This is a genomic window from Paenibacillus sp. FSL R5-0345 (genome assembly GCF_000758585.1).
GTDB lineage: Bacteria > Bacillota > Bacilli > Paenibacillales > Paenibacillaceae > Paenibacillus_AQ.
In genome coordinates, this window is the sequence record NZ_CP009281.1 from 5992784 (window position 1) to 6108126 (window position 115343).

General features: G+C 42.6%; 114 protein-coding genes, 14 tRNA genes and 4 rRNA genes (1 of these 132 cut by a window edge). 15 read left to right on the forward strand and 117 right to left on the reverse strand.

What is annotated here, in order from left to right; translation table 11 throughout:
• Positions 1 to 27: 27 nt before the first annotated feature.
• The 3 genes from ahpF to R50345_RS26400 all read right to left on the reverse strand — a co-directional run bounded on the left by ahpF (position 28) and on the right by R50345_RS26400 (position 3243).
• Entirely contained in the window at positions 28 to 1557 is a 1530-nt protein-coding gene (ahpF, locus tag R50345_RS26390; RefSeq protein WP_042131126.1) for an alkyl hydroperoxide reductase subunit F, read from the reverse strand.
• A gap of 14 nt (positions 1558 to 1571) precedes the next feature.
• Positions 1572 to 2135 (reverse strand): alkyl hydroperoxide reductase subunit C, encoded by a 564-nt coding sequence (gene ahpC, locus R50345_RS26395; protein ID WP_042131127.1) that lies wholly within the window; start codon positions 2133 to 2135, stop codon positions 1572 to 1574.
• A gap of 229 nt (positions 2136 to 2364) precedes the next feature.
• The gene (locus R50345_RS26400; RefSeq protein WP_042131128.1) at positions 2365 to 3243 is read right to left on the reverse strand and encodes an aminoglycoside phosphotransferase family protein; all 879 of its coding nucleotides are present in this window, start codon (positions 3241 to 3243) and stop codon (positions 2365 to 2367) included.
• A 170-nt stretch (positions 3244 to 3413) separates the two neighbouring features.
• On the opposite strand from R50345_RS26400, the gene R50345_RS26405 reads away from it, so the two are divergent.
• Entirely contained in the window at positions 3414 to 4010 is a 597-nt protein-coding gene (locus R50345_RS26405; protein WP_042131129.1) for a YdeI/OmpD-associated family protein, read from the forward strand.
• An 82-nt stretch (positions 4011 to 4092) separates the two neighbouring features.
• Here the strand turns inward: R50345_RS26405 and R50345_RS26410 are convergent, their stop codons facing one another.
• The 4 genes from R50345_RS26410 to yidC all read right to left on the reverse strand — a co-directional run bounded on the left by R50345_RS26410 (position 4093) and on the right by yidC (position 10708).
• Positions 4093 to 7662: an alpha-amylase family glycosyl hydrolase gene (locus R50345_RS26410; protein ID WP_042131130.1), complete on the reverse strand. Its 3570-nt coding sequence runs from the start codon at positions 7660 to 7662 to the stop codon at positions 4093 to 4095.
• Positions 7663 to 8407: 745 nt separating this feature from the next.
• A complete protein-coding gene (locus R50345_RS26415) occupies positions 8408 to 8812 on the reverse strand; it encodes a GNAT family N-acetyltransferase (RefSeq protein WP_038573410.1) in 405 nt (134 codons plus the stop codon).
• A 372-nt stretch (positions 8813 to 9184) separates the two neighbouring features.
• The gene (locus R50345_RS26420) at positions 9185 to 9535 is read right to left on the reverse strand and encodes a DUF6678 family protein (protein WP_052414747.1); all 351 of its coding nucleotides are present in this window, start codon (positions 9533 to 9535) and stop codon (positions 9185 to 9187) included.
• A gap of 330 nt (positions 9536 to 9865) precedes the next feature.
• Positions 9866 to 10708 (reverse strand): membrane protein insertase YidC, encoded by an 843-nt coding sequence (yidC, locus tag R50345_RS26425; RefSeq protein WP_042132504.1) that lies wholly within the window; start codon positions 10706 to 10708, stop codon positions 9866 to 9868.
• 23 nt (positions 10709 to 10731) lie between these two features.
• On the opposite strand from yidC, the gene R50345_RS31505 reads away from it, so the two are divergent.
• Positions 10732 to 10881 carry a hypothetical protein gene (locus R50345_RS31505; RefSeq protein ID WP_156114878.1) on the forward strand — a complete coding sequence of 50 codons (150 nt, stop codon included), beginning with the start codon at positions 10732 to 10734 and terminating at the stop codon, positions 10879 to 10881.
• 438 nt (positions 10882 to 11319) lie between these two features.
• Here R50345_RS31505 and R50345_RS26430 read toward each other — a convergent pair whose 3' ends face one another.
• The 4 genes from R50345_RS26430 to R50345_RS26445 all read right to left on the reverse strand — a co-directional run bounded on the left by R50345_RS26430 (position 11320) and on the right by R50345_RS26445 (position 14310).
• On the reverse strand, positions 11320 to 11808 hold the full coding sequence (locus tag R50345_RS26430) for a DUF2199 domain-containing protein (protein ID WP_042131131.1): 489 nt from the start codon (positions 11806 to 11808) through the stop codon (positions 11320 to 11322).
• A gap of 215 nt (positions 11809 to 12023) precedes the next feature.
• The gene (locus tag R50345_RS26435; protein WP_042131132.1) at positions 12024 to 12692 is read right to left on the reverse strand and encodes a Type 1 glutamine amidotransferase-like domain-containing protein; all 669 of its coding nucleotides are present in this window, start codon (positions 12690 to 12692) and stop codon (positions 12024 to 12026) included.
• Between the two features lie 105 nt (positions 12693 to 12797).
• The gene (locus tag R50345_RS26440; protein ID WP_042131133.1) at positions 12798 to 13298 is read right to left on the reverse strand and encodes a cysteine hydrolase family protein; all 501 of its coding nucleotides are present in this window, start codon (positions 13296 to 13298) and stop codon (positions 12798 to 12800) included.
• Between the two features lie 100 nt (positions 13299 to 13398).
• Positions 13399 to 14310: an NAD(P)/FAD-dependent oxidoreductase gene (locus R50345_RS26445; RefSeq protein ID WP_042131134.1), complete on the reverse strand. Its 912-nt coding sequence runs from the start codon at positions 14308 to 14310 to the stop codon at positions 13399 to 13401.
• Positions 14311 to 14759: 449 nt separating this feature from the next.
• On the opposite strand from R50345_RS26445, the gene R50345_RS26450 reads away from it, so the two are divergent.
• On the forward strand, positions 14760 to 14987 hold the full coding sequence (locus tag R50345_RS26450; RefSeq protein WP_231573957.1) for a hypothetical protein: 228 nt from the start codon (positions 14760 to 14762) through the stop codon (positions 14985 to 14987).
• Here the strand turns inward: R50345_RS26450 and R50345_RS26455 are convergent.
• From R50345_RS26455 to R50345_RS26625, 35 genes are all read right to left on the reverse strand, one after another.
• Positions 14981 to 15298, reverse strand: coding sequence for a hypothetical protein (locus R50345_RS26455; RefSeq protein ID WP_231573959.1), 318 nt, complete (start codon positions 15296 to 15298; stop codon positions 14981 to 14983). The genes R50345_RS26450 and R50345_RS26455 overlap by 7 nt on opposite strands.
• Positions 15299 to 15487: 189 nt before the next feature.
• Positions 15488 to 16453 carry a glycoside hydrolase family 43 protein gene (locus R50345_RS26460; protein WP_042131137.1) on the reverse strand — a complete coding sequence of 322 codons (966 nt, stop codon included), beginning with the start codon at positions 16451 to 16453 and terminating at the stop codon, positions 15488 to 15490.
• Positions 16454 to 16607: 154 nt separating this feature from the next.
• Positions 16608 to 17462, reverse strand: coding sequence for a carbohydrate ABC transporter permease (locus R50345_RS26465; RefSeq protein ID WP_042131138.1), 855 nt, complete (start codon positions 17460 to 17462; stop codon positions 16608 to 16610).
• Positions 17452 to 18438 (reverse strand): carbohydrate ABC transporter permease, encoded by a 987-nt coding sequence (locus tag R50345_RS26470; protein WP_042131139.1) that lies wholly within the window; start codon positions 18436 to 18438, stop codon positions 17452 to 17454. Before R50345_RS26470 ends, R50345_RS26465 begins: the two co-directional genes overlap by 11 nt.
• Before the next feature lie 62 nt (positions 18439 to 18500).
• Positions 18501 to 19907: an ABC transporter substrate-binding protein gene (locus tag R50345_RS26475; RefSeq protein WP_081390024.1), complete on the reverse strand. Its 1407-nt coding sequence runs from the start codon at positions 19905 to 19907 to the stop codon at positions 18501 to 18503.
• Positions 19908 to 20108: 201 nt separating this feature from the next.
• Positions 20109 to 21368, reverse strand: a complete 1260-nt coding sequence (locus R50345_RS26480) for an extracellular solute-binding protein (protein WP_042131140.1) — start codon at positions 21366 to 21368, stop codon at positions 20109 to 20111.
• Between the two features lie 63 nt (positions 21369 to 21431).
• The gene (locus R50345_RS26485) at positions 21432 to 22235 is read right to left on the reverse strand and encodes a response regulator transcription factor (protein ID WP_042131141.1); all 804 of its coding nucleotides are present in this window, start codon (positions 22233 to 22235) and stop codon (positions 21432 to 21434) included.
• Entirely contained in the window at positions 22232 to 23983 is a 1752-nt protein-coding gene (locus tag R50345_RS26490) for a sensor histidine kinase (RefSeq protein WP_156114879.1), read from the reverse strand. The genes R50345_RS26485 and R50345_RS26490 overlap by 4 nt, the downstream gene beginning before the upstream one ends.
• 254 nt (positions 23984 to 24237) lie before the next feature.
• Entirely contained in the window at positions 24238 to 24609 is a 372-nt protein-coding gene (locus R50345_RS26495) for an iron chaperone (RefSeq protein ID WP_042131143.1), read from the reverse strand.
• A gap of 787 nt (positions 24610 to 25396) precedes the next feature.
• Positions 25397 to 26218 (reverse strand): acyltransferase domain-containing protein, encoded by an 822-nt coding sequence (locus R50345_RS26500; protein ID WP_042131144.1) that lies wholly within the window; start codon positions 26216 to 26218, stop codon positions 25397 to 25399.
• Between the two features lie 315 nt (positions 26219 to 26533).
• Positions 26534 to 26959 carry a hypothetical protein gene (locus R50345_RS26505; RefSeq protein WP_170880365.1) on the reverse strand — a complete coding sequence of 142 codons (426 nt, stop codon included), beginning with the start codon at positions 26957 to 26959 and terminating at the stop codon, positions 26534 to 26536.
• A complete protein-coding gene (locus tag R50345_RS26510; protein WP_042131145.1) occupies positions 26943 to 27413 on the reverse strand; it encodes a MerR family transcriptional regulator in 471 nt (156 codons plus the stop codon). The genes R50345_RS26505 and R50345_RS26510 overlap by 17 nt, the downstream gene beginning before the upstream one ends.
• 667 nt (positions 27414 to 28080) lie before the next feature.
• On the reverse strand, positions 28081 to 31653 hold the full coding sequence (locus tag R50345_RS26515; protein WP_042131146.1) for a P-loop NTPase fold protein: 3573 nt from the start codon (positions 31651 to 31653) through the stop codon (positions 28081 to 28083).
• Between the two features lie 119 nt (positions 31654 to 31772).
• Positions 31773 to 33377, reverse strand: a complete 1605-nt coding sequence (locus R50345_RS26520; protein ID WP_081954202.1) for a TnsD family Tn7-like transposition protein — start codon at positions 33375 to 33377, stop codon at positions 31773 to 31775.
• Positions 33378 to 33380: 3 nt separating this feature from the next.
• Positions 33381 to 35297: a TnsD family Tn7-like transposition protein gene (locus tag R50345_RS26525; RefSeq protein ID WP_042131148.1), complete on the reverse strand. Its 1917-nt coding sequence runs from the start codon at positions 35295 to 35297 to the stop codon at positions 33381 to 33383.
• Positions 35298 to 35317: 20 nt separating this feature from the next.
• Positions 35318 to 37033, reverse strand: coding sequence for an ATP-binding protein (locus R50345_RS26530; protein WP_042131149.1), 1716 nt, complete (start codon positions 37031 to 37033; stop codon positions 35318 to 35320).
• Positions 37023 to 39167 (reverse strand): TnsB C-terminal domain-containing protein, encoded by a 2145-nt coding sequence (locus tag R50345_RS26535; RefSeq protein ID WP_052414749.1) that lies wholly within the window; start codon positions 39165 to 39167, stop codon positions 37023 to 37025. Before R50345_RS26535 ends, R50345_RS26530 begins: the two co-directional genes overlap by 11 nt.
• Positions 39167 to 39985: a heteromeric transposase endonuclease subunit TnsA gene (locus tag R50345_RS26540; RefSeq protein ID WP_042131150.1), complete on the reverse strand. Its 819-nt coding sequence runs from the start codon at positions 39983 to 39985 to the stop codon at positions 39167 to 39169. Before R50345_RS26540 ends, R50345_RS26535 begins: the two co-directional genes overlap by 1 nt.
• A gap of 923 nt (positions 39986 to 40908) precedes the next feature.
• Entirely contained in the window at positions 40909 to 41181 is a 273-nt protein-coding gene (locus tag R50345_RS26545; protein ID WP_042131151.1) for a hypothetical protein, read from the reverse strand.
• Between the two features lie 382 nt (positions 41182 to 41563).
• Positions 41564 to 42004 carry a MarR family winged helix-turn-helix transcriptional regulator gene (locus R50345_RS26550; protein ID WP_042131152.1) on the reverse strand — a complete coding sequence of 147 codons (441 nt, stop codon included), beginning with the start codon at positions 42002 to 42004 and terminating at the stop codon, positions 41564 to 41566.
• 73 nt (positions 42005 to 42077) lie between these two features.
• A complete protein-coding gene (locus R50345_RS26555) occupies positions 42078 to 42350 on the reverse strand; it encodes an iron-sulfur cluster assembly accessory protein (protein WP_052414750.1) in 273 nt (90 codons plus the stop codon).
• A gap of 22 nt (positions 42351 to 42372) precedes the next feature.
• Positions 42373 to 44139 (reverse strand): arsenical pump-driving ATPase, encoded by a 1767-nt coding sequence (gene arsA, locus R50345_RS26560; protein ID WP_042131153.1) that lies wholly within the window; start codon positions 44137 to 44139, stop codon positions 42373 to 42375.
• A gap of 26 nt (positions 44140 to 44165) precedes the next feature.
• Positions 44166 to 44519: an arsenic metallochaperone ArsD family protein gene (locus R50345_RS26565; protein WP_042131154.1), complete on the reverse strand. Its 354-nt coding sequence runs from the start codon at positions 44517 to 44519 to the stop codon at positions 44166 to 44168.
• Between the two features lie 417 nt (positions 44520 to 44936).
• A complete protein-coding gene (locus R50345_RS26570) occupies positions 44937 to 45998 on the reverse strand; it encodes an NAD(P)-binding domain-containing protein (RefSeq protein WP_042131155.1) in 1062 nt (353 codons plus the stop codon).
• A 35-nt stretch (positions 45999 to 46033) separates the two neighbouring features.
• Entirely contained in the window at positions 46034 to 46438 is a 405-nt protein-coding gene (locus R50345_RS26575) for a MarR family winged helix-turn-helix transcriptional regulator (RefSeq protein ID WP_197069718.1), read from the reverse strand.
• A gap of 60 nt (positions 46439 to 46498) precedes the next feature.
• Positions 46499 to 47305 (reverse strand): class I SAM-dependent methyltransferase, encoded by an 807-nt coding sequence (locus R50345_RS30535; RefSeq protein ID WP_052414751.1) that lies wholly within the window; start codon positions 47303 to 47305, stop codon positions 46499 to 46501.
• A gap of 106 nt (positions 47306 to 47411) precedes the next feature.
• Positions 47412 to 47846: a protein-tyrosine phosphatase family protein gene (locus R50345_RS26585; RefSeq protein WP_042131157.1), complete on the reverse strand. Its 435-nt coding sequence runs from the start codon at positions 47844 to 47846 to the stop codon at positions 47412 to 47414.
• A 20-nt stretch (positions 47847 to 47866) separates the two neighbouring features.
• Positions 47867 to 48148, reverse strand: coding sequence for a HesB/IscA family protein (locus R50345_RS26590; RefSeq protein WP_042131158.1), 282 nt, complete (start codon positions 48146 to 48148; stop codon positions 47867 to 47869).
• Positions 48145 to 49950: an arsenical pump-driving ATPase gene (arsA, locus tag R50345_RS26595; RefSeq protein WP_042131159.1), complete on the reverse strand. Its 1806-nt coding sequence runs from the start codon at positions 49948 to 49950 to the stop codon at positions 48145 to 48147. Before arsA (R50345_RS26595) ends, R50345_RS26590 begins: the two co-directional genes overlap by 4 nt.
• 17 nt (positions 49951 to 49967) lie before the next feature.
• Positions 49968 to 50330 (reverse strand): arsenite efflux transporter metallochaperone ArsD, encoded by a 363-nt coding sequence (gene arsD / locus R50345_RS26600; RefSeq protein ID WP_042131160.1) that lies wholly within the window; start codon positions 50328 to 50330, stop codon positions 49968 to 49970.
• A gap of 57 nt (positions 50331 to 50387) precedes the next feature.
• Positions 50388 to 50807, reverse strand: coding sequence for an arsenate reductase (thioredoxin) (arsC, locus tag R50345_RS26605; RefSeq protein WP_042131161.1), 420 nt, complete (start codon positions 50805 to 50807; stop codon positions 50388 to 50390).
• A gap of 56 nt (positions 50808 to 50863) precedes the next feature.
• Positions 50864 to 51922, reverse strand: a complete 1059-nt coding sequence (arsB, locus tag R50345_RS26610; protein ID WP_042131162.1) for an ACR3 family arsenite efflux transporter — start codon at positions 51920 to 51922, stop codon at positions 50864 to 50866.
• A 55-nt stretch (positions 51923 to 51977) separates the two neighbouring features.
• Entirely contained in the window at positions 51978 to 52322 is a 345-nt protein-coding gene (locus R50345_RS26615) for an ArsR/SmtB family transcription factor (protein WP_042131163.1), read from the reverse strand.
• A 109-nt stretch (positions 52323 to 52431) separates the two neighbouring features.
• Complete coding sequence (locus R50345_RS26620; protein ID WP_375102297.1) at positions 52432 to 52755, reverse strand: ArsR/SmtB family transcription factor; 324 nt, start codon at positions 52753 to 52755, stop codon at positions 52432 to 52434.
• A 237-nt stretch (positions 52756 to 52992) separates the two neighbouring features.
• Complete coding sequence (locus R50345_RS26625) at positions 52993 to 53418, reverse strand: arsenate reductase ArsC (protein WP_042131164.1); 426 nt, start codon at positions 53416 to 53418, stop codon at positions 52993 to 52995.
• 297 nt (positions 53419 to 53715) lie between these two features.
• Here R50345_RS26625 and R50345_RS26630 point away from each other — a divergent pair, with 297 nt between their 5' ends.
• Together R50345_RS26630 and R50345_RS26635 are read left to right on the forward strand one after the other, a co-directional pair.
• Positions 53716 to 54210, forward strand: coding sequence for an arsinothricin resistance N-acetyltransferase ArsN1 family A (locus R50345_RS26630; protein ID WP_042131165.1), 495 nt, complete (start codon positions 53716 to 53718; stop codon positions 54208 to 54210).
• A 109-nt stretch (positions 54211 to 54319) separates the two neighbouring features.
• Entirely contained in the window at positions 54320 to 54679 is a 360-nt protein-coding gene (locus R50345_RS26635) for a helix-turn-helix domain-containing protein (protein WP_042131166.1), read from the forward strand.
• A 198-nt stretch (positions 54680 to 54877) separates the two neighbouring features.
• Here the strand turns inward: R50345_RS26635 and R50345_RS26640 are convergent, their stop codons facing one another.
• Together R50345_RS26640 and R50345_RS26645 are read right to left on the reverse strand one after the other, a co-directional pair.
• The gene (locus R50345_RS26640; RefSeq protein WP_042131167.1) at positions 54878 to 55297 is read right to left on the reverse strand and encodes a universal stress protein; all 420 of its coding nucleotides are present in this window, start codon (positions 55295 to 55297) and stop codon (positions 54878 to 54880) included.
• Positions 55298 to 55321: 24 nt separating this feature from the next.
• Positions 55322 to 56785 (reverse strand): SulP family inorganic anion transporter, encoded by a 1464-nt coding sequence (locus tag R50345_RS26645; protein WP_081954204.1) that lies wholly within the window; start codon positions 56783 to 56785, stop codon positions 55322 to 55324.
• A 158-nt stretch (positions 56786 to 56943) separates the two neighbouring features.
• Here R50345_RS26645 and R50345_RS26650 point away from each other — a divergent pair, with 158 nt between their 5' ends.
• Both R50345_RS26650 and R50345_RS26655 read left to right on the forward strand, forming a co-directional pair.
• Positions 56944 to 57486: a recombinase family protein gene (locus R50345_RS26650; RefSeq protein WP_042131169.1), complete on the forward strand. Its 543-nt coding sequence runs from the start codon at positions 56944 to 56946 to the stop codon at positions 57484 to 57486.
• A gap of 423 nt (positions 57487 to 57909) precedes the next feature.
• Positions 57910 to 58446 carry a cupin domain-containing protein gene (locus R50345_RS26655; protein ID WP_042131170.1) on the forward strand — a complete coding sequence of 179 codons (537 nt, stop codon included), beginning with the start codon at positions 57910 to 57912 and terminating at the stop codon, positions 58444 to 58446.
• 716 nt (positions 58447 to 59162) lie between these two features.
• Here R50345_RS26655 and glmS read toward each other — a convergent pair.
• From glmS to R50345_RS26695, 8 genes are all read right to left on the reverse strand, one after another.
• Positions 59163 to 60995 (reverse strand): glutamine--fructose-6-phosphate transaminase (isomerizing), encoded by a 1833-nt coding sequence (gene glmS / locus R50345_RS26660; protein ID WP_042131171.1) that lies wholly within the window; start codon positions 60993 to 60995, stop codon positions 59163 to 59165.
• A gap of 638 nt (positions 60996 to 61633) precedes the next feature.
• Positions 61634 to 62974: a phosphoglucosamine mutase gene (gene glmM, locus R50345_RS26665; protein WP_042131172.1), complete on the reverse strand. Its 1341-nt coding sequence runs from the start codon at positions 62972 to 62974 to the stop codon at positions 61634 to 61636.
• A 111-nt stretch (positions 62975 to 63085) separates the two neighbouring features.
• Complete coding sequence (locus R50345_RS26670) at positions 63086 to 64546, reverse strand: CdaR family protein (RefSeq protein ID WP_052414752.1); 1461 nt, start codon at positions 64544 to 64546, stop codon at positions 63086 to 63088.
• The gene (gene cdaA / locus R50345_RS26675; RefSeq protein ID WP_042131174.1) at positions 64539 to 65369 is read right to left on the reverse strand and encodes a diadenylate cyclase CdaA; all 831 of its coding nucleotides are present in this window, start codon (positions 65367 to 65369) and stop codon (positions 64539 to 64541) included. Before cdaA ends, R50345_RS26670 begins: the two co-directional genes overlap by 8 nt.
• Before the next feature lie 214 nt (positions 65370 to 65583).
• Positions 65584 to 66198, reverse strand: coding sequence for a zf-HC2 domain-containing protein (locus R50345_RS26680; RefSeq protein WP_042131175.1), 615 nt, complete (start codon positions 66196 to 66198; stop codon positions 65584 to 65586).
• A gap of 121 nt (positions 66199 to 66319) precedes the next feature.
• A complete protein-coding gene (gene sigW / locus R50345_RS26685; protein ID WP_036681288.1) occupies positions 66320 to 66886 on the reverse strand; it encodes an RNA polymerase sigma factor SigW in 567 nt (188 codons plus the stop codon).
• Positions 66887 to 67431: 545 nt separating this feature from the next.
• Entirely contained in the window at positions 67432 to 70224 is a 2793-nt protein-coding gene (ppc, locus tag R50345_RS26690) for a phosphoenolpyruvate carboxylase (RefSeq protein ID WP_042131176.1), read from the reverse strand.
• A 236-nt stretch (positions 70225 to 70460) separates the two neighbouring features.
• The gene (locus R50345_RS26695; RefSeq protein WP_042131177.1) at positions 70461 to 71354 is read right to left on the reverse strand and encodes a LysR family transcriptional regulator; all 894 of its coding nucleotides are present in this window, start codon (positions 71352 to 71354) and stop codon (positions 70461 to 70463) included.
• Between the two features lie 167 nt (positions 71355 to 71521).
• Here R50345_RS26695 and R50345_RS26700 point away from each other — a divergent pair, with 167 nt between their 5' ends.
• The 4 genes from R50345_RS26700 (at position 71522) to R50345_RS26715 (ending at position 76648) form a co-directional block, all read left to right on the forward strand.
• Positions 71522 to 72490: an ABC transporter ATP-binding protein gene (locus R50345_RS26700; protein WP_042131178.1), complete on the forward strand. Its 969-nt coding sequence runs from the start codon at positions 71522 to 71524 to the stop codon at positions 72488 to 72490.
• Between the two features lie 86 nt (positions 72491 to 72576).
• The gene (locus R50345_RS26705) at positions 72577 to 73656 is read left to right on the forward strand and encodes an ABC transporter substrate-binding protein (protein ID WP_042132512.1); all 1080 of its coding nucleotides are present in this window, start codon (positions 72577 to 72579) and stop codon (positions 73654 to 73656) included.
• Between the two features lie 5 nt (positions 73657 to 73661).
• A complete protein-coding gene (locus R50345_RS26710) occupies positions 73662 to 75341 on the forward strand; it encodes an ABC transporter permease (protein ID WP_042131179.1) in 1680 nt (559 codons plus the stop codon).
• Positions 75338 to 76648 (forward strand): MBL fold metallo-hydrolase, encoded by a 1311-nt coding sequence (locus R50345_RS26715; RefSeq protein ID WP_042131180.1) that lies wholly within the window; start codon positions 75338 to 75340, stop codon positions 76646 to 76648. Before R50345_RS26710 ends, R50345_RS26715 begins: the two co-directional genes overlap by 4 nt.
• 102 nt (positions 76649 to 76750) lie before the next feature.
• Here the strand turns inward: R50345_RS26715 and R50345_RS26720 are convergent, their stop codons facing one another.
• From R50345_RS26720 to R50345_RS26835, 24 genes are all read right to left on the reverse strand, one after another.
• Positions 76751 to 77032: a holin gene (locus R50345_RS26720; RefSeq protein ID WP_042131181.1), complete on the reverse strand. Its 282-nt coding sequence runs from the start codon at positions 77030 to 77032 to the stop codon at positions 76751 to 76753.
• 13 nt (positions 77033 to 77045) lie between these two features.
• A complete protein-coding gene (locus R50345_RS26725; protein ID WP_042131182.1) occupies positions 77046 to 77738 on the reverse strand; it encodes a M15 family metallopeptidase in 693 nt (230 codons plus the stop codon).
• Positions 77710 to 78099 (reverse strand): hypothetical protein, encoded by a 390-nt coding sequence (locus R50345_RS26730; RefSeq protein ID WP_042131183.1) that lies wholly within the window; start codon positions 78097 to 78099, stop codon positions 77710 to 77712. The genes R50345_RS26725 and R50345_RS26730 overlap by 29 nt, the downstream gene beginning before the upstream one ends.
• Positions 78092 to 78292, reverse strand: coding sequence for a hypothetical protein (locus tag R50345_RS26735; protein WP_042131184.1), 201 nt, complete (start codon positions 78290 to 78292; stop codon positions 78092 to 78094). The genes R50345_RS26730 and R50345_RS26735 overlap by 8 nt, the downstream gene beginning before the upstream one ends.
• 2 nt (positions 78293 to 78294) lie before the next feature.
• A complete protein-coding gene (locus R50345_RS26740; RefSeq protein WP_036681272.1) occupies positions 78295 to 78576 on the reverse strand; it encodes a hypothetical protein in 282 nt (93 codons plus the stop codon).
• A gap of 94 nt (positions 78577 to 78670) precedes the next feature.
• The gene (locus tag R50345_RS26745; protein WP_042131185.1) at positions 78671 to 78886 is read right to left on the reverse strand and encodes a hypothetical protein; all 216 of its coding nucleotides are present in this window, start codon (positions 78884 to 78886) and stop codon (positions 78671 to 78673) included.
• A 23-nt stretch (positions 78887 to 78909) separates the two neighbouring features.
• The gene (locus R50345_RS26750) at positions 78910 to 79353 is read right to left on the reverse strand and encodes an XkdW family protein (RefSeq protein WP_042131186.1); all 444 of its coding nucleotides are present in this window, start codon (positions 79351 to 79353) and stop codon (positions 78910 to 78912) included.
• Between the two features lie 13 nt (positions 79354 to 79366).
• Positions 79367 to 80857, reverse strand: a complete 1491-nt coding sequence (locus R50345_RS26755; RefSeq protein WP_042131187.1) for a hypothetical protein — start codon at positions 80855 to 80857, stop codon at positions 79367 to 79369.
• Between the two features lie 11 nt (positions 80858 to 80868).
• Positions 80869 to 81480, reverse strand: coding sequence for a putative phage tail protein (locus R50345_RS26760; RefSeq protein ID WP_042131188.1), 612 nt, complete (start codon positions 81478 to 81480; stop codon positions 80869 to 80871).
• Between the two features lie 3 nt (positions 81481 to 81483).
• A complete protein-coding gene (locus R50345_RS26765) occupies positions 81484 to 81819 on the reverse strand; it encodes a hyaluronate lyase N-terminal domain-containing protein (RefSeq protein ID WP_081954205.1) in 336 nt (111 codons plus the stop codon).
• An 11-nt stretch (positions 81820 to 81830) separates the two neighbouring features.
• On the reverse strand, positions 81831 to 82853 hold the full coding sequence (locus R50345_RS26770; RefSeq protein ID WP_042131189.1) for a DUF2793 domain-containing protein: 1023 nt from the start codon (positions 82851 to 82853) through the stop codon (positions 81831 to 81833).
• A 1-nt stretch (position 82854) separates the two neighbouring features.
• Complete coding sequence (locus R50345_RS26775; RefSeq protein WP_042131191.1) at positions 82855 to 83268, reverse strand: hypothetical protein; 414 nt, start codon at positions 83266 to 83268, stop codon at positions 82855 to 82857.
• A gap of 1 nt (position 83269) precedes the next feature.
• Entirely contained in the window at positions 83270 to 84328 is a 1059-nt protein-coding gene (locus R50345_RS26780) for a baseplate J/gp47 family protein (RefSeq protein ID WP_042131192.1), read from the reverse strand.
• The gene (locus tag R50345_RS26785) at positions 84321 to 84752 is read right to left on the reverse strand and encodes a DUF2634 domain-containing protein (RefSeq protein ID WP_042131193.1); all 432 of its coding nucleotides are present in this window, start codon (positions 84750 to 84752) and stop codon (positions 84321 to 84323) included. Before R50345_RS26785 ends, R50345_RS26780 begins: the two co-directional genes overlap by 8 nt.
• Positions 84749 to 85045 carry a DUF2577 domain-containing protein gene (locus R50345_RS26790; protein WP_042132514.1) on the reverse strand — a complete coding sequence of 99 codons (297 nt, stop codon included), beginning with the start codon at positions 85043 to 85045 and terminating at the stop codon, positions 84749 to 84751. Before R50345_RS26790 ends, R50345_RS26785 begins: the two co-directional genes overlap by 4 nt.
• A gap of 5 nt (positions 85046 to 85050) precedes the next feature.
• Positions 85051 to 86013: an XkdQ/YqbQ family protein gene (locus R50345_RS26795; protein WP_042131194.1), complete on the reverse strand. Its 963-nt coding sequence runs from the start codon at positions 86011 to 86013 to the stop codon at positions 85051 to 85053.
• Positions 86014 to 86022: 9 nt separating this feature from the next.
• Positions 86023 to 86775 (reverse strand): LysM peptidoglycan-binding domain-containing protein, encoded by a 753-nt coding sequence (locus tag R50345_RS26800; protein ID WP_042131195.1) that lies wholly within the window; start codon positions 86773 to 86775, stop codon positions 86023 to 86025.
• Between the two features lies 1 nt (position 86776).
• Positions 86777 to 88801 carry a hypothetical protein gene (locus R50345_RS26805; protein ID WP_042131196.1) on the reverse strand — a complete coding sequence of 675 codons (2025 nt, stop codon included), beginning with the start codon at positions 88799 to 88801 and terminating at the stop codon, positions 86777 to 86779.
• A gap of 190 nt (positions 88802 to 88991) precedes the next feature.
• Entirely contained in the window at positions 88992 to 89414 is a 423-nt protein-coding gene (locus R50345_RS26810) for a phage tail assembly chaperone (RefSeq protein WP_042131197.1), read from the reverse strand.
• 113 nt (positions 89415 to 89527) lie between these two features.
• Entirely contained in the window at positions 89528 to 89998 is a 471-nt protein-coding gene (locus tag R50345_RS26815) for a phage tail tube protein (protein ID WP_042131198.1), read from the reverse strand.
• Position 89999: 1 nt separating this feature from the next.
• Positions 90000 to 91322 (reverse strand): phage tail sheath family protein, encoded by a 1323-nt coding sequence (locus R50345_RS26820; RefSeq protein WP_042131199.1) that lies wholly within the window; start codon positions 91320 to 91322, stop codon positions 90000 to 90002.
• Positions 91322 to 91501, reverse strand: coding sequence for a hypothetical protein (locus R50345_RS26825; protein ID WP_042131201.1), 180 nt, complete (start codon positions 91499 to 91501; stop codon positions 91322 to 91324). Before R50345_RS26825 ends, R50345_RS26820 begins: the two co-directional genes overlap by 1 nt.
• Positions 91498 to 91911 (reverse strand): phage tail terminator family protein, encoded by a 414-nt coding sequence (locus tag R50345_RS26830; RefSeq protein ID WP_042131202.1) that lies wholly within the window; start codon positions 91909 to 91911, stop codon positions 91498 to 91500. Before R50345_RS26830 ends, R50345_RS26825 begins: the two co-directional genes overlap by 4 nt.
• A gap of 427 nt (positions 91912 to 92338) precedes the next feature.
• Positions 92339 to 92833, reverse strand: coding sequence for an ArpU family phage packaging/lysis transcriptional regulator (locus R50345_RS26835; RefSeq protein ID WP_042132515.1), 495 nt, complete (start codon positions 92831 to 92833; stop codon positions 92339 to 92341).
• 286 nt (positions 92834 to 93119) lie between these two features.
• Here R50345_RS26835 and R50345_RS26840 point away from each other — a divergent pair, with 286 nt between their 5' ends.
• Together R50345_RS26840 and R50345_RS26845 are read left to right on the forward strand one after the other, a co-directional pair.
• Positions 93120 to 93548, forward strand: a complete 429-nt coding sequence (locus R50345_RS26840; protein ID WP_042131203.1) for a helix-turn-helix domain-containing protein — start codon at positions 93120 to 93122, stop codon at positions 93546 to 93548.
• Positions 93549 to 93579: 31 nt separating this feature from the next.
• Positions 93580 to 93993, forward strand: coding sequence for an ImmA/IrrE family metallo-endopeptidase (locus R50345_RS26845; protein ID WP_042132516.1), 414 nt, complete (start codon positions 93580 to 93582; stop codon positions 93991 to 93993).
• A gap of 97 nt (positions 93994 to 94090) precedes the next feature.
• Here the strand turns inward: R50345_RS26845 and R50345_RS26850 are convergent.
• The 20 genes from R50345_RS26850 to R50345_RS26945 form a co-directional block, all read right to left on the reverse strand.
• A tRNA-Pro gene (locus R50345_RS26850) sits at positions 94091 to 94164 on the reverse strand.
• A gap of 14 nt (positions 94165 to 94178) precedes the next feature.
• A tRNA-Gly gene (locus R50345_RS26855) sits at positions 94179 to 94252 on the reverse strand.
• Positions 94253 to 94264: 12 nt separating this feature from the next.
• Positions 94265 to 94338, reverse strand: a tRNA-Pro gene (locus R50345_RS26860).
• Positions 94339 to 94368: 30 nt separating this feature from the next.
• Positions 94369 to 94445 (reverse strand) — tRNA-Arg (locus R50345_RS26865).
• An 8-nt stretch (positions 94446 to 94453) separates the two neighbouring features.
• Positions 94454 to 94528, reverse strand: a tRNA-Gly gene (locus R50345_RS26870).
• Positions 94529 to 94534: 6 nt separating this feature from the next.
• Positions 94535 to 94618: transfer RNA gene (locus R50345_RS26875), tRNA-Leu, on the reverse strand.
• Between the two features lie 15 nt (positions 94619 to 94633).
• Positions 94634 to 94706, reverse strand: a tRNA-Lys gene (locus R50345_RS26880).
• Between the two features lie 5 nt (positions 94707 to 94711).
• Positions 94712 to 94786: transfer RNA gene (locus R50345_RS26885), tRNA-Gln, on the reverse strand.
• A gap of 43 nt (positions 94787 to 94829) precedes the next feature.
• Positions 94830 to 94905, reverse strand: a tRNA-Val gene (locus R50345_RS26890).
• 40 nt (positions 94906 to 94945) lie between these two features.
• A tRNA-Glu gene (locus R50345_RS26895) sits at positions 94946 to 95020 on the reverse strand.
• Positions 95021 to 95031: 11 nt separating this feature from the next.
• Positions 95032 to 95107: transfer RNA gene (locus tag R50345_RS26900), tRNA-Thr, on the reverse strand.
• 1 nt (position 95108) lies between these two features.
• Positions 95109 to 95184 (reverse strand) — tRNA-Asn (locus R50345_RS26905).
• A gap of 6 nt (positions 95185 to 95190) precedes the next feature.
• Positions 95191 to 95307, reverse strand: a 5S ribosomal RNA gene (gene rrf / locus R50345_RS26910).
• A 74-nt stretch (positions 95308 to 95381) separates the two neighbouring features.
• Positions 95382 to 98310: ribosomal RNA gene (locus tag R50345_RS26915) — 23S ribosomal RNA — on the reverse strand.
• 165 nt (positions 98311 to 98475) lie between these two features.
• Positions 98476 to 98551 (reverse strand) — tRNA-Ala (locus R50345_RS26920).
• Between the two features lie 20 nt (positions 98552 to 98571).
• Positions 98572 to 98648 (reverse strand) — tRNA-Ile (locus tag R50345_RS26925).
• A gap of 41 nt (positions 98649 to 98689) precedes the next feature.
• Positions 98690 to 98806: ribosomal RNA gene (rrf, locus tag R50345_RS26930) — 5S ribosomal RNA — on the reverse strand.
• A gap of 124 nt (positions 98807 to 98930) precedes the next feature.
• Positions 98931 to 100488 (reverse strand): 16S ribosomal RNA (locus tag R50345_RS26935).
• Together the 16S, 23S and 5S rRNA genes with 14 tRNA genes alongside form the textbook arrangement of a ribosomal RNA operon.
• A 400-nt stretch (positions 100489 to 100888) precedes the next feature.
• On the reverse strand, positions 100889 to 101119 hold the full coding sequence (locus tag R50345_RS26940; protein WP_036680631.1) for a hypothetical protein: 231 nt from the start codon (positions 101117 to 101119) through the stop codon (positions 100889 to 100891).
• Positions 101120 to 101370: 251 nt separating this feature from the next.
• Positions 101371 to 101982: a stage II sporulation protein M gene (locus R50345_RS26945; protein WP_042131204.1), complete on the reverse strand. Its 612-nt coding sequence runs from the start codon at positions 101980 to 101982 to the stop codon at positions 101371 to 101373.
• 108 nt (positions 101983 to 102090) lie between these two features.
• Here R50345_RS26945 and pdaB point away from each other — a divergent pair, with 108 nt between their 5' ends.
• Positions 102091 to 102894 (forward strand): polysaccharide deacetylase family sporulation protein PdaB, encoded by an 804-nt coding sequence (gene pdaB, locus R50345_RS26950; protein ID WP_042131205.1) that lies wholly within the window; start codon positions 102091 to 102093, stop codon positions 102892 to 102894.
• A gap of 50 nt (positions 102895 to 102944) precedes the next feature.
• Here pdaB and R50345_RS26955 read toward each other — a convergent pair whose 3' ends face one another.
• Together R50345_RS26955 and R50345_RS26960 are read right to left on the reverse strand one after the other, a co-directional pair.
• Positions 102945 to 103766 carry a PPK2 family polyphosphate kinase gene (locus tag R50345_RS26955; RefSeq protein WP_042131206.1) on the reverse strand — a complete coding sequence of 274 codons (822 nt, stop codon included), beginning with the start codon at positions 103764 to 103766 and terminating at the stop codon, positions 102945 to 102947.
• 270 nt (positions 103767 to 104036) lie between these two features.
• Positions 104037 to 104627 carry a KinB-signaling pathway activation protein gene (locus R50345_RS26960; RefSeq protein ID WP_042132517.1) on the reverse strand — a complete coding sequence of 197 codons (591 nt, stop codon included), beginning with the start codon at positions 104625 to 104627 and terminating at the stop codon, positions 104037 to 104039.
• 129 nt (positions 104628 to 104756) lie between these two features.
• On the opposite strand from R50345_RS26960, the gene gerD reads away from it, so the two are divergent.
• On the forward strand, positions 104757 to 105428 hold the full coding sequence (gerD, locus tag R50345_RS26965) for a spore germination lipoprotein GerD (protein ID WP_042131207.1): 672 nt from the start codon (positions 104757 to 104759) through the stop codon (positions 105426 to 105428).
• Between the two features lie 58 nt (positions 105429 to 105486).
• Here gerD and R50345_RS26970 read toward each other — a convergent pair whose 3' ends face one another.
• From R50345_RS26970 to map, 15 genes are all read right to left on the reverse strand, one after another.
• Positions 105487 to 106587, reverse strand: coding sequence for an Mrp/NBP35 family ATP-binding protein (locus R50345_RS26970; RefSeq protein ID WP_042131208.1), 1101 nt, complete (start codon positions 106585 to 106587; stop codon positions 105487 to 105489).
• A gap of 87 nt (positions 106588 to 106674) precedes the next feature.
• A complete protein-coding gene (gene cwlD / locus R50345_RS26975; RefSeq protein ID WP_042131209.1) occupies positions 106675 to 107418 on the reverse strand; it encodes an N-acetylmuramoyl-L-alanine amidase CwlD in 744 nt (247 codons plus the stop codon).
• Positions 107419 to 107496: 78 nt separating this feature from the next.
• Positions 107497 to 108666: a sulfate adenylyltransferase gene (sat, locus tag R50345_RS26980; RefSeq protein ID WP_042131210.1), complete on the reverse strand. Its 1170-nt coding sequence runs from the start codon at positions 108664 to 108666 to the stop codon at positions 107497 to 107499.
• A gap of 37 nt (positions 108667 to 108703) precedes the next feature.
• Positions 108704 to 109396, reverse strand: a complete 693-nt coding sequence (locus tag R50345_RS26985) for a phosphoadenylyl-sulfate reductase (RefSeq protein ID WP_042131211.1) — start codon at positions 109394 to 109396, stop codon at positions 108704 to 108706.
• A gap of 237 nt (positions 109397 to 109633) precedes the next feature.
• Positions 109634 to 110026, reverse strand: a complete 393-nt coding sequence (gene rpsI / locus R50345_RS26990; protein WP_025706574.1) for a 30S ribosomal protein S9 — start codon at positions 110024 to 110026, stop codon at positions 109634 to 109636.
• A 20-nt stretch (positions 110027 to 110046) separates the two neighbouring features.
• On the reverse strand, positions 110047 to 110484 hold the full coding sequence (gene rplM, locus R50345_RS26995; protein ID WP_036680589.1) for a 50S ribosomal protein L13: 438 nt from the start codon (positions 110482 to 110484) through the stop codon (positions 110047 to 110049).
• A gap of 217 nt (positions 110485 to 110701) precedes the next feature.
• Positions 110702 to 111496 carry a tRNA pseudouridine(38-40) synthase TruA gene (gene truA, locus R50345_RS27000; protein WP_042131213.1) on the reverse strand — a complete coding sequence of 265 codons (795 nt, stop codon included), beginning with the start codon at positions 111494 to 111496 and terminating at the stop codon, positions 110702 to 110704.
• Positions 111497 to 111796: 300 nt separating this feature from the next.
• A complete protein-coding gene (rplQ, locus tag R50345_RS27005; RefSeq protein WP_019908254.1) occupies positions 111797 to 112162 on the reverse strand; it encodes a 50S ribosomal protein L17 in 366 nt (121 codons plus the stop codon).
• Between the two features lie 33 nt (positions 112163 to 112195).
• Positions 112196 to 113140 carry a DNA-directed RNA polymerase subunit alpha gene (locus R50345_RS27010; protein ID WP_036680585.1) on the reverse strand — a complete coding sequence of 315 codons (945 nt, stop codon included), beginning with the start codon at positions 113138 to 113140 and terminating at the stop codon, positions 112196 to 112198.
• A 130-nt stretch (positions 113141 to 113270) separates the two neighbouring features.
• Positions 113271 to 113666: a 30S ribosomal protein S11 gene (gene rpsK / locus R50345_RS27015; RefSeq protein ID WP_019908251.1), complete on the reverse strand. Its 396-nt coding sequence runs from the start codon at positions 113664 to 113666 to the stop codon at positions 113271 to 113273.
• Positions 113667 to 113685: 19 nt separating this feature from the next.
• A complete protein-coding gene (rpsM, locus tag R50345_RS27020; RefSeq protein ID WP_036680583.1) occupies positions 113686 to 114054 on the reverse strand; it encodes a 30S ribosomal protein S13 in 369 nt (122 codons plus the stop codon).
• Positions 114055 to 114073: 19 nt separating this feature from the next.
• Positions 114074 to 114187 carry a 50S ribosomal protein L36 gene (gene rpmJ / locus R50345_RS27025; protein WP_003322638.1) on the reverse strand — a complete coding sequence of 38 codons (114 nt, stop codon included), beginning with the start codon at positions 114185 to 114187 and terminating at the stop codon, positions 114074 to 114076.
• Between the two features lie 53 nt (positions 114188 to 114240).
• Complete coding sequence (gene infA / locus R50345_RS27030; RefSeq protein ID WP_036652996.1) at positions 114241 to 114456, reverse strand: translation initiation factor IF-1; 216 nt, start codon at positions 114454 to 114456, stop codon at positions 114241 to 114243.
• Between the two features lie 2 nt (positions 114457 to 114458).
• A complete protein-coding gene (locus R50345_RS27035) occupies positions 114459 to 114767 on the reverse strand; it encodes a KOW domain-containing RNA-binding protein (protein ID WP_042131215.1) in 309 nt (102 codons plus the stop codon).
• A gap of 11 nt (positions 114768 to 114778) precedes the next feature.
• Positions 114779 to 115343: the 3' portion of a type I methionyl aminopeptidase gene (map, locus tag R50345_RS27040; RefSeq protein ID WP_042131216.1), read on the reverse strand. 188 nt of this gene lie beyond the right edge of the window; the window shows 565 of its 753 coding nt (coding positions 189–753); its start codon lies off the right edge, out of view; the stop codon is at positions 114779 to 114781.

The window sequence follows — 115343 nt, forward strand, 5'->3', positions numbered from 1 at the left end:
ATTTCTTGCTTTTATTAACAGTATCGATTAGTTACGGATCAGATAATCAAATGCACCTAAAGCTGCTGTTGCACCTGATCCCATCGAAATGATGATTTGTTTATAAGCACTATTAGTGCAATCGCCAGCAGCAAATACTCCTGGTACATTTGTGGCACCATGGCTATCTACAACGATCTCGCCAACGCGAGTACGTTCAACCATGTCACCTAACCAATCTGTGTTCGGAACCAAACCGATCTGTACAAACACACCCTGTAATTCAATATGGTGAGTTTCTTCTGTCGCACGATCGATATAAGAAATACCATCTACCTTATCCGTTCCAGTAATTTCTTTCGTTTGCACGTTCTTAAGCACAGTAACGTTAGGTAGGCTGTAGAGACGATCTTGCAGTACAGCATCCGCTTTGAGCTCTGGAGCAAACTCCAGAACCGTTACATGCTTCACTATACCCGCAAGGTCAATCGCTGCTTCAATCCCTGAATTACCGCCGCCGACAACGGCAACATCTTTGCCTGTAAATAAAGGACCGTCACAGTGTGGGCAGTAGGCTACGCCTTTATTCTTGAATTCAGCTTCACCAGGCACACCCATATTGCGCCAACGAGCACCTGTCGACAGGATGACCGTCTTACTCTTTAGAACAGCACCGTTCTCGAGCTCAACTTCAATTAAATCATTCTTATCTAAACGTGTGGCACGTTGTAACTTCATCACATCAATACCGTACTCTTTCACTTGCTCTTCAAGTTTAGCCACTAGCTGAGGACCTTCAATGTAATTAACACTGATAAAGTTCTCAATGCCAAGGGTATCGTTGACCTGACCGCCTAAGCGTTCAGCGACAATCCCTGTGCGAATCCCTTTACGTGCCGCATAAATTGCTGCACTTGCACCTGCTGGGCCACCGCCAACAACAAGTACATCATAAGGAGCTTTGTTGTCAAACTCTGATGCATCCACAGTACTACCCATTTTAGCCAGAATTTCTTCAACCGTCATACGACCGCTTTCGAAAAATTCACCGTTAAGGTAAACGCTTGGAACAGACATAATTTCTTTGCGTTCTACCTCTTCTTTGAACACTCCGCCGTCAATCATAGTATGGGTAATGCCAGGATTGAAGATACTCATTAGGTTCAGTGCTTGTACAACATCAGGGCAATTATGACAGCTTAGGCTGACATAAGTTTCAAACTTATATTCGCCACTAATGCTCTTGATCTGATCAATAACACTTTGCTCAACCTTAGGTGCTCTTCCGCTAACTTGCAATAGAGCCAACACTAATGAAGTAAACTCATGTCCTAGCGGAGTTCCAGCAAAGGTAACGCCTGTATCTTCACCCACACGATTTACGCTAAAGCTTGGGGTTCTAGGCAGTTCGGTTTTTTCTACCGTGATCCTAGCTGACATTTTGGCAATTTCATCAACCAGCGCTTCCATCTCTTGAGATGCTTCGTCAGAGCCTGCACTGATTTTCAGTACTACGTCGCCTTCCAAGAGTTCTAGGTATTGAGCTAGTTGAGCTTTGATTTCTTGATCTAATTTCATTTAGCTTTCGCTCCTTAAATCTTACCTACAAGATCGAGACTTGGTTTAAGCGTTTCTGCACCTTCGGACCATTTTGCTGGGCAAACTTCACCTGGATGATTGCGTACATATTGTGCTGCTTTGATTTTGTTAACAAGTGCACTAGCATCGCGACCAATACCACCAGCGTTAATTTCAACGGTTTGGATAATACCGTCTGGATCAATGATGAATGTACCACGATCAGCAAGACCGTCAGCTTCGATCAGAACATCAAAGTTGCGGGAAATCACATGAGAAGGATCGCCGATCATAATGTATTTTACCTTGCCGATGGCTGCAGAGCTTTCATGCCATGCTTTATGTGTAAAGTGAGTATCTGTGGAAACGGAATATACTTCAACACCCAGTTGTTTCAGGGTTTCATATTGGTTCTGCAGATCTTCAAGTTCAGTTGGGCATACGAATGTAAAGTCAGCTGGATAGAAGCAAACTACACTCCATTTACCTTTAAAGTTTTCTTCTGTAACATCGATGAATTTCCCATCTTGAAATGCGCTTGCTTTAAATGGTAGGACTTCTGTTCCGATAAGTGACATATTATTTAAATCTCCTTTAAGTTTTATTTTTTGTGGATACAATATTCAAATCTGCAAACATCACATATCTGAATACTATTTGTAATTATTATAATTAACCAAATTAAGGCCTGTCAAGTTATTTATAATAATTCTAATATGATAATCGTTGTCAGTCGCTAAATGTTCATAAATTATCATACTTATGAACTAGTATGGGTTAGTTTAGGCGTTTTATGTAGGGCAATTTCTACAATTCGAAGTCATCTGCTATGAGGTTGATTATTTTTAAGGATTCCCTCGCTGCCTTTGGGGTAGAATATCGATTTCCATTATATGTGATTAACGCCTTCCATAAAGCCCATCCTCTTGCTCTATTCCAAGTCTCTTCATCCATCTGTAATACATCCTTGAACACCTTTCTGCTATCCTCATCAAAAAAGGTCCATGCCATTGCCGCATCACAAGCAGGATCGCCTACACCCAAGATTCCGAAATCAATGACTGCACACAGCTTTCCATCTTTGACTAGTAAATTCCCTGGCGCAATATCTCCATGAACCCAAACCGGCTTGGAATTCCATTTAGAAGCTAATGCCAGTTCCCAGATTTCTCTCAATAGCTTCTCATTAAAAATATCTTTATTATGCTCAATCGCATGTCTAGACTCTTCATCATATACAGCTAAAGATCCACCTCTATAGAAATTATGCTCTCCTGCTAAAGGTCCTCCACTAGCATCAATAGATTGTAACTCTATTAAGAATGCTCCCAAATCTCTTGCAAACTGATTAAGATTATTAATATTTTGGTACGTTAACGTTTCACCCTCTACCCACTTATTGATAGACCACGGCAATGGATATTCTTCGTTAGGCTTCCCTTTGGCTAATGGTATTTGAATAGGTAACGTGAGTTCTTTACTTAATATGGGCAACCATAGTTGCTCTTTCTCTACTTGTGGAGCATAAGCTGCTGCACTTGGTAACCTCACGGTCATATGCTCGCCTAAATGAAACGTTCGATTATCATTCCCACTGAATTTTACTGGTCTAATCTCTAAATCGGACCACGCGGGAAATTGTTCATTAATTAATCTTGCAACTAAATCGACGGTAATTGTATTCATAAATACCTCGCTAACATAAGTTTTACTAGCCATTTCCAAAAGAGACATCTAATATTATGTTAGCTTCACTAGTGTCTATATGCAAACTATGCAATTAGATCGGTCGTAAAAGGGACAAGCTAAGCAAGTAGAAAGCTTAATATAATTACGAGGAAGAAGGGTGTTCCTTAATGACAAATAGTAGAACCAACGCTAAGGTGGACGGATTCTTAAGAAAAGTAAAACAGTGGCAGGAAGAATACGAGACGTTGCGAAATATCGTTCTTGACTGTGAGTTGTTGTCCGAAGATTTTAAATGGATGCATCCTTGTTATACGTTTGAGGACAAAAACATTGTCTTAATCCATGGATTTAAAGAATATATTGCACTGCTGTTTCATAAAGGTGTCTTATTAAAGGATACCCATGGGATTCTGATTCAACAAACGGAGAATGTACAAGCTGCACGACAGATCCGGTTCACCAATGTTCAAGAGATCCTTGAAAAAGAAAGCATCATAAAAGACTATATTTATGAAGCCATCGAAGTTGAAAAAGCTGGTTTGGAAGTGGAGTTTAAAAAGAATACAGATTTCATCATTCCTGATGAATTTCAAACTAAACTCGATGAACAACCTGCCTTGAAAAACGCTTTTGAAGCCTTAACGCCCGGGCGGCAAAGAGCATACCTTCATCATTTTTCGGAACCCAAGCAATCCAAAACCCGTGTGTCTAGGGTTGAGAAATGGATTCCGCAAATTCTGGATGGTAAAGGATTGAATGATTAAGTTGTATATGAAGAAGCAACCTTAGATCGGTGAACAATCCGAACTGAGGTTGCTTCTTCTCTTTTTACTAAAAGACTTTATTCTACTTCAGGTAGGTTCCGGTTACTCCAATTCCACCGCTACCGTTCAATACATACACTCTAGCGTTTCCTTTTCCGGAGCATACCAGAGTGATTGTGCCGTTAGTAACGTTTTTAGTATCACCAGTCACCGCATCCACGTAAGTTCCATTCGGAATTCCGGTAAATGTCGCATTTCCTGAGATCGTAACTAACGCAAAGCTATCAATACCTTTCGCGCTGTCAGTATATCTTCTTTTAAATGCCAAATCACCGGATACATTTTCTGTGGAATACTGGCCTTTTTGCAAGGCTGGAACAGCTCTTCTGATTAAATTGAGTTGTCTGATGTGTTTTGCCAAAGGATAGTTCAATGAGTCGGCGAGTGTGCCAGTAGCATTTGTATACTTACCGTAGTCCTGTACCGTAACGCTACCCTCAATATGATCTCCAAAGTAAGCACGCCCTGTTGAGCTTAGAGGTGCATTTGGACCTACATCGATGACTGATCCTTTTTTAAACTCGATTTCAGAACCATAATAGATCGCAGGTATTCCACGGAAGGTGAACATCAGCGAGAGATTCTCAGCCCAAGTGTCTTGTGTCCCTGCAAATCGTTGATTCTCTGGGGCTTGGTCAGGTGCATAGTCATGAGAGTCAACATAAGTTACATTCCAAGTAGCATCGTTATAGTACTGATCACCGCTCTTCATACTGAATGCTTCCTGTGCAGTCTTGAATGCCCAATGCATTGGGAAATCAATAACATCCATACCCGATTTCATCGAATAGTCAGGTGCATGATAATTATTGCCTATTAAAAAAGCATTATTTGAGGTTGGTTGCCCCGCTGTAGTAGAGTTATCTGCCCACTCTTGTTCTACTGACAGCTTGTTGGAAGCGTAGTCATTTTGTCCGTCACCCGGATAGGCTTTCGAGCTTTTCCATGTATAAAATGGAGTCGATATTGCCGGAATTCCACTATTCCATACATCTCTGTACCGAGTAGCCACTTCACCAAAGACAAAGAAGTTTGAGCCCCCTCTTGTTTTCCAAGCAGGAACAAAGTATTTGTTAAAAATATACCGGCTCACATGCTTCACAGTATCGACCCGGAAAGCATCAACACCCATATCAATATACTGATTATAGCTGTCAATTAGATACTGATTCACTACAGGGTTTTCCGTATTCAAGTCTACGGCGTCTCCTGCAATCTGTCCTGTCTGTACAGTGTAAGATTCCCAGGAAAGACTTTTTTCAGTATGATACATGTTATTGTTGGTTTCCGCATTTTTCATGATTGCGAGTCTGGCCTGATATTGCTGATCAGGGGTCATCGTATCATAGTTAGCTGGCAGTTTATCCGTAATTTTAAGCATGTTATTTACGGTGTCCGCTGCAGTCGGATCTTTCTTGAACATAGGCAACAGATTCTCTTCCCCAAAATTACCGGTATGATTTACAACAACATCCTGAATTACCTTTATCCCTTTGGCATGAGCTGCATTAATTAATTCCTGATATGAAGCTCCTGCTGACTCATACCTTGGATCTACTTTGGAAAAATTAATCGCATGATAGCCATGATAATCATACCCGCTGACATTCTGCACAACTGGGGTAATCCAAATAGCACTGAATCCGAGCGCTTTAATGTAGTCGAGCTTTTGAATCAGTCCTTTAAAGTCACCTCTCCAAGCTGGGTCTGAATCCGGATTGCCTGCCTTGGCATCCTCCCATGAATGCACGTTATTACTCGGATCACCATCATAGAATCGTGAAGTAATCACGAAATATATGGTGTCTTCACGGAAATCGCCTTTATTTCCAATCGTATAGACAAAGCTCTGTTTCGTTTCATTTCCGGCACCGTCGACCACCAGGAATTTCAGTGTCGTTGTCTTATTAATAAGAATGGACGGTCCTGCCAGAGCAGTTAAAGCATTGCCAGAGATATAGAGATTTGAACTAGTAGTTGGTTCCGTACCATTATCTGTGTAATATGCTGTGGTCGTTGCTGCTTTGTTATCTTTTATATTAAAAGAGACGGTAACCGCAGAGCTTGAATTCCCAACAGGTAGATTAGCTGTTATGGTTGGGGCTTGCAGGTCGAGATTTAGGTCAATGACATAAGCAAAAGTGCCTACACTGCCTGCTTGACCTAAGGAGTTAACACCAAAAGCCTTAATAGTTGTAGTAGAGGCTACTTGAATTGGTGTCGTGTATAAGGTAGAAGCTGTCGTAGGGGTCGACCCGTCTGTCGTATAGTAAATTTTATCGCCAGTATTGATACTGGAGAGCTTCACAGTTTGAGCAGAATCATATGTTTTCGGCGTAGGAGAGACTGAAATCACAGGAATCTTCGGAATTTCCGGATTAGCGTCATACCATACGTTATCTGAAGAATACCAGCCCTCTTTTACACTGCGGGACAAGTCAGCAGTCTGTTTGCCGTTGCCATCATTGAAGATAAGGCTTGTGCCGGTAGCGTTGGAAATAGTATAGCTGTACCAGTCATTTCCGTCAGATTTCATCAGAATTCCCGGCCAAGCCCCGCTTGTTGGAACCGTTGACGGACTCAGATTCCAGTAATGAATTCGGATCGTTGAACTCCAATTTGCTGGTTTCTTAAAATGAACCGTTAAGCCAGCCGTAGTTGGCGTTGGGGTTGGCGTCACAGTTGGGGTCGGCGTTGGTGTAGGAGTTGCAGTTGGTGTTACGGTCGGCGTTGGCGTTGGTGTAGGAGTTGGTGTTACGGTCGGTGTTGGTGTTGATGTTGGTGTTGGTGTTGGTGTTGGTGTTACGGTCGGTGTTGGTGTTGGTGTTGGTGTTGGTGTTGGTGTTGGTGTTGCGGTAGATGTTGGTGTTGGTGCGTTTGAGAGAGTTACATAGTCAATATTTATATTCCCAGTATCATCCGAGTCATATTTGTAAGCGATCGTATTATTGCCTGCTTGTAAGGAGAGCGTTTCTGTTTGGTCCCCCCATTCATCCCAGTTTGCCAAGTTCGCTAAAGTGGTCTGCTTTACCTTTACTCCATTCACATAAATAGAAACTTTCTTGGCACTGCCCGTCGCATTGGCATAGTGGAGCGTTGCGTTATAGTCACCTGCAGCAGAAGACTGAACGTTAAAGGTGGTTGTTGCTCCTGTAGTTGTGTATCCATCAACAAAACCGGTGCCAGTATATCCGGTGTGATTCGTATTTATTTTTGCGCCACCTGACAAGGCTGCGCTCTCAGCTTCGTATTTACCAGCAACCGGAATAACAACCGTCCAGTTCTTCCCTCCATTGCTGTCCCAACTATCCGTTGGGGCTGTGATGTGATAACAATATATAAGTGTGGCGCCCTCCTGAACATTGAGGTTGGCCGTAAATGTGGTCCCATTTTTAGTCATGACCGTGTCGGTAATATTCGTCCAGTTATTCGTGGTCCAATGTAGTGTTACAGCAGATGCTGTGGAGTTCGTATAAGAGACTGTATAATCAGTGTTGCTGGCTGAAGCCCCGCCGGATAAACCGAATAAACTAAAAATAAGCGAAAAAATGATCAACCAAGAAACAAACCGCCTAGATTGTTTACGTACCAAATAAATAACCTCCTCATTAATTTTAAGTGCAAAATCCGTTGTGCAAACGTTTGCAAAAATGAGAAAAAAAGAAACAATCTAACTTTTACAATCTCCTCCTTCTAAGAAAACATGGAAAAACCTCATTGTATGCGTTTACAAATAGGACTGTTGAGAAATCCTCAGGTTACAGATAGCTCTATATCTAATGAATTTTCCCTGTTTATGATTATAGGCTCCAACCTTTTCCGGGTCAATGCATCTTTTAGGCTAAAAATATATAAATTTAGTGGTCTAATTTCAAAAGTTCAATCGTTTTCATTCAACAGTTGTTCAAGGCATTTTAAAAACTTTAAACTATCGCTATTTATAGTACTATAGTTTCCCGTTGGTTGAACGAAAGATTATCAAGACTTGGGTGACAACTTCTTCGTACTTACCCAGTACTTCCGAAATCAGTTCTCGGGATCATGTACTTTATTCACCCATCTATGTTTTCAATGGTTCTAATACTTCCGTTTATGATACGGAAGACCCTCGCCTTCTTCGCAATACTGTTTAAGACTGTACAAAAAAATAGCCCAGTTATAATTACATACGCGATAAAATGAGGTCACTTCCACCCATTTCATCTGACGAAGAATGATTGACCGTTGAAGCTGGAACATTCACGGTCTGTAAGTGCTCGATATTTGCCATATTGCTCATCCCTTTTTATAAGGATTTAATTTATGTAATTATTTGTATACAAAAATTATACCATCAATCATATCAACTCTGAGATAAACATTGGTGTAGCTCCATCCTCTGTATTAAAGCCAAATTTATTATAGAAATCCACTGCATGAGGATAAGAAATTAATACTTTTGTTTTACACCCTTTATATCTATCAAGCATTATATTCATCATTTCCTTACCTATACCGATACTCTGATAACTCGGATTAATAAGCATATAATGAAAATATACCGTTAAAACACCATCTGACAAAGCATTTATTAAACCGACAAGCTTTCCTCCTTCCCAAGCGGTAACAATTGAATGAGACCCTCCGATTGCTTGTAAAAGCTCGTTTGGATACTTGCCAGACTCCCATTCTACCGAAAGAAATAACTCTTGGAGTGCATCCTTAGTGATATCCTCTTTGCTTGAAGCGTAATAAATGCTCACTCTATACCTTCCTTTCATAAAACTAACTACGGCACAACATCTGTTTTAAACTCCCATTTGTCGATGGATTTGCAATCCTTAAGAAGCCATAAAATAATACCGACATAGCAATTTCGGATTTATCAAAGTGAATAATTACTTTATTTACCTCAATATACTCTTAAAAATATGTATAGATAATGGATTAACTGAAGTGTAATTTGTATTTATTTACATTACAGAATTCTTGAGAATACTTCTTTTACCTAAGCATACTAATCATAAGAGGTTTATAGCGTTAATCTGCCCGTTAGTTGAATAAAGGCAGCTGATGACGTTGACTGACGGCTGCCTAATCGTATTTGAGCTAACGCTACCCGTTGGTGTAATTATTCAAATATAATCAATGAATTCATTAGTTTTGTTATATCCATAAATTATGATGGAGTCGGTAGTTACTTCACCTGGAACATGTATTTTTTTCAGGAATTGAATTAAATCAGTTTTTATCAAGTCATCTTCAGCATGAATTTCTAACCACTCAATAAATTTGTAGCCACCATCTGAATAATGGTAATACCAATCTCCATCCCAAAGGCTGATATAGCCAGTATCAATGTCTTTAGTTCTCCATTTGGTTGGAAAGGCATAGTTGAGCATTGCTTGTCTTATTTCTTCCCATTTTGTGTTGTTCATTAAAGGTTTTAGTTCATTTGAATCCATATATTCACCTTTTTCTCCCATCAGTACTGCAAGTGTTTATTCCAGCTTATCATTTTCTCTTGTACAAAACTGCCCGTTAGCAGAACAAAGCTGCCGATTCAAGTCGGCAGCTTCGTTCTGATGTTATTGAGCTATAGTTTCCCATTAGCTTAATCGTTATTTATGATACGGTTCTCCGCGCTGTCTGTAACGGTAAGTTTTAGGGCCATCCTTTTGTGGGATGGCCCTTTCACTTTTCTCATTATGTTGAACTATGTTCCCCGTTAACGAGCCGCCAACATAAAAACAGAGCATCTGAGGTCGCGCCTCAGATGCCTTGTATTTAGTATTGTTTTATGACCTGGTTCAATTTTATAAATCTTCTACACCGGTGGGTAAGTTTTTACTCGCTACATTTGGCTTCGTGTACATTTTATTGAGTATGATCGTTTGCACGATAATGAATATACCGCCAACTGCCCAATATAATGGTAACGCGGCGGGCATCTGAAAAGAAAATACACCCATCATAATCGGTGACAACAATCCGATGAAAGCCATTTGGTTATTTTGATTTTGCTGATACTGCGCTGAAACGGATTGAGACACGCGGAACTGAACGTAATACACCGCAGCGGCAATAAGCGGCAAAATCATATCTGTTTTCCCCAAGCTAAACCACAGAAAATCGTCCGCTGCAATCTCTGGGGTACGACGAATGGCGTAGTAAAATGCGAGGGTGATCGGCCATTGAAGAAGCATCGGTAAACACCCCATATTTAAGGGATTAAATTGATGCTTCTGGTAGAGCTGCATCATCTCGACTTGCTGTTGTTTTTTTGCATCCGCACTGACGTCGTTCTTATACTTCTCCTTAAGTGCAGTTAACTCCGGCTGGAGGACGGCCATCTTTTCTTTCATGTCCATTTGTTTCTTGGTTTGATTCATCATGAGCGGCATGATCGCGAGTCTGATGATGAAAGTCATCAGCACGATCGATAATCCGTAGTTTCCGTGAAATGCATTCGCAAAGAATTTGATCAAGATCGAAAATGGATAAATAAAAAAGTGGTTAAATACCCCTGCTGAATCGGCATTAATCGAGTTTGAATGGGATGCTGTCGAACACCCGCTGAGCACAATGATCGGAATAACTCCAATCAACATGACGAGAATGGGCTTGGCCCATTTTTGAAACAACAAAATCTTTTTCATCGTTGTCCTCCCTAATTGAAAGTATGGAATATCAATGTGGGGAAGAACTATGGTCTTCTTCATTAGGTGCTTCTCTTCGTCTGGCAGTACGTACTATCCACCGCAGAATGCTGCTCGGTTGTGACAGTCTGACAGCCACAAACCAAGTTAAACCGGCTGGAGCAATTTCGTAACCCCAGTGAATCTCTTGTGTAGAAAAATAGGTGAATGGAATTGACACTAAGGAATAGATGAGAGCGATCGAGAACGCCAATTGAACCAAGTCATAAAAATGCTCCAGTCAAGTTCACCTCTGTATGAGCAATATTGGAAAAAATTTGAATAATGATTATACGTTTAAGAAAACTGTGTGGTTTCACTAACCTGCCCGTTAGTTGAACAAATAAAAAAAAGGCTGCCGAAGCAACCGCTATTCCACTAATGTGCCCCGCTAGCTTAATCGACATTACGCACCGAGTCCAATGGATTTAGCCTTGCGGGGTTATCTGCTGATTACGCCTCACCGAAAACCGCTTAGTAGACCAAGGAGAGCAGTGACGCGGCGTAGATACGATTTTATAAGCTATCGGCACGGCAGTTTTTTCGACCATACTTTCTTTCAAATTCTTCTCTTACAGACTATGATTTATTAAATGAGCAATTTCTTTAACTCTCCCCATTGTAATTCCTTCTCTTTGTTCAACTGCAAGTGGATGATTCGTTTGTTCTAATTCTATTAACGGAACAGCACCAACTTCTTGTGTATGTACCATTGTCTTTAACGATAATGTGGTTATTGGATATATTGAAAGTTCAGTCGATAACCATCCAAAATAAGGTTTTTCAGCTTCCCTTCCCTCTACGTGTAATAATTCATTAGATTTCAAAAAGTTCTCTTCACTAAGAGAAACCCAAACACTCCATATAAATTTCTCTTTACTATCAATTATTGGTATTTCGATATGTCCTCTAATAAAGAAATGCTGTTCATCAATTACACAAAAATCTCTAATTAATTCTGTTCTTTTCTCTTCTGGTACAGTGTGAAAATAATAGGGTGCTTCACTTCCGTAACACAAAGGAAGTTCATTTAATTCGTTGTTACAGTGAGGGCATTTCATGTTTTCTGCTCCTTATAGTTTCTCGCTGATTTCTTATAGCGTCTTATTCGCGAAATTACTGAGTTATCCTGCCCCTTACTTCAATAAAATGGGCAGCTAGCATCTGCCGGACATAGAAAGACCGCCATTGAAGGCGGTCTAAAAAATTTATCATTTTTGCCCAACAATAAGTCCTGGGGATTTTAAAAACCTGAGATGATTCGCTGTAAGCCTAATTAAAGCGTCTCAACCAATTTCTGAATCTTAGAGTGGGAAATTAAATATACAGGACCCATTATTTCTATTTTTCCGTCCTTTACACGCATTGCACTCTCCTGTTCTGCCGCATAAACATCAATCTCTTCAGACAAGGGGAACAGGTAACCTTGAACAAACGTAGCGTAGTCGCGTTTAGAATGAGATTCATAGGCAAAATGATCAAAGCCAATACCATCATAAATAGTACTTGTTTCAACTTCATTGCCAGTGTTTTTCAAGTATAACCATTTTGCAGCCATGTTTATCGCACCGGCGCTGGCACCCATTATAACGGCATTGCTGTTCTTAATAACATTTGATAATTCATAATCGGCCAAAAAATCGTTTTGCAAAACAGGATCTCCACCGCATAAAAAAATGACAGAAGCGTTGTGAATTAATCGCTGAGCATCTTCCTTCTGCATGCGGTAATCAATGAAATGATATTCATCAAAAATAATGTTAGCCTGATTTAACCATGTACATTCAGAAACATCATCAATGTTAATTTGCTCACCTGTATAACCAGACGGTTCAGCGCTAATCATAACAAGCGATTTTCTGTCTTGTATATCCTCATGCAAACAATGGACCAGCTTCTCTGGAAAAAAATTATTAAACCAACTGAGATAGTAGTGAGTACTCAAACTTAATTACCTCCATATGTATTTTTACAATTATAAAATGGAGTTACATATTAGTTATCTAATACGTAACTCCAATTATAAACAATAGCTTCTGTTAGTAGAATCTCAAGCAATGATCTCCATTAAAAATTCGATCACCGGGTAAGAGATCATATGCCGATCACGGTAAATCGAGTTAATGGCATCTGGCTGTGTGCTAAGGATACCCTTTTGAAGAATGGCTGCTTGAAAGCCTCTTTCTTGTGCACCGTTTATAGTAAAGGTTATACAGTGTTCTGCAGCGAAGCCTGCAACGATAATAAATTCAACACCATGTTCACGTAGCACCTGTTCCAAATCTGTTTTCCAAAAAGCATTAGAGAACTCTTTTTCTATCTGGATATCCGTAGGTAACACTGTAATTTCCGGAATAATATTTCTTGCTTCTGGATCCGTATCTGCGTTTGCCCCTTCCACGTCTTTTATATGAACGACAATTTGGTCTTTTGCACGAAGTAACCCCGACACATGATTAATGTATTCACAAGCCTGGCTTACATTTAACTTCTCCATATGATCGTGTAAGAAAAGGTTTTGCATATCAATAATTAGGAATCCAACTTTTATTTTAAACTACCCCTCTCAGAACAAATATAGTTTCTATATTAATCTGGATGTAAGTTCAGCTCAAGGGAATAAATGAATTAGACTATTTTGTACAATAGCATCAGATGTTACGCCATTCCTCTTCATTTAGTTCGTTGTTAATGCCCACCCCAGCTAAGGAACCCATAGAAGCGGCAATAATGGCTTGATGAAGATGTGTTGCTGCATCACCGGCACTATAAACGCCTGGAACGTTCGTTTTACCGAGATTATCGACAATAACTGTTCCAGCTTCTGTGATCTCGCAACCGATGGCTTGCGGCAAATCTGATCCGATCATTAGCTTTGGTCTGAAAAATATCCCTGTACATACGATGCTAGTACCATCCTTCAGCATAACTTGCTGTACCATACCATTGTCAGATTCGATCGATTGAATCGGCAAATCATAGACCGGAATGTTATGTTGTTGAAGTTCCTCGCATTGTGCATTCGTCAAGTCATCAGATCCATTAGTACATATGGTAATGTTATTCGTCCAACCAGATATCACTTGGGCCATATGCGTTGCATCGGCTCCCTTAACAATTACTACAAGAGGCTGATCTCTTAGCTCCCATCCATCACAATAAGGGCAGATAAAGGCGCTTTTGCCATACACATCTGAGAGCCCCTTAATTTCCATCGGAAGATCCTTCATTCCTATCGCAAAGAGCAGCTTTTTACTTCGATAGGTCTGACCCTGAACAGTCGAAATTTGAAAATCACCATCGGTTCCCGTAATCGATATAGCGGTATCTTCCGCAAAAGTAACGGATGGATAGGCACTTATCTGCTCCTTCGCAATTCGTCTAAAATCGCTTGGACTTATAGGATCTCTAGTAAGAAAGCCATGTGTTTCTCGAGTAACCCTATTCCGGGCGCGTCCTTCATCAATAACAACAACGTTTTTTCTTGCCCTGCCTAGCACCAAAGCAGCATTGAGACCTGCCGGTCCTCCGCCGATAATCGCACAATCGTAATTCATTTTCATTCTTCCTTCACTTTTCAATTTATATTACAGATATTAAAGACTTATATTATCCATTATAGTCTCAAAAAAAGAACGAACCTCACTTCGTTTTAATTAAAGACTTCACGAATCCATAATAACCTCAATATATATAAAAGGCAAGAATTTATTCTATTCAATCATTGCCCCTTCATAACCGCCTATAGTATTCTGAGTCTAATCATGCAAAGTCTATCCTGCTGAAAAAATATCCAAAGGAAGTCATACGCCTCATTAAGACAGCGGACCTAAACGGGGACAAAAAAGACGAAAGCATAATCCTTACGGACACCGGAAATTTATTTTTAGTTAATTCTAAAAATGTTGTTGTACTTATTAATACAAACGTAGCCTATGAAGAAGATGACGCTTCAATTAAGCTTATTACCAAATCACCAAATGAAAAACATGTAGCTATACTTGTGGACTATTTGCCTTCCAATACCCAAGTCTATGTATATCGTTTAGAACAAGGAACATTAGTTAATAAGCTACAATTTATGGCTGACTATTCTGCTGAAATCGATGAAAAGGGCCGATTCCATCAATACTGGAAAAAGTACGCAACAGAAGGCGGATATAGTTTAGTCCATGGGACTTTTACATGGGATACTAAAAACAACAAATACAAAGCTAGCGGTCAGTTTGTACTTCAATAACCAATTAATATAGCTCCTAGCGTAATCACCCACAATAACGGAATAGCACTAATAAAAAAGATAGTTAAAGATTTAAATCTAACCCTAAAGAACCAAGATAAAATCGAACAAATAACAACAGCAACTGGATACAATGAAACAATTATCATTATTGATATTCCCCATGCTGAGATCCCATTGTCAAAAACCATAAAGGATAATCCCCAAATTACGAACCAAGGAATTAGAGATAATAAATATAAAACTTGAATAATAACCAGATAAAATTTCATCGCTTCAAATCCTTTGCGTTTTATTCCATGATTATACATCTGCGATCCATAGGGCGATAGCCCTGCAAAATGAATACAATATTAGAGGATGCTTTTTACCTTCTAAAATCATAGGGCCCTGACGAAATATAAAACAACAAATAAGGATGTCTCAGAAGTATTAGCTCCAAGACATCCTTAAGTATAATTTCATAATTCACCCTATAAAAAGGGAGGCTCTACCTTCAATTAGAGTATTACCGGCCGGATTCTGCCATCTTCCTCATAATGAAGCTCTGTAAATTTCATACTGCGTTTATGATCTACGCCGCCAGACAGAGATGCGTCATGGTAGAACAAATACCATTTCTCGTTAAATTCCACGATGGAATGATGGGTCGTCCAGCCGATGACTGGATTCAGGATCGTCCCTTGGAAGACAAAGGGTCCGCAGGGCTTGTCACTTACCGCGTAGACGATCTTATGGGTTGTGCCCGTGGAGTATGAGAGATAATATTTCCCCTGATACTTGTGCATCCATGGACCCTCGAAATACCTCCTGTCCTCATCACCCGCAAGAATTGGGTTTCCCTCTTCATCAGTAATAATGATTTCCTGAGGGGCTGATTTAAATGCCAGCATGTCTTCACTCAGCTCACCCACCCAAGGACCATAAGCCGGCTCCTCTGGGCTCTTTTCTACCGCATCTTGCTGAAAAATACCGTCCTGCCACTTTTCTAATTGTCCGCCCCATAAGCCGCCAAAATACATATAGGCTCTTTCATCCTCGTCCACGAATACAGCGGGATCGATGCTGAAGCTACCTTCTATATAGCTTTCTTGAGCCTGAAAAGGACCCGATGGTGAGGCTGACGTAGCCACTCCGATGCGGAAGATCCCCTCCTTATCCCGGGCTGGGAAAAACAAATAATATGTCCCCTGCCGGTACGCGGCATCTGGCGCCCACATTTGCTTCGAAGCCCAAGACACATCCCGAAGATGAAGTGCCTCTCCGTGATCTACACAGGGGGATGTAGGATCTTCCAAGGAAAACACATGATAATCTTCCATCGCATATTGGTCACCATTATCATTTGTAGGTCCACCATGGTCGATATCGTGGGATGGGTAAATATACAGCTTGCCCTCAAATACATGAGCGGAGGGATCGGCTGTATAGAGATGGGTAACTAATGGCTCATTTGGGGTTGCCATAATAGGATTCTCCTCCTCATTGAGATTACGCCTGTTGATTAGCCAAAAAAAGGTACAATAAGTCTCTTTCAGGGTATTTTTAGCTAATCAACAGGCCTAGATTGGAATAAATTAATTCCACGGTGCTGCCCTTATTCGAAGCCAGCAGCCGAGGTTATTCTTTGACGCCTCCGAGCGCTACGCCCGCAATAATGTATCTGGATAACAGGAAGTAAACCACAAACAGCGGTAAAGCTGTTAAAGCCAGCCCCATATAAATCGAGCCGAACTCCATCTTGTAGATATCACCTCGGAGTAAACTTACCATGATCGGCATGGTGTATTTCTCCTTCTGCGTTAGCAATATCAGCGGCATGAACAGGTTGTTCCAATTGGCTACAAAGGCAAAGATAGCTTGTGTTGCTACTGCTGGCATCATCAACGGTAAGATGATCCGGTTGAATGTAAAGAACTCTCCAGATCCATCTACGCGTGCAGCTTCCACGATCTCTATCGACAGAGTTGCAAGAAGGTATTGGCGCATAAAGAACACTACCGCCGGTGCAGCAATCGCTGGTAGAATCAGCGGAAGAAAATTGTTGGTCCAATGTAACTTATACATGAACTGATAGAATCCGATAGCGCTTGCCTGGGAAGGAATCATCATCACGCACATGATAAAGGTAAAGAATGGCCCCCGCAGCTTCCAGCTGTAGGTTACGAGCCCATAGGCCGCCAAGGACGAGAAATAGACTGTGCAGAGGGTTGCAGAACTGGCGATAATGAATGAATTCATGAACCCTTGAAGCGGATCAAAGCTCTTATCGAGCAATACTTGCAGATTGCTCATCATATGGCTCGAAGGAAGCAGTGAAAGACCACTTTGGATTTCCGGTGTAGAGCGTGTGGCATTTACAAACATGACCCAAAATGGCAGAATACTGAGTACCGCCAAAGAGATGCAAACCACATAGATAATCGTCTTATTTATCTTTCGGTTAACGGTTCCGCTTTTCTGATTATTTGCCATGTGTTACGCCTCCCTCACGGGCTGCTATAGCAGCTTTTCTATACTTTTGCTTTTCTATTTTTTTAAGTCTTGACGCGTCGCGGTCACGCATCACATAGAACAGGATTCCAGCCAATATCGCCGAAATCAAGAACATGATCATGCTCGCTGCTGCAGCACGATTATACATATAGCTGCCCTTGAATGCTTGCCCATAGATAAACATGGACGTAGTAAGCGTAGAATCGTCCGGTCCGCCTGCAAGGAATAATTGCGGAATATCGAACATGGTCAAACCACCCACCATAGATGTAATCAATGTGAACAGCAATATCGTACGCAGACTCGGCAGTGTGATGCGGAAGAAGGTTTGAAACCCGTTCGCCCCGTCAATCGATGCGGACTCGAAGAGCGCAGGATTTATACCCATAACGCCAGCGATCAGGACGATCATGGTGTTGCCGTACCACATCCAGAACTGGATGAACGCGACAATGCCCCGTGCTGTCGACTTATCCTGCAGGAAGAACACTGGAGCGTCTGTCCATCCCAACATTTGAAACAAACTGTTTACAGGACCCATCGGATAGGCGAATAAAGTGCTGAACAACACGGCAATCGTACTAGCAGTGATGATATTAGGCATATAGAGCAGAATCTTGAACAAGCCTTGTCCCTTTATGTTGAGACGCTTATTCGTGAACCATGCGGTTAGCAAGAGCGCGAGAAGCATCTGGGGAACGAAGTTAGTAATCCAGAGCAATCCGGTATTGAACAAAGACTTCCGGAACGAGGGATTGTCAAAGAGAAGATCTTTGAAGTTTTGAAAAGGATTATCAAGAATATGGATTGGTTTGGGTATTATTCCTTTCATATCTGTGAATCCAATGACTGCGGTATATAAAATGGGATACAGTGAGAAAATCAGAAATGCAAGGACAAACGGGAAGGTAAAAATATAACCGTATTTCGAATAGTTCACATTTTTGCGGCGCATGCTCTCACCTCTTTAGTTGATATGAAGGGGCGGGATTACTCCCCCGCCCCTCCGAATCCTTCTTATTCGCTTTCAATGCCAAGTTGGTCTTTGACTTGTTGCTTAAAGGTTTCGATCGCTTTGGCACGGTCTTTGTTGCCCGCGGTGTATTCACGTACTTGATCACGCCAGAGCTTGTTGATTGTTTCGTCGTACTGGGTCAAGTTCTTACCTGAAGCGTTTGCATTGGCCGGTACAAACACATCGAACATATTTTGACCACCGAGCAGTGGAACTTCACCGTTTGACTTCGACATCACAACAGAGGATGCAACGCTGTCCTTGGTACCTTGCTCGCCTTCCTTCATGGTACCGTTAGCCCAGTAATATTGGAGTCCCGTTTCTGAGGTGTCGAGTGTAACCCACTTCACAAAGTCCGCAACAGCCTGTTTCTTGGCATCGTCCTTGGTGACGTCTTTGTTGGCAAGCAGCCAAGTGCCACCCCAGAAGAAGCCTGTTGGTGGTTCGGAAACCGCCCAGTCGCCATTCGTGTCTTTTACTTGACCGTTCATCACGTAGTTGATGAGCCAAGCAGGACCGAAGAAACCGAAGATCGGTTGGGCACCGGTACCGGACATATCCGCATACCATGCTTCCGTCCAGTCTGTCGTATCGTTATGATAGCCATTGTCTTTCAGCTTTTTAGAGAGATCCAGGAACTCTTCGCGCTTCGGATCGATATGAAGCTTACCATCAACAAGCCAACCCTTGTCCGAGCTGTTCTCGATTGGATGCCAGATATCTCCGTCACCGGAAACGATGCCGTATCCTTTAGCTTTCAGCTTCGCAGCTGCATCGTAGAATTTATCCCAGCCTGGTCCAATTTCATTCTTGATGGTGGCTGGATCATCTGTTCCAAAAACTTCCTTCGCAATGGAGCGGCGATAGATAAAAGCGCCGCCAGTCGCTTGATAGCCGAGGGCTTTCAATTTACCGTCTAGACTACCGATGTCAACCGAGTATTGGGCGATGCCAGCGTCTTTAACCATTTGGTCATCAAGGCCTATATCAGAATAGTTAGCTGCATAGCTTGAGGCGTCGCCTTGTGTATACTTGAGCACAAATGCTGATTCAGCTGCAAAAATGTCAGGGGCATCTTTGCCTCCAGCTGTCAGAGCCTGATCAAGAGCAGGCTGATAAGCTCCGTCAGTGGTTGCGATAACTGTAGTTTTGAACTCTACATTTGCGTCAGGATGGATTTCCAGATACTTCTTAGTCATGTTAGGAATTTCGTCCGTAAAGCTCCAAAGATTGATGGTGACTTTCTCACCTGTTCCTTTTGCTGGAGCTTCGGTAGTATTGGCTGCTGGTGCAGGCGCTGAACTTGGGCTAGATGAGTTGGAATTTGAGTTCCCACCACATGCTGCGAGAGCAGATGACATCACGAGCAATGTAGAGATCCCCACTAAACTACGTTTCATACTTTTCATACTTTGCCTCCCCTTTTATATTGATCCTCGGTTTTATGTAACCGCATACATAATTATAGAGCCTATGATTCTCTAGCATAAGGACACCCTCTTTAGGAAAACTTCCACTATTTTTAGATTCAGTTCTATACAACGCAAAAAAAAGAGACATCAAGGCATCTGTACCTTGGCGTCTCCATTATCTGTTTATATTTTTGATCATTACTTATCCGCTTTTAGCGCATCATCCTGTTTCTTAATGAATTCTTCTGGCGTGACTGCTTCGCCGAACAATGCCTGAATCTGGTTCATGTGTATAGTAGAAGCGACGGGTTTCATTTGTGTATCCAGATAAAGAGTTACTTTATTTGCCTTATTTAACTCGTTTAAAAGATCAATGAACATTTGCGGTAGCTTGATGGTCGCAGTATCTACTTTGGTAGCCGGGATTACGCCAGCATTGACAACAGAATGCTCTCCCCACTTTTGAACGAAAAAGCTGACGAATTTTTTGGCTTCGAGAGCATGCTTAGAATTCTTGGAAACGAACAATCCAGTACCCGGACCACCGACCCAATCATCCACGTTGCCTTTGCCGCCTACAACTGTCGGGAACTTGAAATAACCGATGTTGACTTTAAATTCTTGGGCTATATCCGTAGTGGTCGTAAAATCCGGCAGCTCCCAAGTCCCTGTTACGAACATGGCTGACTTTCCATTCATGAACTGTACCTTGGCTTCATCATTGGATAAGCCGTTGTAACCTTTGATGAATGTGTTCAAGTTTACCAGCTCTTGCACTTGTCTTGCCGCCTCTAGCAAGGAAGGGTCTGTGAAGTCCTGATCCGCAACAGCCTTATCCATCAGGTTGGGTCCCCCAATACGATCAGCTAGATACATGTACCAAAAGGAAGCCGGCCAACCGTCCTTGCCACCAAGAGTAACGGGTGTTATACCATTGTTATTTAGTGTTCGAATGATCGCTTTGAGATCATCTAAGGTCTGGGGAGGCTGTAAATTGAATTCTGAAAATATCTCTTTATTATAATAGACTGGGACTATGTTCAGTTCGACAGGAAGAGCATATGTCTTCCCATCAAAGGAATATCCCTCCGTCGTACCGGCTACGAATTTCCCCTTCAGCTCATCCTGTAAAAGATCGTCTACGGCTGCAAACTTGTTTCCTCTAACATAAGGATCCATAAAGCCTGCCGCCCAGGTGAATCCGATGTCCGGTAGATCATTAGATGCGGCAAGCACCTTCAGTTTGCTTTTATACTGCTCATTTTCAAGAACTTCCGTCTTGATGGTGATATTCGGATTAGCTTCTTCAAATTCTTTGATGATTGCTTTCACCATTTTGTTTTGCGCGGAGTTATTGCTATCCGGCCACAGATGCATCATTTTTAAAGTGATCTTCTCGCCGTCGCTCTTGGTGCTATTCCCTTGGTCTCCATTGCAAGCTGTTGTTATCAACAACAATGTTAAGAAAAGTGTACTGTATAAACCGATTCTCTTCGTAGATATTCCCCCCTTGCCGAGTCATTATTGAATATTCGCTTCTATACCATTCCTCATGGAAGAACGATACTGCCCTGGACTCATTCCTTCGTACTCCTTAAACAGCTTGTTGAAATACTTAACAGTCTGGTAACCGGTAAGGCTTGCAATTTCTGCTATGGGCAGATTTGTTTTCAGTAGTAATTCCTTCGACTTCTGCAATTTTCTGCGGGCGACGTATTCGCTGAAGTTCATCTGGCATTGCTCCTTGAAAAGGGAACTGAAATAACTCCCATTCAGATGTACTAGTCCAGCTACTTCCTGAAGGCTGATCGCCTCCTCTATATGCATTTCCACATAGTCTATCGCCTGGCGAACCGGGTCACTTAATGTGGCATCTTCATCTCTTATGGCCATTAATTGCGGATCGGCCATCTTCCGCATGAAGCCGATATGTTCCTGCTCTTCCCCTGCCTTCAGGGCATCCTCCACAGATGCGATCAGCTTTTCCCGGCTAGCTGGCTTGAGCAAATATTCCACTACGGACAACTGGATCGCTTGTTGAGCATACTCGAACTCCGCATGACCGGAGATGAGAATAACGGATGGCTGACGCTGTATTTTTTTATCCCTTATTTGACTAACTAAAGAAAGACCACTGATTCCCGGCATGCGGATATCCGTTATCATAAGTTCCACCGGTGTCTCCTCCAGAATTTCTATAGCGGAGATCCCATTGCTTGCCGTAAGGATCTCATATTGACCGGCTGCCCACACCTCAAGTATTTTCTTCATTCCTTCTCTTGATCTTGGTTCATCGTCGACAATAAGAATCTTTCGGCTTCTCATGGCGTTATGTCTCCTCGGACAGGAATTTTAATGTTTATACGGGTGCCTTGACCCTTACGGCTATCTATGGTCATTACTGCACCCTGTTCGTTTTTTCCTGAAAAAAACAGTTGAAGCCTTCTATGCACATTGGCAATTCCAACGCCGGAATCTTTAGAAGAAGACACCTTCCCGCTTTCTAGCCCTTCCACAAGAGAGCGCAGCATCTCCTCGTCCATTCCCATCCCGTCGTCTTCCACCGTAATGGTGATCCATTCTTCGTCTCCAGCGACCGTTAGCTTTATCCATCCCGGTTCAATCTTGCTCTCGACCCCGTGTAATACAGCGTTTTCCACGAGCGGCTGGAGTAACAATCGGGGTAACTCCACATTCGAAAATTCAGAAGGAGCAACAATTTCCCACTCCAAGCGATCTTCAAATCGCATCTTCATAATAAGCAAATATCGCTTTACATGCTCCAGCTCATCATGTAACTTCACCCATCCCCCTTTACTCGAACCGGTGATAGTATAGCGGAATAAATCAGACATGGCGACAACGTACTCCGCTAGCTGATCTTCATCCTTATCCAGCAGCGACCAGTACAGAACATCCAGAGTATTAAACAAAAAATGCGGATTAATTTGTGCTTGAAGTGCTTTTAACTCCGTATGACTCCGGGATAACTCCTTCTCATAAACTAACTGGATCAGCTCGTTGATATTATCAACCATTTTGTTATAGGAATAATTCAGCTCCTGAATTTCCATAGTGGAAGATACGTTATCGATAGGCTTCAGAATACCAAGACGGGTACTTCTCATAGCTTTGATCAACTTGAACACAGGTCTCGTAATAAGAATTGACAGGAAAAATGAAAGTAAGGTGAATAACAAGGTACCCATCAAGGCCGATACGACGATGGTCGTTCGCAAGACCGATATCCCCTTGGTAATGACATTAACAGGGGTTAAGATGAGCAAGGTCCATCCCGTTACGGAAGATCGCTGTTTGACGACGATAAAGGACTGCTTGCCGATAGAAGCGATCTGATCGTCGGATTCTTCCACCAGCTTTGCTGCTGTCTTTTGCGAAATAGTGTCATCGTTGGACGTGATGAACTGGCCATCAGGAGCAAGGAGCAACACCGTTTCTCCGTCTCCCTCCCCGGACAGGGAACCCTTAAGCGCAAACTTGTCACGGTCTGAGCGGATGAGTAAATACCCGCCTGTCATGAAATGCCGATCGATAAGGCTGATCTGCCTGATCGCAACAAGCGAAGTGGAATCGAGCGGATCGATACCGAACCAGACGAGGCCACCTTCCTTACTCGTCGCCATTTCAACCCAATCCTCCGGTACCTTATCTCTGAGGGTGCTGCCATCGAGCGGATACAGCCTCACTCCGTCTTTGTTGTAAAGCTCCACAGATTTAATGCCGTCCGTATAGATTTGGACCAGATTGATAATAGATGGCAGCGCTTGCCGTTCTGTAAAGGTAGCGGGATGACCTTCTATATCCCGTAAAAGCAGTTGCTGGATATAATCGTTGGTAGATACCAGCGTCGTCAGAGAATTAATCTGTTCGAGAACGCTTTCCAAACGGCCGTTAGCCTGAATCGCAGTTTGCTGAATATGCTTCTCAGCATTGTTCTTGAGTAGCGTCGAGACCGAATGGAACGTAATCCCTCCAACAAACGTTAGTATGATGAGCATGACGGCGAGAAAACCAAGCAACATTTGATTTCGCAGCGTATTTAACTTTAACATTAATAGTATCCGCCGCATGCAGTCTCTTCCCCTCTTCGTCATATAAGCAAGGAATGATCGCCCCTATCCGGGAAAAGTAAGGGTTTTCAACCTTTTCAGCCATTATATTAGCATGTTTGCTAATGATCCGCTAAGGAAGAATTAAGGAATCGACAAAAACAACTAAAAAAAGTCCCGATGATGTTTTCATCATGAGACTAATCCGTGGTTTATGATATTCATATCACTAGTAAATCTGTAGCTTTTCTAAGTTTTCATTTTCGCCAAAACGTTGTACAGTCTGCCTTATCCATAATGTTAAACTCAATCATTTGCTCAAGCAATGAGTAATCAACCGGATGATCCCACCGGATCCGTAACAACTGCTTAGTGTGATCATATCCAGCCTGCACAATTGCGTCAGAGAAATGATTAATCCCTGCAATTTCAGGGGCTACAGCCATATGTTGTTTGGATACGCTAAAGCCAATTATATAAGTGTCGTGATCGGTGAACATAGGTTGATTCCACGCAATTTTTGGTTTTAGTTCTGTGAATTTCTTAGTTACCCAACCCAACACCTCTTCCATTCGTTCCCGATGCTGCGGGTTATCAATTTGCGCTAAATATTCTGCAAATACCTCCATGTTGATCACTCCTAACCTCAAAATCGCCGTTTGTATAGGCGTAGTTTGTACAAAAAACACCCCGTTAGATAATCATATCCAACGGGGTAAAAGGGTGCAACTTTTCATAACGTCAGTTCTCCGGATCTGTAAGCTGTGCAAGACGAGCTATCTGCATGTAGGTTAAGGAGGAATCCTATATTTTATCTTAGCCGTTATCTTCTCGCATGGGTGGAGAAAACGAATGTCCCTCGGACCGATCTGAATTATTAGTGCGAAAAGTTTGTTAAACTTAGGATCATCAAAAATACCCTCGACCTGAGGGAATTTTTTCTATTGCATGTATTATGTCTCTCCTAACATTTCCTACAAGCGCTAATAATAGATGAAGATGACGGAGAGAACGGCTTTTTTATCCCAGTCAGCATATTGATGTTCGACGCGAAAGCCGTGTCGTTTTAATAAAGAATGTAGCGTATCGTGACCCAATGCATGATGTGCTGGCTAGCATCGTAACATTGTGCGCCTGATCGCCATTCTGTCTCCTCTTGATCGGATAACTCCGTTTCATCCGGTTACGGGCTTCGAATGCAAAGATTTCATTGGAAATGTTTGTAAACGGTCGTGAGCAAATCGATTTGATCTTGATCACTTAAGAATGCCTAAAATACATTACCAGTCAAATAAATCATCGAAAATCGCAGCGCCATTCCTTACACTAACGCTCTCCGTTATCTTAATGATGCTGTTTCAATACAGTCTGAATTTAACAAATCACCTTTGAAGTTAATACTTAACCTCTCTCCCATTAATCCTTCCAGGGATCTTCGTGCAGTCTTCCGTAGGCTGCGCCAATGCTGCCGCCTTCCATCAGACGAACCTTGATTTTTTTTTGTAAGGATGTATGTTCAGGAAGTTCTTGTATTGGAATATCAGTTCTTCCATAAACCCATCTGATAGAGCTGTCATTCGCATCATCAACACGCATCAAGTCGAATGCCTTCTGAAAACCGACTATATTTGAGCTCTCTTGCAACAGCTTAGCAAGGACTGGAGAAAGCAGCCAGGAATCACATACCATATCCGACTGACCATACTCCGGATAATATTTTGCGAAAAATCCCCTAGCATCCTCATATGACTTCCGCAAACTCCCTCGCCTCATATCTGCGTCAGCAGGGATATGTATATTTATTAATTTCTTTTCTTTCTGCTCAATCATTTCATATTCAAGTACACCGATTCGGAATTCATGAAGTGAAATCTGTCTAGGAAACCACCATCCCCACGTGAATGCATATGTCCCATACACACTGTAATGTTCCATAATGAATCTGGTACAAAACTTCATCGTATCCGTAAAAATTGTCTCGCTAATTCCCCTTTTTTCATATTCCTTATGTGCCTTTACTGCATGTACAAGCATAAAAGAGAGCATTTTGCTCCCATTCGGATCCTCTCCCAGAACGCCTATTAGTTCTTCAACTCCCTTTTCCCAGGCAGACGGATCATACAGAGCAGCAGAAAGAGGCTTAATTGTTTTCTCATCAAATCCGCCTGCAAAGTCAAGCACTTTTCTTTTCATTTGATCTGGTAAACAAATACTTTCACACACTTCTTTTAAATTCATATTTACATTCTCCTGTATCAGATAATAACAACATTTAATTAATTTAGGACCAAATCCAGCCGGATTAAGGTTACAAATCAAGATATACTTCCACAACTCCATGTCCTATAGCTTTTTCTTTCTTTCTGAAAGAAAACAATAAATTGTTTTAATGCTATTTATAGTTGGGATTGTTCCTTAAAAGAAAGGCATATTCTATTATAACCTTACGTGTAACTGCCTGTTGTCACGGAGCTATCGTTCACCTTTAGCGTGTTGCAAATCACTGGCAGTGATGAAATGCAGTTTAGTTCTTCAAACCTTCCTACTGGTTTGTTACGATTGACCTCCGAACTTTTTTTCCTTCATTCTTGTGCCCAATATGATAAATGCGACATAGATTAGGATGGCAATCGAATCGATTAACGTATCCGTAAGTGCCGAAACATCATAAAATGCTGTTATGCCGAGAATAACCATCAGACGAACGAGCAGAAGTGACGCGATCGTCCATGCAGCAGACCGATTCTTCGATCGCTCGCTTTGCAATGACAGGATAATGAATACAATACCGAAGACCAGATTCTCTGCAGTGATTATGTGCCAGACATACCTAAATATTATCTGTGTATCCACGGCTATATCATTCACAAAGAGCGTCGGCAGTACAACGGATTGCCCGTTCATAGCGTGCGTAACGGCAAACAGTATCGCAAGAACGCCAGCAATCAGATAATAATAATTCTTAATTTTGATGTCCATCACAATCCTCCTTAGTTCCAGGATCCTTCCTGTGAAGATCCCGGTAAATCTCCCGAACGAACACTGCCAGTCGCTGGTCGCTTTCATGATTTAAGTCCCTTAGCGCTTCAACTGCTACGTCGAGCAACTGACTGACCTTTTCTAGATGTGCAATTTTCTTGCGCGTTTCTGCTTTTTTGGCATCAAGGAATTCAGCGACCTCCTGATAATAAGCAGGATCTACACTCTGCATTCTGTGGAACTGAAACTTCCCCTTTATTTCTTCTAGAGAAAAGTCCGCATACTGCATGATTTGAATATTCATCAAATCGACGAGGTCGTCCTTCGAATACCTACGGTAAGAATTGTGTTCCCGGGACGGCGATACGATTCCAATACGGTCATAGTACCGAAGCGTATCCTTCGGAATACCAAGGATCTGTGAAACCTCTTTTATAGAATATTGTTTTTCCATACATTTACAATAACATTGGAGTTAACTCCAATGTCAATTCTTTTTTTACACGGTATTCAAACAATCTTTATAACTATCCTTCTCGTTAGCGTAACGATAGCCCTCGATTAATGCTTTATTCCTCTATCAAGGTCTTGATAATTTTCAGCTTCTTTGGACACTAGAACGGAGATGTTGTCCGCGCCTAGCACCGCCTGCTCCGAAGTATCTTGGTTTGCGGAACAGCTAGCTGCCTAGCCGGATGGGGTTTGCGCCAGTCTATAACTTTATTTGCTGAGTCTAATACTCTTTTTTAGTTTAGTTCACTATTTTCTTTTTACAGCTCTCATGACTATAAGAATAAACTTCCTTTTAACGAATTATATATTAAAAAAAGCCGCTCAAAATATGAGCGGCTTAATGGTATACAAATGATTTTGAATAGTAATTACGATCTATTTTGTGAAGACACAAACATTATTGTTAGGTTACTCACATTAATACTAGTACCTAACTTTAATGTCATTTTACTGTTCAATAACATTATAGTTGTGAAATGAAAAACCTTGAATTAATAAGGTTTTTTAGTTTTCCACCAATAATAAAGTTACATTAAAGTTGTGAAATAACTTTTCATCTCAATTTTCAGTAACATTATAGTTGTGAAATGTCCAAATTCTAGTAATAGTTAGAGTTTGAACCGATACCTAAAATGATTTACTAGCTCAGGATACACATTATGATATTGGATAACTTTTTCCTTAAAATATTTCAAATCAGACTTACTTAAATTCACTTTTGATAATACTGTTAATGCAAGCTTAGCCCTTTCTTGCCCTAAATCAAGTGCGGTCTCTAACGCTGCTTTTAAAGAGTTGTATTGTATTTTACCTAATTCAGCAGCATATTGAACGGAAAAGCCCATCCACTTGTTAAACCCTTCTCTATTCATTAAAGCCACTGTTTCTGTCACCCAATCTACGCAATCCTCTAATGGCAATTTATCTACTATGTCTGTAAGATATAGTATTCGATAATCCTCTGGTATCTCCCATTCAACTAACTCATTTAAGTAGCTAATTTGTGGATTTACACTAAAATGTTTTAATAGTAATTTGCTGCAAGTTTCTACTGTTTCATCCGATAGCCGGAACATTGTTTGCATAACTTCGCTTCTAAATTCGTTACCAATGGTCTCCCATCTCATAAACACGGCCTCTCGATGGTTATTAATTGCAAGATCATAATGATCTTTTAATAGTCCATTGTAAATGGTACTACTCAAATTGCAACGATTGCTTAATCGGCTAATCACTTGTGATCTTGTAGGAGATTCTAAATAGTTAAACATATCAAACCTACTGTTATTATGCATAGCCTTGATGTTCTTCCACTGATTTATTGTGTCCTCCCACTCAATTTCGATATATTCAGATACTAATTGATTGGTAAGAATATTCAGATATCGTGAAGAGTTACTCGAGTAGGGTAGTCCTGGATTGTAATACCCTGCTGCTATATTTGCCATCGAATCAACACTTTGCAGTATCCATTCCATAGCATCCTTATCATTTTTATAAAGTGAAAAGAACAATTCTAATCTTTCTATAAAAACCTCTTCTGACCATCGGTACCAGATGTTTATATTATCAAGAGGCATCAATTCATTTCGACTGTTGTATAGAGCTTCTTTATAGTCGTTAACCTGTTGCAATACTTGAATTACTTCCAGCACTTTTGATCTCACTTGTTGCGACGCTGTAGCCTCTAATTCATCTTTAATTTTTTTTATTAGAATATTATTATTTTTAAGGTGATTATGCCTATTAACGAGAACACTTAAGTATAACTCCATAGTCTCTTTTTCCAAATCAAAATTAAAGTTGGTTGCACAGTAACCAGGTATACCTGGAGAATCCGGAAAACAACTCATATATCGGTTTAATTTCTCTTCGTATTCCTCTTCTGAAAGATATTCATCAACTACAGTTTTCAATTCATTATAATTCGCATCTTTCATAAAGGAGTTTATTATGGAGAGATCATCTTCATCAAATCCTGAAAAAGAATCGTGTGCAAATAATTTTATGAATCCTCCAATCTCCTCAACAGATCCTGAATAGATGCTGCGCCATACTCTACCGATTCCATCAATAAACTCTTCTGTCTTAAAATTATATATATCTAGAAAATGATTCAGTAAATTAGCTGTAATATTACTATCCGTTTTATTATTGATCTCTTTGATACATGCCTCAAATGTATAGTCAGGACTATAGTTAAGCGGCAATGATTTTTCAATTACTTTAATCCATTCAATCTGCGAGAGCATTGAATGGCCCTCATTTAAACCAAAGATTTTTTGGATTAGTGAGTATCCATCGTTATCTTCAATTTTTGAGTTTGATATCTGTTCCCCAAGATCCTGTATACCAAACTTTTCAACACTTGACGGATGGTTGACCCAGAGTTCAATTAAGTCTTCTAAATTACCCTCCACATTCAACCTAGAACCGTAATCTCTCCATGTCTTATTATCATATGAAAGATAATTTAATACATTACAAACTTTAGAGGGAATGTGTTCTACTAAACAATTAATATTTTCCCTTAATAAAAGATCCCAATTATGTAGTTCCATATCCGAAACTACCTCAGAAAGATCTACTTCAGATTCAATCAAACTTTTTAAACAATTCTCGACTTCGATTCCAGGGTTATCATTGAGATCAGAAATAGCTGAAGAAAACAGAATTTCCTTATCACTTGCTGTGAGTCTTGAAAAGGAATTTTTAAATTCACTTACTTGACCATTCACTAAGAAATTCATCACTTTCTGTACGTCTGGTTTACCGGTCGCAGGGTTCAATTTCTCATTACTGAAGTAAATAAATGGTCGCGGATCATTTTTTGGGATAAACTTTTCTACCCGACTTAAATAAGCTTTCAAGTTATCCTGATTCCTTGTATTGTCATTCCGAGTAATTAAATAAGGGTCTTTAATTAAAGATTCATAATAATCAGGATAATCAGTTTGAAGCACCGTAAACATAGCAATAGCTTGAGGTTCTTTTGTTAACAATTTTATTCCGGATTCATTATCTCGTTTTTTGGCCAGTTCCCAGTTAGCAACAAACGAATTAATCAATGTTTTCACTTGCCTTGGAGTCTTGGTTTCAGAGTGTATTAGTACACCCATAATTCTATTAAGGTTTATTACCGGTTCGTCAATCCATGATAATTGTTGCTCAGTTACCAGCTCTCTTGCATATGTTTTCATATTTCTTTGTTCAACGATTGGTAAATGAATAATATAATCAAATGTCTTACTCATAAAATCTGATACGTAACTTTCATCACTCTTTTGAGATTCACCTTCTTGAATAATTTCTTTTTCCTCAAATGCTATTTTGATCCCATTTCGTAGAACTGTTTCATCACAAGGTAAAATAAAAGCACAGTTACTAGAATGCAAAAAGGTTTTAATTGTATTAAGGGCTGCTAATAATTGTTTTGGGGGCAACCTATCTAAATCGTCAAAAACTAATATCAATTTTTTTCCGTTATTTTTCTTAAGATATTGTTCAACGCTTGCTTCAAACCTTGCCTCATACTGGTCACTATGCAACAGCGCTAAGGTTTTTCTTCCTACTTGGCTGGTTATTTGAAAATTACCCAAAAATATTTTAAGAGCACCTATTCCCAAAGCAAATGTCGCGGGAGAAATCAGTGCTAAAAGTATTGCGTTAACTCGAGGTAAATGTATTACGACATTCGTTACGATTATTGCAACTAAAAATAAGATGTAGAAAATCGCACTTATTCTAAAGGATTTATTTTTTATGAAAAGAGCAAATATTCCCGACCCCATTGCAGTATCTGTATTGCTGGATTCTATTGATAAACCCTCTTCATTAACAACCCCTAGTTCTGCTTGAACTTGACGAACAATTTTTCTATGTAATGATGGTGCATCATCTGCAAATTTCCAAACACTTAAGGTTTTGAGAAGATATTTTTCACTCGTATTAGTATCTGAATTAATTTTATTCTCCAACAATTTAATCACTGATGTTTTACCTGATCCCCATGGGCCAAAAAGACCAATATGTACAGGGAAATTATTTTGCTCTAATACGTCACAAATCACTTCCGCAACTTGAGTATATTGAAACTTATCTCCGCTACTATTTTTCAGTGGTCTATCTTCAAGAAACAGTTTTTTCGTAATAGGACTAGTTGGTTGTGAACGATTGAACATATATTTTCACCACTTATGGAAGAATGTACTATCGATACAATTCTACATTATTTGCAATAGATTGTAACTATCTTCCTAATATAATGTCGTGCTGCTGTGTATGGAAATTTAAATACTTTTCATTTAACTCTCTTCCTTGTTAACATATTTAATCGTTCCGAAGTACACGGCAGTTTATCCAGCTTTGTGCGTAACATTGTCGAACAGTTTAGAAGTCTTCCTACCTCGTTTTTAGACACAGGATGCTTATTCGATTTCTTAACATCATTAACAACTCGATCAATCTCTTGCGCAAGCAGTTCATCCCTTGCACTCCAGTCCACTCTTGTCCACTTTTTACCGACCTGTTTTTTTGAATATATCTTAATTGACCTGTTCAGAGGTATAGGTAATCCCGGTAATTTGTCTGAGATTATTGGAATATTAGTTTCTAGTTTTTCAGTTTGCTTCTTGATCGTCCCAGGATCAACTCCTAATCGTCTAGCCTTCTCACGTAAGCCAAGCGTTTTATCTTTATTCAACTCTTTTAATTTATCTATCCATACCGGACCAAACTGTTTAATTCGTCCAATATGAAGCTTATCATTATCCTTAACATTAGAATCCGGCCCTCTTCTTGAGTAAGTAAACCCACATCCACAAATAAACGTTCCAACAGGCCTTCCCGTATTGTAACACCTTGTTACGCATACACTATCAATTACCTCTTCTCGATAATGCATTGCTACCTTATTCAAACATGGCCATGGCCCTTCGCCAAATGGATTAATAGAAGCTGTTCCGCTCTCCTCCTCATAGTTACCTAAATCAATTTTTAAATATATCTGTACAAGGAGGTGTCTTAGAGGATGTATGGCATGCCGGGGTTTTCGAAGCATTTTATGTAACCAGGTATGCTGTCTGTCTTCATCAATAGAACAACCAAGTGTATGTAGATAATCTTTACCATAAAAACTAATAAAGTCAGGTAGCAATTCTCGGAATTTAATATTCCCCCTTGCAGTTAACATCCCTCTCTGTGCCAATCTTTGAAGGTATTTTTTTCTTAAACTATCTTGGTTTATATACTGCTTATTCATTTGCAATAATTCAGTTGAACGCGTAGCTATCAAAAATTCATTTTCCCCACCTTGACGAGTTAACGAAGGTCGTTCATCATCTACTATTGACTCAAGCATGATAAACTCATGCTTATTTCTTCGTTGGGCATACAGAATCGAGGAAGAAACGAGAAATAGGTTATGGGTTGAACAGACCGCTACCCCAGAAAGTTGATGACTTCTATGCCAATACGCTATTCCATATTCTCCACGATCTAATTCTACACATTCCGGGCAATATCGAAGATAACTTGGCTTAATTACCCCACTGGGCGGAAGCCCCATTTTCATATAGATTGATTGTCCCTCTCCATAAATCATTTCCTCAACTACCCAAGTATATCGCTCTGATGGAATAAAAGACTGGAAATACGGCAGTAAAGTGTGTTCTTCCAACAAGGTAGCGACAGAAATGGCATTCCCGGGAATAAGCGTGTGAAGTGGCTGAAGATGTCCAGGAAAATCAGTCACTGCACAAACAGTCTTTTTGCCGAACAAATCTCTCATTGTCATTTTAGTATTCTCGTTACCAGATCGAGCATGATATCGAGCTAAAACGCTATATAACAACTCGTCTGGAAATGGTGGTGGAAAATAAATCATTGATAATCCCTTCTCTTTCATTTGTTACTTATAGTATTTATATGCTTCTTGTACTGCCCAATCTAATACTTCAGGTGAACATTTCTTATATACTCCCGTAAATGTCTGAAGTCGCTTTATGGTTAACTTTCTGTATCTAGATTTTAAAAATTGCTCAACTACATATGGAAATATCCTAATTGCGTAGTCATCAATAGATTCTATATTTGATTTCAGTAGTTCTGTTGTACGAGGCAAATGATTTTGAAAATTATAATAACGAGCCTTAAGAAATTTAGGTACGACTTTAAAGAAGGAACTCATGCAAATTGGTCTTGTAGGTGGATCGTTTTTCACCGTCTCTACAGCCTTCTTCATTATTACGAACATCTCTTCATCTACCTTATTTATTTTAATTTTCTTAGGTAACGGTTTTCTCGATGGTAAGCTCTCCTCCATCCACACTCTGTCATTTTTCATTAACCAATCATATCGGTGTATGTTATATTTTCGAATGTTCTGTCGTGAGGCGCTGGACCCCAATGTAGCTAGGGCCTCCTTCAAAGTATTTCTACACTCCTCAATCTTTGGCAGTTCAGTTGCAGCCGCTTGACGATACCCAAGTTCTAACACAGCAGCCGGATCAATGTCCCCTGGATATGCCTTACTTCGTGTTAACCCCCTATGTGGCATAAGGTATTTCCTTATTGTTGTCCGATTAGATAACAGCTTAGTCGCTATTTCATCTAACGTCAGTCCTTTTTCATAATGGTGAACTGCTTGTTCAATAAACAAAGAGCCCATAGTCTCGATACTATATTGAGTTTCATCTTCCGCTTTAGGCATTCCACGCCTAGTATAAATCATTCCACAGTAAGGACAGGTTAATCGAGCTGTAACCCACTCATGTGCTTTTCGTACCAATTTTGAAATAACCCTCTTATTGTATTGAGGACAGATTGTATTGATACATAGCCATGGTCCGTTCCCAAAAGGAATAGGAATAGAATAATTCTCATCTTTGACAAACCAATTCTCTACTTTACCTGCAAAAAACCTCATGACCAATAAATATAAGATGAAATTATCCTTGAGACTATTCTTTTGAAGAAATCGTACTAATACTTTTTCGCTCATAAGATAATCTAGATTAAGTCCAAGTGATGTTAAATACTCAGAACCGTAGAAATCTCTTAAATCAGATAGTAGTCTTTTTTTATAAATAAAGTCACCTCGAAAGTGAATATAACCTTTTGCTCCGGCATAAGAAATAAACTTAATAAAACTAGTATCTAAGTTAGAGTTTTTCTGCTTCATTAAAACGGCTATATCATCAATTAAACGTTGGTCGTCATCCAGGGTTTTGCCGGAATACTTATCATTTGCAAAAATTTCATGTCCGTTAGGGCATATTGGCTCAATAAGCATCTGGCTGCAGTTTTCGTTAGTTAAGGAGATATCGCATATAGGGCATACATCGATCAGCTTTGAGTTATGTTTGAGGCATTTATGCAAAAAGGAAAATTGATGAATACGGTGTAAATAAACAATTCTATATTTATAAAAGTCCTCATTCATACAATCAGAACAATACCGAGGAGTAGAATGAATAAGTGATTGGATACGTCTAATAAGCAGGCTTCTACTTTTTTTTTCGTAATTACTTAAATACATAACTTCCCAAAACCTTAACTGTGTTTCATTCTGGATAAATGGTCGCAAAAATGGATAGAAGGTGTGATTCTCCACAATCATTTGCGCAAATGTACCTGTAAGCCCAAATTGGTTTTCAATTCGGGATAAATTAAGAGGAATCAATGCAGCTTTCGCTGGACCGTATTCGCCAAAAAGTTCATACTTTGTTTTTGTGAAGGTAATCGGAGAACGAAGATAATATCGAAAAACAATACTACGGAAATCCTCGTCAGGATACGTTAAAGGAAAAGAAACTAAATTCCCCATAAAGTCCTCCTATCAACGCTTTATACAAACTCATCAAATTCTCCAACTAACCCCGCATTACGAAGCGCCTCATCAACACTTAGATTGTCTAATTTTCCTTGAGAAACAATAGTCCGAATATCAGTTTCGTCTAAATCAAGCTTTATGGGCTTATTGCTTCCCTTTTTCCTTGTAGTTCTAACTACTTCTGTAACACTTTCTTTTGGTTTATCTGATTTACCTTCGAATACAAGCTTGGCCAATTCTAAGTACAACAATTCCATATCATTACCGACTTCCCGATTGTGTAACTCGACCTTTTCTGCATATGTTAATGCAATATCTTCAGCACACCCCATTTTCATCGCGAATGTAACTAGTTGATCAATTAACACTCTACGATTATGCTGCAATAGGATAAGCTTGTGTTCCTCCGAGAGGTGTCCGTCTATAGTGATGCGGTGCTGTGCTTCCATCAGATATTCCTTAAAAGTGATCCAATCTGGTTTTAAATCCTCATATTCTGCGGGATCAATGCCTTCCCCTCCCCTGATACGTTCAAAGATCGGCTGAACTAGTCTGAAGGTTGTGTTTGCTACTTTTTCTACCAATTCAGCAGTGATTATTTCATCATCTTCATATAGAATAGCTCGGCATTGAACATGCATGAACAATTTTACGGCAAAGTCGGGTATGCCAAGGGTGTGATAATACATTCTGGCTTTAAGCTCTGGAGTTAGTGGTGTGAACTTATTCGTGTATTGAAGTTCCCAAAGTCCTCCTAGGAACATCTCCCACTCTATTTCATCCTTCATCCGATCCGTAATGTTTTCCGCATAACCATCTGGAATCCCCCTCCGGGTGTTAGCCAGAGAATTCTTAAATAGGTAGAGCGCTTTAAATGTACCAATTAGCACAATTGGTATACCAATCGAATTTGTAAGTTCAGTAATAAAATCAATCATTTTCTCCTCGCCACCGGAGTGCCCTCTGTGTATCCGCTGTATTTCGTCAATCACAAGTACGCCTAAACTAATTTGTCCAGCTACCTTAGACATCCTTTTAGCAAGGACTTCTGCACGTCCATCTTTTTCAGCCAGATCTTCGTAATATTGTGTCCCTAGTAACTTATCAACCGCCCAGTAAAAATTCCGGCAAAGTGCTCCAACAGATTTATTACTTGGGCATTCGATATGAAGCCATACCACCTGTTTACAAGGAAATGGCTCATTTTCATATTGTGCGTGGTGAATAACTTGTGGAAACATACTTAATAGTCTTTCATATGATTTCGATTTCCCCATCCCACTAAGTCCAATATCAGCCATCATTTGAGCCGTTTGTAAATTACCAGCTAAATTCCGCCCGAGTTCATCAGTTCCAGCTGATAGAATTTTATCAAGCCCAATCGCCATTTCTCTCTGGTAAATAGCTGCTAACGGATTTCGGGATTGGTAACCAATTTTTATCATGTTATATAAGTTTCTGTATCTTTCAAAATGAGTACTAAGCGGTTTCCAATACCCTGGTTTGATTTGTTGGATGAGTTCTACACGTTCTTCAGCATTTAGTTGATTGATATCTCCAGTGTAGCGAGGTACTGAGTCCAACATCTGATATAACTGTTCTTGTGATTTTCTGGGCGGCAACGCTTCAATAAAAGGATTTCCTTGATAGGCCTCCACAATCTGTTCACGGTATTCCGCTTTAACTTGTCTGCCCTTTAAATAGTTAAAGCGTTCTCGACTATTGACCATGATTAGACTCCTTTTCTTTGCTCTGGGTTAAAAGAAACATCTGCATCTTATTTAATTGTGGCATTTGTTTATTTTGAGGGCTTTCCTTCCGTACACTTGCAACGGGTGAAGTTGAATTATTTGAAAAAGTAGTAGTTGCAGTCCAAGCATTTGCACTCGACTCACTTCTTTTCTCAAACTTTCTCTTGATCCGTTTGTTCTTATATCTGGAAGATTTAGGTTTACCTTTCTGGGCATCCTTTGTTTTGATGAGTCCTATTAGGTTTAACTTTTTGGCCACCGCATCCAACTCGCCCTCTATTTGATTCCTTTCCTTGTTTGCCTTTTTAAGCTGATTTTTCTTATAATCCATAATGGTTTTTACGTCATCAAAATGTAGCCCTTCATATTCTTTGAATTTTTCGGTTAAGAAAAGTTGCTCTTCTTTCCCATCTTTGAGCTTTATAAATACACTACTGCAATTACGTGGATCGTAACTCACTGTTACTTCCTTCTCACCCTCGATTTGCTCATCTTCAAACCATCCACTGTCTTCCCCACGTTGACTGGCGTAGCCCATTTTCTTCAACATCACACCAGTTCGAGTAACCCGACACTTTTCCTTAGGAAGTAGCGCATGACGAATCAAAGCACGTGGCTGCTCTTGAAGAAGGTTTTTTTTCATGCCCCAATTCCATATCGCCAACGGTGTTAGTTCAACATTGTCTATAAATTTTTCCTTAGTCACAAGGTACTCTTCACTTAAAGCTTTTTTATTAAATTCCAATACAAACAAAATCACCAATTGTGTAAATGCTTGAAAGGTAAACACCGCTTTGTCTCCAGGGTTTCTATCCCCTCTCTCCCTATGTTCTTTATGCACACCCCCCAACATGATTTCTTTTATGCGCATACAAAAGCCTCTGAATTGCTGTTCGATATAAGGCTTTAAGTCCGCACGGTAAGAAGGTGGATTCCCAATACGAACGTTAAGAATTCCTAGATTGTTGGAATTTCTACTTTTCATTTCTCCACGATCACCAACAATATATCTAGGAAGATGTTTGGCAGGCCAATCTTCCTCTGATATTGGAATCCCATGTTGAGCACAAAATACCACTTTATCGGTTGAGGCATTCTCTAATGCAACCATCGCCTCTTCCCATGATGGGTTCTTACATACATGCATGCCGGTTATTAATCTGCTTTCGACATCTTTAACAAAATAAACATGAGGTCTTCCAATTTCAGTTTTATGATCTATCGATAGTAATAAGCCATCTGCAGGCGTTGAATCAATTTCGTAATATTCCCCAACTCCTTGGACATCACTGCTAACAGACTTGAGAAGAGACCTAGAGCTCATTTCTGCCTTTCTTACTCCGAATTTAGCTACTGCTTTTTTCTTTTTGTTGTGCTCTGAATGGTACCAATAGAGAAACTGACGATACGAGGGTCCGCCGGCAATTGGAATCAGTTCTCCATACTTTCGGTAGTGACCATCTGGGTAATAGTCTTGGCACATATGCTTATGAGTTGCTTTTAGGTTCATCCCTAGATCTGCGTGGTATTCCTTCAATGCTTTCTTAAATATTTCTTTTTCTTCGCTTGTCACTACAAAATCATTACCATCTTTGGGCTTTGGACCGGAGTTTTTACTTCTCCTCCTTTGTTGAGATGGAACACCAACATCATGATAGTCATTTAAAAGACCATTTATGTTTTTTCCATAAAACCAATATTTTCGCAATAATGTATAGACCCAATTTGGCTCTTTATTGAAGGTCTCTGCTGCCTCTTTCACTAACTTTCCTCTCAGCTCCCGAATATAAATATCAGGTTCTTTACTTACAATGCTCTCAATGATTGCGAATTTCTCGTCTCTTCTTTTCGAGTATTTACTGAGGTACAATTCATCCGGGACTATTAAACGAAGGTCAGGATCTACAGACTCGATAGTAACTGCCTTGTCTTCTAATTGCGTAAGTAAGTCATTATATTGTCGAAAGTGAGGAAATGGTACTTTCTTTTTGTCATCTATATTAATTAGCACCACTTGTGAACGATCGGGAGCTATCCATAAAACACGTTCTAAAGACCTCTTTTTGACCAAATCCACTTTATTGAAACTAATAATTGAGTTTTGATAAATCATTAGTTCACCACCGTAACTTTTTTGGGTAGGTCTAAGGATAATGGAGCACTTTCACGTATCCGAACGTTCATATCGGCTATCCAACGTTTATTTGCAAGCATGTGTTTAACCATAAACATTGAAGTCCCCGGCTCAAGACCAATATGAGCATCACACTTTAAACAACTCTTGCTAATTGATATGGCAGTACCATTTTTTCTAAGTCGTTCAAAGATTGGTTTAGCAACCATTTCAACCACTTGACTATCCAAGCCTGGGCGAATGTCGGGACGTTTTGCATCATGTAACCAGTCAATATTTTTGATGAAATTAATCGGCCTTCCTGTGTCATACACCACTTTCCAATGAAGCCCATTTTCCTGATAAAATCGTCTCTCAATTTCAAACAATTCAAGCGTTCTTTTGGAGAGTTTGTAAGTCGGTTTAACCGTTCTAGGAAGTTCAATCTCTAAATCCTTCCTGTCAATTGACGTCAGCATAAAATCCGAACTTAAAACAACATCATGTCCATCCAAATGTGGATGTCTGATATTTAATTTACGTGCAATTCGCTGGGTTTCTTCAATAGGAAGTGGATATTGTTCACGTATGTCTATAATTGGTTCAGCCCATTCCTGCATAAGAAGATATTGAAATTCATATTTAGAGAGCGTATGATGTATCCGATTTGAATGCCAGCCGGGAGTACGAGTTAACCACCCTTCAGAAGCTACCTTGTTATCGTTGGCTTGGATAAAAGGTATGTAATCCTCCCCCCTCCCTTGTCCTCTCCCGTCCTTGAGTCTATTAAAATGTGTTTTATAAATTGAATTCTCCATGATCTCAACTCCTAAGATAAAATAAAAGACGCACAACATTTTCGTTATGCGTCTCTCGATGTATTCATTCTAAGAAATTATTAACCCATTATAGTTATCTTCAATCTCAATGGATGATTTTTTATTAATCATTCAAACAGCCTCTTATCAGTATCTATTTAATAACATAAGCATTATCTTTTTTTTGAATATTTATTCCACGCAAAAAAATATCAACAGTGATGATTTCGGAGTAACTTCTAGTAATAATCATTACATGAAAAGTTTTATGACGAGGCTTGATGCAATTACAAAACCTCTTGGATGTACTAATTGGAGTGTATGCTTAAGTACGCCAATGTACGGTGACTTTTTTATGCTCAGATAATCCAGTTATACGAAATATTAATGCTGTTAAACGGATTTTCAGTTCTCATGTATGGATTTCTAAATACAAAAATAGTTTTCCTTTGAGCCAAAGGGTGGTGATGTGAGGACGATTCGAAGACTACCTTCCCCAGTTGGCTGGGTACCAGATAGTACGTTTGCTGTGCAGATGAATAGTTGAGCATCGATGTATGCTGAAAGGTATGTTTTTTCTAAAGATGAAGACTTTCTATGGTGTGATCATAAGGTAATGTATGTACAATAGAAGGATATAAACAAAGATTAAGCAAAAAAAGAGTATAAAATGTATGGTATTTTATTTACGAAAAAACTTTAGAACAAGGTTATCTGTTGTAGAAATTTAATTGAAGACTAAGTACATTTTGTTTAACTAACGACGATAGTCCATAAAAAATCGGCAGTCATGGACTTTATTTTCTCGTCCATGACTGCCGATTTTTCTCTCATTGAGGTCATTCCAATACTTTTTATGAAGTCTGACCGATTTCACAACTTTTCATCATTATTTATCCCGTCTTATCAAAGTATGTTTATCTTCAATTCTTTGAGTTTATTCGACTTTTCAAATGCCCTATGAAGATCTGATTAGGATCAGAAGAGTCGAATTCTCGATTTACGGCTTTATCAAGAAAGTCAATTTCCTTAGCAAAATCGTAAGCATTCGGCCCAAACCCCCAACTTCTCTTAATCGGTCTATAGTATTTGATTAAAATCTCTTTAGCACGATCATCCTCATGTCCCATAAGTTTAAGTTCACGAATGACTTCTTTAATATAGGGTCTATTCAGCATGTGTCTCGAATTGATCATGAAATTACCACCCGTTTATTTTGAGTTAACGCCTCTGTGAATAAGATTCACTTTTAATTTATAGTATCACTTAAATTACGATATTTAATTCTTAATTCCCATAAGAATCACTCCAAATAAAAGACTTCTTTCAGTGGATACCCACTAATAGAAGTCTTTAAGTTTTTATGACATTACGATTGTCTAAGAGTATTTAATCAATTTTACTCAAGTGTTTATTATACTTTCGATAGCTTCAACTGCTATGTGATCGATCTGAGCTGCAGGGTCATACGTCGTAAGGCGCACTAATTACTTGGCTAATCAACAAAATTCCCTCACTAATTGAAAGCCTTAGATGTTATGAATTTGCAAAATGCAACGATACGATTGTTTCATATCCTTATGGTGAACAACACACTTTTGACTTAGCCATAGATTCATTAAGCAACTGAATAGAACGAATCACAGTTTGGCGCTCAAACTCATTCATATGCGAAAATACTTCCGTTAAATATGAATTCATTTGTTGATCAATCGTTTCAGCAATAAACATTCCTTCAACGGTTAGGGAAAGGACATAGATACGACGATCACTAGGATCTGGTGTCTTTTGTACAAGCTTCATTTTAACTAAACTTTGGATCTGACGGCTAAATGTTGTAATATCTGTTCCAAGTGTATCGGCTACTTGTTGGATGTTAGGATTATGCTGTTTATCTATTTCATATAGGATGTGGCTCTGTATGGGAGAGATATCAATTCCACCAGCCGTACAACATACTTTATTCAGTACTCCAAATCGCCGAGTCATAATCTGAAACATATCCCGCAAATTTTCCAAGTGACTTCCCTCCTGTCCTTTCCCTTAGTTATACTTTAATTATTTGCAATTTGCAAGTATTACATAATAGAATTTAACAGCAGCTAGATCCTTCATTCAGTATCACTAAATTCTCTTCATCTAAATCTATAATAATGTTCTTTAAGACAGTAACTGTCTCTGGCTCTATCACAACTTGAATATCATTAATGATTTGAACCTGATCCTCTATTTTCGCATCATCCAATGCAAAGTTTACATTTGGACCACAACATCCTGAACTTGTTTGGGATATACGAAGGATCTTTCCTTCATTATCTTTCAAGATGTTCTCAATGAATACCTTAGCACTATCCGTAATCTTCATAGCTTCTTCCTCCATTTCCTTTTTAGCTTGTTACTAATTGTTTAAGTGCTTTATAACCAATAATCTCTTGATTTTGCATTGGAATAACAGCAAATTTTCCATTGGATGTATCATTCACGCGCTGAATCCATGGTTGTTCTCCCAATGCTCTTGTGTGAAGAATTGGATCTTGGGTATGCGTCATGATCATACTCTGGTTCACGACCCACCACTTTGGCGTAATCCCAGCACGTTGTAGATCCACAGACAATCGTTCTGCCTCATAAACCGGTGTTGTCTCTGCAAGAGTTACAATAACAATACTTGTTTCTTGTTCATTCCGTAATCGAGGTAATAAGTTTTGAACAGATACAGGGACTTCACCTGAGGAATTCGCAATTTCTTTATGATAAGATTCGGTAGCATCGAGTAGAAGAAGTGTATGACCTGATGGAGCTGTGTCAATAACGACAATCTCATCGTTCGCACGCTCAACGATATTAGCAAAAGCACGAAATACTGCAATTTCTTCGGTACACGGAGAGTTTAGTTCTTCTTCTGTATATGCAACACCTTGCTCATCCATGGTTTCACGTGCTCTTGTTAGAACTTCATCTCTATATTTTTCAACTTCTTCTTTTTGATCAATCTTACTCATTGAGATAAGGGACTTAATATCTTCATGCATAACATAATCCAGATGAGCAGCTGGATCTGTTGTTGTAAGATGCACCTTTTTACCGCGTTCTGCTAATCCAATAGCGATTGCACTAGCTACCGTTGTCTTACCAACGCCCCCTTTACCCATCGTGAAAACAACTCGTTGATTACGCTCCATAATATCATCAAGAATGTTCGTCAGATGAGGGTAATTAACGTCATTAAGTTCCGACGTGTGGTCTGGGATCATTTGAGTTTCATCAAAAAGTTTACGCACATTTCTAACACCCGTAATATTAAACGGAACCAGTGGGACAGCCCATGTTGGAAGTGATTTTAATACTTCTGGGATACTATTTAAAGCTGTTTCTTGACGAGAAGCAAAAGCTGCAGCAGTATCATCGGATAACATAGGATGATTCAGTAATCCGTTAATGATAAGCATTTGATTACGAATACCCGTTTCAGCTAGTTCTTTTGAAGCACGAGCGGCTTCTTCTAGTGGTGCAGGATCTGCTCTTGTGACGAGCACTAACGACGTTTGTTTGGGATTAGATAATACCTTAACCGTTTGCTCGTATACATCTTTCCGTTCATTTAGCCCAGCAAGCAATCCCATACTTGTGGTTCCTTCTGTACTATCCTCTAAGAACTCATTCCATGCATTGGGTAGTTGCAGCAATCTTAAAGTGTGTCCAGTTGGTGCTGTATCAAAAACGATATGATCGAATTCAGCTTGGATTTTCTTATCCGTTAACAGTGTAGAAAACTCATTAAACGATGCGATTTCTACTGTACATGATCCGGAAAGTTGTTCCTCCATTTGTTGAATGACCACATCAGGGAGCTTCCCACGATAGGGACCAACTACGCTTTCTCTATATTCTTGAGCCGCTTGATCAGGATCTAAATTTGCAACAAAAAGATTTTGAACCTCAGGTATTTCCTTGTAATGCATATCTAATTGCGTATTAAATACATCTTGTAAATTGGATGCAGGATCTGTGCTTACCAATAGAACTTTCTTTCCTCGATCTGCTAAGAAAATAGCTGTTGCACATGCTGTTGAGGTTTTACCAACTCCACCTTTGCCAGTGAAAAATAAATAAGGTGTAATATCAATTTTATTAACATCAAATAATGGAATCATCTGTAGTACCTCCTAAGTAGTTTTAATTATTTTCCTTTGATTTGAATATTCACCGTTTGTTTTTTTAATATCTCTTCGACGGAAATATTAAGCCATTCTGCAAGCTCTTCATTAGATGGGAAATCATGAGTTTTAACTACTTCTCCATTAACTAGCGTAATCGGTAGATTATTTAAATCAGCATCCATTAGCCTCTTTACTTGTTCATTAGAATTAAATACTTCTGTATGGCTTAATAAACTATATCTGTTAATGTCATATCCTTTTACAAATAAATTATTAGCAGCTGCAGAGAAACGATTGGAATTCATTTTAGCTTTGGGATCTGTAACGTTGGTTGAACAACATCCCCCTGAATCAAACACATCAATTTTTTTCATGGTAGTGGTCTCCTTTTTCGATTCAAATCAATGATTTAACCATAAATACCAACAACTAATTCTCATCGGTAGGACAACAGCACTTATCTTCGGATTGATAACAACACGATTGTTCATTCTTGATATTTACATTTGGTTGGGTATCTGGACAACAAGTTTCATCTGTTTGCTTCACTGAATCATTAGTCATTACTTTCACCTCCTAAGTTCGGTTCAGTTAATTATTTGCATTATGCAAATAATTAACGAGAAAAAACAAACAAGATTTCTTTTCAGAGCATTCATATAAACCTAAAAAATATAAAATCGAATAATTTAGTTCCTTATTGATATTTTCATTATAGTGTTTTTATTTGCATTTTGCAAATAATATATCTAACCACTTCTTACCATCAATAAAATTTGTTAAGAAGTGGTTTATTGTTTTCCAAGGAACCGTGTTATATGTTGTACAACATATTTAGCATCTGCCCCTACGCCTCGTATCGTAGCTGAGGCAAATGAGCGTTGATTAGCCAACCCTACATAATACAGCCCCGGAACTTCCGTGCTCACACCGGCAACATGCAGAGGTTTGCCATCCATAGCAAGCGCACCAGTCTGATGAAGAAACGGAATATTAGGACGATAGCCCGTAGCAAATATCACACTGTCTGCGGGTTCCCTATCTCCATTCGCCCAGATGATACCTTCAAGATAAAAACCAGAGAACATTTGTTTTTGATTCGGATTGCCGTTGTCTATTTTCTTACGGTATCCACCAAGGTCGAATACTGAAATGGGACTTGGAGGTTCCTTGCCGATTCGATAGAAAGGAAATGTGTCAACTCCAGTCATCTTCAACCAGAAATGAAGATCAAGCCCTAGAAATCGTTGACGAGTAAATTTGACTGGATGTTGAACAGCTAGAGATACGGTGGCATAATCAGCCAGTTCTACTGCGATTTGAACGCCCGAGTTTCCCCGTCCCACAACGATAACACGCTGCTCACGAAACGGTTCAGGTCGTTTATATTCGGACGAATGAAGAAGGTTTCCTTGAAAAGATTCAGTTCCAGGAAGATTAGGAATATATGGACGATGAAAAGAACCCGATGCGCTAATAATCGATTTGGTTCGATATCTCTTGCCATTTAAAGTTATGATATCAAAGCCGCCATTGACAGCTTCGACTCGTTCCACTTTGCTATTTACCATTAATGGAAGTTTGAACTTTTCAGCGTATACACGTAGATAGGAGATAACCTCATCACGTAATGGATACTCGTTTAAATCTTTTGGGAAAGCGAAACCTGGTAATGACGAATATCGTGCAGGAGAAAACAACTTAAGGCTATCATAATATTGTGGCCAAGCCCCCGCCGGCTGATCACCGGCTTCCAAGATCATGAAATCCAGTCCAGCCTTTTGCAAATGATAACCGGATGCGAGACCCGCCTGCACACCACCAATGACAATGGTATCTAAAACTTTGGACATAGATGTTCATCCTTTCTTTTTAACCGAGAATGTAGTTAACAGCAGTTATTCTTATTTAACGCATAGATCAACAGTTCTAGGCTCTCTGTAACCTGCTCCCGTTTGTTCTCCGGTATATCATTCATAATCTTTCCAAAGTATGCATTAAGAACAGCACTAATTTGTTCATTTAAAATCTGTCCCTTGGTTGAAAGCATCAGCTTCACATAACGCCTATTGTTCGGATCAATAATTCTTTCAACCCAATGATCTGCTACTAAGTTATTTACCGTTCTGCTCATGGTGCTTTTATCCAGATTAAGTACATTAGCCAGATCTATAAGTGAGATTTCACCTGCAAGCCCAATTTCCATAACAGCGTGGCATTGTCCGATCGTTGCTCCGCAACACATGAGTTGTGTTTTCTCTAGAGCACCAATGTTTTTATCGAAAGCTCTCATTAAATTCCTAAGTAAATCTACATTTTCCATGGTTTCACCTCAATAATGAATAGAGAAATATTACGAACCTTTGACCCCTTTATACAGGCTATATCCTATCTTGCCATCAAGCACAGCTTTAAAGAAAATCTTCTCGTTCTCCATGACCTTAAATACACCTTTAATTCCATGCTTCTGCACAATCCGTTTCAAGGTTATCAGTCTTTCGGGTAATGTAAGCAGCTTCGAATGATGCTTAACATCTCGATCTTTTCTAACCTTCCAGAATTTTTCCGGTTGTGACCATTCTTTATACTCCGCAATAATGTTAACGACACCCGATTTTCTCAGCATTTCATTCCATTGCTCAAATTCCAAAGGAGTCGTTCCGTACCTTTCAGCTAGTTCTTCCTTCTCATTTTCCGTCATTTTCTTTTTCCAGATGGATTCATGGATCACTATGGTACCACCAGGTTTCACAACGCGCACCATTTCATTCAGAACCTGTTCAGAATCATCCGGGATTCCAACCGCACATTCGTTAATTACAACATCAAAGGTATCATCATCAAAGGGTAATGCCTGAGAATCTCCCTGACGGAAAGAGACACGGCCCGTCATACCGGCCAACCTAGCAGAGTTCGAGGCGGACTCGATCATTTTTAGGGAGATGTCTAATCCAGTCACCTGAACCCCATAGTTCTCTGCATAAAATATTGCTTGAGTTCCTCTTCCACTGGATACATCCAAAACCCGCATCCCCTGTTTAAGCTCTGCAATCTCTGCAGTGCGTTTAGTTAAAGCAAAGCCTCCAGGATGCAGTGTTTCAATTCCACTAATTTCAATGGCATCCTCAATGGTTGGTTGATGTATTCCTTTTCTTTTCATCTTCATCCCTCCCGCTAAAATGTAACACACAACTGTTGTATTTTACAACAATTAAAATAAAAAAAGACTATCTCCGTTTGGAAATAGCCTATTACATGGTAAAATTTTATGATTTCGACGGGTAAAACCCTCTCAACACATCACGCATTTCTTGCTTGATGTTGATGTCTGGACGTTTTTCTTTGGCCAAAGCTTCCGCTTCTTCCACAGTAGAAGCCATTTCTAGTTCAAGTAAAACTCCAGTGGCTACTGTTCCTGTGCGATTACGCCCACCTGCACAATGAAAATACACCGTCTTTCCACTGTTCACTGCGTCTGTAACTGCCTGAATAGCTGCTTTCACATAAGACCCTTGACCTGCTTCATCCTCTACGATTGGGAAGTGATGACGGGTTACTTCGGCGGGAAAGCCTTCTGCCTCCGTTCCGTTATCTCTCAGATCAAACACATCTGTAATCTCATTATCTTTAAGGGCTTCAAGCAAAGCGTTCTCTCCACCAATATATACTTTATTCTCGATAAGTGCGTGGTAATTTGCCATAATTGCTCTCTCCTGTCGGCTTAACAGCATTCGCTGCCGCCACTCATAGTTAGTCCTGCGCCTTGCTCGTCCTCTACAAAATCAAGGACAAGTCCGCTGATTTGGTCAGCCACCCGGGAATCTGCCGCAATTTGAATATGATTTACTACACTCACCGCATCATTTTCTTGCGGCTTCTCAAACGACAATTGGTAACTGGGTCCACAGCATCCTGCCCCGGAATATGCAAACCGCAAAGTAGAGACGCCTGCCTCCTTCATCATGTTCTCAATAAACTGCTTCGCTTCATCCGTAATCGTCATTTTTCCTCATTCACTCTCTTTCCTATCTTAAGATACTTTCCCGTCAAAGCTTTCAATTGTTCATACCCTGTAATTTCGTCCGGTTGCCAAGGAATGATTGCCGCATGACCATTAGAGATTTCTTCAACCTTACTAATCCATTGTAGCTCGGCATGAGCACGCCCATTTAGGACTTTATCATTTGTTCCTGCAGCAGCAAAGCTTTGGTTGATGGCCCACCATTTTGTTGGAATGCCGGCACGCTCCAAATCACTTTCCAAACGAGAGGCTTCATAAAAAGGCGTTGCCTCCGCTAACGTGACGATTACGACACTGGTTTCCTTCGAATTACGAAGACGAGGGAGCAAATGTTGAACGGAATCTGGTATCAATCCAGAGGAACGGGCAATTTCTTTATGATACTCCTGAGTTGCATCAAGCAATAATAGGGTGTGCCCTGTCGGCGCCGTATCAATCACTACGATTTCCTCTTCTGAATGTTCAACCAAATCAGCAAAAGCCCTAAATACAGCGATTTCTTCTGTGCATGGCGATCTTAAATCCTCTTCTAGAAAAGCGAGTCCCTCATCATCTAGCGATTCTGAATTTTGTTGAATGACTGCAGCTTGGTATCTCTCCAGTTCGATTTTGGGATCGATCCGACTGAGTGTGATGCAATCAGAATTCTCTCCAAACACATACTCTAGATGGGCGGCAGGATCTGTCGTACTGAGATGAACCTGGTGTCCACGTTCTGCAAGCCCTACAGCAATCGCAGAAGCTACTGTGGATTTCCCTACGCCACCTTTACCCATTGTAAAGATCACCCGAATACCACTTTCCTCCAGATCATTAATCAAACCACCAAGATCCGGAATGGAACGGTCAATCTCCACGGCAGTTACTTTTTCAGTAGATGCCAACGGAGCCGATTGAAAGAGATTACGTAAGCTTTCAAGCCCGGTCACGTTAAATGGAGCTAATGGAATAACATAACTCGGCAGTTCCTGGAGTTCAGCCGGCATTTGTTCCAAAGACCGCTGCTGTCTGTTATAAAACCCTTTAGATACAGGGTCCTCTTCGCTGTGTGATAACAGCAAACCATTAATGACCAGCATTTGGTTCTTGATACCTGTTCCCCGTAGTTCTGACGATGCACGTGCCGCTTCCATTAGTGGAGATTGTTCCGGACGGGTAACCAGAATTAGGGTCGTCATTTCACCATCTGATAAGGTGCGGACGGCTTCGTTATATAGTGTTTTTTTGGATTCCAATCCAGCCAGAGGCCCCAGACAAGAAGCACCATGCGTACTTTCATCCAAAAATCCACTCCACGCCGATGGTAATTGTAATAAACGCAGTGTATGACCTGTAGGTGCGGTATCAAACAGAATATGATCAAATTGAGACTTTAATTGTTCATTAGTAAGCAGCGTCGTAAATTCATCAAAAGCTGCAATTTCAACGGTACATGCACCGGATAGCTGTTCTTCCATAGTGATGATAACTGAATCAGGTAGGACACCACGATATGGAGCGACAACTTTCTTTTTATACGCTTCCGCAGCTGACTCTGGATCTAAATTTGCGACAAAAAGATTAGGTACACCCTCAATTGCGACTGGTTGATTGGACAACTCCCGGCCGAAGACATCTTGCAAATTAGAGGCTGGATCTGTACTTACGAGTAGAACCCGTTTACCGGCGTCCGCTAAAGTAACCGCTGCTGCACATGCAGTTGAGGTCTTTCCAACGCCACCTTTACCTGTAAAGAAAAAGTATTGCGTTTTCAGGATGGTATGTGGATCGAACCGAATAGACATGTTGACCCTTCTTTCGTTTATTGTGACTTCACTTTTAGTTCTAAACGCACTCTAGGCTTCATTGTAAGTTCAGAAGCCGAAATCCCTGTCCAGTTCTCTAACTCTTCATTAGTAGGATAACCTTGTTTCTTAACGACCTGACCATCTACCATAATTACAGGCAATACATCTGGACCTTCATCAGTCAGTAATTGTTTAACAACTTCATTCGCAACAAAAGCAGCCGGCTCACTGGACAAGTTATAACGGGAAACATTGACGTCCCTTTTCTTCAGGTTATGCACCACTGCAGAGATCCGAATTAATTCCGGATCAACACTCGGACCACATACTCCTGTGGAACAACACATCGCTGGATCATAGATTTCAATAGAGTTCATATACTTAAGCTCCTTTCTGTAGAAAAAAGCCGGGATTTCTCCCGGCTGGACTATTCCTTATTCGCCGGTTTCAGCAAATCGTTTAATTCGTGCTCCGACCTGATCACGGACCTGCTGGAATACAGCCCATTTCTCTTCGTCAGTTCCTTGCGCTTTCGCAGGATCATCAAATCCCCAGTGTTCCCGTTTCACTTTTGGAGGTGTAATCGGGCACTTATCAGCAGCGTCTCCACACAAGGTAACCACCAGATCAGCGTTATTTAATAGCTCTGAATCAATAATATCGGATGTCTGAGAAGTGATATCAATACCTACTTCATTCATAGCCTTCACCGCTTTAGGGTTAAGACCATGTGCTTCGATACCTGCACTGTAAATATTCCACTCATCACTGAGGTATTTCTTTGCCCAGCCTTCAGCCATCTGGCTCCTGCAAGAGTTTCCAGTACACAAAAAGTAAATTGTTTTCTTTTCCATGATAGATAATCTCCTTTATATTGAAGGTAATAGTAACTATATTTTTGATGCTTTGTTTAGGCAGCAGGTTTCGGTTTATTAAAGTACTTCTTTCCGAACCATAAAGAGACGTTTACAAGCCCGATAAGAACAGGCACCTCAACAAGCGGTCCGATAACAGCGGCAAATGCCGCCCCTGAATTTAATCCGAACACACCGATGGCCACTGCAATACCCAGTTCAAAATTGTTGCTGGCTGCAGTAAAAGAAAGTGAGGCTGCTACCGGATAAGAAGTTCCCGCTTTTTTGGACATCCAGAAGGACAAGAAAAACATAATGACAAAGTATATTAATAACGGTATAGCGATTCTAACGACATCCATAGGTAGCTGAATCATTAAATCTGCTTTAAGTGAAAACATCAACACGATTGTAAATAAAAGGGCAATCAAAGTAAGAGGACCAATCTTTGGCAAGAAAACCTTCTCAAACCAAGCCTCACCCTTTGTCTTCAGTGCAATCACTCGCGTCAATATTCCAGCTGCAAATGGAATACCCAAGTAAATCATTACGCTTTCCGCAATTTGCCCCATCGTAATATCAACGACTGCTCCCTGTACGCCAAACCATCCGGGCATTACAGTGATGAACAAATATGCAAAGACGGAATAAAAAATAATTTGGAATATGGAGTTAAAAGCTACTAAACCTGCTGTATATTCCGGGTCGCCTTTTGCCAGATCACTCCATACGAGAACCATAGCGATACACCGAGCCAAACCTATCATGATCAAACCGATCATGTATTCCGGCATATCGCTCAGAAATAAGATGGCTAACAGAAACATTAATACTGGACCGATAATCCAGTTCTGCACCAAGGAGAGCAGTAGGACTTTCCAGTCCTTAAATACTCTTCCCAGTTTCTCAAACTTCACTTTAGCTAGCGGTGGATACATCATCAGAATCAATCCCACGGCTATAGGAATTGAAGTCGATCCTACCTGCATCTTCGATAAACTTTCCGAAAAGCTTGGCACCAAAAAGCCGATCAAAATTCCAATTCCCATTGCCGCAAAGATCCATAAGGTTAAATAACGATCCAAGAAAGACAACTTCTTTTCTCTTTGACTCATAGTGATCAATCTCCTTTGATAAGTTTTCCTTATCACTTAGATCCTTGTACGTATATTAATTACAAGAAATTCTAAGACCTTTCTTATCGAGCTCTTCCAATTCATGATCTTGTGAAGGAACAAAGTTCAGCAATTTCTGAATTAACTCATTATGATTACTATTAGAATTGATCGAATAAAAAATCCATTGACCCTTCCGATTTTCCTTTACCAGACCTGCATCCTTTAGTTTGCGTAAATGCTGACTGACAGACGGTTGACTCGTTTTGAAAACTTCGACAAGTTCGCATACACAGCATTCTTGCTTCTCCAACAGTTTCATCATGGTAAGCCTCGTTTTATCCCCCAAAAGCTTTAATACCAATGATATTTCATCCAAATCATCTAGAGAAAAACTCATATTCCGTTCCTCCTTTTCCTCCATCATTATATAACCATATGCTTATATAAGCAATAGGTAATATACAAATCAGCATCTGCTTAGTCCTTTGTGAAATTAAATCATTCGATTAATCACAATCAGCTTCAGTATAGTTCTCTTTTAACAAAGACAGCAACGTCTGAGTATCGGGTAAGGTATCTAGAACGGTTTGAATAAAGGGTTTATCATCCATATCAAGTGAATAGTATACCCATTGTCCACGTCTTCTTTCCTTAACCATTCCCAGCGCCTTTAATTTCCTTAAATGCTGGCTGACATTGGGCTGAGTCATATCTAAGATTCCCGCTAGATCACACACACACCATTCTTTATCTTTCAGTAGTCCCATTATTGTGAGTCTGGTTTTGTCACCTAATAATTTCAGTTTTTCAGCCATTTCCATATCGAACATATACACAGTCCCCTCAAGAATACGAACAAAATAATATATAATCATATATTATTGTTTGATTCCTTCAAAATCAAGAAAGGCTATTTCTGTAGGTACATTAGCTTAATTCAAGAACATCTATATATTCTAATGATTTGTCTTGGATAATCGTTCAATAAACCACTTCTTTTAAATTGTTCATCCACATGTCCACAACTGAATATACGATGATACTACACCCGATATCGATAAAGATTTTTATTCGTTAACTGGTATGTTCATTTCCTTCAATAGTGCAATAACTTTCTGTTGAATTTCGTCCCTTGCAGCTCTTACGTCTCCCAGATGGCCGTTAAGTGTTAGCGGATCAGTAACATTCCATTGAATATTTTTGATGGCAAAGGGAACGATTGGACATTTTTCATTGACTTGTTCACATAACTTTATAATGACTTTCGATTGCATAAACGTTTTCATATCAATTGTTTTTGAGCTTTTGTTTGAAATATCAATTCCTATTTCCTTCATGACTTCAATGGTATATGGATGGATATCTCCGGATTCAAGTCCGGCACTTTCAGCGACCACATGATTACCACCATAATGTCTGGCAAAAGCCTCGGCTATTTGACTTCGGCAACGATTCTGGATACAAAGAAAATAAAGACGAATTGGTTGTTGCATCTTCTCAGCCCCTTTCTATTTGTATATAATTATATAATTAAATTGTTATATTTAAATCGTACTTTGTGTTAACGCAATGTAAAACAACAGTATATAATTATTCTATAATCCTGATTTGGCAATCTGAATTTTTCCAATTATATTTTGCAACTTTTAGAATTATACTATTTATGAGGTTTAAATAGACACCTGATGCTAATGATTGAAGACGCATACCCTATCTCTCCTTCACAAAGAGCAACGGTAGTTACAACCATAAATCAGCAAATGACTTAAATTCAGAAGGAGTGTTCAGATATGTCTACACTCAACGTTCGTCATGCAACATTACAGGATTTGAAAAGTATTCTTCGGATTTACAATCAGGGTATCGAAGATCGGATTGCTACACTTGAAACCGAGGAAAAAGATTCGGCTTTTATGGAGGGATGGTTCCAAAATCACCGAGGTCGCTACAGCATTTTAGTAGCTGTAAGAGAAGACGAGGTGATAGGCTGGGCCTCTCTTAACCCCTATTCCCATCGGTGCGCCTATAACGGTGTTGCAGACCTCTCAATTTATATTGATCGTCACTTTCGTGGACAAGGTATAGGAAATACCCTCCTAGAAGTCTTGGAAAAATCTGCACTGGAACAAGAATTTTATAAAATTGTACTATTTACCTTTCCATTCAATCAAGCAGGTCAAATGTTATATCAAAAAAGGGGCTATCGGCAGGTTGGAGTTTTTGAGAAACAAGGAGTTATGGATGGAGCTTTTATAGATGTGTTGATTATGGAAAAACTGTTGTAATCAACAAAAAATATAATCATATCTCTGCTTTGAATAGGTCTGTCTATCAACTACTTTCTGTGTAAGTAAAGCCGATATTCTCATCGAATGATAAATGAGGTGTTACAACATGAGCTTAAATTTTTTTGATCACCGTGAAATAATTGCTAAAAACTTGGTAACCTTCCTTCGGCAGAAAGGTTATTCCAAATTGTCTTTATCTAAACTAACAGACATCTCCCGAGCTACCATAGATCAGATTATCAAAGGAAAATGCCTAAACTCCATGGAGTATAATAAGCAAATTGAAAAGATTAATATAACATTTGAACTTTCAGATAACTATTTTATAACCCCTCTCATTTCTATAAATCCAATAACGTATACTTACTCAGATCAGTGTGCTGACCCAGAGAAAAGTACAGAAGTTAAAGAATTGTTGGATGGCTTGAATAACGTTCTTGATATTTATTCTCTTTACTTAAAGTAAGTAGGTGATTATAAGCAAAAAACGCATTGAAAATCTAGACGAAACCATTGGACGTTTTTTTGGAGATTAACGCGTAACGTTAGTACTTGTGATCCTTGAAGATTTATTCCATTAATCGGCTTGATTCCAGAATCAAAAGATCCAACCTCGACACTCGTCGGGGATGGATCTTTAATTTTAGGTAAAAGCAAGCTTTTGCTATTTTATTATCATTACAGGACAATGCACTCTTTTTACAACCTTATGGCTGACACTTCCTAGAACCATCTCTTGGAGCGCATTTAATCCCCGGCTTCCAATGATAACCATCTCCACTTTTTCCTTATTGGCATATTCAATGATTGTCGGGCCTGGTTCTCCATGCAGAATCTTTAATTTATAAGCAACATTTCCTTGCTTCAGTATTTCTTCGACAAGCGCCAGCTTTTGCCGTCTTTTGAGTTCTAGCTCTTCTCTGCCTTGGGTATGCAGAATTTCACTCTTCGATTTAGAGAAGTCGGCAACGCTAATCACATCTATCTGGCAGCCTGGTGTTAAAGATACCAGCTTTACCGCTTCTTTGGTCGCTCTCAGCGAATTCTCTGACCCATCTACAGCTAATACGATCCGGTTATACATCCTTCATTCACTCCTGAAGTCAAATTAGTGGGCACTTAACTTTGCATTGGCATCATTATAAACAGCCAGTTTATCAACGATCTTTTGGCTTGAAGAATTCAATCCTTTAATTTCAATCCTGTTATTGTTCTCCCGGTATTTAATGACTACCTTGTCAATCGCTCCAACGGCTGAGTCATCCCAAATATGAGCGTTTGAGAAGTCCACTACAATATCGGAATCCGTTACTGTGAAGTCAAAGGTATCCACAAAGCCGTCTACAGAGGCAAAAAACAGCTGACCTTCGACTTCGAATATGGTTTTCGCTTTTTCCACGCGTTTCCGGACTTCAATATTGGAGATTTTGGATACAAAGAAGACCGCACTCAAAATCACCCCGGCGATGACACCTTTGGACAAGTCATGGGTAGCCACCACGATAATAACCGTTACGAGCATCACCGCTGCGTCGGTTCTTGGGGCTTTTAACAGGTAAGTAAACGAGGACCAGTCAAAAGTACCAATGGATACCATAATCATAATGCCTACCAGGACAGGCATTGGAATTTGCACCACCCAATCGCCTAGTACAAGAATCAAGAACATCAGGAACGTGCCCGCCACCAAAGTTGATAGCCTTCCTCTTCCGCCTGATTTGACGTTAATCACCGATTGCCCGATCATAGCGCATCCAGCCATACCGCCGAAGAAACCGTTGATTACATTCGCGATTCCCTGACCTCTGGCCTCCCGGTTCTTATTGCTGTCCGTTCCTGTCATATCATCCACAATAGAAGAGGTTAGCAGCGATTCCAGCAGGCCGACAATAGCCAGTGCAATGGAATACGGGAAGATGATTTTCAGTGTCTCCAAATTAAACGGAATATCAGGAATAAAAAAGGATGGCAGCTCTTGCTTAATAATACCGAGATCCCCCACTGTGTTCAGGTTAACCCCCGTGAAAATGGCTATTACCGTCAATACAAGAATGGCAATCAGCGGAGCAGGAACCGCCTTGAAAAATAAGGGAACAACATATACAATGACTAACGTGATCCCGACAAAAACATACGTCATCCCGTTAATTCCCCAGAAGTGTGGTACCTGGGCCATGAAAATCAGGATAGCCAAAGCGTTGACAAACCCAATCATAACCGGTCTCGGAATAAACTTCATCAGCCTGGCAATCTTGAGAACACCGAACACGAGCTGGATCACTCCAGTCAGTATCGTTGCTGCAAGCAGGTACTGAAGCCCATGCTCCTTGACTAGCGGAACCATAAGCAATGCCATGGCTCCTGTAGCTGCCGATATCATACCTGGCCGACCGCCTACAAAAGCAATAATGACCGCTATACAAAAGGACGCATAAAGGCCAACCATAGGATCAACACCGGCAATAATCGAAAATGCGATGGCTTCCGGAATCAGCGCCAATGCCACGACTATCCCTGCCAGAACATCTCCCTTCACATTAAAAAACCAGTTTTGTTTTAGTTTCTCAATCACTCTGTTTCCCACCTCTTATTTTTCGGCACTGTAATCTTAAAGATGACAGGCCGGTTTTCTACAAACAGTTTAGCATCAATCTTCCCATAATGGAACCTTTTAGAAACAAAATTTTGTGGTATGATAACGGCAGGTTTATAAAGTAAGGAGCGTACAAAATGCGTATTGGATATATGAGACCTTATCAAGACGATTTGAATTACGAAGCACAAACACAAATGTTAACCTCTTTCTCATGTGATACCGTTATTGTTGAAGAACACGCCTCAGCGAAGCGGCGAACCCATCTTAACCATATGATGAGCAATTTAAATCCTGGAGATACCATCATAGTTGCTAAACTATTTGCCTTTGCGGATTCCACCCGCCACCTTGTGGAGCTGCTTGAGGTTCTGGACAGTCAGCAGGCTTATATTTACTCCATAACGGAAAATATAGACACCAGCAAATCTGAAGGGTATTCATTTAGTGATATTGTGAAGCACCTGGTAGAGTTCCAAAGTGATGTGATTAGCGAAAAAACCAAAAGAGGACTCTTTGAAGCGAAGCAAAAGGGGAATGTTCCCGGGCGCCCCCGAAAAGCTGATGAAAACGTGGAGAAAGCGATCTTTATGTATCAGTCCAAAAAATATACACTCACTGAGATTAAAGAACAAACGGGAATCAGCAAATCCACCTTGTACCGGTATTTAGAGAACTAATTGACTTCGGTGATCGATAATGAACATTGAACTCATACATTACTTCGATCTAATTAATTTCTGAATAAGGTGTTATTACTCCAGTTCAGCATTTTCTTTTCATCTCTTCATGAAAAAATCATATTGATTGTTCACACTAAATACATCTACCCTGAAGTGAAATATGTTAGAACTGGACGGTATACAAACACATCCGAGCGAATTTCAGAGGTCTATCCTGATTTTCGCTCGGATGTGTTTAGTATTGAGAGGCAGACTTTGTAGGATAGGCGAAGAATTAAATTAGGATGTCTACAAGACTTCTCCATCTAGTTTGTCTTGTCATCATTTAGGCTCTTGCCCATATTTTTAGGTTTTGCACTCCTTTATATAGGCAACTACATATGATAAAAGTAAACACTAAATCTAAAGAGGAGAATGAGTATGTATCATAAATCATGTCATCACTATCACTGGCATAATCCTATGCATAACAGCAAGAATAAAAACTATCAGGGTTATCATCCTCAATATAATTGGAATAATACCAATAGTAATCCCTATGAGATAATGAATTTAAGAGATTATGGACAATGTCCACTTGTAATAAATATTGACCAGGCAGCAAAGCAAAACAATACTTACCGGACCGCATTATGGACAGGGAATTATTTTCAAGTGACTTTGATGAGTATCAATATTGGCGATGATATCGGATTAGAGGTCCATCCGACAACTGATCAATTCATACGTATAGAAGAAGGTCAGGGACTTGTTCAAATGGGTGATAGGAAAGATAATTTGGATTTCCAAGTGATGGCCTATGATGACTATGCAATTATGATACCTGCTGGAAAATGGCACAATATAACCAATACAGGGAATAGTCCCCTTAAAATTTATGTTATCTATGCACCGCCTGAGCATCCATATGGAACAGTTCATGAAACAAAAGCAATTGCAATGTCTGCTGAAGGATAGCTAAATCACGGTCCGGAACCAGCAATGAAGGAATTAGGATGCTAATCCGAATTCATCCTTTTTATAACGGTATAATTTCAAATCTATTATATACTTATTCTCTTCTTTATCTTCTGACTTTAATCCCCTAAGTGTATTTATTATTTCGATTCTTCTTTGTTATAGTCTCGCATAGTAAAGTCTATTGTTATCGAAAACCATATTATTTCAAAATAATAATCATTTTACATTAAAATCGAAATTTTTTCTTACTGCCATAACAGCTTCCAACGAAGGCTGTACTTATCTTGTTCCAATTCACTCAATGTACCCTGGGAAATACCAATCAAAACGAAAGTTTGACCTGACTCAGTTTGTTGATTTTTCTGATGTTTTTTATTTTATCACCAAGAGTTTTCACTCTTTCACCTCCTATATAAATAAAAAAACAGTCCCGAGGAAGGTAAGTACTTCTTCAGGACTGTTAGTATGAAGTATTTAATTTAGTCTTAGATGACTGTTTAACTATAGTTTTTCTAAATTAAGCATAAAACTTTATTGTTTAGAACAAAACCTTATTGTCATGACACACACTTTTTTATTACCGGATACCAATCATTATTTCACAACTATAATGTTAATTCCACAACTTTAATGTCTATTTCAAAACTTTAATGTCAATTTCACAACTATGATATCACCAGACATTTACACACATTGTCTATTCCCAACAAACCCTACTCCACAGTAACACTCTTCGCCAAGTTACGTGGTTTATCCACATCATGACCCAGCGCAAGAGAAGCATAATAAGACAATAATTGCAGAGGTACTACGGACAACGCTGCTGTCAGCATTGGCAGTGTCTTAGGAATCACAAACACTTGATCCACTGATCTAAGCAGGTCAGTCAAATGCTCTTGATGAGTGATCGCAAGCACGTCAGCGCCGCGAGCCTTCACTTCTTTAATGTTGCTCACAGTCTTCTCAAGCACAGCTTCCTGAGTTGCCAGGGCAATAACCGGAACGCCCTCTTCGATTAGAGCCAGCGTACCGTGCTTCAATTCACCTGCGGCATAAGCTTCGGAGTGAATATAAGAGATTTCTTTCAGCTTCAAGGATCCTTCTTGAGCAACAGCGTAGTCTACGCCGCGGCCGATGAAGAAAAGGTTTTTGTGCTCAGAAATTTGTTCTGCATAACCTTTGATCGCTTCTTTTTGAGCCAGGATCTCTTCCACTTGCTCTGGTAGAGCTTGCATAGCTGCTAGAATCTTAGCCACTTGTGCTTCGGTTTGTGTACCACGAACTTCAGCTAAATAAAGAGCAAACAATCCGAAGGCAACCAATTGTGAAGTATAGGCTTTGGTCGAGGCTACTGCAATTTCAGGACCTGCCAAAGTTACCAACACATCATTCGCTTCGCGAGCAATAGAACTGCCCACTACGTTAGTGATCGCCAATACATGTGCACCGTTAGCTTGCGCTTCACGCAGAGCAGCCAATGTATCCGCGGTCTCACCGGATTGGCTAACAACGATAACCAAAGTTTCTGGTGTCACGATTGGTGAACGGTAACGATATTCCGATGCGATATCATTCTCAACCGGAATACGAACCAAAGATTCGATCATAGTACGTCCTACCACACCAGCGTTGTATGCCGTTCCGCAAGCAACAACTTGGATGTTACGGATGTTCTTGATTTGTTCTTCCGTCATGTTCAACTCTGGCAAAACAACCTTGTTGCCTTCGGCATTAATACGACCACGCATAGTGTCGCGGTAAGCCTTAGGCTGCTCGTGGATCTCTTTCAACATGAAATGCTCGTAGCCGCCTTTTTCCGCGGTAACTGCATCCCAATCGACAGTAATCATTTCCCGAGAAATAAAGTTGCCTTCAATCGTCATCAGTTCGACAGCATCTCTTGTCAGGACTGCCATTTCGCCGTCGTTCAAAATATATACGTTACGGGTATACTCAAGCAATGCAGGAATATCTGACCCGATAAAGTTTTCTCCTTCGCCAAGACCGATAATGAGCGGGCTCGCTTGACGCACAGCCACCAATTTATCTGGTTCATATTCAGTCAGGACACCTAATGCAAACGCACCGCGCATGAAGGTAATCGCTTTTTGCACAGCCTTCACGATATCCCCATCATATTCACGAGCAATCAGATGTGAAATCACTTCTGTATCTGTTTCGGAGACAAAGTGGCATCCGCCAGCAATCAGCTCTTCTTTCAGATCCAGATAGTTTTCAACAATACCGTTATGAACGACCGAGAACTTCATGCTGTTATCCGTATGTGGATGCGAATTCTCATCGGATGGTTTACCGTGGGTTGCCCAGCGTGTATGTCCGATACCGGCGCTACCTGCCAGTGGACTGCCTTCCAGCTTCGACTGCAGATTCGCCAAACGGCCTTGTGCTTTCACTACTTGCAGTCCTTCCCCAGTAAATACAGCAATACCAGCAGAATCATATCCCCGATACTCCAGCTTCTTCAATCCTTCAACCAAGATCCCCTGCGAATTCTGATTACCAATATATCCTACAATACCACACATTATTATTTCCCCCGTCCGAGTTATCGTAATGTGGCGGCATAAGGAAAGAAACGTGCCGTGCGGCATGTTTTTGAGAAAAAGCAAATATTCTGTTGTATTTTGGATCAACAAAATAAACTGTCACTTACATCTTATGTTCATGAAATGCACAGCCTTCTTCTCTGCCGTGGCAGAACTACCGTGTTTCTTTACGATGCGCGCACACATGAATTTTTATATTTCTTATGCACACATGAAAACGTTGTGTGAAAGGTCGCCCTTCCATTTTCCGTCTCCATTTACGGCTCTGGTGCATCACCGGGAGGTCCCCGCCGAACATTTCGAACACCTCCACCTCGTCAGCTTACGTCTGCCGTGATCCGTTCAAGCCCTTGTCTACATAGCTATGTAGCAGCTTTCCCTTCTCCCCCGCGCTCGACCAAGCTCTGGCGCTTGCTATTGCGAACCTCACAATCCCCGCTTTCCTTCTAGAATGACACTTAATCTATTATATGCACCTTGTAGTACTTTGGCAATGCTGCACCAACCCAAATTTCCAATTCCTGTTCATTGGATCCGGCCTAAAAGTGATAAACACCGGTGTAATGAGTCCGAATTGATCTCGCTCACTACACCGGCTATATAGTTATGGGAATGAATTATACCAATTCGCGTTGAACCACTTCTACAATTTGATTCACATAAAGATCTAGATCTGCTTTATCAGGTCCCTCTGCCATGACGCGGATTAGAGACTCCGTACCGGACGGACGTACAAGCACACGGCCATTGTCGCCTAGCTTGCCTTCTACTTCAGCGATAGCCGCTTCGATAGCCTGGTTGTTAGGATAATTGGTCTTATCCTGAACACGAACATTAACCAGTACTTGCGGATACTTTGTCATCATGCTTTTGAGTTCACTAAGCTGCTTACCTGAAGCTATAAGTGTATCTACCAGCTGAATAGCCGTCAGAATACCATCACCTGTAGTATTATAATCAAGGAAGATAACATGTCCAGACTGTTCTCCACCTAGATTAAAGCCGCCACGGCGCATTTCTTCCATCACATACCGATCACCTACAGCTGTTTTAGCAGTGTTCAGAGATAATTTCTCGGTAGCTTTGTAGAATCCAATATTACTCATAACCGTTGATACAATTGTACTATCTTTTAGCTTGCCTGCACGGTTCATTGCATCCCCGCAAATACAAAGGATAAAGTCTCCGTCAACTTCATCACCTTTATTATCAATCGCAATCAATCGGTCAGCATCTCCGTCAAAAGCAAGCCCCAAATCCGCTCCTTGACGCAATACTTCTTCACGCAAAGTCTCTGGATGTGTCGAACCAAATCCAGCATTAATATTCAAGCCATCAGGCTCAGATCCAATAGAAATAACCTCAGCGCCAAGCTCTCTGAACAATCTTGGTGCAAGTTCATACGCTGCGCCGTGAGCACAGTCGAGTACGACCTTGACCCCTTTAAAATCCTGAGAAATTGTAGTCTTCAAATATTCTAAATAGAGGTACTTAGCATCATTATCAACCGTAACCATGCCTAAACCTGAACCGATAGGACGCGGCAATTCATCTACCTCAGCATCCATAAGCTCTTCAATACGCAGCTCAGTTTCATCCGTAAGCTTGAAACCATCTCCGCCAAAGAACTTAATGCCATTATCTTCAACCGGATTATGTGATGCAGAAATCATTACCCCTGCATCGGCCTTTAATAATCTAGTAATATAGGCAACAGCAGGCGTACTCACTACACCTATACGGATTACATCTGCTCCAATAGACAGCAAACCAGCAATAAGAGCCGATTCAAGCAAAGGACCGGAAATACGTGTGTCCATTCCGATGACAACCTTTGGTTTATGCACGTTACCCGCTAGTACATATCCACCGCAACGACCAATGCTATAGGCCATTTCTGCTGTTAATTCACGGTTCGCTACTCCCCGCACACCGTCAGTTCCAAAATACTTCCCCATTATTTTTCTCCTTTGAATACGCTACATTAGCTTAATGTTCTATCATATGACTTGAATACTATTTTGGTGTACCTTTGGGACATATCCTAAAAGACGTATTTCAATAAAAGGTTATGTTCCCCCTGTACCTACAGGATTTTCGGAATTCGCACTTGTGTTAGCTGTGCCGTTATTCTCTGGATTGCTATCTGTCGGGTCAGGCGTTGCTGTCCCCCCACCAGCCTCTCCACTATGGGTGGGCTTCTCAGTGGCTCCCTCATCGCCTATAACAGGCTCAGAGCTTGGCTCAGGAGTAGTTACACTCCCCGTATCTGGATGAGGTGTAGGCACCGGCGTTGCAGGTGATAGTAGTTGCACAGTCACGGTAAGAGGCACGCCTGAATTAGCCAGTGCAATGAATTTGGGCAGTGATACCCGTAAAGAAACCTCATGAGTCCCGGCAGTAAGGCCAGTCACATCTGCCACAACACTTAAATCTTTCTTATCTAGTTGATTTAACAAATTAGGTGCACCCGTTAAGGTAAGGTCTATATCCTTACTTGATGGATTAACAATACTTCCCTCTAGCCCATCACCCACACCTTGTAACTTGATGGGTACAGCGTCAACCTTCCGTTCAGCAATTTCTGAAATCGTTAATGAAACATTCACAGTTTCAGGCATGACCTTCTCAGTTCCAGCCGGAGGCTTCAGATCTACCTTCAGCTGCTTCGTTCCTGCAGAATCTATAGCGCTAAGATCGACACTTGCTTCATAGGTTGATAAAGCAGCTAATGCATTTGCTTGACCATATACAACAACTGATTCCAGTTCTGGTGTCACATTCGATAAGACGAGAGAATCTGGAAGTTGACCGGTAAAGCCGATATCCAGTGGCAGGCTCTTAAAAGGCAAAGTAATTGGCAATTCCACCGATACGGTAGCTGGTTCAATTACAGCGTCCTTCACTTCTTTTCCTTCACTATCATAAGCGTGCAGCTTCAATTTCTTCTCTTTAAAGGTTTCATTCTCCCCATTTAGCTCAATGGTGCCTTGTACCTTTACCACTTTGCTTAACTCATTATCAGGAAGCGTAACCTCAACAGTATCTGTAGGCTGCATGACAGGGGTGCCCAATTGATAACCCGCTGCTGGTTCTCCCTTGGTAACCAAGGTTATGGGAAAAGACTTTGTATTTCGCAGCTCTACATGTACGTTGACCTCTTTAGGAGTCATTCTGACGAGCGTTACACCTCTAGGTAATGAATAAGAGAGTGGCAACGTATTATCTCCAGGCTCAACCTTACTTAGATCAAGAGTCACTTTATAGTCGTCCGAGAACTGAAAGGAGATATCAGAGTTCTTCCCCTTAACCTCCATACTGACACTATCTACATCCTTGTATTCCAGCACATATTTATCTTTATCTAGACCGACCTCTTCGATCTTTACATTCTCAATAATCTTCGACTTAGTATCGACCGTGGTCTGTCCAACAGGTGCTGTGTCGACACGAACCATTGTAAACAGAATAATCCCAAACGCAAGGGCAAGAATCTTATTGAAATTGTTATTGCTCATCCACTTATCCATGATTTTTGTCCCCCTTCCGTTTCCAGAAAGTTGAACCTTTCTCCTTCAGCGATGAACTTACACTTAGCTCTTGATGGAGCTTCGAAATCATTGATTCTTCTTTAATGTCCCTCACAATTTGACCATTGATGGCCAGAGAAATCTGTCCTGTCTCCTCTGAGACAATGACAGACACAGAGTCCGCAACCTCACTGATCCCTATAGCTGCACGATGCCGTGTCCCCAGTTCCTTACTAATAAAAGGGTTCTCAGACAAAGGTAAATAACAAGCAGCGGCGGCAATCTGGTTTCCTTGCATAATAAGGGCTCCGTCATGCAGAGGTGTGTTAGGAATAAAGATGTTAATCAGCAACTCCGAGCTGACTAGAGAACGCATCGCGATACCCGATTCCGTATATTCATTGAGGCCTGTCTCTCGCTCGAATACGATTAATGCCCCTATTTTTCTATGTGATAAATAATTTACGGCTTTAATGACTTCGCCAATTAATTTACTGAGCTCTTCATCACTTTCCCCAGCCCGTCCGAAAAATCTGCCTCGTCCAAGCTGCTCCAGTCCCCTTCGTAGTTCCGGCTGAAAAATGATAAAGACCGCCAGCACCCCGAATGTAAACATTTGATTCATTAGCCATTTGAGCGTATAGAGATCTAGGATGGTACTCACAGCCCAAATCAAAACCAGTACGAGAATCCCCTTTAGCAGTTGAATCGCTCGAGTTCCGCGCACCATATTAAGCACTTTATAAATAATGTAGCTGACGATCAAGATATCAATTATATCTTTAATGGAGTCTTTCCATGTTAAATCTGTAAAATAACTCATTGCCTAAAACCCCCGTCATTTCATATTAGCTGGGTTTATGTAAAATGTCTGTTAGATCTATATCATATCTAGGTTATAACGTTCGGGCTCCAGTTGCAAGTTTAGTGCCTCACGCATTTTCTAAATTTTCTAAATTAAGGCAACAAAAAAGCGCCATCTTTCCGGAAAAAGAGGCGCAAAATAATATTCCAGCTCAAGGTAACCACTGCCCGCATTAACGGTAGGCAACTTCAGAGAACATGTTCGTCACTTTATACCAGAGCCAACTTACTGCTTGGTCTATGCTTTTGACTTGCCCAGAAATATGAGCCGTTGAAGCCTGATACAAAGAGCCGTCAATAACTGTTACGTTACCGTTCACTTCCCCATATACCTGTGCTTTACCATTCTCTATGGTAAGGTCACCGGTAATAATCTTGCCGGAAGGTACGATTACAGTATCCCCTTTGATGACCACTTGATCCAGATCTACTCCTCTAACTACAAGTTGTCTATCTGGACTCCAAAAAGTTACGGTGCTCATTAGCATTACGACAAGAAACAGAGATGCCGCTGTAAGTGCAGGGTGCCTCTTGATCCAGGTAATGAAAGCTTTTTCTTTCTTGGACTTTGGCAATGAACTCATTATCCGGCTCACAAGATCATCTGAGGCGACGGGATTCTGATGCATAAGGGAGAACATCAACATATCTGTCTGTTCTAATTCTTTAAACTTTGCACGGCAATCTGGACAGGATAGAAGATGCTCCTTCAATTCCCTCTGCTGCTGTTCGGGCAAGTCGTCATCCAAGTAATCGTGCATCATAGAGACGGCCAGTTTGCATTCCATAGGAGCCAATCCTTTCATGAGTGCTATTTAATTATCCTAAGACAAAGGGTCAGGACACATAAGACTTGCTTAACTTACATACGTTGCTCTTCAAAAGATGTTTCATAAAAAAAATCAATTATTACATTTTCGGGCCTAATTTTTTACGCAAAAATTCACGACCGCGGTGAACGCGCGTTTTAATCGTGGTAACAGGCATGTCGAGCACATCACTGATCTCCTGAAGTGATAAATCCTGCAGGTATCTAAGAATCATCACAGACCTGTATTTCACAGGCAGACTGTCAATCGCCTCATAGATTAGCCCCTGCGTCTCAGAGAGCAGTAATTCCGTCTCAGGTGTCACATTATCACTTGGAATCAATGAATAGCCGTCAAGGCCCTCCTGATCGTTCATTTCTGCATCGAGCGAATAGGTTGGTTTCCGTTTACGTAATCTATCAATACAGAGGTTCGTTCCAATCCGGTAAATCCAGGTAGAGAACTTCTGTTTATCATCATACCGATCCAAGTTTCTATATACACGCAAAAAAGTCTCCTGAACAATATCCTCCGCCTCATGGCGATTGTTCAGCATCCGGTACGCCAGATGATATATTTTGTCTTTATATAGTTCCACAAGCTCGGCAAATGCCCTTTGGTCGCCTTTTAAGGCGAGCTTTGTCAATCTGCCTTCCAAATTCTCCACCTGTTAACTCCCCCAGACTTGCCGCCCTTGGTATTTATTTTGAAATATCCACGGTACAAGCAATTAAATCGTAATTCAAGTTTGTATAAAAATCAAGGATTGTATTGTAACCTCCTCTGTAAACTGAGTTAATTTCTAGGAATAATAGATAGGGTGAATCCAATGACATTCCTAAGAATGTTGGACTTTCGGTCGCTGTTATCCTCTGATTTCCTGATTATAAACCGCATATAGCGGTCGAAATCTGAGGATAGCATATGCTTACGATGCTAGCTTTCCTATGGAAAGCTTTCGGGCTATCGCATTCGCTCCTACAGTTCCAAAATCCTTCTCCATGCCCACTTTCACCAGAATTTATTATTCTTATCAATTACCTCTGACCACATCTCGGTTACTTGGTAGGAAAAAAATTCATATTCGTCATTTCTCCGAGATATTTCTTCAAGAAAATCCTACACAATATACAGTTTATGAGCATAACAACTCGTACTAGAGCACAAAAAGTCCGCCCCAATAAAGGGCGGACTTTTTGTGTTAAGACTATATCAGCCGGTATTTCGAAGACCGGCGGCAATGCCATTGATAGTAAGCAATACTTCGCGAAGCAATTCGCTATCGTCTCCATCGACTTCACGGAGCGCTCTAAGCTCAGATAGCAATTGAACCTGCAGATAACTAAGTGGATCAACGTAAGGATTGCGGAGTCTAATCGACTCCTGAATCACAGGGACGTTATCCAAGATATCCTGCTGCCCAGTAATCTTCAGGATCAGCTCAGAGGTCAGTTTGAATTCATCTTCAATCTGGCCGAAGATCCGTTGACGTGCTTCCTCGTTCTTGCCCATGCTGGCGTATTCCTTAGCAATGATCAAGTCCGCTTTTGAAATAGCCATTTGCAGCGTATCTATCAGTGTAGTAAAGAATGAGAAGTTCTCATACATATGCTGCATTATCTTCAGATTCTCTTCCTTACCCTCATAGAAACTCTGCAGTCCGGTTCCAGCAGCATACCACGCTGGAAGCAAATAACGGCTTTGTGTCCACGCAAATACCCACGGAATTGCACGCAAGTCTTCAAAGCGGTCACTGTTCTTCCGTTTGGAAGGGCGTGAACCAATATTAAGCTCTCCAACCTCAGGCAGAGGTGTGGATTCTTTGAAATAAGTCAAGAAGTCCGGATCACGGAATATCAAATCCTGATATTTGTGAAGCGAAACTTCAGAGATACGGGCAACAATCTCTTCCCACTTCTCTTCATATAAATCCGCTTGTGGAATTCTCGCATTGATCGCTGCAGTCACAAGCGCAGATGTCGCTTGCTCTAGACTGCGGTAAGCAATCCCTTGCATCGAATAACGGGAGGAGATAACTTCTCCCTGCTCGGTGATCTTAATGCCTCCGCCAATCGTCGAGGCTGGCTGAGCTAGAATGCTGCGGTTAAGCGGCATGCCGCCACGGCCGAGCGCTCCACCACGACCGTGGAAGAACTTCAGCTTGATTCCGAACTTATCGGCTGTAGCTGTAATCTCTTTCAGAGCAACACGCAGTTCATAGTTAGCGGTAACCACGCCGCCATCTTTGTTACTATCTGAATATCCAAGCATGATTTCCTGCAAATCATTCATTGCTCTTACTGCATCGCGGTAGATAGGCATGCTGAGCAATCTATTCATAATTTGTGGTGCTTCATGCAAATCATCAATCGTTTCAAAAAGTGGCACTGCTTGCAGCGTACATACGACTGTACCGTCATTATCTTTGCGGAATAGTCCTACCTCTTTGGAGAAGACCATAACCTCCAGAATATCGCTTGCCGCTTCTGCCATACTGATCAGATAACTAGTGATACATTGTTTGCCGTACTCTTCTTGCGAAGCGAAGATCGTCCGGTACACTGCAAGACATTCCTCTGTACCCTCACTATAAGTCTGATAAGAAGAAGTGATTGGACGTGGATCATTCAACAGCTTCTCCAGTAGCTCAATCTTCTCATCTTCAGACAGTTTGGAGTAATCCGGCGTAATGTTCATTTTCGCCAGAATTTCAGTCATAGCATTCTCATGTTCTTGACTGTGCTGACGCACATCAAGTGTCGCCGTATGGAAACCGAACAGCTCCACTTGGCGGATCAATTTCTTAATATAAGTGTCGGCCACATAATCGGCATAGTGATGCCGTAAGCTGCGGTCAATCACGTTCAAATCATGGATAAACTCTTCAGGTGTAGAATAACGCTCAAGAGTATCTTTTTTCTCATCATCCAGAACATTTTGTGTCTTGGAGATCATATAACTAAGCTTAATACGGTAAGGTTCATTGTCATTGCGCCATTCTTCCATCTTGCCGAGATTGATGATCTCACGATCAGCTTCGATGGATTCAATGAGCTCCGGCGTTACCTTAACAATACTAGTGCTAAAGCTTAGATATTTCATGAGTTCACGCATAATCCGCTGATATTCCCGAATCGCCAGCTTACGCTGCATACGCAAAGTCTGTGAGGTAACTGTTGAAGTTACCGAAGGGTTACCATCGCGGTCTCCACCAATCCATGAACCAAAACGCAAGTAGGTTGGTACATGCCAGTTCTGTCCTGGGTAGTATTTACTCAGACAACGTTCAAGTTCTTGATAAACGTCCGGCAATACATGGAAAATCGTCTCGTGGAAATAGTACATCCCATTGCGCACTTCATCGAGTACTGTTGGCTTGCGGTCACGCAGTTCATCCGTTTGCCATAACGTAATCACTTCATTTAATAACTTCTCACGGAGCTGTTCACGCTCCCGGAAGGTTAAAGTAGGGTTATCCAGACCCATAACATCATCAGATATCCGCTTATGAATATCGAGAATAGCACGGCGCATAGCTTCCGTAGGATGTGCCGTCATTACAAGTTCCAGAGATAATCCTGCAATAATCTCGTTAACTTCCTCATGAGAGAAATCACGTTCACGAAGCTCTTTAATTGCGCTTTCTATAGAACCGGGTTGGACTGTCTCCCCAGCTGAACGTTCATAGTCACGTTTGCGGCGAATCCGATGGTTCTGTTCGGCAATATTCACGAGCTGAAAATAAATGGCGAACGCTCTTATTACCTGATGACGGTTCTCTGGATCCAAAGAATTGATTAACTCCTTAAATTCACTGTGCAGTTCAGGTAAAAATAGTGAGCGCAGCGATTTACTGGTTTCGCGAATTTTCTCCACGATCTCTAGTAGTTCGTTACCGCCTTGGTGAACCAAGACCTCTCCTAAAATGTTCCCCAAGAACCGTACGTCCCGTCGCAGCAGATTGTTAGAGTTGCTTTTGCTGACGGTAGTCGTAAGTTCGGTCATGCTGCTCCCCCCATTCTCTTCCGGATCAATGTGTTAATTATTGTCTGTCTAAATATCTTCTATTAAAGCTTTCCTCATATCATACAATAAAACCGCGTGAAAATCTCCAACTTTTTTGTGCTGTAAAGCGACACAGTAATTAAGATTATACACCAATTTCTCAATTTATACAGTCCTTATATTTTATGTATTCTTTCTTATATATAATGGCTCTAGAATGCCTTCAGTATGTGTATTTAAATACGGAGTGTTCGAATCTGATCGATGAACAGGCCAATAAGCGGAGAATAATGACGATCGCGGTTATACGAATAATAAATATGTCTTTGAAAATTATAATCTGGAATGGTGCGCATTAGCAATCTTCCTCTGGCCACCTCGTCCTCCACAGCAAGCCGCGAGATAAACGAAACATACTTTCCACTCATAAGTGATTGCTTTATGGCCTCCAGTGAATCCAGCAGAATATAGGTTCTGGGTTCATTCCCTTCACGCTCAAACCATTTATCCGTCAGTTGGCGTGTACTTGATTCCTTGTCATGTAATATAAAACTCGCTGAAGCAATCATAGCCGGGTTTAAATTAGAAAATGCGGCAAATTCGTGAGATGGCGCAAAAACAAGTACAAGCTCGTCTTCACACAAAGCTTGAGTATGCAGATCAGGCAAATAAAAAGATTCCGTAGACAAAATACCAAGGTCAATCTCATGACTAGCCAGCATTTCTTTGATTACAGGGGAAGGCTTAACCGATAAAGAGATCGTAATCCCCGGATGTTGTTCTCCAAACAGCCCTAATATTTTTGGGAGAATATAAGTAGCTGGAACGTAACTGGCACCAATCTTAAGCGTTCCTCGCCCCGCCTGACTGAACTCTTTTACAACCCTCTCCGCTTCTGCAGCTAGTGCATTGATTTTAGTCGCATAATGAAGAAACGCTTTCCCACTCTCCGTAAGAATCATTTTATCCATTCTGGATTCAAATAACTTCTCCCCCAATTGCTGCTCTAAATTCTTCAAATGATACGTAACGGTGGGCTGCTTCAGTCCAAGTTTATCGGCCACTGTGGTTATTTTTTTATGTTTATTTAGCAGTTCTACGATTTCCAGCTTGATTAAATTAAGGTTCATTATCATCCACTCCCTTGCCTATTCCCTAAACGGTACCATAGAAGAATTCTATGAATGTTAAAATAAATCGGCAAAAAAGTTAATATCACAGTTACATTCAGCAAATATAGCGGGAATTCTTTACCTTTACACTAAGAACAAGCTTAAGAACAGGCAGGTAGATAGAGATGAAGGAAATTACAATCCACAGATTGGAAAAGAAATTCGGAGATGTGCATGCCTTGAAGGCTGCAGATCTGAAGATTCCCGCTGGAAGCTTTACGACATTACTCGGTCCTTCAGGTTGTGGAAAGACGACACTACTCCGTCTGATTGCTGGGCTAGAAACACCGGATGCGGGAGAAATTCTAATGGATGACGAGTTTATTTTCTCAGGGAACAAAAGAATTAGCCGCCCTATCCATAGCCGAAACTTTGGGATGGTCTTTCAAGATTTCGCGCTCTGGCCGCATCTAACTGTCTTCGAGAATGTCGCCTTCGGACTTCGTGCCTCTAAGCAGAAAAAGGATTTACGGATTAGGGTTCAACAAGCCCTTCGTTCCGTAAAGCTGGAAGGACTGGAGCTACGCTTTCCCCATCAGCTATCCGGCGGACAACAGCAACGGGTTGCTTTTGCCAGAGCAGTAGTTACTAGACCCCAGCTCGTATTGTTCGATGAGCCGCTAAGTGCACTGGATGCGGTCTTGCGAGATGAAATGAGGCTGGAGTTAACCTCCTTGGTGAGGAACATGGGCATTACTGCTCTATACGTCACCCATGATCAAACCGAGGCGATGTCTATGTCAGATGAAGTGGTCGTGATGCAAGGCGGAACTATTTTACAAACAGGTTCACCTGAGGAGATTTATCAGAAACCAAATCATCCTTTTGTAGCCCATTTTATTGGAAAATCCAACTGGATCGTTCCCGATAAGCAAATGCTTCGTCCGGAACATTTACGTTGGTCTCAGGAGGATGCTTCCTCTCTTCCTTTTACGGGGACGATTCGGCATGTGAGCTATATGGGTGATCGCTATGAGGTCATTCTGGACATGGAGAACCGAACTACTTGGACCGCTTATCATGATCAACGTCTACCTGTTGGAGAAACGATCCAGGTCTACGCTTCTGAGCACCAGATCCATCATCTGAATTAAGCGTCCACTGCATGGAATAGCTCGTATGATGCTGTTCCATGCAGCAAGATGCAAAAAATATTAGGGAGGCATTCACATTGAAACCAATGAACAACACTAAAGGACTTAGCACACTTCTTCTAACAACTATAATCGGAGCAAGTCTTGCCGGCTGTAGCTCTACTAACACGCCTGCAGCTAACGCAAGCAATCCAACCTCAAACGCTAACACTACAACTCAAACTGAAGCACCACAACCAACAGAGAAAGCTCTAAGTGGCAATCTTATCGTCTACAGTGCAGGTCCAGAAGGTCTAGCCAATAAAATTAAGGAAGGATTTGAAGCCAAAACCGGCGTTAAGGTCGAAATGTTCCAAGGCACTACAGGAAAAATATTAGCGCGTATGGAAGCAGAAAAGTCTAATCCGGTAGTCGATGTTGTCGTTCTTGCCTCCCTTCCGTCTATGCAAGGGATGAAGAACGATGGATTATTACTTCCATATAAAGAAGCAGTGAATGCAGATAAACTCGTAAGCGATTGGTCAGACACTGCAGATGGAAACTATTTCAGCTATAGCGCATCCGCATTGGGGATTGTCTACAATACAAAAAAAGTTAGTACACCTCCGACTTCATGGGATGACCTAACCAAAGCGGAATGGAAAGGAACCGTCAATATTCCAGACCCTTCGCTTTCTGGTTCGGCTCTAGATTTCGTAACTGGATATTTAAGCGCTAAAGGGGACAGCGGCTGGGATCTTTTTAAACAATACAAAAGCAATGGTGTAGCGATGGCGGGAGCCAATCAAGAGGCACTTGATCCAGTTATTACCGGCGCTAAATCCGTCGTTGCTTCAGGTGTAGATTATATGGCTTATAAGGCAAAAGCTGACGGTGAGCCTGTAGATATCGTCTACCCTGCTGAAGGAACAGTGATCAGCCCTCGTCCGGCTGCGATTATTAAGACAAGCCCAAATGTAGATAATGCTAAGGCTTTTATCGACTATCTCCTATCTGATGAAGCTCAAGCGCTAGTTGCTAAAGCCTACTTATTGCCAGGCAGAACCGACGTGAAAGCAGAGAATCGTGCGAATCTCGATGAAATTAAGACATTTGATGTGAAATGGGAATGGATGAACGAGCACAGCGATGAAGTTTCCTCGACCTTCACACAAATTTTTAAATAAGCGTAATGAATATTAACTCTTTACGCTCATTTAAATGGGTGAGCGGCGGACTTGCTTTATTTATACTGACAGTGCTTGTACTGCTGCCACTCCTGCTCATTTTTTGGACCAGTATCTATCCTAATGAGCAGTTAGATATAGCCGCGCCACTACGAACCATTATGAGTAGTCATGATCTGGTTGAGGTACTGCTGAATTCTATCGGGCTCGGGGTAAGCGTTATTCTACTAACTACGCTATTTGCACTACCTCTGGCCTGGATTATGGCTAAAACGGACTTAGGGCATCATAACTGGCTGGATGTTGTGCTGCTTATCCCGTTTATGACTCCACCATACATTGGTTCAATGGGTTGGATGTTGTTTATGCAGACAGGCGGGTATATGGAACAGTTTCTGCCCACATCCTCCGTGCTGACTCCATTTTTCTTTAGCTATGGAGGGATGGTGCTGATCATGAGCCTGCATCTCTTCCCATTCCTATATTTGCTGCTGCGCAATGCGCTTTTGCAGATTGGGGGCAATCTGGAGGAAGCAGCCTCTGTTCATGGCGCTCCGTTCTTTTACAGATTTAAAAGAGTAATCATTCCCTTGCTGTTATCCAGCTATGGGCTTGGAGCTCTTCTCATCTTCGTCAAAACGATTGCCGAATTCGGTACCCCTGCGACCTTTGGTCGTAGGATCGGATTTTACGTTCTGACCTCTGAGATTCATAAGTATATCTCTAGTTGGCCAATAGATTTTGGAAAAGCTACTTCACTAGCTTCCTTGCTGCTCGGAGTTTGTCTCGTCATGTGGTACATCCAGACTCTAATAAGCAGCCGCTTCTCTTATCGCTTAATAGGCGGAAAAGGGACGCGTACCAAACGTTATAGAAGTACGGGAATTGTAGGGGTCCTTAGTTGGGGGTATGTCGTTCTATTACTGCTATCATCCATCGGCATTCCATATTTCTCAATCATAACAGCCTCATTATTAAAGCTGCGAGGAGAAGGCGTATCTTGGAGCAATTTAACCTTAAAGCATTATGCAGAGCTGCTATCACCGGGTTCTCAAGGTCTTGAGGCCTTATTGAATAGCTTCACATTAGCCATCGTTGCTTCCAGTATCGCGGTTATTCTTGGGACTTGGTTTGCCTTAACTGTAGGAAAAGGAGCTACATTCAAGCAGAAAATTACAGATCTATTCAGTCTACTCCCCAATACAGTTCCTGGAATTGTAATTGTAGTAGGGCTAATCCTGCTATGGAATGCTCGCTGGATGCCTATTCCGCTCTATAATACCTACTGGATGGTTGTGCTAACCTACGTTGTACTATTCATCCCCTATACTGTTCAGTATGTAAAAGCGAGCTATGGGCAGATCGATTCTTCCCTTATGCAAGCGGGACAAGTATTCGGAGGAAGCAAGCTTTATGTGTTCCGCCGTATCCTGCTCCCTCTCATCCTTCCGGGGATGGTGGCTGGATGGATGATGACCTTCACCATTTCCAATCGGGAACTGGTAGCCTCCTTACTCATTCTTCCACCTTCAATGCAGACCTCGGCAACCTATATTTTTGCCCAGTTTGAACAAGGTGCAGTGGCGATGGGGATGGCCATGGCAGTAATCTCTGTCGGCGTTACTACTATATTACTACTAGTATTAGAATATTTAAGCCCAGATAGAAAGCGGAGACAACGATGAGCACACTAACGATTTGGGGAGGGGCCGGAGAGCATGGCCGTTCCTCCTATCTTTTGCAGAACAAAGATGGGCAATCTGGTATCCTACTCGATTGTGGTGTCAAAAAAGAAGGCCCAGGTGAATACCCCCTGCTAGACACAGACATCATCCCACATTTGCAGGCCGTGTTTCTGTCCCATGCGCATGAGGATCATTCCATAGCACTTCCCCTACTATATAAGTACGGATATTCAGGTAAGGTATGGACAACGAAAGCTACCGTTAAACAGCTTCCCGATTACTTCGAAGCATGGGATAAATACGTGGCAGCTCAGTCTGTATCACTACCTTACGAAGAAATAGATAAACAATCTATTGAGTTCATGTATTTAGAGGAGCATATCCCCCCTCAGACTTGGCTGAGGATTGCCCCTAATCTTCGAGTACAATGGGGGCGAAGCGGACATTTAGCAGGTTCGGTCTGGCTGATCCTCGAATGGGACGGAACAGTCGTATTTTTCTCAGGGGATTATACGAAGGAGTCGCTGCTGCTCATGGCAGATTCACCAACGATCATGGAAGCCGGAGCTAAAGATGCCGTCGATCTATCTATTATCGATGCCGCATACGGCGCGGATCCTGATGAGCAGCTTGTAAAGTTACAGCAATTAGAGTCAGCGATCTGTAACACGCTGCAAAAAGGGGGGGCAATCCTACTTCCGGTGCCTATCCATGGCAGAAGCCAGGAATTAATCGTATGGGCAAGCGAGTGTTTCCCGGATGATCAGCTGATCGTCGAAGAAGAGCTCATAGCACCTTTAAGAGGTTTGAGCGATAAGACCGAATGGCTGAAAGAGGGCGCTATTCAGCGCGTTGATATGCTTCTTAATAGAAAGAACTTGTGCATTGTATCTAATTCAGAGGAACGTGCAAAGGCACTGTTGAATCTCAAGAGCTCAATCGTGTTTACCAATGACGGAATGATGCAGTCGGCAAAAGCACAAGCGTACTTTCATCAGCTCTCTGCTTCTCCTGACAACCATGTGATTTTCACGGGACATTTGGCGGCAGGTAGTTTCGGGCACCGTCTCGTTAAAGGGTCCTTGGGAGAAGAATCTAGCAACACGAGATGTACAATCTCATTAATTCGCTATAAAGTCCACCAAGGCTTACCGGACATTCGAGAAATGCTCCAAACGGTTCCCAGCCGCCGGTCGGTGCTCGTTCATGCTCCCAAATCACATATTGATCATGTCACTTCTATATTAGAAGGAGAAGGTTTTGCAGGGCTGTACTCTTTGCTGCCTGGAAGTACGCTTTCGTTCTAAAGTTTAACTATGTAGTCTCGTTAGGAGAAAATAGGGCTCTTCCTTAGGTCTATTCAGACGTTTTGGAACAGCCCTTTTTTATGATTCGTACCTATTATCCATTTACTCTTTCGTCATCCCCGGGCGATCCTTAAATGCTAGCTCAAACAACCCCGTCGCAGATAAACCAGCCAGACCTCCAGCCCAAAGGCGAAGAACGATATCCAGTTGAGTAAAAGGATACGCTGCCGCTCCGATGAGCAAGCCTATCAATAGTCCGATGACAGGGACTGCATTACGGGGGATGTTGATACTATTTTTGACCAATTGAACCAGCGCCAGTACGAATACAGCTAATATAGAGGCAAACGCCATAACATCATCTAAAATCTCTCTAGTTTCCATGATAGATACCTCCTTAGTGAGTACTTTTAATCTCAACTGTCCTAGTGGCGGAATTATAACCTACTTGTGCGCCTAGCGCTTCTGCAATAATACGAACGGGAACGTAGGTAATGCCTTTTTCAAGCACTCCATCTGCAACCTTAACTCCGTTAACCTTTACGACAGCTATTGCGTCACCCTTCAATGTTTCCTCCTCCTTCCGATTGATGATTTTGTACGCTGCCTCCACTGCGGATGTTGAGGGCTTTGCCCCTGCTCGTAACTGAGTGAGCGTTAACCCAAACGCCATTTGAAAATGGGGGTAATCCTTAAAGCTAGTCCAATCGCCACCCCATTCGAATCCAAGTGCTTTAGCCTCTTTTACAACCTCCTGCCAATCTATAATCTGATTGTTATTCCCGTCCAGTCGCATATCCCATGACACACTCGATCCATTCGGCAGCAAAAGAGCAAAATCTACGGCTAGTCCAAAATTGTGGTAGCTATACCCGCCACGCGCATTGGTGACAATCGCTCCAGGCTTAGTGCGTCCTTGTGCGTAAAGAGCATCCTGCTCGGCAATTGTGCGAAGACCCTGCGTAATGAGAATGGGGATGTTGAGTTTGTAACAGCGCTCGATTAGAGCAGTAGCAGCGGAACGGACTACGGGGTGTAGGTTGGTTAGACGTGAGGTCGATTTATTTTCCACCTGAATTAGTGTCAGCATGTTGATCCTCTTCTCTGTCTATCTTTTTCAAATAAATGAATTGATCGTATCTCCCGGAACGCGTCATTGATGCCAAAATAATGATGCCGATTGTTGTACCGAATTGAGCAATAGCCCAGCTATAGTTCAGCCAAATTAGCCATGCTGCTGTGTCCACTCCTAGTAATCCTGCCAAACGGAATAGTAGAATTACAAGCATATTGAACGTATAGGCCATTAAGAAAAAAAGCATAGCCAGCATAAACACGCTGACCACACCTTTTTGGAGTCGTTCGTAAAAATATTGCCTGTGGCGATAAATGATGTATAATCCGCAAGCTGCAGTAGTGCTATATAGCAACAATAATAAAAAATCAATCATGTGCATCATGATCCCCTCGATCATAAACTAAATATTTGGCGAATCGGTTGCGATCAATCTCCTCCTGAATTTCCTGGGAGACATTTCTATAATGACTTATGGTCAGTGTAACGCTGGTAGAGGCTCTGCGGAGCTCCATCTCTTTATCAACATGCCGGGGGAGAAGCAGCCGCCGAATCCATTGTGACAGCATTCCTAACTCCCCCTGTCTTCCGTATGGTCAATCTTCAGTTTCTTTAAGACGTCCAGTGTGGGCTGCATAAACTCTGAGCGCTCCTTATCCAAAATCGCTTGCAGACGATCCCGATCCTCCTCTGCCCGATCCAGCATTTCTCGCGGTACAAGGTTCCCTTTGACAATCGCACGCAATAACACCATCAGCACGATCATCAAAATGAAAGCAACAATATAAGCCAGCCCATACTTATCCGCCAATGGCAGCAGCTTCTCCAATTGCGCAATATCCCCTTCGCCCATTCGTCCGCTCCTTTCTGTAATGATGTTGATGCGTAAGCAGCCCCCGGGGTACCGAGGGCACAAAAAAACACGCTCCTGTTTGAATGCGTGCAAGTTATATAGCTGATGATTGCTCAGAAGAATTATGTTCAACAAATGGTATATCTGATCGTTTTTCGATAATCTGCACCTTTACCAAAATCTCATTATCCGGCTGCATGTTATAGGAAGAAATGATATCCTCTATCGGACCTTCCTCACGATCATAACGAGTGATGCAGGCATTAGTCATCAGCCGGATTTTGGCTGCGGTAAGTGAATCCATAGTCATGATTACAACTCAACTCCTTTTGGTTATATGCTGAGTAATTCAGCCATAATGACTTCGATGTCTTGTAGCCGATCTTGCAAAGCCATATTCTCTGCGCGCAGTTGCTCAACCTCGCTTAACTCTGGCGGCTTTTTGGCTTCGGCCTCTAGGTAGGCTTCCCACGCTGCTTCGAGTTCTACTTCTGTTGGTTGTGGTACGTCTAGGTTCCAGGCGGCGATGTATGGGCCTCTCTCTACAAGGTCGTAGTGTTCACCCTCGACCAGTAGGTTATAGTCAATGCCGTAACAGTAGTGTACGCCCTCTAAGGGTTCTTCTCCTTCGCCTGGCGGCTTGATCTCATATCGGACACGACCTTTTTCTTCGGCTCCCTCGTGCAATACAGGTTCAGCGCCATTGTCTTGGACGACAAAGTCACGAAATGGATTAGCGTATGGGTATAGATACATAATTGCTAGTGCTATATTCATCTTTCACCCTCCTTTATGCAATTCTTATTAAAGATACATGCGTATATTGGTCACTGGATGGTATTGAAACGTTTTGTATAGGGTTTAAATAAACTTCCATATACTGTCCCGCATCAAGACGGAGAAGTGCCGAACCGCCCAGTGAAAGACCAACTTGAATAGCATCACTTGTTTGTTCTGTTATTACGGAATTTAAAATTCCATTCACAAAGATCCCCAAAGCCCCTCTCCCCACGCCCGTGTTAGAGATAGCTACTCGAACATTCAACAAGTACACTCCTGTCTCTGGAGCTACCATTCTACTATTTGCTGCGTTCGCAGTGTTTTTAATATTGTATAGAGATAGGTTGAATAATACTTTATTCCAAACACCCGCGCTCGCGAATTGATCCGCCCCGGTGTGGCCCATTTCAGCGGTCGGGCGTGATGTGGTTGTATTATCTCCCCATGGGTTAAAAACTCCACTTGTGATGATACCATTTAATGAGCCTTCGGAAGTTATTCCTGATGGCTGTGAGCCATATTTATAGATTGAACCGCCATGACTAGCGTAAAGACCCACGCCATTCGCTTGCCCCGTGTTATTGAGTGATGTAACAATCGAAGCACTTCCGACTATTATTCCAAAGTTCCGTCCAGATACCGAAGAATTTCTAATGTCTGCGTTTTGACCTGCAATATTAATTCCCGGATAATTAGCGGTAGTTTCACAGGAGCAATTTTTAATGTCGATGTTTCCGCCGTCATACGCATTAAAACCCATTGAGGTTGTGGTATTAGCAGAAAATCCGTCTATAACAATACGATTGCACCGTTCAGCCACGAAGGAGCGGATAGTTACAGAAGTACCCATAAATTGAACATGACCACCGCCTACTTTGCCGCTTATTCTCACATCTTCGGCATAGGTTCCAGATGCAACATTTATAGATGCAGTATGATTAACAACTTGAGGAATCATGCCGATAGCCCTATTGATTGTTTTAAATGCCCCTGCTGACGTATTGGCTGAACCGTTGTTTGTGTCATTCCCATCCGTCCGCACATAATACGTAATATCAGCGGTAGTCTGCTGAGGCGTAGTAACCAACGGCGCCTTACCATTCAACTGCCCCTGGATCCCGCTAGTCACCCCATCCAAATACCCGAACTCCGTGTTCGAGACCACGCCAGTCCCAATCTTCAAGGCATCAATCCCAGCCGCAGCATTAACGTCTGCATTAACAATCACCCCAGCCGCAATAGCCGTAACTCCATCACCATTACTAGTAACATCCCCCGTGTGATTAGGATGCGAATAGTTATTCGCCCCCGTAGCAATCCCCGCCAGCTTCGTTTTCTCCGCCGTAGTGTAGTCGTTCGTAGACAGCTGTTTCCCAGTTACTTTATCAACCTTGCCATTAACGGCATTATCCAAGATGTCCATATTCCCGTTCAGATCGGCAATATCAACGATATCTGTTCCCTCGGGCTTCTTTAATCCCAAATTTCCTGTGATTTGCATGTGTCACTCTCCTATCTATAAGTTCTTAATTCGTTCCATGTTTTACTGTGAGCATTCTCCCAGGTCAAAGCCTTAACAGAGTCCCACCAGGTATAGCTGAACACAAATTCATAAGCTAAATGCGCAGGTTTTATTTCTTCGATAATTTGAATCAACCCTGCCATATTCGGAGGTATGCCCAGTGTACTCACAAAATGAATCTCAAAACGATACTCATCAGGCACTTCCTTAACTTCAACCACTCCACCTGAAAAAGCGGATGCCGTCCGCTGGATCATCTCCGGCGTTGTCGTCCCGTTTCCACGCAGCTTCGCCTTAATCATCTCTCGGCGTGTGGCATATGACTTGGATAAATCGATATTTAATCCAAGTTCAGCTTCCCAACGTCCAAGGCTCACCGTTGCCGTTTCAACAAACGCCTGATCCAGTACATCTATAGTGCCTACCTTCAGTCCACCAATTTCTAGCCCGATGGTCTCCTGAAGCTTCTCTATTTCACGGACATCCTTATAATAATCCGGCAAATACTGCATTAGATCAGGCGCCTCGACTTCATCCGGATGATTCGAATCTTCATCTGCGGAATACAATAATTCGCTGAATAAAGAGTTGCCATAGCTCATCCCCTACACCCCCTTCATTTGATTCCAGGTTAGAGGGCCTTTAGGCAGATAATCATGTGTATGCGTCGCTGGAGGAAACACTGATGGCTTCCCCTCTACCCCCGCCCAAGCTACACTATCCGCTTGTTGAGCGAAATCCACCTTGCCATTATTATTCGTATCGTAAATGCTTTTCAGCATGTCCCCGGTACTTTGTGCCGCAACTAGCAAGACATTCCCAGCAGCAGAACCGATATATAGCTTACCTGTGTCTGTACAGTAGCCAAGCTCACCAATAGCCAGTGCTCCAATCGCACTTTCCAATCCGCGGCGTATTTGAATCAATGTCTTTAAAGCCATTGTCCCGCCCCCTAGAAAGTTCCGCCATCAATACTGGCTACGGTAAGTTTATTGCCATTCGCCGCATCATAAATGATGCTACTTCCATCCACACTTACAGCTACACCGGCACCATCTACAGTGATCCCTTTTCCAGCTGTAACCGCAATCGCGTCTGCAGTGACCGTAATCCCATTGCCTGCACCAATATTCAGCGTCACAGCATCGGCCTGTCCACCACCAATCAGTCCGTTTCCAGCTGTAATGGTCTGTAATGCACCACCCGTTCGAACCCATGCGCTGCCGTTCCAGCTATAAATCTTCTGCTCATCATCAACATAAGTGGTCCAGCCTACGGCAGGAACATAAAATACCCAAGCAGCAGATTGGTACTCCACGATTTGATTCGTTTTTCCCGCCCATGCCCCAGTTGCTCCAGCTGGAATAATGTATCGATCACCCTCAACCGGACTGGCTGGTGGAGCCAGCAGGTTCTGATCTTTTACCGACGCTTGCGGTTCGATGTTATGCTTAGCCAGCTCAATTTCATTTTTAATCTTTTGTGCAGACCACAAGTCTGTAATCGTAGTCCCGGCATCATTGATTGTCCGGTGCTTGGTCACATCGTCAATGTGAGTCTTGATCTCAGCGGCAGTCTTTACATTCGTGCCATCTGATACTTTATTGATATGTCCCGCACTAATATCCGCTTTAAGCACCTTCGCGTAGGTTGCTCCATCAGCGATATCGTCAATTGTACCCGTCAGGTCACTAAGCTTCTGCGCATTCACCCGCCGCCAAGCTGCCCCATCATCAAAATATAAATATCCGCTATTCGAACCCGTAGTCACGTAATACAACCGGCCAACGGCTCCAGCAACTGGACGCGAGGCTTCTGGCCCGGACAACGCCCTTCCGACCATGGAATTAGACGTACCGTCACCAATATAAACTTCCTTTGTATCATTGCAAAAACCAAGCTCACCCGCCTTCAACACGCCATAACTCGTTAGCTCAGCCTTTGTTCCCCGCTTTATTTGTATGGTCTGTGCCATTTTACACCTCTCTTCTGAATGATCCTCCGTCAATCTGTCCCTTGTTCTTATACCGTTCTATTTCAGTTTGAACAGCAGTAAGACTTTCCTGCAAACCGTTAATATCCTCTGCTTCAACGGTATCGCCGGGGGTTTCGTAAGTCACATAAACCTCAGGCACATCGGCAAAAATCTTAATCAACCGTCGCCACGGCGCTTCATCCGGAAAAGACACCGTAAAATTACGTAGCTCGATCCCGGAATACTGTGACCCTGTGTACACTGCGATGCTCTGATTATTGATGTTGTCATGCGCAAGCGCACCACTATACATGCCATTTACAAGCGATAATCTCTCTTCAATAACATAACTGGCACCGTTTGCTTTTTTATTAAGCTTTTCTTGAAAAATATCAATTTGCTCTGGATAACCCATGCTACACCTCCAGTAAAACATTGCCGAACAACGGCACTTCTTCTTCGCTCAACATTACGTTGCCCGCTCCACTGTTCAGCTTCAGCTCACTGTAATCTGCGACTCCCTCAGTAGCTAGCAATAGTGCACCAATTACAGACTGACTAATATAGGTTGCTGAAAAAGCCTTCTCCTTGCGATAGCTCTCAAGAGTCGCCTTGAATTCTTCATTAACAGCTTGCAGCGCATAACCTGAAGCAAGGGTTACTTTTGCACTTATACTGATGCTTTTGCCCGTTGCCGACGCCACCGATACAACAGCACCTACAGGGGCTTGCCCCTCACCCTCTCCAGAGACCGGATCAATGTAATGCTGAACCTTAGTCACCAGCAGTTCAGAAGCAGGAAGTTTCTCAGCATCTACGATAATCACCTTTACCGTCTTAGGACCATTCCATAATGGAAAAACACGAGCGCCTCCTACCCCTGCAACCTGCATTGCCCACTCCATGTAGTGATATTTATTGCCGCTAGTAGCTGGGCGTCTGGCTGAATCCAAATAACGCTGGCGAAGCGATTCATCACTTTCGACGTTCTCCCCAGGGATCAGAAGAGAAGCTATTTCTCCGCGCGCGAGGTCTAAAATATAATCCACCGGCAGCAAAGAGCCAAAATATCGGTTTCCTTCTTCTCCAGCGGTTTCACTCTCCAACCGATACACTCCAGGAGATAACTTTTCCACAGCCGTATAATTCAGCATATCGAGAGAAAAACGGCTGCCGAGAGGTACATCCAGAAGTCCCCCATCCGCTTTATAAAAAATCCCCTTCAGCTGCGCCTTGCTCGCTTCACGCCTTACAATTCCTGACCAGGAGATACTTCGCTCCAAGTACTCACCGGTAGCCGTATCTGCAAAATACAGATTATTATTCACATCCAGCTCAATGTACATTTGCGCCAGCTCTGCTGCTGCCGGAGCGAGCGCGTCATAAATGATGCTGCCCTCGCGTTTATCCAGACCTGACGGAACCCGGTCCAGCATCCGTTCCATAAGAGCCTCATACGTCTGATCCTCATACATCCTCATTCCACTCCTTTCTCAGCTGAAAATTCCCATAACGTGTGACCACCTTACATTCAAAAGTTAGATTCTCCCCGTTAAAAGAAACCTCAATATTTTCTAAGCTAAGGATTCGTTCATCCTGAAGTAAGGCTTCACTAACGACACGTCTGATTTCAGCTCTGACTAACAGCAGATCCTTACCCAAAACCAGCTGCCACTCTGTTCCGTAATCCGAACTGTAAATCAGATGTTCAAATCTATCGGTTCGCAGAATTTTGGCCGCTGCCTGCTGCACTGCCTCAAGTCCATCCGCTTGGCCAGTGATCCTTTTTCTGTCCCAATCCATTCGGTAGGTTAGACTAGGGTTTTCCCCACGCTCAAGGTTGACCTCGCCTTCAAGAAGGGCAGTTATCGGTCCAGCTTTTCCAATCGCAGGAATCATATTGGACTCACCAGCCGATCCAGAACAATATAGCTTTGTCCACCCTGCATCCGAACCATCAGAACCCGATCACCAGAGGCAAGTCCTCGACGCACTACCACTTCTCTACCCTCTAGCTCGACTTTACATTCCATTACCGATTCAGGTAGCACTAGCGCATTCCCCGATAAAATAAAACGTTGATCCACCTGGATCTGTAAGGGAGCTACCTCCGTTACCGTCCCATAAGAAAAAGCCACGGGATTTGTATTTCCCACGGCTCCTAGGCTTGCTTTTTTTATAATATCCAACATCATTTCTACACCACCTTTATATCGAGGGACATCGTATGCTCCCCACCGGAAATCTTATGACTGCATTGATCCACCAGAAACACCTGAGTCTTAAATTCATCAAGCAGGACATATATGAAATTACCAGCCCTTACGCGCATATCACCAATCGCCTGTACGGAGAGACTAAGCTTTTCACGGTTGTGCATTTTTAGCAGATTATTTGCCTTCTCCTGAATTTGTGCAGCATTCGCTTTGTCATCAGCCTTCTGATACAAGTGGAGGATACCCCAGCGTTTCACATTATCCTTATCGCTAACCGGAAAGAAATCACGCTTACCAGACTTCTCATTATCCTTGTATAAAAAGATCGTGTTGTACGTATCATCATCAATACTTTTTTTGAGCGAATAGTCATACAGATAATGCCCCGCTCCCAACACCAGATTAAGCAGCATAGACTCCGGTTTTCGCAGCGTTAGCTTACCAAAATCATCGTAAAAGGCCATCAACCGCCCCTTATACTGAAGCTCACTGCCGATCGCTCCCATAATGATGTCCAGCAGCTTTTTGTCATCCTCGATTAAAGAGGGAATCCGGTACTCTGTATCCTCCAGCACACCTGTCTGCAGTCCGTAGTCTTGCGTTATTTTTTTGATAACATCATTAGCCGTAACATCCTGCAAAACATAACTGCCATTGCCCAGCAAATAACGCATCTGATCATAGGCAGTCAGCTTAATCTCCTGATCCGAGCCTGTATCAATACTGAACACAAACCCGTAGAATACATCCACATTATCTTTGCTGAACTGAATAATATCACCGTTGCTGATACCGAACTTAGGATGCTGATAGATTCCACTGTCCACAAGTGTTAACTCTAGCGTTGCCGGTTTGCCAGACCGAGCTGTTTTCCACGAAATATCCGAGACGATGCCTGAAATATCCCATAGATTACCTTCCTTATTCTTCACAAGCAGCTCCATAACATCCTCCTACGGCAGCTTAATGACCTTACCGATTGGAAGCTTCCTCAGCTCGCTATCTTTAATGCCATTAAGTTTCTGGATTTCCCAACACCTATTACCATCTCCAAGGATTTCTTTAGCGATTTTCCATAGATTATCTTTAGATTTCATGATATACGTTTTAGGTTTGGGAGTTTCGTTCGCCCGCTTCTGTTCTACCTTCACTTCATCCTTGACGACTTTAACAGCTACCGCCTGATAAAATACATACTTTTTGAGAGATAACGAATATTCAATATCCCCTGATGTACCTGCACTGAGCTTCCAAGAGAAGCTTTCAATACTCATAGCCATATTCACACCGAAATCAATCTCTATGGATTTATCCTCACTAGTCGATGAATCCTTTAACCATTTCTTGGCGTCGTTTAGCTTCCCATCCGCTTTTTTCAAGTCATCAGTATAGCTCACCCCGGAAAATACAAAACGAATAGGTCTGCGACTCGTCATCCACTTCTTAATCAGCTCCACATATTCAAAAGGTCTCTTCAACCCATCCTCTTGTACTAATACAAACGGATACCTTTGTGCCGGAAAAATACTTTCGATTGTGATCTCCGTCAGCTTCGGATAAGCAATCGTATTAATCTCACCTAGATCGATAATGGTATAGCTCTTCCCATCCCCGCTTTCCTTGATTTCCAAAGTCTCTGGATTGACTGGCAGTCGGAATGCTTCCGCCTGATTATTAAAACCAAGAAATATCCCGTACTCTTCCACGTTACGTATACACCCCCTGCGCCGTAGAGACAAACTCCTCGTTCAGCTTTTGCCCAATCTTGTTGATAATCGAATCAATGTCTCCGGCATTATTAATATTCCCGGTCGTGACCTGCACCGTCGGCGTCAGCTCTACAAAATTCTGGATCGCCTGAATCTCAGCTAACTCCCGCAGCATTTTCAGATCATCGCTGGAGATGTCTACGGTGTCGTTGATGGATCCGAGTTCATTCACACGGTTGACGGTGTTTAGATTACCCGGAGCCCCTGCATTTTGAAAAGAACCCGTAGATGAAGGTGTATTCAACGTAGGAACTGCTGGAATTTCAGGTACGGTAGGCGTTTGCAAAGGTTTTGACAAATCCCCTGGATGAGTAGTATTCCACTGATTTAATGTGTTGTTATTACTCTTATTTCCACCTACGTTCAGTTTTTCTTTAAACTTATTGATATCAAAATTTTGGATCTTTTCTGCCCCTGAATTAAAAGAAGCTCCAATGTCCATTTGCAAATCCTTTTTGAATTTACTGCTATCAACCTCTTCAATATGAAGATTGATCTCCGACTCTATACCAATAAATTTACCAACAGCTCCAACTACTTTATTTATACTATCTAGCAAAAAGTTCACGGCGCCAATAATACCATTAACAAATCCGGTCCAAAGATCGATAACAAAGCCTACGAATTCTGCAACGAGCTGTCCCAGTCCTCTGAACATATTCGCCAAAAAGTCCCTAACCGGTTGAAGTGCCGCTACTATCCCTAAAAAAGCTACTATTAGCGCAACTATAAGTCCAATTACAAGTGCAATTGGATTAGCACTCATCACAGCGTTGAAAATGCCTTGGGCTGCGGTAGCAATTCCGGTAGCAATAGATGAAATTCTAGTTGCAATTGTTGAGGCATTCATCGCGATTGCTAATGCAATAACTCCAGCAACAACACCCAAAACAATCGGCAAAACAACAGGGTTGCTAAGAACACTCCAGAGATACAATGCACCTTGTACGACCTGCGAGAATACTTGTGCAAGTATCGCCAGTCCAATCGCTATCCCATCGATAATTGGCTGAAAGCTTCCATCTGAAAATGCCTGGTTAAGAATGCCTAATAGTGGTGACAATGCCGCAAGAGCACCTTCTCCCATACCAGCCAGAGAGTTGTTATAGTTTCCAAGAAGAGCTTGCCATTGATTAACGGGTGAATCCATCATGGTTTGCAGCGAATCACTCGTCATACCTGACGTTGTCATAATATCGCCCAAAGTACTCAAAAAGGCTTCCATATTACCTGTTCCGGCCACTAGATCAAGTCCGCCCAGATCCTCTTTATCCACCTGAAGCATGGACGCTAAATCACTGGAATCGCCCTCAAAAGCAGAAGTAATCGCCGATGAAGTATCACCAATATCCTTTCCCTCCGGAGACATCATGCTTAGCCTTGTGGAATAATCCATTAGCTTATCTAGCTGATCTGTATTTTGAGTTTTAGGATAAAACGATAAGACACTCTCCATGGACTTGTTGACATCCTGCCCGGTATCTAGTGCTCTCTTCTTGAATTTATCAAACATAGCCGTACCAACATCAGCATTTCCGGTTTTGACTTTAAAAAGATCTTCCCACTTTTGCTGTTCGGCCGCAGGCGCAAGCACCTTTTCCATAACTCCTTTAACTTTATCCAGCACACCCTTGGCTTTCCCAAAAGCACCTGTAATCTTTTCCCAAGTGCCCGCCTGCTGTTCAGCACCTGCTGCTCCTTGTTCTGCCGCATCGTTCAGTCTCTCCTGAGCTTGTACTGCGCCTCCAATAGAAGCTTGAATTCTGGTATAAGCTGCACTGTAATTGTTAGTGATGTTGTACACGGGTTTATTGACTATTTTCATACTTATTCGGTTTAAAGTTGCGGAAAAGGAATTTGAAATATTTGCAGAAACCTGAGTTGTAATTTGATTGGTTATATCATTGATCCATTGGTTGGAGACTTGCTGGATTCCAGCTATATTGTTTTGCATACCTGCCATTCATTCACCCCCTATCTCTTCCTCGCCTTACTCCGTGCCTGATCCCGCTTCTCCTTCTCCACCCGAACAGCGATCATCGCATAAATTGCGGCTCGTTCACGTGAGGACAGCTTCATTAGCTCATGCGGTAAAATATGAAGCTCGTGGAGGGCGTAGTAAGCTAAGTTAGCTTCGCTGTCGCCCTCGTTGATTAGTTTTTTACTTCATCCACCAGCTCGTTCATATCTGTACCGAAGCCATTCAAGGCCTGTACCCGTTCACCCAGCGCGGCGAATTCACCTGGGAGCAGCATTTTACGCAGCAACGTCTCAGCACCAAGAACACCATAAGAACGTTGTAACTCGGCATTTTTCAGATCTGGATGCACCACACTTGAAGTCATCAGCTTAGCCATATAATCATTCGGTTCAATCTCGGAGGTATACACTCCGTTCTTACCTTTGACCTTACGAGTAGCTGCTTTACGGCATTCCTGATTCTCATCCTCGTTCATACTGCGTAGCTTCCAGGCAACTGCGTTCCCTTCCTTATCCTTAAAACGCTGCGATACCACAAACTCCTCGGTCGTGTCACATGCTACATTTTGCGCAAAAAACAAACTTAATTCACTCATTGTCTTCCTCCTAAAATGATTTAGTTTCTTCTAGTACTACTAACTAGACAGAGAAGAGACCCGCCGCTCACCTGCACGCCCGGGCCTTACTTGCTCCTATCTAGTTGTCTTTATTATTTTCCTGAGCCGGCCGGAGCGCCAAAAGCTTGCACAATCTGCACGTCTTCAAAGGTAAAGCTCACTTCTTCTTCCAGCGCATCTGATTCTGTATCAAGAGAAGCCATGATGACACTATCAAGGTTCACGCCTTTTAAAATAATACGTTGTGCTCCCACACTGGACGATGGGTCTTCGTTCGTAACCTCAATATCGAAATACTGATCGACACCTGTGTTCATATAATCAAGCATCATCTGGCGGAAACGGCTAGTCATATAAAAAATCGTCATCGAACCGCTGCCCGACCATCCAGTCGCTTTATGCTGAACACCACGTCGGCCGAGTGTCTTCACTTCCGCCTTTGTTTTTTCTACCGTTGCTTCAAGCGTCTTCACATAGAACATCTCTTCAGTTTGCGTGCCAATCACCGCATACGCACGGCCCTCCTGGCCGGAAATCGTATCGCTAGCTTTTAAAAATGCCATCTTAAACCACCTTCACTTTCATATATACTTTTTCTACGGAATCAACTGGCTTCACTGCTACGTCGAGTACAATACTATCGCTATCGGTACCTGCCACAACGACAACATCAGTCTGCGCATTAAAGCTTTCAATCGCCCCAATATCCTGCAGATCATTCATGTAAGTTGCACATTGCGACCAGAACAGAGCCCGTCCATCTTCATTATTAGCTACCTTACCAATGTAGTAGTTCTCAAAAATACGCTTCAGATCATTCGCAATCCCATCCAGCACACGCAACACACGATTTTTGGAGAACGCTTTGCCTTTATCCGGAGAGAATGCCGTAAACGTGTTAATATCCTGTTCCACCACAGCTCGCCCTCCACTGTAAGTAAAGAGCAGTTCGCCTTGCAGCAAAGCTGCTGTCGTTTCAGAATGGCTAAGCCGTACATCAGCATCAACCGAGTCGTCATAGCCCTGATAAGTCAGCGATTGATTAACCGCAGCAGCAGCCGTAGCACCGGCCACCCAAGCAACAGCATTGTTGTTATCAATCGTAGTTCCGTCACTCAGTACTACCCCATTCTTCACGCTGATCACACCCTCATGACCCGCAGTAGCATAATCCGATAGTACAGCCTGCACTTTCTTACCTTCCGCATCCCGCAGTCGTCTCACCCAAGAGCTATACAGTGCCTTAAGCGTACTATCCTGCGATACTAGTCCAACCGTTTGGAACTCAAGCACCTCAAGAGCAGATAAGAAATCGCTGTGTGCACCATTTGTCACCGTACCATTAGCTCCGCCAATAAGCGGCATCCCTGCGGTTAGCTTCAAGCCTTCTGCGCCATTTTTCTGGAATTGTACATAATCGTTAGCGACCAACTCTTCAGCCGTTCCAACCGTTTGCTTATTCAGTTCAGCTCCATTCAGCAGTGTCTTTACATCAAAAAGATCATTATTCTCAATATTCTTCTCAATAACAACAGAAAGATCGTTTCCGCGTACACCACCGTATTTAGCCGTAACCTGTAGACCATTGTTCGTGACCGCCGCTTTAACCCCTTCATTCAATCGATAGAGCAGTAACGTTCCCGCACGTTTCAGCGCTTCGCGTACTGGCAGCAATGTTGGATGTTCCAAATCATAACCTAGTAGCTTATTCACGTCGTCCTGCGGGGTAATCTCCATGATCACTCCAGCTTCTCCCCAAGATAAAGCAAGTGCCAAAGCAGTAATCCCGCGTTCTCCCATTTTGCCGATGGCACCTTGATTCGATGCTACATTTACGTACACCCCTGGGCGCACTTTGTTTTGAGTTGTCCATGTTCCGCCTGCCATTAGTTCAAAACCTCCTTATTAATAAACAATCCCATAGATTGCTTCGCTTCTTCGATCATATAACTTTTGTTATCCTGCAAAATAACGTTCAGCACATCCTTTTCCTTAGCCGTAAAAAGCGATGAATTCACAATCTGCTCTTTACCAAAACGATCTCCATTACTCACCTTTGTGCTCATTTCAGTCTTTCTCCTCCAATCATTTGTCCCATCTTAATGGGGTCTGGCTTCTCACTTTGCAAATACACCATATAGTCCGTTGTAAAAAGCGGCCCATGCCCCTCTACCCCAGCTTCCCAGGCTTGCCTAGCTACACGAAAGGAGCCACCCTCTTGCTCGATCCCAGCCATTACCTCACTTAGCTCATCAGCCATTCTTTCAGCCTCCAGTAGACTTCCTTGTTCATAACGGATACCGAAGCGATAAACCGCTAAATATCTGCCTTCCCGCTGCCGATCCAGAGTCGCTGAGATCAGTCCGGGATAAAAATAAGCCGTCTGAGGTTTCTCTCCCTCCACATATACAGGCACATCTGGAAAGTACTTCTCCAGCGCACTCGTAATGTGTTCTCGTAATTGTTGTACCGACATCACTCCATTCCTTTCTGAACTGCGGCGGTTCGCCGATCTTTGATGGTGTTAACCTTCAATTGCATTAACATTAAGAAAACACCTCCTCTACTAAAACTAAGAACAAAAAAGGATACTATCCGATATTGGATAATACCCTTCTATACTAGGCCAATGCCAAAAGAATCTTTCACCGCTAGATTTGTTCTTATCACCACTAGGGCGGAACGTGTAGCAGAGCATTCATGCTCTTGCGGTGTTCTTTTTGCTTCATTTGCCATGTTATAAATATACACCCCTATTTGCCTTGCAGAGACGGTATACCGACGAGGTTTAAGCTAGCTTTGGGATGGTAAAGAGCGGTTTTTCGGAGGGGTCATCTGCTCATAAAAAAAGACCGCATCATCCGCTCGGATGACACAGTCTCTTAAGTAACCATCTATATCTCTTAGGTAATACTAACCTTCTCTTTCTTCACTCTTGGTGCTGTTATTAAGGTGTTAAGGGATAGTAGACCGAGATCCGTTAAAGCCAAAGCCATCTTATAAAAAGCCTTCGAGCGTATCTTCACGTAAGTATCCTTACTCACCGGTGGATCAAACACATGATTGTAAATCGTATAATCGTACGTTTCGTCTCTTTTCATATAACGCTCTCTTACTAATTGCTGTTCCCTCGTATCAAGTCTCTCTACCACAGAGTCTATCGCCGAGCAAAAAGCCCTCCTGGCAGCCGGTATATCCACATTATAAGAAGCTATCGCAGCAGTCTGATCAGTAACTGTATTCGTAGGACCATGAAATCTTTCTGTATATGAATACGTAGTGCTAGCTTCCTTAGCCTCAAATGTAACGGTCTTAAAAATACGGTATTTCTCCAACATACTCTCTATAGCGACCTGGGTTCGGCGACGGTCTAACTCTGGTAAAGCAGATAAGTTCATCATTTTATGCACTCCTTTAGGTTTGACAGAATGAGATTAAATTGCGGAAGTTTCCTAAGCAATGTGCTAAAATATAAAAGTGTTCGTATTCTGTTCGTATTTTTCTATAATATACCACTTCTCTACCAATCTCGTAAAACCCCGTTTTAGTCTGTTTTGGGCGAAAAAGAATAGCTTTCCCTTCATTTTCTTGCCTTTTGGCAATAATATACGCTTTGTTGTTTACCAATTGGCAAAAATGGCTTATATTAATATCATAAGCTTCAGTCTATAAGGAGTGGTTGAGATGAAACAAGAATTTGGGGATTACATGAAGCAACTTCGCGAAACAAAGGGACTCACCATTAATCAATTGGCAGCAGCAGCGGGGATTAGCGGATCACAGATTTCACGGATTGAAAATGGTCTAAGAGGCGTTCCTAAGCCAACTACGTTACGCAAAATAGCTGAGGCCTTAGGCGTCCCGTACGAGCAGCTAATGGATCAAGCGGGGTATTTGCAGGAGCAAGCCCTTCCAAGCGAAGAGATTGTCCCAGAGTGGGCTACAAGCAAGGATAAGCGTGACTTTCGTAAAATGCTAGAGGATGATGGAGAGCTGATGTTTGATGGAATTCCACTAGACAAGGAAGACAAGCAGAGGATTAAAGATGTACTGACCGGCTTATTCTGGGAAGCCAAACAAATGAACAAGAGAAATAAATCCAACAACACTTAATAACTACACTAACATGCTGCAGGTGAAGAATATGGATGAACTGATCAATAATCTGATTAAAAAATATAAAACCAACTGTCCGTTCGAGCTGGCCTCAGCGCTGGGTATTCACATTCGTTTCATGAACCTTGGGACAGGCACAAAGGGATTATATTACCGAAAACTAAGAAGAAGATTTATTGTCATTCATAATGAGTTGCCAGTTGAGTGGCAGCGCTTCGTTTGTGCGCATGAATTAGGACATGATCGACTTCATAAGGGGATTAACCGCTTTTTTTTAGAGGAAAGCTCCTACTTCTCTCCTGGGAAGCTTGAACGTCAAGCTAATGTCTTTGCTGTAAAGCTACTATCCACAGGTAGCAATCCTGAGCAAGAAGAATCATGGAAAAGTTATTATTTACGAATTGGTATTCCACCAGAAGTTCAATTTCTTTTGGAAGAATGATAGAGCATATGTTATATCAATACATGCGTATTAAATCATTACATAACAAAAAAGCTCTTACCGAAGTAAGAGCTTCTAAGAGCGATTAAGCTGAGTATCGGGATGACACGATTTGAACATGCGACCCCCTGGTCCCAAACCAGGTGCTCTACCAAGCTGAGCTACATCCCGTTACTATAAAATTATGGAGCGGGTGATGGGAATCGAACCCACGCTATCAGCTTGGAAGGCTGAAGTTCTACCATTGAACTACACCCGCAAAGGTGAAAAATCGGGATGACACGATTTGAACATGCGACCCCCTGGTCCCAAACCAGGTGCTCTACCAAGCTGAGCTACATCCCGTTATAATGCTATGATTGCTTAATAAAAAAATGGCGCGCCCTGAGAGATTCGAACTCCCGGCCTTTTGATTCGTAGTCAAACGCTCTATCCAGCTGAGCTAAGGGCGCAAAAATTATGGAGCGGAAGACGGGAATCGAACCCGCGACCCTCGCCTTGGCAAGGCGATGCTCTACCGCTGAGCCACTTCCGCAAAATATGGTGCGCGTGAAGGGACTTGAACCCCCACGTCGTGAAACGCCAGATCCTAAGTCTGGTGCGTCTGCCATTCCGCCACACGCGCATGTAATAATAAAAGTGAGCCATGAAGGACTCGAACCTTCGACACCCTGATTAAAAGTCAGGTGCTCTACCAACTGAGCTAATGGCTCGCACTTGGCTGGGGATATAGGATTCGAACCTATGAGTGACGGAGTCAAAGTCCGTTGCCTTACCGCTTGGCTAATCCCCATTGATGCTACCTCTATGTTGCCCATAATCTCTCAGGAAGATTATGGTGGAGGCTGAGGGGATCGAACCCCCGACCCTCTGCTTGTAAGGCAGATGCTCTCCCAGCTGAGCTAAGCCTCCATATCTATGGGACCCTCTAAGGGTAAGTACAAGTAAAAGTTGGTGACCCGTATGGGATTCGAACCCATGTTACCTCCGTGAAAGGGAGGTGTCTTAACCCCTTGACCAACGGGCCTTGCAAATCTGTGGAGCTCTCAACCGGATTCGAACCGGTGACCTCTTCCTTACCATGGAAGCACTCTACCTGCTGAGCTATGAGAGCATGGCTCCCCGAACAGGACTCGAACCTGTGACAACTCGATTAACAGTCGAGTGCTCTACCAACTGAGCTATCAGGGAATATCCGCTTGGCAACGTCCTACTCTCCCAGGACCCTTCGGTCCAAGTACCATCGGCGCTGGAGGGCTTAACGGTCGTGTTCGGGATGGGTACGCGTGGAACCCCTCCGCTATCGCCACCAAACGGGCATTTACAGCGTAAATGCTCAGGCTTAATCGCCTGAAAACTGAATCCGAATTGAATTTGCATTTTAAGTATAGGATAAGCCCTCGACCGATTAGTATTGGTCAGCTCCATGCATTACTGCACTTCCACCTCCAACCTATCTACCTCGTCGTCTTCAAGGGGTCTTACTAATTGGGAAATCTCATCTTGAGGGGGGCTTCACGCTTAGATGCTTTCAGCGCTTATCCCGTCCGTACGTAGCTACCCAGCCATGCTTCTGGCGAAACAACTGGTGCACCAGCGGTACGTCCATCCCGGTCCTCTCGTACTAAGGACAGCTCCTCTCAAATTTCCTGCGCCCACGACAGATAGGGACCGAACTGTCTCACGACGTTCTGAACCCAGCTCGCGTACCGCTTTAATGGGCGAACAGCCCAACCCTTGGGACCTACTTCAGCCCCAGGATGCGATGAGCCGACATCGAGGTGCCAAACCTCCCCGTCGATGTGGACTCTTGGGGGAGATAAGCCTGTTATCCCCAGGGTAGCTTTTATCCGTTGAGCGATGGCCCTTCCATGCGGTACCACCGGATCACTAAGTCCGACTTTCGTCCCTGCTCGACTTGTAGGTCTCGCAGTCAAGCTCCCTTATGCCTTTGCACTCTTCGAATGATTTCCAACCATTCTGAGGGAACCTTGGAACGCCTCCGTTACTCTTTAGGAGGCGACCGCCCCAGTCAAACTGCCCGCCTGACACGGTCCCCGTACCCGATTAGGGCACTAGGTTAGAACCTAGATACGATCAGGGTGGTATCCCAACGGCGCCTCCACCGAAGCTTGCGCTCCGATTTCTACGGCTCCCACCTATCCTGTACAGATCGTACCCAAATTCAATATCAAGCTGCAGTAAAGCTCCATGGGGTCTTTCCGTCTTGTCGCGGGTAACCTGCATCTTCACAGGTATTAAAATTTCACCGGATCTCTCGTTGAGACAGCGCCCAAGTCGTTACGCCATTCGTGCGGGTCAGAATTTACCTGACAAGGAATTTCGCTACCTTAGGACCGTTATAGTTACGGCCGCCGTTTACTGGGGCTTCGGTTCATAGCTTCGGGTTACCCCTAACCACTCCCCTTAACCTTCCAGCACCGGGCAGGCGTCAGCCCGTATACTTCGCCTTGCGGCTTCGCACAGACCTGTGTTTTTGCTAAACAGTCGCTTGGGCCTTTTCACTGCGGCCCCCTCGTGCTATTCACACTACCGGGGCACCCCTTCTCCCGAAGTTACGGGGTCATTTTGCCGAGTTCCTTAACGAGAGTTCTTCCGCGCGCCTTAGAATTCTCTTCTCGCCTACCTGTGTCGGTTTGCGGTACGGGCACCTTCTCCTGGCTAGAGGCTTTTCTTGGCAGTGTGAGATCATGACCTTCGCTACTACAATTTTCGCTCCCCATCACAGCCCAGCCTTAATGATGTGCGGATTTGCCTACACATCAGCCTCACTGCTTAGACGGACATATCCATCAGTCCGCGTCACTACCCTCCTGCGTCACCCCATCGCTCATAGCGGATTACGGTGGTACAGTAATTTCAAACTGTTGTCCTTCGACTACGCCTTTCGGCCTCGCCTTAGGTCCCGACTTACCCTGAGCGGACGAGCCTTCCTCAGGAAACCTTGGGCTTTCGGCGGATCAGATTCTCACTGATCTTTTCGTTACTCATACCGGCATTCTCACTTGTATGCTGTCCAGCGCTCCTTACGGTACACCTTCAACCCACATACAACGCTCCCCTACCCCAGATACATACGTATCTAGCCATAGCTTCGGTGGTGTGTTTAGCCCCGTTACATTTTCGGCGCAGAGTCACTCGACCAGTGAGCTATTACGCACTCTTTCAATGGTGGCTGCTTCTAAGCCAACATCCTGGTTGTCTGTGCAACTCCACATCCTTTCCCACTTAACACACACTTGGGGACCTTAGCTGATGGTCTGGGCTGTTTCCCTTTTGACAATGGATCTTAGCACTCACTGTCTGACTCCCGGCAATAAGTATATGGCATTCGGAGTTTGACTGAGCTTGGTAATCCTTGCGGACCCCGCACCCAATCAGTGCTCTACCTCCACTACTCTTATACCGAGGCTAGCCCTAAAGCTATTTCGGGGAGAACCAGCTATCTCCGAGTTCGATTGGAATTTCTCCGCTACCCCCACCTCATCCCCGCACTTTTCAACGTGCGTGGGTTCGGGCCTCCAGTGCGTGTTACCGCACCTTCACCCTGGACAGGGGTAGATCACACGGTTTCGGGTCTACGTCCACATACTAATTCGCCCTATTCAGACTCGCTTTCGCTGCGGCTCCGTCTTCTCGACTTAACCTTGCATGTTAAACGTAACTCGCCGGTTCATTCTACAAAAGGCACGCCATCACCCATTAATAGGGCTCTGACTTTTTGTAAGCACACGGTTTCAGGTTCTATTTCACTCCCCTTCCGGGGTGCTTTTCACCTTTCCCTCACGGTACTGTTTCACTATCGGTCGCCAGGTAGTATTTAGCCTTAGCAGATGGTCCTGCTGGATTCATACGGGGTTTCACGTGCCCCGCACTACTCGGGATCCGTCTCGGAGAGAACACAGTTTAGGTTACAGGGCTTTTACCTCTATCGCGGGCCTTTCCAGACCTCTTCACCTACCATATTCCTTTGTAACTCCATGTGAGACGTCCCACAACCCCTAAGAGCAAGCTCTTAGGTTTAGGCTGTTCCGCGTTCGCTCGCCGCTACTGACGGAATCACTATTGTTTTCTCTTCCTCAGGGTACTTAGATGTTTCAGTTCCCCTGGTCTGCCTCTACATACCCTATGTATTCAGGTATGAGTAACTGCGAATTACCACAGCTGGGTTTCCCCATTCGGACACCCCCGGATCAAAGCTTGCTTACAGCTCCCCGAGGCAGTTTCGTTGTTCGCCACGTCCTTCGTCGGCTCCTGGCGCCTAGGCATCCTCCGTGTGCTCTTATTAGCTTAACCATGATTTTTCCGAAGGAAAATATCATACGATATCTCTCTTGGAATCATCTCACTAATAACATTTACTTGTTTACACAAGTTGCTAAAAGATGTTCTAAAACGCAAATTCGTTTCGGTATCCAGTTTTCAAGGATCAATGTTAAAGAAAGTATTGATTTAAAATTATGGTGGAGCCAAGCGGGATCGAACCGCTGACCTCCTGCTTGCAAGGCAGGCGCTCTCCCAGCTGAGCTATGGCCCCATAAAGGGATATAAGTTATATGGTGGGCCTTGGTGGACTCGAACCACCGACCTCACCCTTATCAGAGGTGCGCTCTAACCAACTGAGCTAAAAGCCCATATAACATATAATATTGTGAATCAACCAAAGTGGTTGTTCGCTTGGCGGCGTCCTACTCTCCCAGGACCCTTCGGTCCAAGTACCATCGGCGCTGGAGGGCTTAACGGTCGTGTTCGGGATGGGTACGTGTGGAACCCCTCCGCTATCGCCACCAAACGCATATGAAAGAGACTTGCTCTTTCAAAACTGAACACGAGTGAGTGTTTGAACCCGAAGGTTCTATTTTGGAAGTTTAACTTCCGATTTGAATGTCTTCATTGCAGAAGACGATTCTCCATAGAAAGGAGGTGATCCAGCCGCACCTTCCGATACGGCTACCTTGTTACGACTTCACCCCAATCATCTACCCCACCTTCGGCGGCTGGCCCCCTTGCGGGTTACCCCACCGACTTCGGGTGTTGTAAACTCTCGTGGTGTGACGGGCGGTGTGTACAAGACCCGGGAACGTATTCACCGCGGCATGCTGATCCGCGATTACTAGCAATTCCGACTTCATGCAGGCGAGTTGCAGCCTGCAATCCGAACTGAGACCGGCTTTGATGGGATTGGCTCCACCTCGCGGCTTCGCTTCCCGTTGTACCGGCCATTGTAGTACGTGTGTAGCCCAGGTCATAAGGGGCATGATGATTTGACGTCATCCCCACCTTCCTCCGGTTTGTCACCGGCAGTCACTCTAGAGTGCCCAACATTACTTGCTGGCAACTAAAGTTAAGGGTTGCGCTCGTTGCGGGACTTAACCCAACATCTCACGACACGAGCTGACGACAACCATGCACCACCTGTCTCCTCTGTCCCGAAGGCCGCCACTATCTCTAGTGGATTCAGAGGGATGTCAAGACCTGGTAAGGTTCTTCGCGTTGCTTCGAATTAAACCACATACTCCACTGCTTGTGCGGGTCCCCGTCAATTCCTTTGAGTTTCAGTCTTGCGACCGTACTCCCCAGGCGGAGTGCTTACTGTGTTAACTTCGGCACCAAGGGTATCGAAACCCCTAACACCTAGCACTCATCGTTTACGGCGTGGACTACCAGGGTATCTAATCCTGTTTGCTCCCCACGCTTTCGCGCCTCAGCGTCAGTTACAGCCCAGAAAGTCGCCTTCGCCACTGGTGTTCCTCCACATATCTACGCATTTCACCGCTACACGTGGAATTCCACTTTCCTCTTCTGTACTCAAGTCACCCAGTTTCCAGTGCGACCTTAGGTTGAGCCCAAGGTTTAAACACCAGACTTAAATGACCGCCTGCGCGCGCTTTACGCCCAATAATTCCGGACAACGCTTGCCCCCTACGTATTACCGCGGCTGCTGGCACGTAGTTAGCCGGGGCTTTCTTCTCAGGTACCGTCACTCCGATAGCAGTTACTCTACCGGACGTTCTTCCCTGGCAACAGAGCTTTACGATCCGAAAACCTTCATCACTCACGCGGCGTTGCTCCGTCAGACTTTCGTCCATTGCGGAAGATTCCCTACTGCTGCCTCCCGTAGGAGTCTGGGCCGTGTCTCAGTCCCAGTGTGGCCGTTCACCCTCTCAGGTCGGCTACGCATCGTCGCCTTGGTGGGCCGTTACCCCACCAACTAGCTAATGCGCCGCAGGCCCATCCCTCAGTGACAGATTGCTCCGTCTTTCATTCTTCCTTCAGGAGAAAAAAGAAATTATCCGGTATTAGCTACCGTTTCCGGTAGTTATCCCAGTCTAAGGGGCAGGTTGCCTACGTGTTACTCACCCGTCCGCCGCTAAGTCATTTTGAAAGCAAGCTTTCAAAATGACTCCGCTCGACTTGCATGTATTAGGCACGCCGCCAGCGTTCGTCCTGAGCCAGGATCAAACTCTCCAATTAGTATTGAAAAGAGCGATATGCTCATTTTGAAACATCTGACGAGAAAATTAATTCTCACGATGAAATTTCAAAAGCGTAAAATACGCTGTGAAACTCATCAGTTTCGGATTTCACTTTCGTGATTTCCTACTCACTCGTTGTTCAGTTTTCAAAGATCAATGTCTCTTATTTCGTCGTCGTTGTTTGTCAGCGGCGACCTTTATAATATATCACAGTGTTTCGTTGTTTGGCAAGTCTTTTTTTTGAAAAAGTTTTTTTCATTTTTTCTTGCCTTCCGCTTCCCTTTTACACAAGCAAAAGGAGCGCGAGATATAATTTATCATGAGCACTCCTTTTTAGTCAAGCTATTTTATTAAAAAATCTTAAATCCATATAAAACTCTTGCATTTACCACCTATCCTCAGTGTTTATACTGAGATGAACGTCCGCCCCACGCATACTTGGAAAGCTCTTTCTGAGGAGCAAAACGAGCATACATCCGAAATACAGTCTTATATCTATTGGCGATGGCATGCCTGATATTTTGGTCCAAGCGCTGATCACTCAAATCTAACAGCATCTCATCGAGTTCTTTCCGCAAAACATAATCCAGTTCCTTGCATTCTTTTTCGTTAAACAACATACCCAACATATGCTTGGCCTCCTTCATGAAGTTGCAAGTAACACATTCACTAAAACCATAAACCCCTTGTACATAATTAGTTAGTCCATCTCATGGAGAAAGCTGCCTTAAGTCCTCTTACACTAGATTAACCGGAGTACTCTTTTTATAACCATAATTAATAAAAATTCCCTTTATGGTTACGTCGCGATTATATACCTCTGTCCTTTAGGCAATCCTTGGATGAATAGCTTTAATGTTATGCTCCAATCTTGGAAGTTTTATGATAAAAGCGAAAAAGTTATTGTGCTTTCAATGATGGCTGCAACAAATAGCAGGATTACAGTCCATATAGATGCCGTGAGTGTTTGACGCATAAAGAAAGACCAATCTGCCCCTCTCTCCATTTTCCTAGTGGAAGAACTAAATATACTTGAGAGTACTTTCCCGCCGAACTGCAGTCCAAATGCACAAGCAATAATGATCGCCGGAATCTCTATAATCCCGTGTGGCAGCAGTCCTTTTACAATAAGCTCGAACAAGTCCTGTCCTTGCAGTGCTGATAAATGAATCAGATAGCCGATAACCGCTCCGTTAATAAATAAGAATATGGCTGGCAGTATACCGAGCAACGCCCCTAAAAATATGATAAGAACACCCTTGATGCTGTTATTTAAAAATATAAATACAAAGAAGCTCCATTGCGGATTAGAAGAATCTCTAAGGTTGCCACTGATTTCACTGAGCCCCTCTAATTGCTGAACCAATAGCTTTTCCAGACTGCTGGTAGCTACCCACCCTATAACCGCTCCTACTGCGAAGAGCAGACAGGAAAGCAATAAAGCCTTCCGGATCGTTTTTAGATCTTTAATAAACGTGAAGAACGACAACATAAATACCCTCCTGAAATTGTGATCTCTGTTTCTTAGGTCATAACCGTGCGGTACGAGCATACATTTAGAACAAACAAGCATTTCGCATGGGAGAGGAGCGCTGTCATTATGAATTCTTTTTATGTATTCAGCGGCAAAAAGATTAAACGATTCATCTATATCTTCGCCGCTGTGCTTCTTGCTGCTGGAGTTGTATACGTCGAGAGGGGAAACATAACCGTTTTTTCTGAATCCGGACCTTCCGCGATCTACAGTGTACCAACAGAGAAGAAGCTGATTGCCCTGACCTTCGATATTAGCTGGGGGGAGAAAAGACCTGAGCCGATTTTGAAGGTACTTGAAGACAAGAAAGTGGACAAAGCCACCTTCTTCCTGTCGTCACCATGGAGTAAGACTCACCCAGACATTGTAACTAACATCAAGAATGCAGGTTTTGAAATTGGAAGTCATGGTCATAAACACGTCAATTACAGCACACTAAGCAACGAAGAAATTCGCACACAGATCTCAACGGCTCACACCGTACTTACCGAATTAACCGGCACTGAGCCCAATTTGATTCGTATGCCTAATGGGGATTTTGACAAAAGAGTCCTTCAGGTTGCCAGCGATCTCGGTTACAAGGTCATTCAATGGGATACAGACTCTCTGGACTGGAAGAATATCGGCGTAGACAATATCGTGAAGCGTGTAACGACAAAAGCGCATCCAGGTGATATCGTCCTTCTACATGCCAGTGATTCCTGCAAACAAACACATGAAGCACTTCCACTCATTATCGACGAGCTCCGCAGACAAGGTTATGAATTCGTTACCGTCTCTGAGCTGATTAGTCAAAGCAATACCGAAGGTAAAGAAGTTCGCGACTCAGCTTCACTTAGTAATGCCTTAGAGGACGCGGCTGGACTGTAAAGTACATTTCAATCTCTGGTGCCGTAATGGATGTTGATTCGTCCAAAGGATTAATGACGTGGAGAAATGAGTTCCGATATGTCGGGTGTGGGGGTATTCAGCTTCGGATAGCTCAGATCCAGACTCTCCAGTGTCTTTACTACGATGGATAAGGTCAAATAGTTGCGGTACCATTGATGATTGGCGGGTATCCAGTACCAGGGTGCTTTATCTATGCTAGTTTCCTTAAAAACATCTTCATATGCTTCTTGGTAATCATCCCAATACTCCCGCTCCTGGAGATCACTTGCATCGAATTTCCAGTGTTTTTTAGGATCTTCAAGTCTTTCCTTGATTTTCTTTAACTGCTTCTCTTTAGAAATGTGCAGAAAAAGCTTGATAATTGTCGTCCCCTCTTCCACCAGCATTTCCTCAAACTGCCGTATGTAACGAAAACGGCGCTTTAGGTCATCCTTTTTCAACCCTCCATGTACCCGCGGTACCAATACATCTTCATAGTGCGAACGATTAAATGCAGAGATATAGCCCTTAGGGGGAGTTTTCTGATGTACCCTCCATAGGAAATCATGAGCCTCTTCCTCAAGAGATGGTTTCTTGAAGCTGGTAACTATGAAGCCTTGTGGATTGATGCCTGAAAAAATATGCTTAACCGTTCCATCCTTACCGCTAGAATCCATTCCTTGCAGAATTACAAGCAGCGAGTGCTTTTTCTGAGCAAACAAAATATCTTGTAGCTCTGCCAAACGTGCTTTAAGCTCTTCTGTTTTGGCTTCTGCTTCTTTTTTGGATTTAAAAATACCTATATCGTCCGGATCCAGCTTGTTAAGCCGGATTTCTTTTGTGTCTTTTATCATATAGCGCTTGATGTCCATATATTCCCCTCCTAAAAGTTTTGTGAGCGTTACTACACTTGTGTTACTTCGTACAAAACTCACTTCGGAAGTATCTACTAAGTTTTGTAAAGCATATACATCATTGAGGAGCTTCGTACAAAACTCGCTTCGGAAGCATTTTCTTAGTTATGTGTTCTTTAAGATTAACCTCCTTAATCAGATTTTAATCGTTTAGATATAGTAAGAGCAAAAAACCCCGTCTTCTGAAATCAGAGCACGGGGTTCATTGTTTAGTGCCTTCCCCATTCATTATCCGGCTGCCGGCTTCAGAATACGGTGTAGCATCAAAATTTGGAATGCATTACAAGCAATAAGCGGAACAACAATAAATACTGTTGCACTATCAACACCTATACGGAGCACGCCAATAACTTCCACAATTGAAATAGCTGTCATAAAAAAGAGGGTTGGAATCAAAGCTGAGATGTTTGTACTTTTTACTTTGAAATAAGACACAATAATAGCTGCTAGCAAAATAACGATTCCTAATATTAGATCAGACATAACATTTCTTTCCCCACCAACGACGGTACGCAAAAAAATCAGTTCAAGCAATGCGAGCACAGAAAGCACTAGTTGTATGTATTTCCAAACCTTTTGTGGAAAAACGCCGTTACCCATATAATTCAAAATCAAATAGGCAAAAAAACCAAGTTGCGAATAAACGCTTACAAGCATACCGTAGCCAAGCAGAATCAGCGGGTATAAAAAGAAATCCCCGACACTTTTGAAATCAATCTTACCATTTACGAATTGCAGTGCCAGACCAGCGATTACAGCCCCACCCGCTCCTATAAGGAGGGTAGTCCAAAATAAATGAAACCATTTTTTTATACTCAGCCAATTCACCTCCTCTTGTCAGATTTATTTTACCAAGGATACCGACAAAACACCATTACACCCACAACATAAATGTGATCTAATTCGGCATAATACATCTAGAGAATCCTATAAAGGAGGGCAGCGCCAATGAAATGGAGATTTATCGGTTCTGTGGGTTTGGCTTTGGGCTTTGTTATGGCCTTAACGGCTTGCGGAGGTGAGCAGAGCAGTTCTTCTTCCGGACAAGGCAGTTATAAAGAAACGAAGACCATGGTTTTAGATATATTGAAAAGCGATGAGGGTAAAAAAGCGGTTGAGGAATCATTATCAAGCTCCAGCTCTAGCGGTACCAGTGGAATGAGCATGAAGATGATGCCACTTCAAACAACAGAGGAGATCAAGCTCGCTGTTAAAAATACTCTCACTGCACCGGAATATCAGAAGGAAATCGAGAAGATAATGACTGATCCCAAATTCGCGGGCGATTTTGCTAAAGCCATTCAATCACAAAGCAAGGAACTACACCTTCAGCTAATTAAGGATCCCACTTATCAGAAATCAGTCGAAGAAATTATGAAGTCTCCAGAAATGATGACAATGTTTTTAAATCTCACCAAAACACCTGATTACCGTAAACAATCCATGAAGACCATGCAGGAATCCATGCAAACTCCATTATTTCGCATGGAAGTATTGAATTTACTTAAAAAAGTCGTACAAGAAGAACTTGAACCAAAAGAGAAAAAAGAAAAGGGTAGCGAAGGTGGCGACAAACAGGAAAGCAGTGGCGGCGGCAGCGGCGATGATTCAAGTTCTTAAAAAAAAAGGCCTTCTCCCACTAATACGTGTGGGAAGGCCTCTTTTTTATGCACAAGAGTTAGTGCTCATATTTGGCAATAAGTTTATCAGCAATTTCTGCAAATAATTGTCCTGATGGTGTCTCTTCTTTGTATACAGAAGGTGAGAAATCCGGTTCGGAAATATGGTTGTCCGGTGCACCTAGCGGTATTTGTGCAAGCAGCTCCGTATGAAGCGTCTCGGCAAGCCTTGCTCCTCCGCCTCTGCCAAAGATATAATCTTTCTTACCACAGTCAGTACACTCATAATAAGCCATGTTCTCAATGACTCCAATAATCTCATGATCAGTCTGTAGAGCCATAGAGCCCGCTCTAGCCGCCACAAACGCAGCTGTAGCATGAGGTGTCGTCACTATGATCTCTTTGCTGTGAGGCAGCATCTGATGCACGTCAAGCGCCACATCACCTGTACCTGGGGGAAGATCAAGCAGCATATAATCAAGTTCACCCCAACCGACATCATTGAAGAACTGGCGAAGCATTTTACCAAGCATAGGCCCCCGCCAAATCACTGGACTATTCTCACGGATAAAGAAGCCCATAGACATGACCTTCACTCCGAAACGTTCCACAGGAATAATCGTTCCTTCTTCAACAACCGGCCCCTCTTCAATCCCCATCATGTCAGGAATGCTGAAACCATAAATATCGGCATCGATTAGACCCACTTTTTTTCCTTTTCTTGCTAGGGCTACGGCCAAATTCACTGTTACAGTGGATTTACCAACTCCACCTTTACCGCTGGCCACGGCGATAAAGTTCACACCCGAGCTCTCGCTAATTAATTCATGGTCATCAAGGCCGGCAGCATGTCCCTTAAGTTTCCCAGGTTCATCAACTTCCTCTGCACTCTCTCCGCGAAGGATAGCACGTTCATAATCGGTTGCATCACGAAGCCGGATATGTACATTTGAAGCCCCACCCGCTTCAAGCAATTCACGAACCTGTTGTTCTAGATCCATGCGACTTTGCTCTTCAGGATTCAGACATACGATAGATAAAGAAATACGATCTTCTTTAATCATAATGTCACGAATCAGCTGTAGTTCCACAAGGCTTTTTCCAGTTTCCGAGTCTGTTAATGGCTGCAGTATTTCCTGAATTTGTTCCTTAGTCAGCATGGAAAGCACCTCTGTTTCCTTTCCGGTTAAGAAATTCTCCGGAGTTTTTGTCTATTATAACATTACCTGTCTCCCCATGAGTAGTCCTTACTGCTCGGAGGCGTACCGAAGAATGCCGCGATAAATGCTAGTCGCTACCTTCCGCTGGTAGACATCATTTCCGAGTAGAGCGGATTCCTGGGGGTGTGATAAGAAGCCGACTTCTACAAGCACCGCTGGTATTTTTAATGCTTTTAGCAGATATACAGTATTCACTGTCTTCGCCACACGATCGGTATTCTCTAGCGTAGTCTTCAGCTCACTCTGCACAAACTCCGCAATTGCTTTATTATCCTTATGATTGGGGTAGTAAAAGGTCTGCGCTCCACTCCAACGATTCGAAGGGACACTGTTCATGTGAACGCTTATAAAAAGGTCTGCGCCTTTCTCTTCGATGCTTCTTACCCTTTGTTTAAGATCTTCCGTCTTGCGCTTAGAATAGCCCTTAGTGCCTTCCAGAGCCAAATCATAATCACCCTCACGAGTCATTACTACAATAGCCCCTGCCTGTTGCAGATAATCACGCAAATACAGCGATACCGCGAGATTAATATCTTTCTCAATCAGCCCTTCCCGGCTAACTGCTCCTCCATCAGCTCCACCATGTCCCGCATCGAGAGCAATAACCTTTCCTGACAAGGGCAGACTCCAATAATTTAGTGTTTTAGCGGTAGGCATGTCATACGCTATAATTCCGATCATTATAGCCAGCAGTGTCGCGCCAAGCATACTTTTTTTGATACTGCTCCATGAAATCCAGACCGAGACTTTATTCTGCTTTCGGCCAGACATAACAAAGACCCCCTCGTCCCGATAGATAATACTCATCTATATGGGACAAGAAGGTCAAATAGTACTAGCTGACAGTGATTAAGCTGTAACTTCTTGAGTCATACCTTCAATCAGAATCTGCGCAACCTCAGGCCGCGTAAATTCTGGCGGAGGACATTGGCCGTCACGGAGCAAAGCCCGTACCTTCGTACCCGACAATGTCATGTGATCATCGCTAGGATGAGGGCAAGTTTTACTAGAAGCCATATTTCCGCATTTTTTACAGAAGAAGCTGTGTTCAAAAAATAATGGAGTTATATCAAGCTCTTCAGCACTAAAATTCGAGAAAATTTCCTGTGCCTCGTAAGTTCCGTAGTAATCCCCTACGCCCGCATGGTCACGACCCACGATGAAGTGGGTACAGCCGTAATTTTTGCGAACCATGGCATGGAAAATTGCTTCCCTAGGACCTGCATAACGCATTGCCGCTGGAAAAACACCAAGGAAGGTGCGATCCTCAGGATAATAATTCTCCAAAAGCGCCAGGTAGCTCTTCATCCGCACATTTGCCGGTACATCATCCGATTTCGTCTCACCCACAAGTGGATTTAGAAATAGAGCGTCTACAACCTCCATAGCGCACTTTTGAATGTATTCATGAGCTCGATGAACCGGATTACGTGTTTGGAACCCTACAACCGTTCTCCAGCCCTTATCAGCAAATATTTTCCGCGTATCCGCAGGATCAAAATAAAACTCACTGAACTTCTCAGGCTGTGGTCGATTCAAGACTGTAATCGGTCCTCCAACATAAGTCGAAGGACGAGCCAGCAACTTACTCACTCCAGGATGTTCAGGATCTGTTGTTTTGAAGACATTTTGTGCTTCAATCGTTTGATCAACAGTATAAATACTTTCAATATCCAATAAACCGTAAATCTCGCCATCGTCTTCACCGATTAGAGAAACTTTATCCCCAATTGATAATCCGGCAGCCACATCATCTTCTACAGCTAGTGTTATTGGAATGCTCCACACAGTGCCATCTGCTAAACGCATGCTTTTTACCACTGAAAGATAGTCTTGCTCATTTAAAAAGCCAGTTAGTGGGGAAAACGCACCTACAGCTATAAGATCCAAATCGGATAAAGTCCAGGTATTCAAGGCAATTGCCTTGTTGTCACGTGCGAGATTTAGCAATTCTTCTCTTTCAGTTCCCTCTACTACACGGTTAACCAAAGTTCCGCCATGCGGACGTATTGAAGTCATCTTAGTCTCTCCTTCTATGTTCCCACAGGGATATGTCTTATTTGTGCAAACCGCATTCTGTCTTTTCTGATCCAGACCAACGGCCAGCACGCGGATCTTCACCTGGCATAACCTGACGAGTACATTGTTCACAGCCGATACTTGGATAGTTACGGTCGTGTAGAGGGTTATAGATTACGTCATTTTCACGAATATAGTTCCATACATCTTCTGAAGTCCAATCCGCAATAGGATTAAACTTTACTAAACCAAATTTATAATCATACTCAACCTTTTTAGCATTTGCGCGGGTAGGTGCTTGGTCACGGCGAATTCCAGTAATCCATGCTTCATATTGAGATAATATACGAGTCAGCGGTTCAACTTTACGAATTCCACAACATTGGTTAGGATCAACAGTCCATAACGCATCACCGTATTGAAGTGCTTGCTCCTGCGTTGTGAGTTGCGGAGACACACGTACAAACTCTAATCCGTATTTGTCTGCCATTAAATCTCTGGTTTCGTAGGTTTCCTTAAAATGATAATCTGTATCGAGATAAAAGACGTCAGTAGATGGACTAACCTTGTGAAGCATATCAACAAGCACTACATCTTCGGCACCAAAGCTGCAGGCAAAAGTAATGTTAGGAAATGTTTCAACAGCCCAGCGGATAATTTCCTCGGGTGAAGCACTCTCTAATTCTTCGGCCTTTATTCTGATCAAATCTTCTTTCTCAAGCAGGTTCATTAAGGTATTCCTCCATCCAAAATATTAATCGTATGAATAAATAAGGTAAAAGAAGTAATAAAACCAACTATTTCTATATGAAATAGTATATAACTTTTACGGAGGAAGTCAATGAATTTCACCGCTCAGAATTAGTAAATGAATGCAAAAAAAGCCCATTTTTTATTCAAAAGGGGCTTCAGAGTAAAAAATAAAACCCTCGACCATAGAGGCCAAGGGTTGAATTCTTGATAAATATTAACGTTTCGAGAACTGAGGCGCACGACGTGCAGCCTTCAAGCCGTATTTCTTACGTTCCTTCATACGAGGGTCACGAGTCAAGAAACCAGCTTTCTTCAATGCACCGCGATATTCAGGGTCAACTTTAAGCAATGCACGGGAGATACCGTGACGAATTGCTCCAGCTTGACCAGAAATGCCGCCACCATGTGCAAGAACGATTACATCGTAGTTGCCCAGTGTTTCAGTCAGGTTCAAAGGTTGTTTTACGATCATTTTCAGTGTTTCAACACCGAAATATTCGTCCATCTCACGTTTGTTAATGACAATGCGTCCTTCACCCGGTACAAGGCGAACACGTGCTACCGAATGTTTACGACGACCTGTCCCATAGTATTGTACTTGTGCCATGAAACTGTCCTCCTCTATTCTTATCCGCGAAGTTCGTAAACTTCAGGTTTTTGTGCTGCATGTGGATGCTCGGCGCCTGCATATACTTTCAATCTCAGCTTCATGTGGTCCCCTTGACGAGTCTTAGGAATCATACCATGAACAGCGAATTCAATTACGCGTTCTGGTTTAGTGTTCAGCAGAGTTTCAGCATTAGTAACTTTCAAGCCACCTGGGTGCATCGAGTGACGGTAGTATTTCTTGTTTTGCAATTTCTTACCGGTCAAGTGAATTTTCTCAGCGTTGATTACGATAACGAAATCTCCTGTGTCAACGTGTGGAGTGAATTGCGGTTTGTGTTTGCCACGGATCAAAGCAGCGGCTTCGCTGGCCAAACGACCGAGTGTTTTGCCTTCGGCATCAATAATGTGCCAATTGCGTTCAACTTCGTTCGGCTTCGCCATATAGGTGGTACGCATGAATGTTTCCTCCTTGTTCTCGTACGAAAATCTTCTGTTTCGTATATCTTGTTTCTCATTGAATTACAATTATGTGAGTTAAGCAAAGCATTTTTTTGGCATTTCCTTGATCGGGGCTGTGGGATAGCCATCAAGAAAACACAACTTTTATATTACAGTATAAACATAACAAGTGCAAGTGATTTTTAAACATTCAACCTATTATTTAGGAAGAAATTTATAGAAAAAAAGATTCACTTTCGGTCTCATCATATTCTACACTCCACAAAGCCAACCCCTTGGCCATAGCTGTTGGACCAGCAGCTGAACGATCACATGCCGCCAATATACCAGCAACATGATCAGCATCTATTTTACCTTCCCCCACATGGATCAAAGTCCCCATAATAATGCGAACCATATGTTGAAGAAATCCACTACCCGTTATATAAGTTTGGATCACTCCCTGATCTAATGAAGAGGGTCGGCACATACTGCGGTCTACTTCCATATGAGCTTCAAAGATCGTTCGTACATGAGAGGTCTTAGTAGACCTCCGAGAAGCAAACGAAGTGAAGTCATGTGTCCCTAAAATATGCGTTAAGCCTTGCTGCATCGCAGGAATATCCAACTGCACCGGATGGTGAAGCTGCCAGCGCCGTTGAAACGGATCTGGAAACCTGTTGCCGTTAATCGTGTATCGGTAAGTTTTACGCTTAGCTCCTCTACGAGAGTGAAACGTCAGCGGTACTTCCCTAGCCTCAGTAACCACGATATCTTGTGGCAGCCGGGCATTAAGCGCCAGACACCAACGTTCAAGCGGGATTCGAGAGGAGGTCGTAAAGTTAAAAGGCTGACCATAGGCATGTACTCCGGCATCTGTACGACCAGAAGCTGTAATCTTAAGCTCCTCACCCGTCAGATGGAGTATCGCTTGCTCCAGCCGATCCTGAATCGTATTGCCCTGAGGCTGGGTCTGAAAGCCATCATAATTTGTTCCGTCATAATTGACCTTCATCAATAGATTACGCATTCCGTTCTCCTTTATAAACCGTTCAGCAGAAACGTCGATCGAAGCACTGTCTGATCTTATTCACGAGGAAGAAATGGCTTTGCCGTCCCTAGAAGGACGGCATCCATTAACACTTCACTCCATTATTTCAAAAAAAAGAGCCCCTGCGGGAGCTCCTTCAATTGAACCAAGGTGATTCCCACGGTTATTAGTACAGCAGAGTCTTGCGCCTCTGCAGCACAATAACGCTGATATTTCCCCCATCTTTACTCCAAAGAGGGCCGGATGAAAGGGAAGCATCGGAAATCAATACTTGTGATACTACGCGCGGTCTACCAATTCAAGATAAACCATAGGCGCAGCGTCGCCACGACGAGGTCCTAGTTTCAGGATACGAGTGTATCCACCTGGACGCTCCGTGTAACGTGGAGCAATGTCAGAGAACAATTTTTGAATTGCATCTTGTTCACCATCAACAGTCTCGCGGCGAACAAATGCAGCTACTTGACGACGAGCATGAAGATCGCCTTTTTTAGCTTTAGTGATCAACTTTTCAGCGATAGAACGAACTTCTTTCGCTTTAGCTTCCGTTGTTTGGATGCGCTCGTATAAAAATAGATCCGTTACCATGTCGCGAAATAAGGCTTTACGCGCACTGGAATCACGGCCCAATTTTTGGTATGCCATGTGTTTTCCCTCCTTTACTGTAGCAATCTGTAGCTATTCTTCTGTACGGAGTCCCAAACCAAGTTCCTCAAGCTTCTCCTGAACTTCTTCCAAAGATTTACGACCAAGGTTACGCACCTTCATCATATCTTCTTCAGTCTTCGTGGTAAGCTCTTGTACGGTATTAATACCAGCACGTTTGAGGCAGTTGTAGGAGCGGACAGAAAGATCAAGCTCTTCGATTGTCATCTCAAGCACTTTTTCTTTTTTGTCTTCTTCTTTTTCAACCATAATTTCGGCGTCTTTCGCTTCGTCCGTAAGACCTACGAACAGTACGAGGTGCTCGTTCAAAATTTTGGCTCCGAGGCTTACAGCCTCTTCCGGTCTAATACTGCCATCTGTCCAAATTTCAAGCGTCAATTTGTCGTAGTTAGTCACTTGACCAACACGTGTATTGTCTATGCCGTAGTTAACGCGTGAAATAGGAGTGTAGATGGAGTCAACCGGGATAACGCCAATTGGCTGATCGTCGCGTTTGTTCCGGTCCGCTTGGACGTAGCCGCGACCACGGCCTGCAAAAATACGCATGTGAAGTCTCGCACCAGGTCCCAGCGTTGCAATGTGAAGATCCGGATTCAGGATCTCAACATCGCTGTCCGCACGGATATCACCTGCGGTAACGATGCCTTCCCCTTCGGCATCAATCTCAAACACTTTTTCCTCGTCTGAATGAATCTTCAAGGACAAGGCTTTAAGGTTTAGAATGATCTCCGTCACATCTTCCATTACGCCTGGAACGGTCGAGAACTCATGCAGAACGCCGTCAATTTGGACCGAAGTCACTGCGGCTCCTGGAAGCGAAGAAAGCAATATCCGGCGAAGTGAATTCCCCAGAGTCGTGCCATACCCACGTTCCAACGGTTCAACTACGAATTTCCCATAGGTACCTTCATCATTAGCTTCTACGGTCTCAATCTTCGGCTTTTCGATTTCTATCACGAGTTTACCCCTCCTTCAACGTCGCTCCTATATGAAACTGTCACCCCATCAGGTGCATCATGTAGTATGCCTAAACACCTATTATTAGCAGATGCGTCAGAATTATACCACATTTACAATACTGATTTCACTATACGCGACGACGTTTCGGCGGACGGCATCCATTGTGAGGAACCGGAGTTACGTCTTTAATAAGGTTAACTTCAAGCCCTGCAGCTTGAAGGGAACGGATGGCTGCTTCGCGGCCCGCGCCCGGTCCTTTAACCATAACCTCAACCGATTTCATGCCGTGCTCCATAGCTGCTTTAGCTGCTGATTCAGCTGCCATTTGCGCTGCGAATGGAGTCGACTTACGGGAACCTTTAAATCCTTGGCCGCCGGAGCTTGCCCAGGAAATTGCATTTCCGTGTGGATCTGTGATGGTAACGATGGTGTTGTTGAACGTGGAACGAATATGTGCCACGCCGGATTCGATATTTTTACGGTCGCGACGTTTAGTACGTACGACTTTTTTCGGTTTAGCCATTGTCTCTTATCCCCCCTTATTATTTCTTCTTGTTTGCTACCGTACGACGCGGGCCTTTCCGGGTACGGGCATTGGTTTTAGTACGTTGACCGCGAACAGGCAATCCACGACGGTGACGAACACCGCGGTAACAGCCGATCTCAGTTAGACGTTTAATATTCAAGGAAATTTCACGACGCAGGTCACCTTCAACCTTAACCGTTTTGTCGATCGTTTCACGCAGTTTGCTGACTTCATCTTCCGTCAAATCACGGACACGTGTATTAGCGCTAATGCCTGTTTCATTAAGAATTTTCTGAGAAGTCGTTTTACCGATTCCGAAAATATAAGTCAAGGCGATCTCAACGCGTTTGTCACGTGGCAAATCCACTCCAGCTATACGAGCCATTTTACGCTACACCCCCTTCTTAACCTTGTTTTTGTTTGTGTTTCGGATTTTCGCAAATCACCATAACAGTCCCTTTGCGGCGGATTACTTTACATTTCTCGCAAATGGGCTTTACAGAAGGTCTTACCTTCATGTTAATTACCTCCTCAAAGTTTTGCGAAGCAAAACTTTTTTCGTAGTTCCCATCTATTTACGGTAAGTTATACGACCTTTTGATAAATCATAAGGCGATAACTGCACGACCACTTTGTCTCCGGTCAAAATACGGATAAAGTGCATCCGCAGTTTACCGGATACATGGGCAAGTATTTGATGACCGTTCTCAAGCTCAACCTTAAACGTTGCATTTGGCAACGGTTCAAGGACAGTACCTTCTACTTCAATGACATCTTCCTTAGCCACAGTTAGTCTCCTTTCTCATCAGCACTTATTCCGGTGGGTCCAGCATACTTCATGACTGCGTAACGCAGCTTTCCGTTTGTTACCCGGCCAGTTTCTTCCAAACTGTTCACAACCTCACTGCTGATGAAGGGTATGAGCTCAAGATGAAGAATATTCTTCTTCTTTGGCCCATCAAACTTACGTTTGTCTCCATCTGCAATGTATACAAATCTGCTATCAACAACTGCGATAACAACGGCTGCCTCTCCGGCATCTTTGCCTTTGAGAATTCTCACTAATTGACCAACCTGCGGGCTGCTCACAGTATTCAAGAGGAGATCACCTACGCATTCAGTTTTGTGAAAATTTCCATGCCGTCCGGAGTAACTGCTACTGTATGCTCAAAGTGGGCACATAGTGAGCCATCAACCGTAACGACAGTCCAGTTATCTTCCAGCGTTCTGACATGTCTCTTCCCTACGTTTACCATCGGCTCAATCGCGAGTACCATACCCGGTTTCAGACGTGGTCCGCGGTCCGCTATGCCATAATTCGGAATTTGCGGTTCTTCATGCAGTTTTGCCCCAATGCCATGACCAACATACTCGCGTACGACTGAGAAACCAGCCTCTTCGATGTATTGTTGAATAGCATGGGAGATTGTAAACAAGCGCACATCCGGCTTGACTAACGCCAGTCCCGCGTACAAGGAGCCTTCCGTAACGTCCAGCAAACGCTGAGCTTCTTCGGAAATGCTGCCCACACCGTAGGTCCAGGCGGAATCACCGTGATAACCGCGGTATTCTGCACCGATATCCAGCGTTACTATATCGCCTTCGATCAGTTTGCGTTTACCTGGAAATCCATGCACTAATTGTTCGTTGACTGAAGCGCAAATGCTGGCAGGA

Excerpts from the sequence above, each read along its gene's own strand:
- arsA (WP_042131153.1), bottom strand. The coding sequence starts at position 44,139 with ATGATTCCATTATTTGATGTTAATAAAATTGATATTACACCTTATTTA.
- gerD (WP_042131207.1), top strand. The coding sequence starts at position 104,757 with ATGAAATGGAGATTTATCGGTTCTGTGGGTTTGGCTTTGGGCTTTGTT.
- R50345_RS26815 (WP_042131198.1), bottom strand. The coding sequence starts at position 89,998 with ATGGCATTTTTAAAAGCTAGCGATACGATTTCCGGCCAGGAGGGCCGT.
- R50345_RS26475 (WP_081390024.1), bottom strand. The coding sequence starts at position 19,907 with ATGAAAAGTATGAAACGTAGTTTAGTGGGGATCTCTACATTGCTCGTG.
- R50345_RS26405 (WP_042131129.1), top strand. The coding sequence starts at position 3,414 with ATGACAAATAGTAGAACCAACGCTAAGGTGGACGGATTCTTAAGAAAA.
- R50345_RS26430 (WP_042131131.1), bottom strand. The coding sequence starts at position 11,808 with ATGAAATGCCCTCACTGTAACAACGAATTAAATGAACTTCCTTTGTGT.
- ahpF (WP_042131126.1), bottom strand. The coding sequence starts at position 1,557 with ATGAAATTAGATCAAGAAATCAAAGCTCAACTAGCTCAATACCTAGAA.
- R50345_RS26780 (WP_042131192.1), bottom strand. The coding sequence starts at position 84,328 with ATGTATGAGGATCAGACGTATGAGGCTCTTATGGAACGGATGCTGGAC.
- R50345_RS26490 (WP_156114879.1), bottom strand. The coding sequence starts at position 23,983 with ATGTTAAAGTTAAATACGCTGCGAAATCAAATGTTGCTTGGTTTTCTC.
- R50345_RS26470 (WP_042131139.1), bottom strand. The coding sequence starts at position 18,438 with ATGCGCCGCAAAAATGTGAACTATTCGAAATACGGTTATATTTTTACC.
- R50345_RS26810 (WP_042131197.1), bottom strand. The coding sequence starts at position 89,414 with ATGAGTGAATTAAGTTTGTTTTTTGCGCAAAATGTAGCATGTGACACG.
- rplQ (WP_019908254.1), bottom strand. The coding sequence starts at position 112,162 with ATGGCATACCAAAAATTGGGCCGTGATTCCAGTGCGCGTAAAGCCTTA.
- R50345_RS26620 (WP_375102297.1), bottom strand. The coding sequence starts at position 52,755 with ATGTTCGATATGGAAATGGCTGAAAAACTGAAATTATTAGGTGACAAA.
- R50345_RS26630 (WP_042131165.1), top strand. The coding sequence starts at position 53,716 with ATGTCTACACTCAACGTTCGTCATGCAACATTACAGGATTTGAAAAGT.
- sat (WP_042131210.1), bottom strand. The coding sequence starts at position 108,666 with ATGACTTCAATACGTCCGCATGGCGGAACTTTGGTTAACCGTGTAGTA.
- rpmJ (WP_003322638.1), bottom strand. The coding sequence starts at position 114,187 with ATGAAGGTAAGACCTTCTGTAAAGCCCATTTGCGAGAAATGTAAAGTA.
- R50345_RS26670 (WP_052414752.1), bottom strand. The coding sequence starts at position 64,546 with ATGGATAAGTGGATGAGCAATAACAATTTCAATAAGATTCTTGCCCTT.
- ppc (WP_042131176.1), bottom strand. The coding sequence starts at position 70,224 with ATGACCGAACTTACGACTACCGTCAGCAAAAGCAACTCTAACAATCTG.
- pdaB (WP_042131205.1), top strand. The coding sequence starts at position 102,091 with ATGAATTCTTTTTATGTATTCAGCGGCAAAAAGATTAAACGATTCATC.
- R50345_RS26805 (WP_042131196.1), bottom strand. The coding sequence starts at position 88,801 with ATGGCAGGTATGCAAAACAATATAGCTGGAATCCAGCAAGTCTCCAAC.
- ahpC (WP_042131127.1), bottom strand. The coding sequence starts at position 2,135 with ATGTCACTTATCGGAACAGAAGTCCTACCATTTAAAGCAAGCGCATTT.
- R50345_RS26710 (WP_042131179.1), top strand. The coding sequence starts at position 73,662 with ATGAATATTAACTCTTTACGCTCATTTAAATGGGTGAGCGGCGGACTT.
- R50345_RS26570 (WP_042131155.1), bottom strand. The coding sequence starts at position 45,998 with ATGTCCAAAGTTTTAGATACCATTGTCATTGGTGGTGTGCAGGCGGGT.
- R50345_RS26830 (WP_042131202.1), bottom strand. The coding sequence starts at position 91,911 with ATGTCGGTACAACAATTACGAGAACACATTACGAGTGCGCTGGAGAAG.
- R50345_RS26740 (WP_036681272.1), bottom strand. The coding sequence starts at position 78,576 with ATGGGCGAAGGGGATATTGCGCAATTGGAGAAGCTGCTGCCATTGGCG.
- R50345_RS26945 (WP_042131204.1), bottom strand. The coding sequence starts at position 101,982 with ATGTTGTCGTTCTTCACGTTTATTAAAGATCTAAAAACGATCCGGAAG.
- R50345_RS26970 (WP_042131208.1), bottom strand. The coding sequence starts at position 106,587 with ATGCTGACTAAGGAACAAATTCAGGAAATACTGCAGCCATTAACAGAC.
- rplM (WP_036680589.1), bottom strand. The coding sequence starts at position 110,484 with ATGCGTACCACCTATATGGCGAAGCCGAACGAAGTTGAACGCAATTGG.
- R50345_RS26585 (WP_042131157.1), bottom strand. The coding sequence starts at position 47,846 with ATGGCAAATTACCACGCACTTATCGAGAATAAAGTATATATTGGTGGA.
- R50345_RS26705 (WP_042132512.1), top strand. The coding sequence starts at position 72,577 with ATGAACAACACTAAAGGACTTAGCACACTTCTTCTAACAACTATAATC.
- R50345_RS26525 (WP_042131148.1), bottom strand. The coding sequence starts at position 35,297 with ATGGGGAATTTAGTTTCTTTTCCTTTAACGTATCCTGACGAGGATTTC.
- R50345_RS26745 (WP_042131185.1), bottom strand. The coding sequence starts at position 78,886 with ATGACTATGGATTCACTTACCGCAGCCAAAATCCGGCTGATGACTAAT.
- R50345_RS26500 (WP_042131144.1), bottom strand. The coding sequence starts at position 26,218 with ATGAATTTAAAAGAAGTGTGTGAAAGTATTTGTTTACCAGATCAAATG.
- cwlD (WP_042131209.1), bottom strand. The coding sequence starts at position 107,418 with ATGTCTGGCCGAAAGCAGAATAAAGTCTCGGTCTGGATTTCATGGAGC.
- arsD (WP_042131160.1), bottom strand. The coding sequence starts at position 50,330 with ATGAACTCTATTGAAATCTATGATCCAGCGATGTGTTGTTCCACAGGA.
- R50345_RS26790 (WP_042132514.1), bottom strand. The coding sequence starts at position 85,045 with ATGTTGGATATTATAAAAAAAGCAAGCCTAGGAGCCGTGGGAAATACA.
- R50345_RS26505 (WP_170880365.1), bottom strand. The coding sequence starts at position 26,959 with ATGGACATCAAAATTAAGAATTATTATTATCTGATTGCTGGCGTTCTT.
- R50345_RS26515 (WP_042131146.1), bottom strand. The coding sequence starts at position 31,653 with ATGTTCAATCGTTCACAACCAACTAGTCCTATTACGAAAAAACTGTTT.
- R50345_RS26465 (WP_042131138.1), bottom strand. The coding sequence starts at position 17,462 with ATGGCAAATAATCAGAAAAGCGGAACCGTTAACCGAAAGATAAATAAG.
- R50345_RS30535 (WP_052414751.1), bottom strand. The coding sequence starts at position 47,305 with ATGAAAAGAAAAGGAATACATCAACCAACCATTGAGGATGCCATTGAA.
- R50345_RS26555 (WP_052414750.1), bottom strand. The coding sequence starts at position 42,350 with ATGAAGATTACGGATAGTGCTAAGGTATTCATTGAGAACATCTTGAAA.
- R50345_RS26590 (WP_042131158.1), bottom strand. The coding sequence starts at position 48,148 with ATGACGATTACGGATGAAGCGAAGCAGTTTATTGAGAACATGATGAAG.
- R50345_RS26725 (WP_042131182.1), bottom strand. The coding sequence starts at position 77,738 with ATGCTGACACTAATTCAGGTGGAAAATAAATCGACCTCACGTCTAACC.
- R50345_RS26650 (WP_042131169.1), top strand. The coding sequence starts at position 56,944 with ATGCGTATTGGATATATGAGACCTTATCAAGACGATTTGAATTACGAA.
- R50345_RS26640 (WP_042131167.1), bottom strand. The coding sequence starts at position 55,297 with ATGTATAACCGGATCGTATTAGCTGTAGATGGGTCAGAGAATTCGCTG.
- glmM (WP_042131172.1), bottom strand. The coding sequence starts at position 62,974 with ATGGGGAAGTATTTTGGAACTGACGGTGTGCGGGGAGTAGCGAACCGT.
- R50345_RS26635 (WP_042131166.1), top strand. The coding sequence starts at position 54,320 with ATGAGCTTAAATTTTTTTGATCACCGTGAAATAATTGCTAAAAACTTG.
- cdaA (WP_042131174.1), bottom strand. The coding sequence starts at position 65,369 with ATGAGTTATTTTACAGATTTAACATGGAAAGACTCCATTAAAGATATA.
- R50345_RS26840 (WP_042131203.1), top strand. The coding sequence starts at position 93,120 with ATGAAACAAGAATTTGGGGATTACATGAAGCAACTTCGCGAAACAAAG.
- arsB (WP_042131162.1), bottom strand. The coding sequence starts at position 51,922 with ATGAGTCAAAGAGAAAAGAAGTTGTCTTTCTTGGATCGTTATTTAACC.
- R50345_RS26460 (WP_042131137.1), bottom strand. The coding sequence starts at position 16,453 with ATGGCAACCCCAAATGAGCCATTAGTTACCCATCTCTATACAGCCGAT.
- rpsK (WP_019908251.1), bottom strand. The coding sequence starts at position 113,666 with ATGGCTAAACCGAAAAAAGTCGTACGTACTAAACGTCGCGACCGTAAA.
- R50345_RS26680 (WP_042131175.1), bottom strand. The coding sequence starts at position 66,198 with ATGGAATGCAAACTGGCCGTCTCTATGATGCACGATTACTTGGATGAC.
- R50345_RS26835 (WP_042132515.1), bottom strand. The coding sequence starts at position 92,833 with ATGAACTTATCTGCTTTACCAGAGTTAGACCGTCGCCGAACCCAGGTC.
- R50345_RS26700 (WP_042131178.1), top strand. The coding sequence starts at position 71,522 with ATGAAGGAAATTACAATCCACAGATTGGAAAAGAAATTCGGAGATGTG.
- R50345_RS26445 (WP_042131134.1), bottom strand. The coding sequence starts at position 14,310 with ATGAAAATGAATTACGATTGTGCGATTATCGGCGGAGGACCGGCAGGT.
- R50345_RS26695 (WP_042131177.1), bottom strand. The coding sequence starts at position 71,354 with ATGAACCTTAATTTAATCAAGCTGGAAATCGTAGAACTGCTAAATAAA.
- R50345_RS26820 (WP_042131199.1), bottom strand. The coding sequence starts at position 91,322 with ATGGCAGGCGGAACATGGACAACTCAAAACAAAGTGCGCCCAGGGGTG.
- R50345_RS26655 (WP_042131170.1), top strand. The coding sequence starts at position 57,910 with ATGTATCATAAATCATGTCATCACTATCACTGGCATAATCCTATGCAT.
- R50345_RS26755 (WP_042131187.1), bottom strand. The coding sequence starts at position 80,857 with ATGCAAATCACAGGAAATTTGGGATTAAAGAAGCCCGAGGGAACAGAT.
- yidC (WP_042132504.1), bottom strand. The coding sequence starts at position 10,708 with ATGAAAAAGATTTTGTTGTTTCAAAAATGGGCCAAGCCCATTCTCGTC.
- R50345_RS26715 (WP_042131180.1), top strand. The coding sequence starts at position 75,338 with ATGAGCACACTAACGATTTGGGGAGGGGCCGGAGAGCATGGCCGTTCC.
- arsA (WP_042131159.1), bottom strand. The coding sequence starts at position 49,950 with ATGTCTATTCGGTTCGATCCACATACCATCCTGAAAACGCAATACTTT.
- R50345_RS26785 (WP_042131193.1), bottom strand. The coding sequence starts at position 84,752 with ATGATTCCTGCGATTGGAAAAGCTGGACCGATAACTGCCCTTCTTGAA.
- arsC (WP_042131161.1), bottom strand. The coding sequence starts at position 50,807 with ATGGAAAAGAAAACAATTTACTTTTTGTGTACTGGAAACTCTTGCAGG.
- R50345_RS26565 (WP_042131154.1), bottom strand. The coding sequence starts at position 44,519 with ATGAAAAAAATTGATGTGTTTGATTCAGGGGGATGTTGTTCAACCAAC.
- R50345_RS26455 (WP_231573959.1), bottom strand. The coding sequence starts at position 15,298 with ATGTATAATCATGGAATAAAACGCAAAGGATTTGAAGCGATGAAATTT.
- R50345_RS26770 (WP_042131189.1), bottom strand. The coding sequence starts at position 82,853 with ATGGCACAGACCATACAAATAAAGCGGGGAACAAAGGCTGAGCTAACG.
- R50345_RS26985 (WP_042131211.1), bottom strand. The coding sequence starts at position 109,396 with ATGAACCTGCTTGAGAAAGAAGATTTGATCAGAATAAAGGCCGAAGAA.
- rpsM (WP_036680583.1), bottom strand. The coding sequence starts at position 114,054 with ATGGCTCGTATAGCTGGAGTGGATTTGCCACGTGACAAACGCGTTGAG.
- R50345_RS26520 (WP_081954202.1), bottom strand. The coding sequence starts at position 33,377 with ATGAAAGAGAAGGGATTATCAATGATTTATTTTCCACCACCATTTCCA.
- R50345_RS26845 (WP_042132516.1), top strand. The coding sequence starts at position 93,580 with ATGGATGAACTGATCAATAATCTGATTAAAAAATATAAAACCAACTGT.
- R50345_RS26955 (WP_042131206.1), bottom strand. The coding sequence starts at position 103,766 with ATGGACATCAAGCGCTATATGATAAAAGACACAAAAGAAATCCGGCTT.
- R50345_RS26530 (WP_042131149.1), bottom strand. The coding sequence starts at position 37,033 with ATGGTCAATAGTCGAGAACGCTTTAACTATTTAAAGGGCAGACAAGTT.
- R50345_RS26730 (WP_042131183.1), bottom strand. The coding sequence starts at position 78,099 with ATGATTGATTTTTTATTATTGTTGCTATATAGCACTACTGCAGCTTGC.
- R50345_RS26485 (WP_042131141.1), bottom strand. The coding sequence starts at position 22,235 with ATGAGAAGCCGAAAGATTCTTATTGTCGACGATGAACCAAGATCAAGA.
- R50345_RS31505 (WP_156114878.1), top strand. The coding sequence starts at position 10,732 with ATGGAATATCAATGTGGGGAAGAACTATGGTCTTCTTCATTAGGTGCT.
- R50345_RS26575 (WP_197069718.1), bottom strand. The coding sequence starts at position 46,438 with ATGAGAGCTTTCGATAAAAACATTGGTGCTCTAGAGAAAACACAACTC.
- rpsI (WP_025706574.1), bottom strand. The coding sequence starts at position 110,026 with ATGGCACAAGTACAATACTATGGGACAGGTCGTCGTAAACATTCGGTA.
- R50345_RS26760 (WP_042131188.1), bottom strand. The coding sequence starts at position 81,480 with ATGAGCTATGGCAACTCTTTATTCAGCGAATTATTGTATTCCGCAGAT.
- R50345_RS26940 (WP_036680631.1), bottom strand. The coding sequence starts at position 101,119 with ATGTTGGGTATGTTGTTTAACGAAAAAGAATGCAAGGAACTGGATTAT.
- R50345_RS26625 (WP_042131164.1), bottom strand. The coding sequence starts at position 53,418 with ATGCAACAACCAATTCGTCTTTATTTTCTTTGTATCCAGAATCGTTGC.
- R50345_RS26775 (WP_042131191.1), bottom strand. The coding sequence starts at position 83,268 with ATGGGTTATCCAGAGCAAATTGATATTTTTCAAGAAAAGCTTAATAAA.
- R50345_RS26615 (WP_042131163.1), bottom strand. The coding sequence starts at position 52,322 with ATGAGTTTTTCTCTAGATGATTTGGATGAAATATCATTGGTATTAAAG.
- R50345_RS26545 (WP_042131151.1), bottom strand. The coding sequence starts at position 41,181 with ATGATCAATTCGAGACACATGCTGAATAGACCCTATATTAAAGAAGTC.
- R50345_RS26825 (WP_042131201.1), bottom strand. The coding sequence starts at position 91,501 with ATGAGCACAAAGGTGAGTAATGGAGATCGTTTTGGTAAAGAGCAGATT.
- R50345_RS26535 (WP_052414749.1), bottom strand. The coding sequence starts at position 39,167 with ATGATTTATCAAAACTCAATTATTAGTTTCAATAAAGTGGATTTGGTC.
- R50345_RS26510 (WP_042131145.1), bottom strand. The coding sequence starts at position 27,413 with ATGGAAAAACAATATTCTATAAAAGAGGTTTCACAGATCCTTGGTATT.
- R50345_RS26765 (WP_081954205.1), bottom strand. The coding sequence starts at position 81,819 with ATGGCTTTAAAGACATTGATTCAAATACGCCGCGGATTGGAAAGTGCG.
- R50345_RS26420 (WP_052414747.1), bottom strand. The coding sequence starts at position 9,535 with ATGGGAGAAAAAGGTGAATATATGGATTCAAATGAACTAAAACCTTTA.
- R50345_RS26750 (WP_042131186.1), bottom strand. The coding sequence starts at position 79,353 with ATGAATATAGCACTAGCAATTATGTATCTATACCCATACGCTAATCCA.
- R50345_RS26540 (WP_042131150.1), bottom strand. The coding sequence starts at position 39,985 with ATGGAGAATTCAATTTATAAAACACATTTTAATAGACTCAAGGACGGG.
- truA (WP_042131213.1), bottom strand. The coding sequence starts at position 111,496 with ATGCGTAATCTATTGATGAAGGTCAATTATGACGGAACAAATTATGAT.
- R50345_RS26495 (WP_042131143.1), bottom strand. The coding sequence starts at position 24,609 with ATGGAGGTATTTGCAGAATATTTAGCGCAAATTGATAACCCGCAGCAT.
- R50345_RS26400 (WP_042131128.1), bottom strand. The coding sequence starts at position 3,243 with ATGAATACAATTACCGTCGATTTAGTTGCAAGATTAATTAATGAACAA.
- glmS (WP_042131171.1), bottom strand. The coding sequence starts at position 60,995 with ATGTGTGGTATTGTAGGATATATTGGTAATCAGAATTCGCAGGGGATC.
- R50345_RS26720 (WP_042131181.1), bottom strand. The coding sequence starts at position 77,032 with ATGGAAACTAGAGAGATTTTAGATGATGTTATGGCGTTTGCCTCTATA.
- R50345_RS26735 (WP_042131184.1), bottom strand. The coding sequence starts at position 78,292 with ATGCTGTCACAATGGATTCGGCGGCTGCTTCTCCCCCGGCATGTTGAT.
- R50345_RS26795 (WP_042131194.1), bottom strand. The coding sequence starts at position 86,013 with ATGGAGCTGCTTGTGAAGAATAAGGAAGGTAATCTATGGGATATTTCA.